The organism is Microbacterium sp. 22303 (genome assembly GCF_052045265.1).
Lineage (GTDB): Bacteria > Actinomycetota > Actinomycetes > Actinomycetales > Microbacteriaceae > Microbacterium.
In genome coordinates this window covers 1-114,113 of the sequence record NZ_JBQEOQ010000005.1, presented here as the reverse complement: position 1 = coordinate 114,113, position 114,113 = coordinate 1, and the positions used below count along the sequence as shown (strand labels likewise).

General features: G+C 69.6%; 99 protein-coding genes and 1 tRNA gene. 61 read left to right on the top strand and 39 right to left on the bottom strand.

What is annotated here, in order from left to right; genetic code table 11:
- Positions 1-106: 106 nt before the first annotated feature.
- Both ACTJI8_RS14850 and ACTJI8_RS14845 read right to left on the bottom strand, forming a co-directional pair.
- Entirely contained in the window at positions 107-1,849 is a 1,743-nt protein-coding gene (locus ACTJI8_RS14850) for a PHP domain-containing protein (RefSeq protein ID WP_440734192.1), read from the bottom strand.
- 102 nt (positions 1,850-1,951) lie between these two features.
- Positions 1,952-2,848, bottom strand: coding sequence for a LysR family transcriptional regulator (locus tag ACTJI8_RS14845; protein WP_440734191.1), 897 nt, complete (start codon positions 2,846-2,848; stop codon positions 1,952-1,954).
- Positions 2,849-2,993: 145 nt separating this feature from the next.
- Between ACTJI8_RS14845 and ACTJI8_RS14840 the strand changes: the two genes are divergently transcribed.
- Positions 2,994-6,470, top strand: a complete 3,477-nt coding sequence (locus tag ACTJI8_RS14840; RefSeq protein ID WP_440734190.1) for a bifunctional proline dehydrogenase/L-glutamate gamma-semialdehyde dehydrogenase — start codon at positions 2,994-2,996, stop codon at positions 6,468-6,470.
- Positions 6,471-6,896: 426 nt separating this feature from the next.
- Here ACTJI8_RS14840 and ACTJI8_RS14835 read toward each other — a convergent pair whose 3' ends face one another.
- The gene (locus tag ACTJI8_RS14835; protein ID WP_440734189.1) at positions 6,897-8,372 is read right to left on the bottom strand and encodes a carboxylesterase/lipase family protein; all 1,476 of its coding nucleotides are present in this window, start codon (positions 8,370-8,372) and stop codon (positions 6,897-6,899) included.
- Between the two features lie 167 nt (positions 8,373-8,539).
- Positions 8,540-9,106 (bottom strand): TetR/AcrR family transcriptional regulator, encoded by a 567-nt coding sequence (locus ACTJI8_RS14830; RefSeq protein WP_440734188.1) that lies wholly within the window; start codon positions 9,104-9,106, stop codon positions 8,540-8,542.
- Positions 9,107-9,272: 166 nt separating this feature from the next.
- Here ACTJI8_RS14830 and ACTJI8_RS14825 point away from each other — a divergent pair, with 166 nt between their 5' ends.
- Both ACTJI8_RS14825 and ACTJI8_RS14820 read left to right on the top strand, forming a co-directional pair.
- The gene (locus ACTJI8_RS14825; RefSeq protein ID WP_440734187.1) at positions 9,273-10,580 is read left to right on the top strand and encodes an MFS transporter; all 1,308 of its coding nucleotides are present in this window, start codon (positions 9,273-9,275) and stop codon (positions 10,578-10,580) included.
- Between the two features lie 81 nt (positions 10,581-10,661).
- A complete protein-coding gene (locus ACTJI8_RS14820; protein WP_440734186.1) occupies positions 10,662-12,224 on the top strand; it encodes a carboxylesterase/lipase family protein in 1,563 nt (520 codons plus the stop codon).
- On the opposite strand, the gene ACTJI8_RS14815 is transcribed toward ACTJI8_RS14820, so the two are convergent.
- Entirely contained in the window at positions 12,178-12,798 is a 621-nt protein-coding gene (locus ACTJI8_RS14815) for a TetR/AcrR family transcriptional regulator (RefSeq protein WP_440734185.1), read from the bottom strand. The genes ACTJI8_RS14820 and ACTJI8_RS14815 overlap by 47 nt on opposite strands.
- 147 nt (positions 12,799-12,945) lie before the next feature.
- Between ACTJI8_RS14815 and ACTJI8_RS14810 the strand changes: the two genes are divergently transcribed.
- Positions 12,946-15,213, top strand: coding sequence for a glycoside hydrolase family 3 C-terminal domain-containing protein (locus tag ACTJI8_RS14810; RefSeq protein WP_440734184.1), 2,268 nt, complete (start codon positions 12,946-12,948; stop codon positions 15,211-15,213).
- Between the two features lie 255 nt (positions 15,214-15,468).
- On the opposite strand, the gene galE is transcribed toward ACTJI8_RS14810, so the two are convergent.
- The 3 genes from galE to galT form a co-directional block, all read right to left on the bottom strand.
- Positions 15,469-16,446, bottom strand: coding sequence for a UDP-glucose 4-epimerase GalE (gene galE, locus ACTJI8_RS14805; protein WP_440734183.1), 978 nt, complete (start codon positions 16,444-16,446; stop codon positions 15,469-15,471).
- Between the two features lie 247 nt (positions 16,447-16,693).
- A complete protein-coding gene (galK, locus tag ACTJI8_RS14800) occupies positions 16,694-18,019 on the bottom strand; it encodes a galactokinase (protein WP_440734182.1) in 1,326 nt (441 codons plus the stop codon).
- On the bottom strand, positions 18,016-19,296 hold the full coding sequence (galT, locus tag ACTJI8_RS14795) for a galactose-1-phosphate uridylyltransferase (RefSeq protein WP_440734181.1): 1,281 nt from the start codon (positions 19,294-19,296) through the stop codon (positions 18,016-18,018). Before galT ends, galK begins: the two co-directional genes overlap by 4 nt.
- A 187-nt stretch (positions 19,297-19,483) precedes the next feature.
- Between galT and ACTJI8_RS14790 the strand changes: the two genes are divergently transcribed.
- The 6 genes from ACTJI8_RS14790 (at position 19,484) to ACTJI8_RS14765 (ending at position 27,096) form a co-directional block, all read left to right on the top strand.
- The gene (locus ACTJI8_RS14790) at positions 19,484-20,440 is read left to right on the top strand and encodes a LacI family DNA-binding transcriptional regulator (protein ID WP_440734427.1); all 957 of its coding nucleotides are present in this window, start codon (positions 19,484-19,486) and stop codon (positions 20,438-20,440) included.
- 581 nt (positions 20,441-21,021) lie between these two features.
- Positions 21,022-22,164 carry a Gfo/Idh/MocA family protein gene (locus ACTJI8_RS14785; RefSeq protein ID WP_440734426.1) on the top strand — a complete coding sequence of 381 codons (1,143 nt, stop codon included), beginning with the start codon at positions 21,022-21,024 and terminating at the stop codon, positions 22,162-22,164.
- 8 nt (positions 22,165-22,172) lie between these two features.
- Positions 22,173-23,495, top strand: coding sequence for a dihydrodipicolinate synthase family protein (locus tag ACTJI8_RS14780; protein WP_440734180.1), 1,323 nt, complete (start codon positions 22,173-22,175; stop codon positions 23,493-23,495).
- On the top strand, positions 23,492-24,358 hold the full coding sequence (locus ACTJI8_RS14775; RefSeq protein WP_440734179.1) for a sugar phosphate isomerase/epimerase family protein: 867 nt from the start codon (positions 23,492-23,494) through the stop codon (positions 24,356-24,358). The genes ACTJI8_RS14780 and ACTJI8_RS14775 overlap by 4 nt, the downstream gene beginning before the upstream one ends.
- Positions 24,359-24,613: 255 nt before the next feature.
- A complete protein-coding gene (locus tag ACTJI8_RS14770) occupies positions 24,614-25,366 on the top strand; it encodes a sugar phosphate isomerase/epimerase family protein (protein WP_440734178.1) in 753 nt (250 codons plus the stop codon).
- Between the two features lie 218 nt (positions 25,367-25,584).
- Entirely contained in the window at positions 25,585-27,096 is a 1,512-nt protein-coding gene (locus tag ACTJI8_RS14765; RefSeq protein ID WP_440734177.1) for a polysaccharide lyase 6 family protein, read from the top strand.
- A 177-nt stretch (positions 27,097-27,273) separates the two neighbouring features.
- Here ACTJI8_RS14765 and ACTJI8_RS14760 read toward each other — a convergent pair whose 3' ends face one another.
- From ACTJI8_RS14760 to ACTJI8_RS14740, 5 genes are all read right to left on the bottom strand, one after another.
- Complete coding sequence (locus tag ACTJI8_RS14760) at positions 27,274-28,740, bottom strand: chondroitinase-B domain-containing protein (protein ID WP_440734176.1); 1,467 nt, start codon at positions 28,738-28,740, stop codon at positions 27,274-27,276.
- A 113-nt stretch (positions 28,741-28,853) separates the two neighbouring features.
- The gene (locus ACTJI8_RS14755) at positions 28,854-30,944 is read right to left on the bottom strand and encodes an alpha-L-fucosidase (RefSeq protein WP_440734175.1); all 2,091 of its coding nucleotides are present in this window, start codon (positions 30,942-30,944) and stop codon (positions 28,854-28,856) included.
- Positions 30,945-30,946: 2 nt separating this feature from the next.
- Positions 30,947-31,813: a carbohydrate ABC transporter permease gene (locus tag ACTJI8_RS14750; RefSeq protein WP_440734174.1), complete on the bottom strand. Its 867-nt coding sequence runs from the start codon at positions 31,811-31,813 to the stop codon at positions 30,947-30,949.
- Positions 31,810-32,778 carry a carbohydrate ABC transporter permease gene (locus tag ACTJI8_RS14745; RefSeq protein ID WP_440734173.1) on the bottom strand — a complete coding sequence of 323 codons (969 nt, stop codon included), beginning with the start codon at positions 32,776-32,778 and terminating at the stop codon, positions 31,810-31,812. The genes ACTJI8_RS14750 and ACTJI8_RS14745 overlap by 4 nt, the downstream gene beginning before the upstream one ends.
- Positions 32,775-34,112: a sugar ABC transporter substrate-binding protein gene (locus tag ACTJI8_RS14740; protein ID WP_440734172.1), complete on the bottom strand. Its 1,338-nt coding sequence runs from the start codon at positions 34,110-34,112 to the stop codon at positions 32,775-32,777. Before ACTJI8_RS14740 ends, ACTJI8_RS14745 begins: the two co-directional genes overlap by 4 nt.
- A gap of 130 nt (positions 34,113-34,242) precedes the next feature.
- Here ACTJI8_RS14740 and ACTJI8_RS14735 point away from each other — a divergent pair, with 130 nt between their 5' ends.
- Positions 34,243-35,244 (top strand): hydroxyacid dehydrogenase, encoded by a 1,002-nt coding sequence (locus ACTJI8_RS14735; RefSeq protein WP_440734171.1) that lies wholly within the window; start codon positions 34,243-34,245, stop codon positions 35,242-35,244.
- Between the two features lie 130 nt (positions 35,245-35,374).
- On the top strand, positions 35,375-36,481 hold the full coding sequence (locus ACTJI8_RS14730) for a LacI family DNA-binding transcriptional regulator (protein ID WP_440734170.1): 1,107 nt from the start codon (positions 35,375-35,377) through the stop codon (positions 36,479-36,481).
- Between the two features lie 24 nt (positions 36,482-36,505).
- Here the strand turns inward: ACTJI8_RS14730 and ACTJI8_RS14725 are convergent, their stop codons facing one another.
- Both ACTJI8_RS14725 and uxaC read right to left on the bottom strand, forming a co-directional pair.
- Positions 36,506-37,870 carry a mannitol dehydrogenase family protein gene (locus ACTJI8_RS14725; protein WP_440734169.1) on the bottom strand — a complete coding sequence of 455 codons (1,365 nt, stop codon included), beginning with the start codon at positions 37,868-37,870 and terminating at the stop codon, positions 36,506-36,508.
- Positions 37,867-39,279, bottom strand: a complete 1,413-nt coding sequence (gene uxaC / locus ACTJI8_RS14720) for a glucuronate isomerase (RefSeq protein WP_440734425.1) — start codon at positions 39,277-39,279, stop codon at positions 37,867-37,869. Before uxaC ends, ACTJI8_RS14725 begins: the two co-directional genes overlap by 4 nt.
- 289 nt (positions 39,280-39,568) lie before the next feature.
- Here uxaC and ACTJI8_RS14715 point away from each other — a divergent pair, with 289 nt between their 5' ends.
- The 3 genes from ACTJI8_RS14715 (at position 39,569) to ACTJI8_RS14705 (ending at position 42,563) form a co-directional block, all read left to right on the top strand.
- Positions 39,569-40,615: a LacI family DNA-binding transcriptional regulator gene (locus tag ACTJI8_RS14715; RefSeq protein ID WP_440734168.1), complete on the top strand. Its 1,047-nt coding sequence runs from the start codon at positions 39,569-39,571 to the stop codon at positions 40,613-40,615.
- A gap of 183 nt (positions 40,616-40,798) precedes the next feature.
- Positions 40,799-42,037 carry a D-mannonate dehydratase ManD gene (gene manD / locus ACTJI8_RS14710; RefSeq protein ID WP_440734167.1) on the top strand — a complete coding sequence of 413 codons (1,239 nt, stop codon included), beginning with the start codon at positions 40,799-40,801 and terminating at the stop codon, positions 42,035-42,037.
- On the top strand, positions 42,027-42,563 hold the full coding sequence (locus tag ACTJI8_RS14705; protein ID WP_440734166.1) for a gluconokinase: 537 nt from the start codon (positions 42,027-42,029) through the stop codon (positions 42,561-42,563). The genes manD and ACTJI8_RS14705 overlap by 11 nt, the downstream gene beginning before the upstream one ends.
- A 129-nt stretch (positions 42,564-42,692) precedes the next feature.
- On the opposite strand, the gene pgm is transcribed toward ACTJI8_RS14705, so the two are convergent.
- Positions 42,693-44,336, bottom strand: coding sequence for a phosphoglucomutase (alpha-D-glucose-1,6-bisphosphate-dependent) (gene pgm / locus ACTJI8_RS14700; protein ID WP_440734165.1), 1,644 nt, complete (start codon positions 44,334-44,336; stop codon positions 42,693-42,695).
- 96 nt (positions 44,337-44,432) lie between these two features.
- On the opposite strand from pgm, the gene pheA reads away from it, so the two are divergent.
- Complete coding sequence (gene pheA, locus ACTJI8_RS14695; protein WP_440734424.1) at positions 44,433-45,395, top strand: prephenate dehydratase; 963 nt, start codon at positions 44,433-44,435, stop codon at positions 45,393-45,395.
- A gap of 391 nt (positions 45,396-45,786) precedes the next feature.
- Here the strand turns inward: pheA and ACTJI8_RS14690 are convergent, their stop codons facing one another.
- Positions 45,787-46,830 carry an LLM class flavin-dependent oxidoreductase gene (locus ACTJI8_RS14690; RefSeq protein WP_440734164.1) on the bottom strand — a complete coding sequence of 348 codons (1,044 nt, stop codon included), beginning with the start codon at positions 46,828-46,830 and terminating at the stop codon, positions 45,787-45,789.
- Between the two features lie 496 nt (positions 46,831-47,326).
- Here ACTJI8_RS14690 and ACTJI8_RS14685 point away from each other — a divergent pair, with 496 nt between their 5' ends.
- The gene (locus ACTJI8_RS14685; RefSeq protein WP_440734163.1) at positions 47,327-47,974 is read left to right on the top strand and encodes a phosphoribosyltransferase; all 648 of its coding nucleotides are present in this window, start codon (positions 47,327-47,329) and stop codon (positions 47,972-47,974) included.
- Positions 47,975-48,041: 67 nt separating this feature from the next.
- Positions 48,042-49,781, top strand: coding sequence for a cation:proton antiporter (locus tag ACTJI8_RS14680; protein WP_440734162.1), 1,740 nt, complete (start codon positions 48,042-48,044; stop codon positions 49,779-49,781).
- A gap of 72 nt (positions 49,782-49,853) precedes the next feature.
- Here the strand turns inward: ACTJI8_RS14680 and ACTJI8_RS14675 are convergent, their stop codons facing one another.
- Both ACTJI8_RS14675 and ACTJI8_RS14670 read right to left on the bottom strand, forming a co-directional pair.
- A complete protein-coding gene (locus tag ACTJI8_RS14675; RefSeq protein ID WP_440734161.1) occupies positions 49,854-50,069 on the bottom strand; it encodes a DUF2795 domain-containing protein in 216 nt (71 codons plus the stop codon).
- Positions 50,070-50,097: 28 nt separating this feature from the next.
- The gene (locus ACTJI8_RS14670) at positions 50,098-50,520 is read right to left on the bottom strand and encodes an Hsp20/alpha crystallin family protein (protein WP_440734160.1); all 423 of its coding nucleotides are present in this window, start codon (positions 50,518-50,520) and stop codon (positions 50,098-50,100) included.
- A 117-nt stretch (positions 50,521-50,637) separates the two neighbouring features.
- On the opposite strand from ACTJI8_RS14670, the gene ACTJI8_RS14665 reads away from it, so the two are divergent.
- On the top strand, positions 50,638-50,979 hold the full coding sequence (locus ACTJI8_RS14665) for a MerR family transcriptional regulator (protein ID WP_440734159.1): 342 nt from the start codon (positions 50,638-50,640) through the stop codon (positions 50,977-50,979).
- A gap of 121 nt (positions 50,980-51,100) precedes the next feature.
- Here ACTJI8_RS14665 and ACTJI8_RS14660 read toward each other — a convergent pair whose 3' ends face one another.
- The 3 genes from ACTJI8_RS14660 to ACTJI8_RS14650 form a co-directional block, all read right to left on the bottom strand.
- Positions 51,101-52,537 (bottom strand): dicarboxylate/amino acid:cation symporter, encoded by a 1,437-nt coding sequence (locus tag ACTJI8_RS14660; RefSeq protein ID WP_440734158.1) that lies wholly within the window; start codon positions 52,535-52,537, stop codon positions 51,101-51,103.
- 282 nt (positions 52,538-52,819) lie between these two features.
- Positions 52,820-53,440: a VOC family protein gene (locus ACTJI8_RS14655; RefSeq protein WP_440734157.1), complete on the bottom strand. Its 621-nt coding sequence runs from the start codon at positions 53,438-53,440 to the stop codon at positions 52,820-52,822.
- A 161-nt stretch (positions 53,441-53,601) separates the two neighbouring features.
- Entirely contained in the window at positions 53,602-53,877 is a 276-nt protein-coding gene (locus ACTJI8_RS14650) for a helix-turn-helix domain-containing protein (RefSeq protein ID WP_440734156.1), read from the bottom strand.
- A gap of 93 nt (positions 53,878-53,970) precedes the next feature.
- On the opposite strand from ACTJI8_RS14650, the gene ACTJI8_RS14645 reads away from it, so the two are divergent.
- From ACTJI8_RS14645 to ACTJI8_RS14620, 6 genes are all read left to right on the top strand, one after another.
- The gene (locus tag ACTJI8_RS14645; protein ID WP_440734155.1) at positions 53,971-54,597 is read left to right on the top strand and encodes an N-6 DNA methylase; all 627 of its coding nucleotides are present in this window, start codon (positions 53,971-53,973) and stop codon (positions 54,595-54,597) included.
- On the top strand, positions 54,594-56,255 hold the full coding sequence (locus tag ACTJI8_RS14640) for an Eco57I restriction-modification methylase domain-containing protein (protein WP_440734154.1): 1,662 nt from the start codon (positions 54,594-54,596) through the stop codon (positions 56,253-56,255). The genes ACTJI8_RS14645 and ACTJI8_RS14640 overlap by 4 nt, the downstream gene beginning before the upstream one ends.
- A complete protein-coding gene (locus ACTJI8_RS14635; RefSeq protein WP_440734153.1) occupies positions 56,248-58,779 on the top strand; it encodes a GIY-YIG nuclease family protein in 2,532 nt (843 codons plus the stop codon). Before ACTJI8_RS14640 ends, ACTJI8_RS14635 begins: the two co-directional genes overlap by 8 nt.
- 72 nt (positions 58,780-58,851) lie before the next feature.
- The gene (locus ACTJI8_RS14630) at positions 58,852-59,691 is read left to right on the top strand and encodes an FRG domain-containing protein (protein ID WP_440734423.1); all 840 of its coding nucleotides are present in this window, start codon (positions 58,852-58,854) and stop codon (positions 59,689-59,691) included.
- Positions 59,692-59,756: 65 nt separating this feature from the next.
- Complete coding sequence (locus ACTJI8_RS14625; protein WP_440734152.1) at positions 59,757-60,209, top strand: prevent-host-death protein; 453 nt, start codon at positions 59,757-59,759, stop codon at positions 60,207-60,209.
- Between the two features lie 3 nt (positions 60,210-60,212).
- The gene (locus ACTJI8_RS14620; protein ID WP_440734151.1) at positions 60,213-60,548 is read left to right on the top strand and encodes a hypothetical protein; all 336 of its coding nucleotides are present in this window, start codon (positions 60,213-60,215) and stop codon (positions 60,546-60,548) included.
- A gap of 41 nt (positions 60,549-60,589) precedes the next feature.
- Here the strand turns inward: ACTJI8_RS14620 and ACTJI8_RS14615 are convergent, their stop codons facing one another.
- Entirely contained in the window at positions 60,590-61,315 is a 726-nt protein-coding gene (locus tag ACTJI8_RS14615; protein ID WP_440734150.1) for a hypothetical protein, read from the bottom strand.
- 127 nt (positions 61,316-61,442) lie between these two features.
- Here ACTJI8_RS14615 and ACTJI8_RS14610 point away from each other — a divergent pair, with 127 nt between their 5' ends.
- Positions 61,443-62,963, top strand: a complete 1,521-nt coding sequence (locus ACTJI8_RS14610; RefSeq protein ID WP_440734149.1) for a DUF222 domain-containing protein — start codon at positions 61,443-61,445, stop codon at positions 62,961-62,963.
- Positions 62,964-63,050: 87 nt separating this feature from the next.
- Here the strand turns inward: ACTJI8_RS14610 and ACTJI8_RS14605 are convergent, their stop codons facing one another.
- Positions 63,051-64,307, bottom strand: a complete 1,257-nt coding sequence (locus ACTJI8_RS14605) for an LCP family protein (protein WP_440734148.1) — start codon at positions 64,305-64,307, stop codon at positions 63,051-63,053.
- A 180-nt stretch (positions 64,308-64,487) separates the two neighbouring features.
- Here ACTJI8_RS14605 and ACTJI8_RS14600 point away from each other — a divergent pair, with 180 nt between their 5' ends.
- Positions 64,488-64,892: a YbjQ family protein gene (locus ACTJI8_RS14600; RefSeq protein WP_440734147.1), complete on the top strand. Its 405-nt coding sequence runs from the start codon at positions 64,488-64,490 to the stop codon at positions 64,890-64,892.
- Between the two features lie 103 nt (positions 64,893-64,995).
- Here ACTJI8_RS14600 and ACTJI8_RS14595 read toward each other — a convergent pair whose 3' ends face one another.
- From ACTJI8_RS14595 to ACTJI8_RS14580, 4 genes are read right to left on the bottom strand one after another with little or no spacing between them, the layout of a single operon-like run.
- Entirely contained in the window at positions 64,996-65,235 is a 240-nt protein-coding gene (locus tag ACTJI8_RS14595) for a helix-turn-helix domain-containing protein (RefSeq protein ID WP_440734146.1), read from the bottom strand.
- Positions 65,232-65,978 (bottom strand): hypothetical protein, encoded by a 747-nt coding sequence (locus ACTJI8_RS14590; RefSeq protein WP_440734145.1) that lies wholly within the window; start codon positions 65,976-65,978, stop codon positions 65,232-65,234. Before ACTJI8_RS14590 ends, ACTJI8_RS14595 begins: the two co-directional genes overlap by 4 nt.
- Complete coding sequence (locus ACTJI8_RS14585) at positions 65,975-66,616, bottom strand: hypothetical protein (RefSeq protein WP_440734144.1); 642 nt, start codon at positions 66,614-66,616, stop codon at positions 65,975-65,977. The genes ACTJI8_RS14590 and ACTJI8_RS14585 overlap by 4 nt, the downstream gene beginning before the upstream one ends.
- Positions 66,613-67,248: a hypothetical protein gene (locus ACTJI8_RS14580; protein ID WP_440734143.1), complete on the bottom strand. Its 636-nt coding sequence runs from the start codon at positions 67,246-67,248 to the stop codon at positions 66,613-66,615. Before ACTJI8_RS14580 ends, ACTJI8_RS14585 begins: the two co-directional genes overlap by 4 nt.
- Positions 67,249-67,517: 269 nt before the next feature.
- Between ACTJI8_RS14580 and ACTJI8_RS14575 the strand changes: the two genes are divergently transcribed.
- On the top strand, positions 67,518-70,046 hold the full coding sequence (locus ACTJI8_RS14575; RefSeq protein WP_440734142.1) for an ATP-dependent Clp protease ATP-binding subunit: 2,529 nt from the start codon (positions 67,518-67,520) through the stop codon (positions 70,044-70,046).
- 87 nt (positions 70,047-70,133) lie between these two features.
- On the opposite strand, the gene ACTJI8_RS14570 is transcribed toward ACTJI8_RS14575, so the two are convergent.
- The gene (locus ACTJI8_RS14570) at positions 70,134-70,391 is read right to left on the bottom strand and encodes a hypothetical protein (protein WP_440734141.1); all 258 of its coding nucleotides are present in this window, start codon (positions 70,389-70,391) and stop codon (positions 70,134-70,136) included.
- A gap of 291 nt (positions 70,392-70,682) precedes the next feature.
- Here ACTJI8_RS14570 and ACTJI8_RS14565 point away from each other — a divergent pair, with 291 nt between their 5' ends.
- The 3 genes from ACTJI8_RS14565 (at position 70,683) to ACTJI8_RS14555 (ending at position 72,513) form a co-directional block, all read left to right on the top strand.
- Entirely contained in the window at positions 70,683-71,186 is a 504-nt protein-coding gene (locus tag ACTJI8_RS14565) for an amino-acid N-acetyltransferase (RefSeq protein ID WP_440734140.1), read from the top strand.
- Positions 71,187-71,195: 9 nt separating this feature from the next.
- On the top strand, positions 71,196-71,873 hold the full coding sequence (locus ACTJI8_RS14560; protein WP_440734139.1) for a hypothetical protein: 678 nt from the start codon (positions 71,196-71,198) through the stop codon (positions 71,871-71,873).
- A 229-nt stretch (positions 71,874-72,102) separates the two neighbouring features.
- Positions 72,103-72,513 (top strand): dehydrogenase, encoded by a 411-nt coding sequence (locus tag ACTJI8_RS14555; protein WP_440734138.1) that lies wholly within the window; start codon positions 72,103-72,105, stop codon positions 72,511-72,513.
- 68 nt (positions 72,514-72,581) lie between these two features.
- Here the strand turns inward: ACTJI8_RS14555 and radA are convergent, their stop codons facing one another.
- Entirely contained in the window at positions 72,582-73,949 is a 1,368-nt protein-coding gene (gene radA, locus ACTJI8_RS14550; protein ID WP_440734137.1) for a DNA repair protein RadA, read from the bottom strand.
- Positions 73,950-74,066: 117 nt separating this feature from the next.
- Here radA and ACTJI8_RS14545 point away from each other — a divergent pair, with 117 nt between their 5' ends.
- The 7 genes from ACTJI8_RS14545 (at position 74,067) to cydD (ending at position 83,571) form a co-directional block, all read left to right on the top strand.
- Positions 74,067-75,299 (top strand): molybdopterin molybdotransferase MoeA, encoded by a 1,233-nt coding sequence (locus ACTJI8_RS14545; RefSeq protein ID WP_440734136.1) that lies wholly within the window; start codon positions 74,067-74,069, stop codon positions 75,297-75,299.
- A gap of 5 nt (positions 75,300-75,304) precedes the next feature.
- A complete protein-coding gene (gene mobA / locus ACTJI8_RS14540; RefSeq protein WP_440734135.1) occupies positions 75,305-76,078 on the top strand; it encodes a molybdenum cofactor guanylyltransferase in 774 nt (257 codons plus the stop codon).
- Entirely contained in the window at positions 76,078-76,350 is a 273-nt protein-coding gene (locus tag ACTJI8_RS14535; protein WP_440734134.1) for a DUF6457 domain-containing protein, read from the top strand. Before mobA ends, ACTJI8_RS14535 begins: the two co-directional genes overlap by 1 nt.
- 194 nt (positions 76,351-76,544) lie before the next feature.
- Complete coding sequence (locus ACTJI8_RS14530; protein WP_440734133.1) at positions 76,545-77,285, top strand: helix-turn-helix transcriptional regulator; 741 nt, start codon at positions 76,545-76,547, stop codon at positions 77,283-77,285.
- A complete protein-coding gene (locus ACTJI8_RS14525; RefSeq protein WP_440734132.1) occupies positions 77,272-78,684 on the top strand; it encodes a cytochrome ubiquinol oxidase subunit I in 1,413 nt (470 codons plus the stop codon). Before ACTJI8_RS14530 ends, ACTJI8_RS14525 begins: the two co-directional genes overlap by 14 nt.
- Positions 78,685-78,698: 14 nt before the next feature.
- The gene (cydB, locus tag ACTJI8_RS14520; protein ID WP_440734131.1) at positions 78,699-79,724 is read left to right on the top strand and encodes a cytochrome d ubiquinol oxidase subunit II; all 1,026 of its coding nucleotides are present in this window, start codon (positions 78,699-78,701) and stop codon (positions 79,722-79,724) included.
- Between the two features lie 139 nt (positions 79,725-79,863).
- Complete coding sequence (gene cydD / locus ACTJI8_RS14515) at positions 79,864-83,571, top strand: thiol reductant ABC exporter subunit CydD (protein WP_440734130.1); 3,708 nt, start codon at positions 79,864-79,866, stop codon at positions 83,569-83,571.
- A gap of 55 nt (positions 83,572-83,626) precedes the next feature.
- On the opposite strand, the gene ACTJI8_RS14510 is transcribed toward cydD, so the two are convergent.
- On the bottom strand, positions 83,627-83,998 hold the full coding sequence (locus ACTJI8_RS14510; protein ID WP_440734129.1) for a DUF4406 domain-containing protein: 372 nt from the start codon (positions 83,996-83,998) through the stop codon (positions 83,627-83,629).
- 47 nt (positions 83,999-84,045) lie between these two features.
- On the opposite strand from ACTJI8_RS14510, the gene ACTJI8_RS14505 reads away from it, so the two are divergent.
- The 4 genes from ACTJI8_RS14505 (at position 84,046) to ACTJI8_RS14490 (ending at position 86,709) form a co-directional block, all read left to right on the top strand.
- On the top strand, positions 84,046-84,801 hold the full coding sequence (locus tag ACTJI8_RS14505) for a DeoR/GlpR family DNA-binding transcription regulator (protein ID WP_440734128.1): 756 nt from the start codon (positions 84,046-84,048) through the stop codon (positions 84,799-84,801).
- A gap of 123 nt (positions 84,802-84,924) precedes the next feature.
- Positions 84,925-85,977: a hypothetical protein gene (locus tag ACTJI8_RS14500; RefSeq protein ID WP_440734127.1), complete on the top strand. Its 1,053-nt coding sequence runs from the start codon at positions 84,925-84,927 to the stop codon at positions 85,975-85,977.
- A 49-nt stretch (positions 85,978-86,026) separates the two neighbouring features.
- Complete coding sequence (locus tag ACTJI8_RS14495) at positions 86,027-86,467, top strand: hypothetical protein (RefSeq protein ID WP_440734126.1); 441 nt, start codon at positions 86,027-86,029, stop codon at positions 86,465-86,467.
- A gap of 151 nt (positions 86,468-86,618) precedes the next feature.
- Positions 86,619-86,709: transfer RNA gene (locus tag ACTJI8_RS14490), tRNA-Ser, on the top strand.
- A gap of 73 nt (positions 86,710-86,782) precedes the next feature.
- Here ACTJI8_RS14490 and ACTJI8_RS14485 read toward each other — a convergent pair.
- The 4 genes from ACTJI8_RS14485 to ACTJI8_RS14470 are packed head-to-tail and all read right to left on the bottom strand — an operon-like array spanning position 86,783 to position 88,424.
- Positions 86,783-87,391: a GIY-YIG nuclease family protein gene (locus ACTJI8_RS14485; protein WP_440734125.1), complete on the bottom strand. Its 609-nt coding sequence runs from the start codon at positions 87,389-87,391 to the stop codon at positions 86,783-86,785.
- 36 nt (positions 87,392-87,427) lie between these two features.
- On the bottom strand, positions 87,428-87,793 hold the full coding sequence (locus tag ACTJI8_RS14480; protein WP_440734124.1) for a hypothetical protein: 366 nt from the start codon (positions 87,791-87,793) through the stop codon (positions 87,428-87,430).
- On the bottom strand, positions 87,790-88,251 hold the full coding sequence (locus tag ACTJI8_RS14475) for an NUDIX domain-containing protein (protein WP_440734123.1): 462 nt from the start codon (positions 88,249-88,251) through the stop codon (positions 87,790-87,792). The genes ACTJI8_RS14480 and ACTJI8_RS14475 overlap by 4 nt, the downstream gene beginning before the upstream one ends.
- A gap of 29 nt (positions 88,252-88,280) precedes the next feature.
- A complete protein-coding gene (locus ACTJI8_RS14470; RefSeq protein WP_440734422.1) occupies positions 88,281-88,424 on the bottom strand; it encodes a 3-keto-5-aminohexanoate cleavage protein in 144 nt (47 codons plus the stop codon).
- 9 nt (positions 88,425-88,433) lie between these two features.
- Here ACTJI8_RS14470 and ACTJI8_RS14465 point away from each other — a divergent pair, with 9 nt between their 5' ends.
- From ACTJI8_RS14465 to ACTJI8_RS14420, 10 genes are all read left to right on the top strand, one after another.
- Positions 88,434-88,583 carry a hypothetical protein gene (locus ACTJI8_RS14465; protein WP_440734440.1) on the top strand — a complete coding sequence of 50 codons (150 nt, stop codon included), beginning with the start codon at positions 88,434-88,436 and terminating at the stop codon, positions 88,581-88,583.
- Between the two features lie 77 nt (positions 88,584-88,660).
- The gene (locus ACTJI8_RS14460) at positions 88,661-89,359 is read left to right on the top strand and encodes an alpha/beta fold hydrolase (RefSeq protein ID WP_440734122.1); all 699 of its coding nucleotides are present in this window, start codon (positions 88,661-88,663) and stop codon (positions 89,357-89,359) included.
- A 196-nt stretch (positions 89,360-89,555) separates the two neighbouring features.
- Positions 89,556-90,056 (top strand): hypothetical protein, encoded by a 501-nt coding sequence (locus ACTJI8_RS14455; RefSeq protein WP_440734121.1) that lies wholly within the window; start codon positions 89,556-89,558, stop codon positions 90,054-90,056.
- Positions 90,057-90,377: 321 nt separating this feature from the next.
- Positions 90,378-93,233 carry an immune inhibitor A domain-containing protein gene (locus tag ACTJI8_RS14450; RefSeq protein WP_440734120.1) on the top strand — a complete coding sequence of 952 codons (2,856 nt, stop codon included), beginning with the start codon at positions 90,378-90,380 and terminating at the stop codon, positions 93,231-93,233.
- Between the two features lie 208 nt (positions 93,234-93,441).
- Positions 93,442-95,379: a potassium transporter Kup gene (locus ACTJI8_RS14445; RefSeq protein ID WP_440734119.1), complete on the top strand. Its 1,938-nt coding sequence runs from the start codon at positions 93,442-93,444 to the stop codon at positions 95,377-95,379.
- A 213-nt stretch (positions 95,380-95,592) separates the two neighbouring features.
- Positions 95,593-96,606, top strand: coding sequence for a LacI family DNA-binding transcriptional regulator (locus ACTJI8_RS14440; RefSeq protein ID WP_440734118.1), 1,014 nt, complete (start codon positions 95,593-95,595; stop codon positions 96,604-96,606).
- A gap of 362 nt (positions 96,607-96,968) precedes the next feature.
- Positions 96,969-98,096: a multiple monosaccharide ABC transporter substrate-binding protein gene (chvE, locus tag ACTJI8_RS14435; RefSeq protein ID WP_440734117.1), complete on the top strand. Its 1,128-nt coding sequence runs from the start codon at positions 96,969-96,971 to the stop codon at positions 98,094-98,096.
- 68 nt (positions 98,097-98,164) lie between these two features.
- Entirely contained in the window at positions 98,165-99,706 is a 1,542-nt protein-coding gene (gene mmsA, locus ACTJI8_RS14430; protein ID WP_440734116.1) for a multiple monosaccharide ABC transporter ATP-binding protein, read from the top strand.
- Positions 99,703-100,908 (top strand): multiple monosaccharide ABC transporter permease, encoded by a 1,206-nt coding sequence (mmsB, locus tag ACTJI8_RS14425; RefSeq protein WP_440734115.1) that lies wholly within the window; start codon positions 99,703-99,705, stop codon positions 100,906-100,908. The genes mmsA and mmsB overlap by 4 nt, the downstream gene beginning before the upstream one ends.
- A gap of 77 nt (positions 100,909-100,985) precedes the next feature.
- Entirely contained in the window at positions 100,986-101,621 is a 636-nt protein-coding gene (locus ACTJI8_RS14420; protein ID WP_440734114.1) for a LysE family translocator, read from the top strand.
- 25 nt (positions 101,622-101,646) lie between these two features.
- On the opposite strand, the gene ACTJI8_RS14415 is transcribed toward ACTJI8_RS14420, so the two are convergent.
- On the bottom strand, positions 101,647-102,462 hold the full coding sequence (locus ACTJI8_RS14415; protein WP_440734113.1) for a nuclease-related domain-containing protein: 816 nt from the start codon (positions 102,460-102,462) through the stop codon (positions 101,647-101,649).
- A 284-nt stretch (positions 102,463-102,746) separates the two neighbouring features.
- On the opposite strand from ACTJI8_RS14415, the gene ACTJI8_RS14410 reads away from it, so the two are divergent.
- From ACTJI8_RS14410 to ACTJI8_RS14395, 4 genes are all read left to right on the top strand, one after another.
- A complete protein-coding gene (locus tag ACTJI8_RS14410) occupies positions 102,747-104,219 on the top strand; it encodes an APC family permease (protein WP_440734112.1) in 1,473 nt (490 codons plus the stop codon).
- A gap of 273 nt (positions 104,220-104,492) precedes the next feature.
- A complete protein-coding gene (locus tag ACTJI8_RS14405; protein WP_440734111.1) occupies positions 104,493-105,317 on the top strand; it encodes a hypothetical protein in 825 nt (274 codons plus the stop codon).
- A gap of 128 nt (positions 105,318-105,445) precedes the next feature.
- Positions 105,446-105,667: a hypothetical protein gene (locus ACTJI8_RS14400; protein WP_440734110.1), complete on the top strand. Its 222-nt coding sequence runs from the start codon at positions 105,446-105,448 to the stop codon at positions 105,665-105,667.
- 47 nt (positions 105,668-105,714) lie between these two features.
- Positions 105,715-106,782, top strand: a complete 1,068-nt coding sequence (locus tag ACTJI8_RS14395) for a hypothetical protein (RefSeq protein WP_440734109.1) — start codon at positions 105,715-105,717, stop codon at positions 106,780-106,782.
- 195 nt (positions 106,783-106,977) lie between these two features.
- Here ACTJI8_RS14395 and ACTJI8_RS14390 read toward each other — a convergent pair whose 3' ends face one another.
- The 3 genes from ACTJI8_RS14390 to ACTJI8_RS14380 all read right to left on the bottom strand — a co-directional run bounded on the left by ACTJI8_RS14390 (position 106,978) and on the right by ACTJI8_RS14380 (position 108,988).
- Positions 106,978-107,580 (bottom strand): copper resistance CopC family protein, encoded by a 603-nt coding sequence (locus ACTJI8_RS14390; protein ID WP_440734108.1) that lies wholly within the window; start codon positions 107,578-107,580, stop codon positions 106,978-106,980.
- On the bottom strand, positions 107,577-108,302 hold the full coding sequence (locus ACTJI8_RS14385) for a YcnI family copper-binding membrane protein (RefSeq protein WP_440734107.1): 726 nt from the start codon (positions 108,300-108,302) through the stop codon (positions 107,577-107,579). Before ACTJI8_RS14385 ends, ACTJI8_RS14390 begins: the two co-directional genes overlap by 4 nt.
- Before the next feature lie 80 nt (positions 108,303-108,382).
- Positions 108,383-108,988: a hypothetical protein gene (locus ACTJI8_RS14380; protein WP_440734106.1), complete on the bottom strand. Its 606-nt coding sequence runs from the start codon at positions 108,986-108,988 to the stop codon at positions 108,383-108,385.
- Positions 108,989-109,103: 115 nt separating this feature from the next.
- Here ACTJI8_RS14380 and tyrS point away from each other — a divergent pair, with 115 nt between their 5' ends.
- The 5 genes from tyrS to ACTJI8_RS14355 all read left to right on the top strand — a co-directional run bounded on the left by tyrS (position 109,104) and on the right by ACTJI8_RS14355 (position 113,656).
- The gene (gene tyrS / locus ACTJI8_RS14375; protein ID WP_440734105.1) at positions 109,104-110,405 is read left to right on the top strand and encodes a tyrosine--tRNA ligase; all 1,302 of its coding nucleotides are present in this window, start codon (positions 109,104-109,106) and stop codon (positions 110,403-110,405) included.
- Between the two features lie 147 nt (positions 110,406-110,552).
- Positions 110,553-111,377, top strand: a complete 825-nt coding sequence (locus ACTJI8_RS14370; RefSeq protein ID WP_440734104.1) for a transporter substrate-binding domain-containing protein — start codon at positions 110,553-110,555, stop codon at positions 111,375-111,377.
- 8 nt (positions 111,378-111,385) lie between these two features.
- Positions 111,386-112,051 (top strand): amino acid ABC transporter permease, encoded by a 666-nt coding sequence (locus ACTJI8_RS14365; RefSeq protein ID WP_440734103.1) that lies wholly within the window; start codon positions 111,386-111,388, stop codon positions 112,049-112,051.
- Positions 112,038-112,826: an amino acid ABC transporter ATP-binding protein gene (locus ACTJI8_RS14360; RefSeq protein WP_440734102.1), complete on the top strand. Its 789-nt coding sequence runs from the start codon at positions 112,038-112,040 to the stop codon at positions 112,824-112,826. Before ACTJI8_RS14365 ends, ACTJI8_RS14360 begins: the two co-directional genes overlap by 14 nt.
- Positions 112,827-112,855: 29 nt before the next feature.
- Positions 112,856-113,656 carry a DUF4184 family protein gene (locus tag ACTJI8_RS14355; protein ID WP_440734101.1) on the top strand — a complete coding sequence of 267 codons (801 nt, stop codon included), beginning with the start codon at positions 112,856-112,858 and terminating at the stop codon, positions 113,654-113,656.
- Positions 113,657-114,113: the final 457 nt, after the last annotated feature.

Genomic DNA, 114,113 nt, shown 5'->3' with positions numbered 1-114,113 from the left:
CGACGATCAGCACGCGGATCCGGCGGAAACGCGTGCTGATCGTCGCACTGTGTGCAGATCGTCACCGGTGCGGGGCCCCGCGCGACGCTGCGGGAGACCACGGGCCTCAGCGCACGTCGATGAACACCGGGTTCGCGTAGAACCACGTGTCCGACCACGGGTCGCCCTCGCCGTCGCCGTGCCGCTGCGGGCCCGCGGGATCGACGGCGGCACCGTGGTATCCGGCGCCGGTCCGGTTGCCGTCGCTGCCGCGGAACCGCACGTAGAACGGCCGGTCGACCCGTTCGAACACGTGCGTCAGGGTGAAGGTGCCGCGACGGCCCGTGGTGTCGAACTGGCGCACCACGCGTGTCTCGGGCGCACGCATGGCGTCGGCGTCCGCCGCGGTGCCCGTGACCGGCCCGGCGATCACGTCGACGTGCGCGAGCTGCGGCAGGATGCCGGCCGCGTTCACGTAGTCCGTGGTGGTCACGGTGATGGTGACGACGACATCCTGTCCGCGCTTCGCCGTCAGCCGGCCGCCCAGCGTGACCGTCGTCCCGGACGCGTTGCCCCAGCCGCCGCCGGCGCCGTTGCCGCGACCGTTGCCCTTGCCGGGCATCGTGGCGCCGACCTGGACGTCGAGCCCCGCGATCAGGTGCCCGTGGTCGACCCACATCCGGCCTCGGCGCATCGCCTCGAGCACGCCGGCGTAGGAGCGCGTCGTGACGCCCGTATGCAGGCGCGAGAACTGTCCGGGCCAGAAGTCGCTGCCGCCCTGGGGCATCCCGGTGTCGACCGGGTCGGGCCGCATCCCGCGTACGGCCCAGCGGTCGAACTCGCTCGGCAGGCTCGCATACGGTTCACCGGCCGGGTAGTCCCCGATGCGCCAGGTGTCTTTCACGGTGAGGTGGTTGTCGGAGTTCGAGGTGATCCAGAACGGCTTGCCCTCGGCGAGCATCGCGTCCCAGAGTCCGCCGACGGTGGCGGTGGCCCAGTCGAACCCGCCGTACGGACGGTAGGCGTCCGCGGGGTAGGCCGCCCAGCTGTCCGGCCGCGGCGCGTTCACGTACTCGCCGCGCTGATCACCGGGTCCGGCATTCTGGCTGATCGCCGATCCCTGCGCACCGGGCGCGCCCTCCATGCCGATGAAGATGTCCGGATCCGCGTCGCGCCATCCGCGGAGCTCGTGGGGGGAGTCGATGCCGAGGCGCATCGGATGGTTCGCGAGCACGACGGCGTCGCCGAGGGCGCCGGCGGACTTCTGCGCGCCGAGCCAGGCGACCGCTTCGGCTGCACGGCGCTCGAAGTCCGCCATCTGGGCGGCGTCCGCCGGCTTGTCCCAGTGATTGAGCTTGCCGTCCCAGGCCAGCTCGAAGGCGCGCAGCAGGCGGATGTCGTCGGTGCCGGGGGTGATCAGCACGGTGGCGTGCTCGGCGGCCGGGATGTACCACTCCAGGCCCTGGAAGATCAGCATGCCGCGGGCATCCCGCTCCTGCTGGATGAGGTCGCGCGCGGTGGGCAGTCCGCGGTCGGCGTGGGCGAAGTTGCTGTGCTCCGTGAAGGCGAGCCAGTCGACGCCGTAGTGCTGTGCGGCGTCGAGCTGCTGGGCCATCCGGTACTTCGCGTCGTGGCTGAACTGCGTGTGCACGTGGTGGTCGCCCACGAGCCATGCCAGCTGCGGGTCGCCGGCGGGGCGCGTCGCGGATGTGCTCGCCATCGCTGCGCCGGCTCCGCCGAAGGCCGACAGCCCGCCGGCGGCGAGGGCGATACCGGCGGTGCGGAGGATGTCGCGGCGGGAGAAGCCCAGCGCGCGCAGTTCGGCGTCGGCGTCGAGGGCATGGGTGCGCGGGGCGTCATGGGTGTGCATCGGGCGCTTCCTTCGGAGTCGGGGACCCTGGGACCCTAGGCACTGCGGATGGACGGCGAGGAAACATCCGATGTCCTGCGCGTGGCGAATCGCGCCGGGTGCTCAGTCCCTCAGCCGGGGGCGACGGTGCTGCGCGAACGCCTCCGCCAACGTTCCTCGCACGGCGCCGATCGCCTCCGAGCCTCGTGCCGACTCGCGCACAGCCGTGAATACCTCGCGCACGGGGGATCCGGGCAGCTCGGCCAGCGTGACGCGCGCCGCCGTGTCGCCCCAGATCAGATCCGGCAGCATGCCGACTGCGTGGCCGGCCTCGATCAGCCGCACGTGCGCGGTCAGGTCGGCCGCCTCGAAGCGCACATCGGGCTCGAAGCCCGCGGCGCGGCACTGCTGCACCGCCCACTGGCGCGCGGCGGATCCGGTGGGCTCCATGACCCAGGCGCGATCGCGCAGCCTGTCGAGCGACGCGGCGTGCTCGCCGGGAGGCAGGACGAGGCGGATCGGATCCTCGCCGATGAGCTCGTGCACGTTGCCGGGGTGCCGCTCGCGCGTGTGGCCCGGATACTGCTCGGCGATCACGAGGTCGAATCGGCGCGCGGTGAGCTCGAACAGGCCCTCCTCGGGCGGGGCCTCGGTCATCTCGACGCGCAGGTGCGGATGCGTGAGCGCGAGCGCCGTGAGCGCGGCGGGCACGATCGTCTCGGCGGCGGTGGGCATGGCGCTGATCCGCACGGCCTCGGCCGGGGCGTGCGCGAGTGCCTGCCGGGCCTGCTCGTCGAGTTCGAGGGCGCGCGCGGCGTGCGCGGCGAGCACCCTGCCCTCCGGGGTCAACCTGATACGGCGCCCATCGGGTTCGAGCAGCGCGGCTCCGGCCTCGCGTTCGAGCAGCGCGAGCTGCTGCGACACCGTGGAAGGGCTGTACGACAGGGAGCGCGCGACCTCGGCGACCGTGCCGCGCAGGGCGAACTCGTGCAGCAGTCGCAGCCGTCGCAGCTCGAACATGGACCCTCCTCGATCATTCGATATATGCGAATGATATCCGTCATGAATGATCGCTTTTCCTGCAGGGAGATCGGATCCATGCTGGGAGCGTCCCCGCGCGTGCGCGCGTGATCCCGCCCCCCCGGCACCGAACCCACGAGGAACCATGACCGCCACCGAAAGCCCCGTCTCCGCCGCAGCCGGCATCGACGATCTCTCCGCTCTCGCCGACGACGCCGTCGCCCTCGTCAAGAAGTGGCTCGTGGAGAGCCGCGAGGTGCCCGTCGATGCCGCCGGTCAGCGTCTCGCCGGCGTGCTGCGCGACCCCAACGGCCTCGACTTCACGGTCGGCTTCGTCGACGGCGTCGTGCGCCCGGAGGACCTCAAGGTCGCCGCGGCCAAGCTCAAGGAGCTCGTGCCGCTGACCCCCGGCTTCCTGCCCGCGCCGATGAAGGCCGCGATCGGCCTCGGCGGCGCGACCGCCGGCATGGTCCCCGGCATCGTCGTGCCCGCGGCCCGCACGGTGCTGCGCCAGATGGTGCGCCACCTCATCGTGGACGCCCGCGACGAGAAGCTCGGCAAGGCCATCGCGCACATCCGCGAGACCCAGGGCGTGAAGCTCAACATCAACCTGCTCGGCGAGGCGATCCTCGGCCGCGAGGAGGCCGCGCGCCGTCTCGAGGGCACCCGTCGTCTGCTTCAGCGCGACGATGTCGACTACGTCTCGATCAAGGTCTCGTCCACCGTCGCCCCGCACAGCCCGTGGGCCTTCGACGACGCCGTCGCCGATGCCGCCGAGGCGCTGTTGCCGCTGTACCGGATCGCGCTCAAGGGCATGCCGGACGGATCCGCGAAGTTCATCAACCTGGACATGGAGGAGTTCAAGGATCTCGACCTCACGATCGCGGTCTTCACGGACATCCTCGACCGTGCGGAGTTCAAGACCCTCGAGGCCGGCATCGTGCTGCAGGCCTACCTGCCCGATGCGCTCGGCGCCATGATCCGCCTGCAGGAGTGGGCGGCGAAGCGCGTGGCCGATGGCGGTGCTCCGATCAAGGTGCGCGTCGTCAAGGGCGCCAACCTGCCGATGGAGACCGTCGACGCCGAGTCGCACGGCTGGCCGCTCGCGACCTGGTCGACCAAGCAGCAGTCCGACGCCTCGTACAAGGCCGTGCTCGAGTACGCGCTGCGCCCCGAGCACGTCAAGAACCTGCGGATCGGCGTCGCCGGTCACAACCTCTTCGACATCGCGCTGGCGTGGCTGCTCGCCGAGAAGCGCGGCGTCACCGAGGGCATCGAGTTCGAGATGCTGCTCGGCATGGCCTCCGCGCAGGCGCAGGTCGTCAAGCGCACCGTCGGCTCGCTGCTGCTGTACACGCCGGTCGTGCACCCCGACGAGTTCGACGTGGCGATCGCCTACCTGATCCGCCGCCTCGAGGAGGGGGCCTCGCAGGAGAACTTCATGTCGGCCGTCTTCGACCTCGACGCGGATCCGAAGCTCTTCGAACGTGAGAAGGAGCGCTTCCTCGCCTCCGTGCGCTCGATGCCCACCGAGGTGCCCGGCACCAACCGCGTGCAGGATCGCACCGCGCCCGCCGCGCCGGGTCTCACCGACGGCTTCCTGAACGCCCCCGACACCGACCCGTCGCTCGCGGCGAACCGCGCGTGGGGCGACGCGATCCGCGCCCGCATGAAGGGCTCGCAGCTCGGCACCGCGACGGTCGAGGCGAACACCCTGTCCACCCCGGAGCAGGTCGACACCGCGATCGCGACCGCCGTCGCCGCCGGCGAGGCCTGGCGCGCACTCGGCGCCGAGGGGCGTGCCGCGATCCTGCACAAGGCCGGCGACGTGCTCGAGGCGCGTCGCGCCGACCTGCTCGAGGTCATGGGATCCGAGGCCGGCAAGGTCATCGAGCAGGGCGACCCCGAGGTCTCCGAGGCGATCGACTTCGCGCACTACTACGCGGAGAGCGCCAAGAAGCTCGCCCACGTGGACGGTGCGACCATGCAGCCGGTCGGGCTGACCGTGGTGACCCCGCCGTGGAACTTCCCGGTCGCGATCCCGGCCGGATCCACCCTCTCCGCCCTCGCCACCGGCTCCCCGGTGATCATCAAGCCCGCCCGTCAGGCCCGCCGCTCCGGCGCGGTCATGGTCGAGGCGCTGTGGGAGGCCGGCGTGCCGCGCGAGGTGCTGCAGTACGTGCAGCTCGACGGCCGCGACCTGGGCACCAAGCTCGTGAGCGACCCGGCCGTGGGGCGCGTCATCCTCACCGGCGGCTACGAGACGGCCGAGCTGTTCCGCGGGTTCCGTCAGGATCTGCCGCTGCTCGCCGAGACCAGCGGCAAGAACGCCATCATCGTCACCCCGTCCGCCGACCTGGACCTCGCGGCGAAGGACGTCGCGTACGCCGCGTTCGGCCACGCCGGTCAGAAGTGCTCGGCGGCATCGCTCGTCGTGCTCGTCGGATCCGCCGCGCGCTCCGAGCGGTTCCGCCGCCAGCTCGTCGACGCCGTGCGCGCCTACGACGTGGGCTCGCCGGAGGACGGCTCCAACCGCATCGGCCCGCTCATCGGCCCGGCCGAGGGCAAGCTGCTCGGCGCCCTGACCACGCTGCACGCGGGCGAGAGCTGGCTGCTGAAGCCGGAGAAGCTCGACGAGGCCGGCCAGCTGTGGCGCCCGGGCATCCGCGACGGCGTGAAGCGCGGATCCGAGTTCCACCGCGTGGAGTACTTCGGCCCGGTGCTCGGCATCATGACCGCCGACTCCCTGGACGAGGCGATCGACGTCGTCAACGACATCGATTACGGCCTCACCTCGGGGCTGCACTCCCTCGACGAGGACGAGATCCAGACCTGGCTCGCTGCGATCCAGGCGGGCAACGTGTACATCAACCGCGGCACCACGGGCGCGATCGTGCAGCGCCAGCCGTTCGGCGGCTGGAAGAAGGCCGCGGTCGGCGCCGGCTCCAAGGCCGGCGGCCCGAACTACCTCGTCGGTCTGTCCGAGTGGACCGACGCGCCCGTCTCGACGACGCGCGAGCTCGACGCGCTCGCGACGGGCGCGGTGGGCGCGCTCGCCGCCGCGGGCGACGCGGACGCCGACATCGCGTGGCTGCGCGGCGCACTGGCCACCGACATCGACGCCTGGGCCGACGAGTTCGGCGTGGTGCGCGACGCCACCGGCCTCACCACGGAGCAGAATGCGCTGCGCTACCAGGCCGTGCCGGTCACGGTGCGCTTCGAGGGCGACCGCGTCGCCGAGCTGATCCGTGTGGTCGCCGCCGGCCGCCGGGCCCGCGCGCGGGTGACCGTCAGCACTCTCGCGCCGTTGCCGGGATCCGTGGCTACCTGGCTCGGCACGCAGGATGTGACCGTCGCCACCGAGGACGCCGCCGCATGGGCCGCACACGCTCAGCGCCTCGCCGCGCGCGACGGCCGGGTGCGCCTCATCGGCGCCGCCGCGGCGGCAACCGCGGAGGCCGTGAACGGGTCGCCCAGCCTCGCGCTGTACGCGAACCCGGTGGTCGCCGCCGGTCGCGTCGAGATCCTGACCTTCCTGCGCGAGCAGGCGGTCTCGGTCACCGCGCACCGCTTCGGCACCCCGCACCGCTACGACATCCCGCTGCTGGATCCGATCGCCTGATCCGGATCCGGATCCGGGGATCCTGATCCTGCGCGTCGTGCCGCGGCGTCGGGATCCGCCCGGGGCGTCGCGCCCCGTATCGACCCGAACCCGCCGTCCCGCTCCCACTGGACGGCGGGTTCGTCGTCTTCGCCGGTACGTAATTCAGGCTGGATCTGCCGCAAAGGGCCCGGATGGATCGATTCGGGCGGTCACGAGCGAACTCAACCTGAATTACGAACAGGGGCTACCACCCACCGGGGTCGTTGAGCGAACACGGCCGAAGGCCGGGTGAGACGAAACGCGGTGCTCTCGCGAGATGCTGCGTTTCGTCTCGCGGAGATCCGCACTGAGCGAGCGCAGCGAGTCGAAGTGTCGCTCAACGACCCCGGTGGATTTGCGCGACCCGCCGCTGCGCCCTCGACGATCCCGTGTGGGGGAGCGCCCTCACGCCAGCGGCAGGGCCCCGTCGTAGGCGGCCGCGGACAGCGCCGGCTCTGCCGGTCCAGCACCGAAGACGCGCGAGAGCCCCGGATCCGTGCGCCACTGCGGCCAGCCCGGATCGCCTTCCTCGACGAATCGGGCCGCCACGCCGTGCATCTCGGTGGCGAGGTGCTGCGGCGGGGTGGGACCGGCCAGGCGCTCCACGAACGGATCCTCGAGCACGTCGAACCAGAACGGCACGTCGAGGCAGTGGCACGACCACCCCTTCGCCGGGGACACCCAGGCGAAGCGGTAGGCCCAGGTGGGGGCGTCGCCTCGGGCCTGCGCGGCCCGCACCACGAGCGAGCGGAACACCCGGTCCGTCACGAACCGGCCGAGCAGCGCCGGCGTGCCGCGCCGGCGCTGGGCGCGGTTCGCGGCGAGGTACGCCCGGCGCACGCTGCGATCGCGGCTCAGCAGCATCAGCGCGAGCGCTGCGGGGACGAACCGCAGGACGCCGGGAGCCCGGTCCATCGTCATGGTGAATTCGTCGTCGGTGGCCCCGAGCAGCAGCGGCTTGTCGGCGCCGATCCCGTCCCGCAGCGCCTGCACGGCGGGCCGCGGCACGACGTCACCATCGACCACCGGGCCCCAGGGCAGCCCGTCGGCGAGCGGGGCGAGCAGGGCCTTCAGCTTCGTGGCCCCGAGCAGCGCGGCCTTCGGCTGCGCACGCTGCAGGGTGCGCTCCGGCACGGTGCGGAAGCCTTCGGCATCGGGCGCGCAGCCGAGCAGCACGCCCAGCGCCCGCGTGCGGCGCGCCGCCAGGTCGGGGTCGATGTCCGCCAATGCGGGGGAGAAGGCCATCGCCGCATGGAACAGGTGCTGCGCGCGCTCCAGGCCGAGCAGGGTCAGCACTGCGCCCGCGCCGGCGGACTGCCCCGCGATCGTCACGCGCGACGGATCCCCGCCGAACGCCGCGATGTTGCGCTGCACCCACTCCAGCCCCGCGATCCAGTCCAGCACGCCGCGATTCGCCGGAGCGCCCGGCATCAGGCCGAAGCCGTCGAAGCCGAGCCGGTAGGACACGGACACGGTCACCACGTCGTCGCGATTGAACGCGGCGCCGTCGTACCAGGGGCTCGCGGGCGAGCCGTCGACGTAGCCGCCGCCGTGGATCCACACCATGACCGGGCGGGATCCGCCGAGCGACGGGGTGAACACGTTCACGTTCAGCGTCGCGGCGCCGGGGATGCTCGGTTCGGGGATGAGCGTCTCGCCCTTGTCGCCGCGTTGCGCGGTGGGGCCGAAGGCGGTCGCGTCGCGCACCTCGGTCCACGGCGCGGGAGGCTGCGGGGCGGCGAACCGGCGCTCGCCGGTGGGTGCCGCGGCGAACGGGATTCCGAGGAATGCGGCCGAGGCGCCGGGGGTACCGGGCTCGCCCCGCCAGAACCCGCGCACGGGACCGGTGTCGGTCTGGGCGAGGGGTGCGTCGGCGGTCATCCGATCAGCGTATCCGGCCGCCCCGATGGGGTCGTTGAGCGAGGACGCGCTTGCGCGACCGAGACGAAACGCGGTGCTCTCACCGGCGGCGTTTCGTCTCGCGGAGACCCGCACTGAGCGAGCGCAGCGAGTCGAAGTGTCGCTCAACGACCCCGGGGAGCGGTCATTCAGGGCCTCAGCAGGGCGAAGAACCGCTCGATGTCCGCGGCCATGTCGATCGTCGGATCCAGCATCCATGCGTTCTGCAACCCGTCGGCGAGGGCGTGCCCGGCGCGGATGATCCATTCGGGATCCAGGTCGCTGCGCATCCGCCCTTCCGTCTGCGCGGCGGCGATGGCCTCACGAGCCGCGGCATGCACCCGCGCCGTCCGCTCGAGGAAGAAGTCGTGCGCGGGGTGGGTCGGGTCGGCCGCCTCGGCCTGCAACTGGGTGTACAGCTGCACGAGCCCCGGCACGTCGGCGTTGTGACGCACCACCAGCAGGAAGCCGTCGAAGAACTCGATCTCATCGCTGACGCCGATGTCCTGCGCATCGCGGGCGTGCAGGATCTCGACGAACAACTGCTCCTTGGTGCCGAAGTAGTGCAGCAGGCCGGCAGGGCTCAGCCCCACGGCGTCGGCGATCTCGCGCACCGAGGCGTTGCGATAGCCGAGCCTGCCGACGATCTCGAGCGCGGCCTCGAGGATCTCCTCGCGCTTGACGACGCCCTTCGCGTACGCGCCTCGTTTGGCCATGGGATCAGGATATCCGTCCGTCACCAAACATGAATGACGGTCGGTTTGCAACACTGAAACCCTTGCGGCGTTCAGGTTTCGGTGTCACAATACGAGTCGGATCCAAATACCAAACAAGGTTCGGGATTTGGATCCGGACCCGATCCGCTCGACGAGGAGCCGCCCCATGACCATCACCCCTCCCGATCCCGCCGCCGAGATCGCCCCCACGGGGCTCATCCGGGCGGCCGCGCCCGCTGCGGGGGAGCCCGCGGCGAGCCCGCCGGCGACCAAGCGGCTGCTGCCCAGCCTCCTCATCGCGTCGATGACGCTGTTCGCCACCTACGGCGGGCTCATCGCGATCCTGCTGCCGACGCAGATCCTGCTGCTCGACGAGAAGAACAAAGTCGCCAATCTCGCGATCGTCACGACGACCTCCTTCATCTTCACGTTGTTCGCGCAGCCGATCGCGGGTGCGCTCAGCGACCGCACGCGCTCGCGCTTCGGCCGGCGCGTGCCGTGGATGGTGCTCGGCGCGCTGGTGGGAGGCGTGCTGCTGCTGGGGATGGGCTCGCTCACCGATCTGATATGGATCACCGTGTTCTGGGTGGTGATCCAGGTCGCGCTGAACTTCCTGCAGGCGCCGCTGACGACCATCACCGCCGACCGCTTCCCGCGTGCGAAGCGCGGCGGCGCGAGCGCCATGATCGGTCTCGGCACGCAGCTCGGCATGACGGTCGGCGTCATGCTCGCGGTCGGACTCGGCGCACAGCTGGGCCTCGGCTATTCGGTCTTCGGCATCGCCGTGATCGTGGTCACGATCCTGTTCGCGCTGTTCAACAAGGACTGGTCTTCGAAGGATGCGGAGGTCGAGCCGTTCCGCTGGGGCCCGTTCTTCAAGGGCTTCTGGATCAACCCGCGCAAGCACCCCGACTTCTTCTGGGCCTTCACCGGCCGCTTCCTGCTGATCCTGGGCTACTTCGTCGTCTCGGCGTATCAGCTCTACATCCTGACCGACTACATCAAGCTGCCGCTGCAGGAGGCGCAGGGCGCCGTGATGACCCTGACGCTCGTGGCCTTCGTGCCGACGCTGATCGCGATCGCGCTCTCCGGCTGGTGGAGCGACAAGGTGGGCCGTCGCAAGGTGTTCATCTACGTCGCGACCGTCGTCATGGCCGCGGGGCTCGCGTTCCCGCTGATCATGCCGAACATGACCGGCATGATCCTCATGAGCATCGTCAACGGCGTCGGCTTCGGCCTGTACATGTCGGTCGACGCCGCGCTCATGACCGAGGTGCTGCCGAACGAGGGCACCTCGGCCGGCAAGGACCTCGGCATCCTCAATGTCGCCACCAACATCCCGCAGGCGCTGAGTGCGCCGATCGCCGCGGTCATCATCGGATCCCTCGGGGGCTATCCGGTGCTGTTCGTCTTCGCGATCGTGTTCGCGGTCCTCGGGGCGATCGCCATCGCACCGATCAAGTCGGTCAAGTAGCAGTCCGCCGTCCCTGCGGCCGGATCGGATCCGGTGCGGCCGCAGGGAACGGCAGCAATCTCCTCCACGAAAGGAACTCCGATGGAGAACACCCAGACCTCGTCCGTCGCGGCAGGCGCCGCGCTCGCGCAGCCCGAAGTGCGGATCGCAGAAGGCGTCGTCCGCGGGCGCTGGCGCCCGACCACGGGTGGCAAGGGCAATCCGCAGTCGGCGGCGTTCCTCGGTATCCCCTTCGCCGAGGCGCCCGTCGGCGAGCTCCGCTTCGCAGCCCCGGTGCCCAAGGCGCCTTGGGAGGGCGTGTTCGATGCCGCGGAGTTCGGCGCGACCGCGCAGCGCGGCGACCCCGGAGTGACGCTCATCCCCGAGCCCAGCGTCGACGGCGAGTCCACGCTCAACGTGAACGTGTACACCCCGCTGGTCCCGGCCGACGGTACCGGGGACGCGGCAGGCATGCCCGTGCTCGTCTACATCCACGGCGGCGGCTACTTCGCCGGGTCCCCGGCCAGCCCCTGGTACGACGGGCGCAACTTCAACCGCGACGGCGTCGTGACCGTGACGATCTCGTACCGGCTCGGCTTCGACGGATTCGGCTGGATCGAGGATGCCCCGTCGAACCGCGGCGTGCGCGACTGGTTGCTCGCCCTGGACTGGGTGCAGCGCAACATCGCGGCCTTCGGCGGGGATCCGGGGCGTGTCACCATCGCGGGGCAGTCCGCCGGCGGTGGCGCGGTGATGACCCTGCTCGGTATGGAGAAGGCGCAGCACCTGTTCCACGGCGTCTACGCGATCTCCGGCGCCCTCGCCGACGTGTCGGCGGCGCGTTCGGAGGAGTTCGGCCGCCGTCTGGCGGCCGAACTCGGCGTCGCGCCGAACCGTGCGGGCCTCGGCGCGCTGAGCGAGCAGAGCATCCTCGAGGCGCAGAAGAAGCTCACCGCCTTCGACGGCGGCGACATGGGCGACATCGTCGAGAACGGGCTGCCGCTCGGGCCGACCGTCGACGGCGACCTCATCCTGCGTCCGACGCCCGAGTCGTTCCGTGCCGGCGTCGGATCGGACAAGCCCCTCGTGCTCGGCGCCACCGATGACGAGTTCACGATGGCGACGGCCGATGCCGGCAGGGCCATGGCGCTCGTGCCGAAGGGGATCCTGCTCGGCAAGCTCGGGGTGCCGAAAGAAGCGCGCAAGCCCTACCTCGCCGCGAACGCCGATGTGCTCGCGAAGGGCAAGGCGCGCCTGGCCGGGCGTGTGCTGACGGATCGGATGTTCCGTGTCGCGATCCTGCGGATCGCGGCAGATCGCGGTGCGGCCCCCACCTGGGTGTACCGGTTCTCCTGGCCGTCCGGCACCTTCGGCTTCGCCGAGCACTGCCTCGACGTGCCGTTCTTCTTCGACTGCCTGGACGGTCCCGCGATGGTGCCGCTGGCAGGGTCCAACCCGCCGCAGACGCTCGCGGACGAGGTGCACGAGGCCGCGGCCGCGTTCATCGTGGGCGGGGACCCGGGCTGGGCGCGCTACGACGCCGCGACCGGGATCGCGCGTGTGTACGACACCCCGTCGCGAGACGTGGCGGACGCCTATGCGTCGGTGCGGCCGCTGCTCACCACTGGTCTTGCTCGGCGGAGTCCGGCGCGGGTGCCTGCATGAGGTCGAACAGCGTCTCGATGAGGGCCGTCATGTCGAGCTCCGGTTCGACGAGCAGCTGCATCTGGGCGCCGTCCGAGACGGCCTGCAGCAGCCGCGCGACCAGCATCGGATCGATGCCGCGGTGGATCCGGCCCTCGGCCTGAGCGTCGGCGATCGTCCCGGCCCATCGATCGCGCAGGCCGGCGCCGCGTTCGGCGAAGAAGGCGCGGGAGGGGTGCTCGGGGTCCGCGGCGTCGGCCGCGAGGCGGGTGAACAGCTCGACGAGCCCCGGCACGCGGGCGTTGTGGCGGACGATGTCGAGATAGCCGTTGCGCATCTCGTCGAGGTCGGCGGCCCGCGCGGCCCCGAGATGGCCGGCCATGTCGACCTCATCGCGCGTGCGCAGGATCTCGACGAACAGCTCGTCCTTGCTGTCGAAGTAGTGCAGGAGGCCGGCCTGGCTGAGGCCGACCGCCTCGGCGAGCTCCTTCACGGAGGCCCCGTGATAGCCCTCGCGGGCGACCACCGCGAGGGCTGCGTGCAGGATCTCCTCGCGCTTCGCGATGCCCTTCGCGTACGAACCTCGTCGTGCCATGACCCGAGACTATCCCGGCCTCTGCTGCGATGGATTCAAAACCGAGTAATACTTGCTTTTTAACCCACAACCTGATCGACTGACCCTGCCCGTCACCCGAGACTGGCCCTGCCCGTCACCCGAGAGTCGTCCACGAAGGAGTCGACAATGACATCGCCCCGCGATCACCTGCCCCAGCTCAGCACCGAGGAGAAGGCGTCGCTGACCAGCGGCAAGGACTTCTGGACGCTCAAGCCCATCGAACGCATCGGCGTGCCGTCGATCATGGTCACCGACGGCCCGCACGGCCTCCGCAAGCAGGCCGCGGAGAGCGATCACCTCGGCCTCAGCCAGAGCGTCCCGGCGACCTGCTTCCCGCCGGCGTCCGGACTCGGATCCGCCTTCGATCCCGAGCTCGCGGAGCGCGTGGGCGTCGCGCTCGGCGTGGAGTCGGCGATCGAGGACGTCGCGGTGATCCTCGGCCCCGGCATCAACATCAAGCGGTCGCCGCTGTGCGGGCGCAACTTCGAGTACGTCTCCGAGGATCCGATCGTGTCCGGCGTGATCGGTGCGGGACTCGTGAAGGGGATCCAGTCGCAGGGGGTCGGCAGCTCGCTCAAGCACTTCGCGGCGAACAACCAGGAGTTCGAGCGGATGACCGCCTCGAGCGACGTGGATCCCCGACCGCTGCGGGAGATCTACCTGCGCGGCTTCGAGCGCGTCGTCACCGATGCCCAGCCGTGGACCGTGATGTGCTCGTACAACAAGATCAACGGCGTGTATGCGTCGCAGGACCCGTGGCTGCTCACGCAGGTGCTGCGCGACGAGTGGGGCTTCGAGGGTCTCGTCGTCTCCGACTGGGGCGCGGTGAACGACCGCGTCGCCGCACTCGTCGCGGGACTCGACCTGGAGATGCCCGGCAGCGACGGCGCCCCCGATCGTGCCGTGGCCGCCGCCGCAGGATCCGACCCGGCCGTCGCAGCTGCGCTGGACGCCTCGGCCGCTCGTGTGCTCGACCTCGTCGGTCGCGCCCAGGCGCGCCCGGACGTCGCCGGCCCGCTCGATGTCGAAGCCCACCACGCCCTCGCCCGCGAGGTCGCCGGACGGTCGATCGTGCTGCTGCGCAACGAGGCCGTCGACGGGGCTCCGCTGCTGCCGCTCGCCGAGGACGCCTCGATCGCACTCATCGGCGAGTTCGCCCGCACCCCGCGGTTCCAGGGCGGCGGCTCCTCGCACATCAACCCGACCCGCGTCGACTCCGCGCTCGACGCCCTCACCGCCGTGGCCGGCGAGCGGGTCGCGTTCGCGCCGGGCTTCGCCTTCGATGCCGCGGCGGACGGACAGGACGCCCTGCGCGACGAGGCCGTGTCGCTCGCCGCCTCCCGCGATGTCGCCGTGGTCTTCCTCGGCCTCACCGACGCCGAGGAGTCGGAGGGCTTCGACCGCGAGCACATCGACCTCGCCGCGCACCAGCTCGCCCTGCTCGACGCCGTCGTCGCCGCGAACCCGCGCACGGTCGTCGTGCTGTCGAACGGCTCCGTCGTGGCGCTGCCGTTCGCCGACCGCGTGCCGGCGATCGTCGAGGCGTGGCTGCTGGGCCAGGCCGGCGGATCCGCGACTGTCGACGTGCTGCTCGGCGCGGTGAACCCGTCGGGCCGGCTCGCCGAGACGATTCCGCACCGCATCGAGGACACCCCGGCGTTCGGCAACTTCCCCGGCTCGAACGGGCACGTGCGCTACGGCGAGGGCATCTTCGTGGGCTACCGCTGGTACGACGCGCGCGACATCGCGGTGACCTACCCGTTCGGCCACGGCCTGTCGTACACGTCCTTCGCCTACGGCGCCGTCTCCGCCGAGGTCACGGCGTCGGGCGACATCGTGGTGACGGTCCCCGTCACGAACACCGGATCCCGCGACGGCCGCGAGGTCGTGCAGGTCTACGTCGCGCCCGTCGCCTCCGCTGTGGAGCGCGCGCCGCGGGAGCTCAAGGCGTTCGCGTCGGTCGAGATCGCCGCCGGGGCGACCACGGACGTGCAGCTGATCGTGCGCCGGGAGGACCTCGCGTACTGGGACGTCCGCGTCGACCGCTTCGTCGTCGAGGGTGGCGCCTACCTCATCGAGGCTGGCGCATCGAGCCGTGACCTGCGCGGATCCGCGACCGTCGACGTCGCCGGGGACGCGGTCGTGATCCCGCTCACGCCCGAATCCACGCTCGCCGCCGTGTTCGCGCACCCGGTCGCGGGTCCGATGGTCGCGGGCGCGTTCGCCGCGATCCAGGAGCAGTTCGGCGGCGAGGGCGACGGCATCATGTCGGGCGAGGCCATGGCGAAGATGATGGGTTCGTTCCCGCTCGGGCGCCTCCCCGCGTTCGGCTGGGGCCTCGACCGCGAGGGCGTCGACCAGCTGATCGCCGCCGCGAACGCCCCGCAGGCGTAGTCCGCCGCTCGGCCCACGGAACGCGGCCTCCCGTCGCGGAGGCCGCGTTCCTCATGTCGGCGGCCGTCGAGGCCGGATCTTTCCCGTTCAGGCGGACCCCATCCCGTTCACTGGTCGCGAAATGTCGTTATGGACCGCGGAGAACGGCAATACGCGACCAGTGAACGGTGATGCCGAGGGCCGGCCGGGGCCGGATCCCGGAGCAGCCGGCGTGCCGGCGGGCCCGGCGCTCGGAGTCGGATCCCTGATGCCGGATCAGCCGGCGTGCCGGCGGGCCTCCCAGCCGGAGCGCACCATCTCGTCGACCGTGTGACGCATCCGCCAGTCCAGGTCGCGCGCGGCGAGCTCTCCCGTCGCGACGATGCGGTCGGGGTCGCCCGGGCGGCGCGGACCGATCTCGGGTGTGAAGTCGATGCCGGTCACCCGCGCCATGGCATCCATGATCTGGCGCACCGAGAGGCCGTCGCCGGATCCGAGGTTGTAGGCGGCCTCGATCGGCTCACCGGCGATCATGCGCTGCGCGGCGGCGACATGGGCGGCGGCGATGTCGCCGACGTGCACGTAGTCGCGCACGTTCGTGCCGTCCTCGGTGGCGTAGTCGTCGCCGTTGATGCGCGGTGTCTCGCCCGCGAGCAGCTTCTCGAACACGATCGGGAACAGGTTGTGCGGGCTCACGTCGTAGACGGATGGATCCGCGGATCCGACGACGTTGAAGTAGCGCAGCGACGTGTGCACGAGAGGTGTCTCGGATCCGGCGGTCGCGACGGCCTGGTCGCGCAGCAGCCACTCGCCGATGAGCTTCGACTCGCCGTAGGGGCTGGCCGGGCGCTTCTCGGTCTCCTCGACGACGAGCGGGACGTCGGGCGTGCCGAACACCGCGGCGCTCGAGGAGAACACGATGTTCGCGACGCCGGCCGCGGCCATCGCCTCGAGGATCACGCGGGTGCCCTCGACGTTCTGCGCGTAGGTGTGCAGCGGGCGCTGCACCGAGACCCCGGCGTACTTGTACCCGGCCACGTGGATCACGCCCTGCACGGCGTGCTCGCGGAGGGTCCGCTCGACCAGCTCCCGGTCGAGGATGCTGCCCTGCACGAAGGCGACGCCCTCGGGCACGAACGATGCGACGCCGCTGGAAAGATCGTCCAGCACGACCGGCGTGAGCCCGGCCTCTGCGAGGGCGCGCACCACGTGCGATCCGATGTAGCCGGCGCCGCCGGTGACAAGCCAGGACATGGGTCTCCTTCCGTCGCGCGGTTGCGCGGGTCTCATTCTGGCAGGGGGCTTGCTGGACGTTCGCCGGGGCGGAGCGGATGGCCGGATCCGCGAGCTCGCGACTCTCCGAGGCTCGAACCTGCACCCCGATCACGTACCGGCTCGTGCTGACCGCGAGACTCCATCTGGGTAACGAGACTGCTCATCTGGACTGCAGTCTCGTTACCCAGATGAAGTCTCGCGGTCAAGAGGCAGGGGATCCGGCGGATCAGACGTCGCGGTGCGGGCCGGCCGAGGGGACGACCGTGAACAGGTGCGGCTCGGCGAAGCCGGCCTCGGCGAACGCCGTGCGCACGGCCTCCGAGACGGCCGGCACGCGGTCGTGGTCGACGAGGGCGATCGCGGCGCCGCCGAACCCGCCGCCGGTCATGCGCGCCCCGATCGCGCCGTGCGCCAAGGCGGTGTCGACGGCCGTGTCGAGCTCGGGGATCGAGATCTCGAAGTCGTCCCGCATCGACGCGTGCGAGGCGACGAGCAGGTCGCCGATCGCGCGCGGTCCGTGTGCGGCGAGGGCCGCGACCGTGTCGAGCACGCGCTGGTCCTCGGTCACGACGTGGCGCACCCGGCGGAAGTCGACGTCGTCGAGCAGCTCCGCGGCGCGCGGCAGATCCGCCTCGGTCACGTCTCGCAGCGCTGCCACGCCGAGGGCGGCGGCCCCGCGTTCGCAGGACTCGCGGCGCTCGCGGTAGCCGCCCGTGGAGTGAGCGTGCTTCACGCCCGTGTCGATCACGAGCACCTCGAGCCCGGCCTCCGCGAAACCGAGCGGGATCGAGCGGGTCTCCAGCGTGCGGCAGTCCAGGAACACCGCGGCGTCGGCCTGCCCGAGCGTCGACGCCATCTGATCCATGATCCCGGTCGGGGCGCCCACGGCCTCGTTCTCGGCGCGGCGGCCCGCCTGGGCGAGGGACACCGCATCGAGGCCGAGGCCCCAGAGCTCGTTCAGGGCGGCGCCCGTCGCGCCCTCGATCGCGGCGGACGACGACAGGCCGGCACCGACCGGCACCTCGGAGGCGATCGCGATGTCGATGCCGGCGAAGGTTCCCGCAGCCCAGGCGGGAACCAGGGCGCGCAGTGCCCATGCCACGCCGAGGGGGTAGGCCGCCCATTCCGGGACGGCCGGTCCCTGGGCTCGCCCCGCGGCGCCGTCGGACGGGAAGAGCGTCTCGAGATCGTCGAGCGCGACCTCGACCGGCTCCTCGGCGAACGTGGAGGCGACGCGGATCCGCCCGTCGACCCGCAGGCGCGCGGCGGCGGCCGTGCGGTGCTGGATCGCGAAGGGCAGCACGAACCCGTCGTTGTAGTCGGTGTGCTCGCCGATGAGGTTCGCGCGCCCCGGCGCCGACCAGACGCCGGCGGGCTCGGATCCTGTCAGGCTGCGGAACAGCTCCGTCGCGGCGCCGACCGCGGGGGATGCGGAGGCGGCAGCGGCCGCGGGGGTGGCGGCGGGGGATGCGGAGGCGGCAGCGGCCGCGGTGGATGCGGAGGCGGCAGCGGCCGCGGGGGTGGCGGCGGTGGTGGCGCGAGCGGGGGTCATCGGGTCTCCTCGACGGGCAGGGGGACGGATGCGATCGCGTCGCGCAGGCGCGCGGCGGCGTCCTCGGGCAGGATCTCGGCGGTCCATGCCGACATCGCCGACTCGGATCCGGCCAGGAACTTCAGCTTGTCCGCGGCGCGCCGGGGGCTGGTGAGCTCGAGCCGCATCCGGATCTCGTCGCGTCCGACGTGCACGGGCGCCTGGTGCCAGGCGGCGATGTACGCGGTGGGCGTCTCGTAGAGTGCGTCCACGCCCCGCAGCAGGTGCAGGTAGAGCGGGGCGAGCTCGTTGCGCTCGGCGTCGTCCAGCGCGGTGAAGTCGGGCACGTGCCGGTGCGGCATCAGCTGCACCTCGAGCGGCCAGCGCGCGGCGAACGGCACGAAGGCGGTCCAGTGCTCGCCCTGCAGCACGACCCGCTCCGATCGCTGTTCGGCGTCCAGGATCCGATCGAACAGATCGGAGCCGGTGCGGGCGATGCTCTCGCGCAGCCGCTGCGTGCGCGGGGTCACGTACGGGTAGGCGTAGATCTGCCCGTGCGGATGGGGGAGGGTGACGCCGATCGCCTCGCCGCGGTTCTCGAACGGGAACACCTGCTCGATGCCGGGCAGGGCGCTCAGGGCCGCGGTGCGGTCGGCCCAGGCCTCGATCACGGTGCGCGCACGGGTGACCGACTGCGTGCCGAAGGACCCCGCATGCTCGGGGCTGAAGCACACGACCTCGCACCGGCCCACGCTGGTGCGGGTGCGCTCGATGCCGATCGCCTCGAGGTCGGCGAGGCCCTGGGGCGGGTCCACCGCGGCCGGGGCGGCGCCGGCGGCATCGGCGAGTGCCGGGCCGAACGACGGGGAGCGGTTCTCGAACACCGCCACGTCGTAGCGCGACGGCACCTCGGAGGGGTTCGTCGGAGACTGGGGTGCGAGCGGATCCGCATCCGCGCTCGGCATCATCACCCGGGTCTGGCGCTTGGTGGCGAACGTGATCCAGTCGCCGGTCAGCACGTCCTGGCGCATCGTCGCCGTCTCGGGGCGGGGATCCAGGGTGCGGGAATCGATCGAGCGATCCGCGGTAAGGGCGGATCCGGCGTCGTCGTAGTAGATGAGGTCGCGGCCGTCGGCGAGGCGCGTGGCGCGCTTGACCACGCCGGCGCCGAGCGCAGTGACCTCGACGGAGGTGCCGGGTCCGGAGGCCGCCGCAGTGCCGGAAGCTTCGGCCGTGCTACCCGAGGCCGCGGCGGCGCCAGTGGCTGTGCCGAACTCAGGCTCGATTTCCATGTTCACGTAAACACGATAGGGCACGCGGCGTGATAGCGTCAACACTCCTGAGATCGGCACGCGCAGGGGCCGGCAGGGGAGAGGCGGGCCGATGCCGAAGCATGACGACGAGCTCGAGGAGCTGCGGCGGATCGCCGGCGGAGAGCCGTCCGCGTCAGCTCGGCGCGGTCCGAAACCGACCGGGCGCGTCTCGATGGCGATGGTCGCCGCACGTGCCGGGGTGTCCGGGCAGACGGTCTCCCGCGTCGTGAACGACAGCCCCCGAGTGGATCCGGCCACGCGGGAACGGGTCGAAGAGGCCATGGCCGAGCTCGGCTACCGTCCGCATCGCGCCGCTCGGGCGTTGCGCACGGGGCGATCCGAGACTCTCGGCGTGGTCGCACAGACCCTCGCCACGGTCGGCAACTCCGCGCTCCTGCAGGCCGTCGCCGAGGCCGCGGAGGCGCGGGGCTACGCGCTCGCCGTCGTCACCCTCGGGGCCGAGGGGCGCATCGGCGTAGCCTTCGATCGGCTTCACGACCAGGGCGTCGACGGGGCGATCGTGCTGAACGAGGCCTCCGCGCTGGCCCGTGACGCGGATCCGGCCGGGCTCGCGCTCGTCGTCGTGGACTCTCCCGCCGACCCGCGGTTCACCGTCATCGGCACCGACCATGCGGCGGGCGCTCGCGCGGCGACCGCACACCTGCTGGGCCGCGGGGCCGCCACCGTGCACCACCTGGCGGGGCCCGAAGGCTCGTTCGCCGCGGCGGAGCGCGAGCGCGGCTGGCGGGAGGAGCTCACCGCGCGTGGGCTCCGGATCCCCGACCCGGTGCGCGGGGATTGGAGTGCGGGTTCGGGCCACGACCGTGGCGGAGTGCTCGCCGCCGATGCATCGGTGGCCGCCGTCTTCGCTGCTAATGACCAGATGGCGCTCGGCCTGCTGCGCGCGCTCGCCGACGCCGGCCGGCGCGTGCCCGAGGACGTCGTCGTGCTCGGTTTCGACGACATCGCCGACGCGGCCGAGTTCCGCCCGCCGCTGACCACGATCCGGCAGGACTTCGCCGCGCTCGGCGAGCAGGCTGTGCGCCTCGTCGTCGACCGGGTCGAGGGGCGGGATGCGCCGGATCCGGCTCTGCTGACGCCCGCGTTGATCGTCCGCACCAGCGCGTAGCCCCCGCACGAGCGCGTGGCCCCGCACGCCCTCCGGGTTCGGGATTCGCCGCCGCCCTGCGAGCCCTCGGATCCGGGATTCACCGCCGCCCTTCGGCTCCGCGTCCGCGTTTCGACGTCGTCGTCCGGATCCGTCCCTCGGGCTCCGCTTCTTCCGTTCGGGTCGCACTTCTTCCGTTCGGGTCGCACTTCTTCCGTTCAGGTCGCACTTTCTGCTCGTCCCGTGGCGTTTTGGAGCAGAAAATGCGACCTGAGCGTCGACGATGACGCGATGAAGGTGGCGGGACGGCGGAGGTGGCGCTGCTGATGCCGATGCTGGGGTGCTGGGGTGCTGGGGTGCTGGGGTCCTGGGGTCCTGGGGTGCTGGTCCCGGTCCCGGCCTGGTGGCGGGATCGCCGCTACGGGCGGGCGGGGCGCCCCCTCGAGCCACGGCGCCCGTCTTGCGGTAAGCGCGTTCCCGTGTCAAGATGATCCAACTGGAAAGCGCTTACCCGAATCGGTATCCACGAATGAACCGCCGGGCGAGCATGAGACGAAGGAAGCACCGTGGCTGAGAGCACTACCCGCGAGATCGGCATCATCATGAACGGCGTCTCCGGGCGCATGGGCTACCGCCAGCACCTGGTGCGCTCGATCCTCGCCATCCGCGAGCAGGGCGGCATCGAGCTGCCCGACGGCACCCGTGTCACCGTGAAGCCGATCCTCGTCGGCCGCAGCGCGCAGAAGCTCGCCGAACTCGCCGCCAAGCACGGCATCGAAGACTGGACGACCGACCTCGACGCCGCGCTCGCGGATCCGCAGTGGGAGATCTACGCCGACTTCCTCGTCACCAAGGCGCGGGCGACCGCGATCCGCAAGGCCATCGCCGCGGGCAAGGCGATCTACACCGAGAAGCCCACCGCCGAGTCGGTTGAGGAGGCACTCGAGCTCGCCCGTCTGGCGCAGGCGGCCGGGGTCAAGACCGGCGTCGTGCACGACAAGCTCTACCTGCCCGGTCTGCAGAAGCTCAAGCGCCTCATCGATTCCGGCTTCTTCGGGCGGATCCTGTCCGTGCGCGGAGAGTTCGGCTACTGGGTGTTCGAAGGGGACTGGCAGCCCGCCCAGCGTCCGAGCTGGAACTACCGCACCGAGGACGGCGGCGGAATCATCAGCGACATGTTCCCGCACTGGAACTACGTCATGGAGAACCTGTTCGGCGAGGTCAAGAGCGTCTACGCTCAGGCCGCGGTGCACATCGCCGACCGCTGGGACGAGAACGGCGAGCACTACACCGCCACCGCCGAGGACGCGGCGTACGGGATCTTCGAGCTCGAGGGCGGCGTCATCGCCGAGATCAACTCCAGCTGGACCGTGCGCGTGAACCGGGATGAGCTGGTCGAGTTCCAGGTCGACGGCACGCACGGATCCGCCGTCGTCGGCCTGTTCGGCGCGAAGATCCAGCACCGCAACGCCACCCCGAAGCCGGTGTGGAACCCTGACCTGGCCGACGCGCACGACTACGACGCCGACTGGGCCGACGTGCCGGTGAACGACGTCTTCCTGAACGGCTTCCGTCAGCAGTGGGAGGAGTACCTGGAGTCCTACGTGCTCGGCACCGACTACGCCTTCGACCTGCTGGCCGGCGCCCGCGGCGTGCAGCTCGCCGAGGCGGGCCTGCAGTCCTCCGTCGAGGGGCGCAAGATCGCGCTGCCCGCGCTGAGCCTGGCCGGCTCGAACGAGGGCTGAGGCGCACGATGACGACGATCCGCCTCCTCGCGGCCGACGGTGCGACCTCCGAGGCCGAGCTCAACGACGCCGGCGCCTACGAGCGTCCGACCGCACCGCTGCAGAGTCGCGTGGCCTACGCCGCGGCGCACGTGGTGCCGAAGGTGCACGCCGACAACACCCCCGGCCGGCCGGCCGAAATCGACTGGGACGCGACGCTCGCGTTCCGCCGCAACGTGTACTCGTGGGGTCTGGGCGTCGCCGACGCCATGGACACCGCACAGCGCAACATGGGCCTCGATGCGGCGGCGACCCGTGAGCTCATCGCCCGCAGCGCCGCGGTCGCCCGGGAGGAGGGCGGATCCGTCGTCGTCGGCGTCAACACCGACCACGTCGAGGCGGAGCGCATCTCGCTGCCGCAGGTGATCGACGCCTACGTCGAGCAGCTGCACTTCACCGAGGAGCAGGGCGCCGGCCCCGTGCTGATGGCCTCCCGTCACCTCGCCCGCGTGGCGGAGTCGCGCACCGACTACCTGCGCGTGTACGCCGCGGTGCTGCAGAAGGCGACCACGCCGGTCGTGCTGCACTGGCTCGGCACCGCGTTCGACCCCCAGCTGGAGGGATACTTCGGATCCGGTGACTGGCGCGACGCGTCCGGGACGCTGCTGCGGATCATCGCGGAGAACCCGGGCAAGGTCGCGGGCGTCAAGATGAGCCTGCTGAACGCCGAGTCCGAGATCGCTGTGCGCGAGCAGCTTCCCGAGGGCGTGCGCATGTTCACCGGCGACGACTTCAACTACGTCGGACTCATCGGCGGCGAGGATCCGGCCGACGGCGCGGCGGGCGGCGACGGTGTTGCCGGTGCGGGCTTCGGCCCGGCGAGTGCACATGAACTCGCCGAGAGCACACCTTCTTCGCGTGAACAGGGTGTGCACTCGGCGACAACACGTGCTGTCGGCGAGCACGAGGTTCGCTCCAGCGCCCGCCGTGCCCACTCCGACGCGCTGCTCGGGGCCTTCGCCGCGATCACCCCGGTCGCCTCGGCCGCGATCCAGGCGCTCGACGCCGGAGATCCGGCCCGCTACCTCGAGATCCTCGGTCCGACGGAGGAGCTCAGCCGGCAGGTCTTCGCCGCGCCCACGTTCTACTACAAGACCGGCGTCGCATTCCTGTCCTGGCTGAACGGCCACCAGCCCGCGTTCCAGATGGTGGGCGGCCTGCACTCCGCGCGCAGCCTGCCGCACCTCAGCCGCATCGTCGAGCTCGCGAACGCCTCGCTCGCGCTCGAGGACCCGGAGCTCGCGCGCGAGCGGTGGCACGGCATGCTCGCCCTGAACGGAGAGACCGCATGACCGCCGTCGACCCTCGCCTGTCGATCAACCAGGCCACGATCAAGTACGCCGACCTCGCCACCGCGCTCCGCGTCACGGCCGAGGCCGGGGTGCAGGGCGTCGGACTGTGGCGCGAGCCCGTGAACGAAGTCGGGCTCGACGTGGCGGCGCGGATGCTCGCCGACTCCGGACTGCGCTTCACCACGCACTGCCGCGGCGGGTTCTTCACACTGCCGGCCGGGCCGGAGCGCGTCGCCGCGCTCGACGACAACCGCCGCGCGATCGAGGAGACCGCGACACTCGCCGCCGCCGGGGCGGAGGGGTCCACGGCGATCCTGGTGCTGGTCGCCGGCGGGCTGCCCGAGGGATCCCGCGACCTGATCGGCGCCCGCGAACGAGTGCGCGACGCGATCGGCGAGCTCTCGACCGATGCCGCCGCCGCCGGAGTGACCCTCGCGATCGAGCCGCTGCACCCGATGTTCGGATCCGACCGCTGCGTCGTTTCCACGCTCGGGCAGGCGCTCGACATCGCGGCCGACTTCGACCCGACGGTGGTCGGTGCGACGGTCGACACGTTCCACATCTGGTGGGATCCGCAGGTTCTCGACCAGGTCGCCCGTGCCGGTCGGGAGGGCCGCATCGCGACCTATCAGGTGTGCGACTGGAAGACGCCGCTGCCCGCCGACGTGCTGCTCAGCCGGCACTACCCGGGCGACGGCGTCATCGACTTCGCCTCGCTCACCCGGGCCGTCGTGGCGACGGGGTACGACCGCGACATCGAGGTGGAGATCTTCAACGCCGACATCTGGGCGGAGGATCCGGCCGAGGTCGTGCGCCGAACTGCCGAGTCGTTCGGCGCGGCGATCTCGCCCCACCTCGGCTGAGGGCCTGGATGCGCCCATGGCTCGCGAGCCTTCGTCTCGTCGCTGGGTCCTCGCCCGGGGACTGTCGTGCGTGGTCCCTGAGCGCGCGCAGAGAGACGAAGGGCGCTGAGGGTCGCTCAGAGAACCATGCCCGCGGCGCGGCGTTCGAAACTCAGTCGATTCGGACCCATGTGGGCGAGAACCCGACCATGAACGCCGAATTCGACTGAGTCCGGAACACCCAATCCCGCCGACGCCACATGAAAGGCTGATCCCATGACCATCCGACCCGGGCTGTGCTCCGTGACCTTCCGGCAGCTGGATCCGGCGGCGATCGCCGCGCTCGCAGCGAGCGCCGGGCTCGAGGCGATCGAATGGGGCGGCGATGTGCACGTGCCCCCGGGCGATGCCGTGCGCGCCGCCGAGGTCGCACGGATCACGGCCGATGCCGGGCTGGCCGTGGCCTCGTACGGCTCGTACTTCCGCGCGGAACACGGGGAGGACATCGCCCCGGTCCTGGATTCGGCCGAGGCGCTCGGTGCGGACCGGATCCGGGTATGGGCCGGCCGGATCGGCTCGGCGGACGCCACCGCGGCGGAGCGCGCATCGACCGTCGACGCCCTCGCCGCCGCCGCCGAGCAGGCGGGCAGCCGCGGGATCTCGCTCGCCCTGGAGTTCCACGGGGGCACGCTCGCCGACGATGCCGCACAGACGCTCCGCGTGCTGGACGAAGTCGGCAGCCCGCATCTGGGGACGTACTGGCAGCCGACCGTCTCGGCGTCCGACGCGGTCGCGGTGGCCGAGTACGAGCGGATCGCCGACCGCGTCTCGGCCGCGCACGTGTTCTCCTGGTGGCCCGCGACCCAGCGGCTGCCCCTCGCCGCCCGTGACGGGCTGTGGCAGGCGTTCTTCGCCGCCGCGGCCGCGGCCCCCGTGCCGCCGCGCGACGCCCTTCTCGAGTTCGTGCCGGACGATGATCCGGCGGCACTCGCGGCGGAAGCCGCGGCACTGCGCGCCTACCTCGCCTGACGGAGAGGTCGCGTCCGCGACGAGGCTCGACGGCTTGCCAAATGTATGGCAAACGCTTGCCAAATGAACGCGAGATCGACATGATCGGACGGAAGGCAGTTTTCCACAAGATCCGCCGCGCGCTGCACGAAGACGTCCTGCACCGCAGGGCAGGTGCGTGTCACGGCCCTCGTCGAGCACCGCGGGCGGAGATCCATCGAAGAAGATCGGAACCCCAGATGAAGACAACTCGAACAGTGCTCGCGGTCGTCGCTGCCGCAGGGCTGGCCCTCAGCGGCGCGGGCGTCGCGAGCGCCGTCGAACGGCCCACCTCCTCCCTCGACCTCGCTCATGCCGCGGCCGCGGGAGTGGGCCCGGATGCTGCCGTGCAAAGCCGAGGCGGCACCACCGTGACGACGACGTCCACCGTGAGCACGCTGGCGCAGCTGCAGACGGCGATCGCCGCCGCACAGCCCGGCGACACGATCACCCTGAAGAACGGCACCTACGCGGTCGGATCCGCTGTCGCCGTCGCCGGCGGCGGGGCGTCGGGGAACCCGGTGACGATCACTGCGGAGTCGGTCGGCGGAGTGACCCTCACCGGCGCCTCGAGCTTCACCTTCTCGGGCGCGCACGACGTCGTGCTGCGGGGCTTCCGGTTCACCCAGTCCACGACGCTCGAGGTCCCCGCGGACAGCCGCGCGATCACGTTCAGTCGTGACGAGTTCGCCTTCGCGCAGAGCGCCGAGCACAACCTGATCGTGCGCGCGGACGACTCCGTCGTCGAGTACAGCTGGTTCCATGGCAAGAGCACGATCGGCGTCTATCTGGGCATCGAGGGGGCCGGGACGACGGAGATGGCCACCGGCGTCAAGGTGCACCACAACTACTTCTCCGACCAGAGCTTCGCCGGTAAGAACGGCGGCGAGTGCATCCGCCTCGGAGTCAGCCCCCGCGCGCTCAGCACCGCCGGAGCGATCGTCGAGAACAACCTCTTCGAGAGGGCCAACGGCGACCCGGAGACGATCTCGGTGAAGTCCAGCGGCAACACGATCCGCTACAACACCGTCCGCGACAGCTTCGGCGGCATCGTGCTGCGGCACGGCAACGGCAACACGGTGGTCGGCAACAGGATCATCGGCGGCGCCAACGGCATCCGCATCTACGGCAACGACCACGTCATCGTGAACAACTACGTGGCCGGGCTCAGCAAGGAAGGCATCGTGATCGGATCCGGTACCGAGCGCGACCATTACGAGGGGGAGCCGGCGGATGCCAGGAAGGGCAACGACGCCCCCGACCGGATCCGGATCGCACTGAACACCCTGGTCGACAACGGAGGCGGGATCATCGGCGAGACGAATCGCACGGTTCCACCGCTCAACGTGACGATCGTGGACAACATCGTGCGCGGGCAGACGGGCTACCTCGGCAACGTCCCGCTCATGCAGGACTTCTACTGGCGGGGAAACATCATCTGGGGCGCCGCGGCCAACGGCAACATCCCGAAGGTCGGCTTCACGCGGGTGGATCCGCAGCTCGCGCAGGATGCCGCCGGAACCTGGAAGATCGCCGCGTCCAGCCCGGCCGTGAACGCGGCGACGCAGGCCAACCACGCCGACTGGGTCACCGACGATCTCGACGGGCGTGCGCGCACCGGCGTGTACGACATCGGCGCCCAGGAGGTGACGAGCAGCCCGGCGACGCGGGCCCCGCTCACCACAGCGAACGTCGGCCCCAGCGCCCCGTAGGCGGGACGGGCGCCCTCTCCGTGGCTGCGGGAGGGCCAGGCGCACCGGATCCACGGTGGCAACCGAATGCCAAACCCGCCGCTCAGAAGCCGGCAGGGAGCACGCGAGGAGAGGCCGGATCGGAGCCCACCCCGATCCGGCCTCTCCTCGTGCTCAGGCCCTCAGGCCCTCGGCCGCTCAGGCGCTCAGCGGGCCGACATCCCCCGTGTGCAGCGGCGTGCGCCGCGCGTGCGCGGCGGAGTACTCGTGCGCACCGATGTCGGCGGCCCCAGTGCGATGGCGGCCCAGGATGTCGTCGCTCACCCACGCCGTGTGGTCCTGGGTCGCGGCATCGATCGCGGGGCTGCCCGCGCCGATGCGAGGCAGGCCCTCGTCGTCCAGTGCCAGGAGCGGATCCACCCGAGTGAATCCGGTCGCGGGCGCGTCGCCGTCCGCCGCCGCACCCCAGAGGATGTTGCCCGACCACGTGAAGTTCTTCGACTTCGGGACGAGCGCGAGCGAACCGCGGTCCGAGACGACGAGGTTGTCCACGATCACGCAGTCGTCCGGCTCGATCGGCCGCGCGGTCTCGCCGATGATGCCGCCGCCCACGTCGATGAGCGAGTTCAGCGCGATCCGCACCCGGTCGGGTGCATCGTTCTTCGTGCGCGAGGTGGAGGGCTCGCCCTCGTAGTGGTCGCGCAGCGTGCCGCAGCCGATCACGATCGCCGAGCCGCTGATCCCCGTGATGAGATTGTTCACGATCACGTGGTCGTTGCCGTAGATCCGGATGCCGTTCTCGCCGTTCAGGATGTGGTTCGACTCGATCCGGGTGCGGTTGCCGTGCCGCAGCACGATGCCGCCGAGGGAATCCCGGATGGTGTTGTACCGCACCGTGTTATCGCTCGACTTCACCGAGATCGCCTCGGGGTCGCCGTTGCACCGCTCGAACAGGTTGTACTCGACGATCGCGTGCGCGCTGCTCAGCGCCCGGGGGCTCACGCCCAGGCGGATCGGCTCGCCGCCGTTGTCGCCGGGGAAGGTGTGGTCCGAGAAGTAGTTGTGGTGGATGTGCACGTTCTGGGCCATGTCGGTGGGCTGGCCGCCCTCGATGCCGAGGTAGATGCCCAGCGTCGACTTGCCGTGGAAGTGGTTGTACTCGATCACGGTGTCGTCGGCGCGCACCATCACGTTGTGCAGACCCTCGATGTCGGCCAGGACGAACTCATTGCGGCTGAGCGTGATCGCCTGGCACGAGGCGGGGATCTCGAAGGTGGTGGACTGCGTGAACACGAACCCGCTGAGAGTCACGTGGTGGGCGCCGTCGAACACGAAGCTCTGCGCGCCCGTGAACGTGACGCCGCCGACGCTCTCGGCCGTGATCGTGAGGTGCTTGTTCCAGCGACCGCTCACGCCCGCGAGCCGGATCGGGGATCCGTCCGGCACGGCGTACGTGCCGTTCGCGACGACGATCGTCGCGCCCTCCTGGGCCGTGTCGATCGCGGTCTGCAGGGCGGCCAGATCCGACACCGACGTGTACGGGCCGCGGCCGTCCAACCCGGGCACGATGCCCGCGCGGGGTCCGACGGCCTGTGCTGCGCCCGGGATGCCCGTCAGCGCCAGAGCGGCGCCGGCGGCGGACAGGATGAAAGTGCGTCTCTTCATGATCCTCCTCGTTGAGTGATGCGCCTGCGCTGGTTTCGGCGCAGGGTCGACGGCGGTCCCCTCGATGGCTCGGGGACCGTGGGTGGGCTGGGCGGCGGCGCGGCGGCGGATCCTCAGGCGATCGCGTCGTCGGTCAGGAACAGCTCCACGACGGGCACGGCCGTGTCGGGGCGCTGCATCGGGAGCTGAAGGGTGAGGGTGCCGGACGGCAGTCCGCCCATGAGGGTGTTCTGCGCGACCCGATCCGGATCCACGTGCAGCGGCACGAGCTCGGAGGCGTCGGTCATGAGCTGCGCGTAGCGCACCCGCCCCGCGAGGCCCGGCAGATGCAGGTGCTTGAACGGCCAGGCGAACAGGTGGGCGTAGAGCCGGTCACCGCGCAGCGTGTACCTCACATCGGCCGGCGGAGTGAACGGCGCGGGCCCGGCACCGCGGATGGCCCGCGCGTGATCGTCCATCCACGTGCCGATCCCGCCGAAGATCTCCTCGGCATCCCTGCCGAGCCTGCCGCGGCCGTTGGGGCCGATGTTCAGCAGCAGGTTGCCGTTCTTCGACACCCCGTCGACGAGGAGGCGGATGAGGGACTCGGCGGTCTTGAACTCATGGTTGTCGCGGTCGTAGCCCCAGCTGCCGTTGAGCGTCTGGCACGCCTCCCAGGGCACCTCTTCGCCGTCGCGGGTCATCGGCGCGAGCGGCTGGTACTGCTCCGGCGTGACGATGTCGCCGGGGATCCCGAGCCGGTCGTTCACGATGATCCCCGGCTGCAGCTCACGGACCAGGGCGAGGAGGGTCTCCGCGTCCCAGTCCACTGCGCCCTTGCCACCCCAGTAGTCGGGACGATGCGTGTAGGAGAAGTCGAAGAACAGGTAGTCGATGCGCCCGTACTGCGTGAGCAGCTCGCGCACCTGGCCGTGCAGGTACGGCTGATAGCCGCGCATGTCGCGGTCGGCGGTGGCGGCTTTGAACTCCTCGTCGTCGCGCTGCGGATGCGTGCCGTCGACGGGGAAGGACTCGTGGTGCCAGTCGATGAGCGAGTAGTACAGACCCACGCGCAGGCCCTCGGCCCGGCACGCTGCGACGAACTCGGCCACCGCATCCCGGCCGAACGGCGTGTTCATCGTGGTGTAGTCGGTCAGGGCCGAGTCCCACAGGCAGAAGCCGTCATGGTGCTTGGCGGTGAGCACGACGTAGCCGGCCCCTGCCTCGCGCGCGATGCGAGCCCACGCGCGCGGGTCGAACCGGTCGGGGGCGAAGTGCGCGCGGTAGGGCTCGTAATCGGCGTCGCTCAACCGTTCCCGGCTCTTGACCCACTCGTGCCGCGCGGCGAGGGAGTACAGCCCCCAGTGCACGAACATGCCGAGGCGGGCGTCGACGAACCAGGTCAGGTCTGCACGGGCGGGCATGCGGTCTCCGGGGGCGGGGTCGACGGCGGGCGAGGTCTGGGCATCGCGGGGGTGGGCGGTGAGCGGCGTCTGCCCCGGTGCCGGCGGGCACGGCTCGGCATCGAGCAGGGCGCGGTCCAGCGCCGAGAGCTCCTCCGCGGTCATCCCGTGTGCGGCGAGCAGTGCTCGGACGGATCCGTGCGTGGCGTCGATCTCGGCGAGCAGGTCCCGCATGACCGCGGCAGGCGACTCCGTGGCGAGCGCGGCGGCGTGCGGCGACTGCGGGTAGGCACGGCGCAGCCGCTCCGAGGTGGCGCGGCGGCGGGCCTCGGGGATGAGCGATGAGGTGAGGGCGTAGTCGGCCACGACCTCGTCGCGGTCTGCCCCGACCGCCTCCAGGGCGAGCGCGATCACGAGTCCGGTGCGGTCCTTGCCTGCGGTGCAGTGCACCAGGACGGCCTCGCCCTCGGCGATCGCGCGGATCGCGGCGACGAGCTCGGGCATCGACTCCGCCAGCAGGTGCCGGTAGATCCCGGCGAGGTCGTAACCCTCCAGGAAGAACGAGCGCGGCGACCCGTGGTACAGCGGGAGGCGGACGATCTCCACATCGGCCAGCACCGTCGGGGCTTCGGCGACCTCGTCGTCGGAGCGCAGATCGACGATCCGGCCGACCCGGGCGCGCAGCTGCTCCGCCCCGCGCAGGTCGACATCCGACAGCGCGCCGGAGCGGTACAGCCGCCCGGGGCGGACGCGGGCGGATCCGGCGGGGATCCCGCCCACGTCGCGCAGTCCCACCACGCCGTCGATCTGCAGCACCGTCACGATCAGCCCTTCAGCGCGCCAGAGGTGAGGCCCCGCGCGAAGGACCGCTGGAACAGCAGGAACACGATCACCGACGGGGCGAGCGCCAGCAGCGAGGCCGCCATGATGACGCCAGGGGTGACCTCGGGATCGATGCGCAGCGTGCGCAGCGCGAGCGGCAGCGTGTACGTGGCGTTGCTGGTGGAGACGAGCAGCGGCAGCAGGTACTGATCCCAGATCATCGTGAACCCGAACACCCCGACCACGCCGAGGGCGGGCTTACAGAGCGGCACGATGATCTGCGCGAACACGCGGAGCTCCCCGGCGCCGTCGATGCGGGCGGCTTCCTCCAGCTCGATCGGCACGTCCTTCATGAACTCGGTCATCACGAGGATCGAGAACGCCCAGGCGCCCAGCGGCACGATCATGCCGGCCAGCGTGCCCATCAGGTTGATGTGCACGAGCGGCAGATCCGACAGCAGGATCGACAGCGGCAGGGCGAGGATCTCCTCCGGCAGCATCATGGTCGCGAGGATCGCGACCATCACCAGCGCCGAGAAGCGGAACCGCTTGCGGGCCAGGGCATACCCGGCGAGCACCGAGACGATGACCTGCAGCAGCAGGCCGAACCCGACCACGAAGAACGAGTTCGCAAGGTACTTCAGCACGCCGTAGTCGATCGCGATCCCGAAGTTCGAAAGCGTCGGCCGCGTCGGGATGACGCTGAGCTCGGTCGGATCCGAGACCTCGCCGAACGCGCCGACGAGCAGCGCGATCAGCGGGCCTGCGAACAGGATCGCGACGACGGCGTACAGCACGACCTTGACGGCGATCGCGAGGGGAGTGCGGCTCTCGGTCAGTCCGAGGGCGGTGTCAGTGCCGGCGCTCATGCGTCCTTCCTCCTGCGGGTGATGAGCTGCACGAAGACCGTCAGCACCAGCGTCGCGAGGAACAGCAGCACCGCACCGGCGGAGCCGACGCCGAGCTTGCCCTGTTCCAGGCCGAGTTTGTAGAGCAGGGTCATGACGACCTCGGTCGCGCCGTTCGGGCCGCCGTTGGTCATCAGGAACACCTCGGTGAACACCCGGAAGCCGCGTACGGCGGCGAGGATGAACAGGATCGTGAACACGGGGCGCAGGCCCGGCAGGGTCACGTGCAGGATCCGCTGCCAGCGGTTCGCCCCGTCGACGGTCGCCGCCTCGTACAGACCCCGGTCGATGCCGGCGAGCCCAGCCAGGATGATCATCATGTCGTACGGCGCGCCGCGCCAGATCCCCATCACCATGATGGATCCCATCGCGGTGCTCGGATCGTTGATGTACTCGCTGGGGCCGAGCCCGACGAGGCCGATGATCGAGTTCAGGAAGCCGTCCGCCGCCGGGTAGTACATGATCCGCCAGAGCTCGGCGATGACGGCCATGGGCACGACCACGGGCAGGAACGCGGCGGAGCGCAGGAACGAGAGCTTGCGGGTCTGGCCCTCCAGCAGCAGGGCCAGCAGGAAGCCGACGCCGAGGCTTCCTGCGGTCTGCCCGAAGGCGAGGACGAGCGTGTTGATCGTCGCGTCGCGGAAGTCGGCCGACGAGAGGATCGTCTGGTAGTTCGCGAGCCCGACGAACTCGTTGCCGAGGTAGGGGCGGACGTTCTCCACCGACATCGAGACGGCCTGCACCATCGGGATGTAGCGGAACACCAGGAAGAGCAGCAGCGCGGGGGTGAGGAACGCCCACGGGATCCACCACTGCCCCTGCGTGCGCCGCCGGCGGCGCCGAGCCGGCGACGGGACCAGGAGGGCCTCCGTCGCCGTGCTCGGCGCGGATCCCGCGCGTGCGGTGTCCACGATGTCGATCGTCACTTCTTGAGGATCCCCTGCGTCAGCAGTTCGGCGGTGAGCTTGCCGTCGAGGTCGGAGAGCTCCGCCTTCAGGTCGAGCGAGCAGTCGGCGAGCAGCGCGTTCACGGTGTCGGCGGTCATCTGACGCACCGGCGTCCAGCTCGGGATGTTCGGCGCGTAGCGGCCGTCCTCCTGGTAGGCGGTCGCGAAGGTCTCCCAGCGCTTGTCGTCGCGCACGTCGGACACCTTCACGGTCTTGTTCACCGGCAGCTGCACGCTGAACGTCCCGTTCGTGCCCTCCATGCCGGCCTTCTGCGCGTCGGCGCCGATGTACCAGTCGGCGAACGCGTTCTGGCCCTTCTGGTTCTCGGATCCGGCCATGAGGTAGATCGCGCCGCCCTCGGCGAGCACCGCGGCGTCCTTCGGGCCCTCGGGTGCGGGGACGACCTCGTACTTGTCGGCGCCGAGGGACTTGTCGAACCGCGGCAGCATGTACGGCCCGGTCAGGTACATCCCGGCAACTCCGGTCTCGAAGGCCTCGTTGGTGGGCGGGGTGTCCATGCTGACCGCGCCGGGCTGCACGACCTTGGCGTCGCACTGCAGCCCGCGGAACCACTCCATCGCCTTGACCGAGGCCGGATCGCTCATCGCGGGGAGGTAGCCGCCGCCCGACTTCTTGATGAAGTCGCCGCCCGCGGCCCAGAGGAAGTTGGAGAAGTACCAGGAGGCGTATCCGCGCTTCGTCGAGGCGGGAACGGCGAGACCATAGGTGTCGGCCTGCCCGTCGCCGTCGGGATCCTGGGTGGTGAACGCCTTCGCGACGGCCTCCAGGTCGTCCCAGGTCTTCGGAGCCTGCAGGCCGAGCTTCTGCAGCCAGTCGCTGCGGACCAGCAGGGCGTTCGCCTGCGCGGAGTAGGGGATCGCGTAGGTCTTGCCGTCGGTCGTCTTGCCTGCGGTGGCGGCCTGAGGGGTGAGATCCTTGGCGTGGGGCACGTCCTTGGCGCTCACCTCGCGGACGATGCCCTGCGTGTGCATCGTGCCGAGCTGGCTGATGTCGTTCATGACGATGTCAGGCAGATCCTTCTGCCCCGCGCGCTGGGCGAGCTTGGTCTCGAAGTCGTCGAAGATCGCGGTGAGCTCGGCCTTGTAGCCGGTCTTCTTCTCGAACGCGGCGACCATCGCCTTCTGCGCGGTCTCGCTCGGGCTGCCCGGGGTGGTGCGGATCCAGATCTCGAGGGTCGACTTCTCGTTCTGCTTCACGCCGGCCGGAGCGCCCGAGCCTGTGCTCGAGCAGCCCGCGAGGGCGAGGGTGGCGACGCCGATCAGGGCGGCGGTGCGCAGGATTCTGCTGTGCATAGGGTTCTCCGTCGGTTTGGCAAACGCTTGCCACTTTGCAAGGCGTCGATCGCGAATCTAATGTAGGTCCGCAGACGCTGTCAATCATTGATCGGATGTTTCGCCCGTCGCGGCGAAGAGGGGAGTGGGAATGGGCGAGCGGATGCGCGCGCGGCTGGTCATGGAGGAGCGGCGTCGCCACGACGTCTACCCGGACGAGGTGCTGGCCATGATCGACGCTACCGTGACGCTGGAGCGACCGTTCCTCACCGCGGACGAGCTGGCGGATCAGCCGGATGCGCTTCGGGACACCGAACTGCTGCTGACCGGCTGGGGCGCGCCGGTCGTGGACGGCGCTCTGCTGGAGCGCGCTCCGCACCTGCGCGGCGTGCTGCATGCGGCCGGCTCGGTCAAGCACATGATCGCCCCTGAGGTCTGGGCGCGCGGGGTCGCGGTCGTCTCGGCCGCCGCCGCGAACGCCGACCCCGTGGCCGAGATCGCCGTCGCACAGATCGTGCTCGCCGCACGCGGCGTGCCGGCCGCGCGGCGCCGCTACGTCCGGGAACGGCAGCTCGCCGCGGCGGGCGCGGCGTCCGGCGCGCGCGGGCGCACCGTGGGGCTCGTGGCGCTCGGCGAGATCGGGCGCAGGGTCGCTGAGCGGCTGGAGGGCAGCGGGCTCCGGCTGCTCGCCGCGGATCCGTTCGCCGATGCGGCAGCGGCGGCCGAGGTCGGCGTCGAACTCGTCGGTCTCGAGGAGCTGTTCGCCACCGCCGACGTCGTGAGCCTGCATGCGCCGCTGCTGCCGGCGACGACGGGGATGATCGACGCCGCGCTGCTCCGCCGGCTGCCGGAGGGCGCGACGCTCATCAACACCGCGCGGGGCGGACTCGTGGACGAGGACGGACTCGTGGCGGTCTGGCAGGAGCGCCCCGACCTCACGGCTCTGCTGGACGTCACCGTGGAGGAGCCGCCCGCGGAGTCCTCGCCGCTGTGGACGCTCGAGAACGTCGAGCTGACGCCGCACGTGGCCGGATCCATGGGTGAGGACCGCGCGGCGATGGGGCGGCTCGTCGCTGCCGAGCTGCGGCGCTGGGCTGCCGGCGAGGCACTGCAGCACCGGATCGATCCGACATCGCTCGATCGCATCGCCTGAGGTCCGGAGGCCACGTTCCGGTGGTGAATCGGCAACCGATTGCCCGTCCCGGATGGTGAGGTCGGCGGACGGTCGTCCCGTCGTCCGCGTGCCCGCGGGAGCAGCGCCCTCGGGGCACTATGCTCGGGGCATGAGCCCGGAAAGCCTTTCCCCGACGGGTGCCGATGCGTCGGCGCGGAGCACGTTCGGTGCAGGGTCCGGGGCGCCGCACGCGGCGACGCTGCAGGACGTCGCCCGCGAGGCGGGTGTGTCGCTGGCGACCGCATCACGCGTGCTGAACGGCTCCGCACGCAAGGTCGCGGGGGCCTTCCGCGAACGGGTCGAGCGTGCGGCGGAGGAGCTCGGCTACACCCCGAACGTGTCGGCCCAGGCGACCGCTCGCGGCCGCTCCCCGGTCATCGCCCTGCTCGTCGCCGACATCGCCGACCCCTACTTCGGTCAGATCGCCGCCGGGGTCGCCCGGGGCGCCGACGAGCGCGGTCTCGTGGTGACGATCTCGATCACCGAGCGCGACCAGGAGCGGGAGAGCCGGATCCTGAGGGCCTTGCGCGGACAGCGCCCGCAGGGACTGATCCTCGCCGCATCCCGTGCGGAGTCGGGCGACAGCGGATCCGGGAACTCGGAGCTGGAGGCCTTCGAGCGCTTCGGCGGTCGCGTCGTGACGTTCGGCGATGCCTCCGGCGCCGACCGGAACGGCAACGGCGGGCGCTCGATCGTGATCGACAACGCGGGCGGCGCTGAGGAGCTCGGGCGGCACATGGCCGAGCTCGGTTACCGCACGGCGATCGGCATCGGCGCCGCCGAGGGCGTGCGCACCTCCGATGACCGGCTGAACGGCTTCGCCCGCGGGTTCGCATCGGGCGGAGGGCGCGTGGAGCGCATCCACCGCGGCGACTTCCGGCGGGAGTCGGGAGCTGTGGCCATGACCGCGGCGCTGGCGGAGGGCGTCGCATCCGGCACTCTGGTGTTCGGCATGAGCGACGTGGTCGCGCTGGGCGCGATGTCCGCGATCCGGGCCGCCGGGCGCGAGGTCGGCACGGACATCGCCGTGTGCGGCTTCGACGACGTCTCCGCGAGCGGCGACGTCACCCCCGCGCTCACCACCGTGCGGGTGCCGCTGAACGAGGCGGGGTATCAGGCGTTCCGCGCGGTCGTCGACGACGACTGGGCACAGTCCGACCTGCCCGTCGAGGTGGTCGTGCGCGCGAGCACCCCGGGACCGTCCGGCGTGGCCTGAGCCGCGTCATCGGTGCGGTCCGACTCAGCCGGTGCTGACTGCGGCGGGTTCGAGACGGACGGCGGCCACGGCCGCGGTGATCTCCTCGGTCGCGAGGGCGGGATCCAGGACCCGGATCAGCGCGCGCACCGGATCCGCGGCCTGCCGTGCCTGGTCGATAGCGATCCGTCTCGCGTCGGGGGCGCCGGCGCCCGAGCACACGAGCCGGATCCAGGCCGCGAGGGCGCGGACGGATGCGGCACCTTCTCGTCCGGCCGCACGCTCCGCGCGCAGCACCGGCACGACGCGGATGGCGAGCTTGGTGGCGCTCTCCTCGGAGACCTGCGCGAGATGATGCGCGATCCGGCCGTTGGCGAAACGGTCCGCGAGAGCGCGGCGATACGCGTCGAGGTCGAGCCCGTCCGGTAGTTGCCGCTCCGCCTCGTCCCAGAACGCGTGCACCCAACTCCGGCAGTCGGGATCCGCCATCGCATCGGCGACGGTCGCGTGCCCGCGCACGGTGCCGATGCCGGCGAGGAGGCTGTGCGCGCCATTGAGCATCAGGAGCTTCCGCCGCTCCCACGGCTCGATGTCGTCGACGAAGCGGGCACCCGCCGTCTCCCAGCGCGGGCGGCCGTTCGGGAAGCCGCCGCTCAGCACCCAGTCGGAGAACGGCTCGGCGACCACGGGCGACGTGTCGTGGAACCCGGTCAGCGCGGCGGCGGCAGTCCGGTCGGCGTCCGTCGTGCGCGGAGTGATCCGGTCCACGGACGTCGACACGAAGGAGACCTGTTCGCGGATCCCGTCCGCGAGCGCCGGGTCCACCGCCTCGGCGAGGCCGAGCAGTCCCGTGCGTACGAGGGTCCCGTTGTCCGGGATGTTGTCGCAGGGCACGATCGCGATCGGGCCCGCGTCGGCTGAGAGCCGTGCCCTGAGCCCCGACAGCAGGCGTCCGAGCGTGGTCGCGGGTGGTCGACGGCCGCGCAGCGCGACGAGGTCGGCGGTGACGGCCGGGTCGTCGAGGTCGGGGGATCCGTCGCGTCGCAGCCGATACGCGGGCTCGGTGATCGTGAGCGTGACCAGGGCCGTCCCGGGGGCGGTGAGCAGGCGTTCGAGCCGGATCGTGTCATCGGCGGGATGCGCCTCGACGATCGCCGGGACGATCTCGGCCCGATCGTGCTCGGGGCCGCGCTCTATCAGGGTGTACAGCCCGCCCTGCCGGGAGAGGTCGTCGGCGACGCGTGGACTGCGGCCGGTGAAGGCCGCGATCGTCCACTCCGCCGCATCCGCCGCGTGCGCGGTGTACCATGCCTGGTGCGCGCGATGGAAGGCGCCGAGGCCCAGGTGCACGATGCGCGGCGGTGCGGCCGGGCCGCCGACCGCGCCCCGGCGCAGCGCGGCACCCGTCACAGCTTGAACACCTTCCGGGGCAGCGTGTCGACCAGGTCGTGCGCGATCCGGTGCGCCGCCGGCTCGTCCAGTCGCCCCTCGGCCACGAGTCGCGCCAGGAAGGCCGCATCCAGGCGGCGGGCCATGTCGTGGCGAGCCGGGATGGAGAGGAAGGCGCGGGTGTCGTCGACGAAGCCCGCGCCGCGGTAGAAGCCCGCCGTCTCAGTCACCGCGGCGCGGAAGCGCAGCACCGCATCCGGGGCGTCGAGGAACCACCAGGGCGCGCCGATGTACACGCTCGGATAGAAGCCCGCGAGCGGGGCGATCTCGCGCGAATAGGCGGTCTCATCGACCGCGAACAGCACGAGATGGAAGTCGGCGGCGTTTCCGTAGCGCTGCAGCAGCGGGCGCAGCGCCTCAGCGTAGCCGGTGCGCACGGGGATGTCGTGGCCGGTGTCAGGGCCGAACCTCTCGAGCGTCGCGGTGCTGTGGTTTCGGAGCACCCCGGGGTGCACCGTCATCACCAGGCCGTCCTCGACCGACATCCGCGCCGACTCCAGCAGCATGTGCCCCTGGAACGCCATGGCCTCTGCCGCATCGAGTTCGCCGCGGACGGCGCGCGCGTACAGGGCGGACGCCTCGCTCGCCGTCAGGTCGACGGCCAGGGGTTGCAGCACCCCGTGGTCGGCCGAGACCGCGCCGTTCGTGATGAAGTGCGCACGCCGCGCCTCGAGCGCGCCGAGGTAGCCCGCATAGTCGTCGACGGCGGATCCGCTCCACGCGGCCAGGCGCTCGACGTTCGCGGCGAAGGCGGGATGGTCCGGATCGAGGTAGGCGTCAGGGCGGAACGTCGGCGCGACCCGGCCGCGGAAGGCGGGGTCCGCGGCGAGAGCACGGTGCACGCCGAGGTCGTCGAGCGGATCGTCGGTCGTCGCGAGGAACTCGATGCCGAATCGGTCGAAGAGCGCACGAGGGCGGAAAGACGGGAGAGTCAGCACGGCGCCGATGCGGTCGAACAGCGCATCGGCGTTCGCCGCATCCGGCTGCTCGTCCAGACCGAACAGCTCGGCGAACTGATGGGTGAGCCAGTAGCCGGATGCCGTGCCCGCGAACAGATGCCAGTTCTCGCAGAACCGCCGCCAGGCGTCACGGGCGGAGGCTGTCGGTGCGGCCCCGGTCCGGTCGGGGACCGCGAGCTCGTTGAACGGGATGCCGGAGGCGTGCAGCAGACGCGTGACGTAATGGTCGTGGCGCAGCAGCAGTTCGGTGGGATCGGGGAACGCGGCGTCATCGTGCAGCAGGCGGGGATCGACGTGCCCGTGCGGGGAGAGGATGGGCAGCGCCGCGACCCGCTCGTACAGCTCCCGGGCGATGCCGCGCGTGCGCGGATCGACGGGGAGCAGGCGGTCGGGGTCGGCTTCGAGGTGCATGGGCGCTTTCTGGATCGCGGGGGCGGTCGTGGTCACACGGCCGGCTCGCCCCGCTCGTGCCTGGATCATGGGCGCTCCGGCCCGCGAGGACGGTGCTGCCTGACCGGTATTCTGTCCAGCGTCGCTCCGGCTTGTCAACCGATTGCCAAACTCGATCGAATCGGATGCGCGGCGCGGCGGCCGTGCGCGGGGAACGCGGACGGCGGCGGCCGGGAGGGATCAGTCCCGCGATGAGCGCGTCGTCGTCGGCGCGCGGTACGGTGGTGCGAAGTCGTGAAGGAGTGTGACCGTGGCAGCGGACGCAACGGAGCCGCGGCCGACGCGGGCCAGAGCACGCGCGGCCGCCACGATCTATGACGTGGCGAAGCTGGCGGGTGTGAACCCGTCGACGGTGTCGCGTGCGCTCACGCAGCCGGGGCGCGTCAACGCCGGCACCGAGGCGCGGATCCGCGAGGCGGCCGCGCAGCTCAAGTACCGCACCAATCCGATGGCGCGCGCCCTGCCCACGGGGCGCACGAAGACGCTCGGCCTGCTCATCGCCGACATCACCAACCCGGTGATCTTCGGCATCGTCCGCGGTGCAGAGCAGGCGGCCGGCGAGTTCGGCTACACCCTCGTGTTCGCGGAGTCGCAGGAATCGGGGGAGCGCGAGGCGCGATCGGCCGAACGCATCCTGCCGGCGGTGGATGCGCTCGTGCTGGGCACCACTCGCCTCCCGGACGAGCAGATCCGAGAGCTTGCCGAGGTCAAGCCGGTCGTCGTGCTGAACCGCGAGATCCAGGGCGTGTCGACGGTGACGCCGAACCTGGAGCCGGGGATCGACCAGGCGCTGGCGCACTTGGAGATGCTCGGCCACACGTCCCTCGTCTTCCTCGCAGGGCCGGCCGAGTCGTGGATGAGCCGGCGGCGCTGGGATGCCCTGCGCACCGGCGCCGAGGCGCGTGGGATGACGATCGCGTCGATCGGTCCGGTCGAGCCGACGATCGACGGCGGCCGCGGCGCGCTCGCCCGGGTCATCGCCTCCCGCGCGACCGCGATCATCGCGTACAACGACATCATGGCCATCGGCCTGCTCCGGGCCGCCGGTGAGCACGGCGTCCTCGTCCCCGGCGTCTTCAGCATCCTGGGCTTCGATGACATCTTCGGATCCGACTTCACGTCTCCGGCGCTGACGACCGTGCGCTCACCGCTCGCGGCGGCGGGACGATACGCCGTCCGCAAGGCGCTGGAACTCGCGGGCGCGGTCGAGGCCGACGATGCGGCCGCCGTGGAGGCGGCGACGCTGGAGACCGAGCTCGTGATCCGCGGCTCGACCGGACCCGCCAGGGCGGTCTGAGGGGCGCGCTGCCCTCGCGCCGGAGATCACTCGGATGCGGAACGGCTTCCGCCTATCTCCTCTACGGTCGTCGCAATGCATGGCAAGCGTTTGCCAGATTGCCACTCGACGTGCTTCAATGAGCGCGGATCTCCCCGGAGACGCCCCCGGCACCGCAGCCGCGCACACCGAAAGGACACCTCGATGAGGATCGACAAGGCCGAGGTGATCGTCACCAGCCCCGACCGCAACTTCGTCACGCTGAAGCTCACGACGTCCGATGGCGCGACGGGCCTGGGGGATGCGACCCTCAACGGCCGTGAACTGGCGGTGGTCGCCTACCTGCGTGAGCACGTGGTGCCGCTGCTGATCGGGGCGGACGCCTCGCGCATCGAGGACACCTGGCAGTTCCTGTACCGCTCGGCGTACTGGCGCCGCGGGCCCGTCACGATGGCCGCCATCGCCGCGGTGGACATGGCGCTCTGGGACATCAAGGCCAAGGCCGCGGGGATGCCCCTGTACCAGCTGCTCGGCGGAGCCAGCCGGGAGGGCCTGCTGGCCTACGGCCATGCCTCGGGCAAGGAACTGCCCGAGCTGTTCGACTCCGTGCGCGCGCACCTCGAACAGGGCTACCGGGCCATCCGGATCCAGACCGGCGTGCCGGGACTGAAGGCGATCTACGGAATCGCCTCGCAAGCGGCCGACGCCGGCGGCGGCGAGGCGCGCTACGACCACGAGCCCGCCCGGCGCGGGGCGACGCCCGTGCAGGAGGACTGGGACACCCGGGCCTACCTGCGCCACCTGCCCGGCGTCTTCGATGCCGTGCGCAACGAGTTCGGCCCCGAGATCCCGCTGCTGCACGACGGTCATCACAGGATGACGCCGATCCAGGCCGCCCGGCTCGGAAAGTCGCTGGAGCCCTACGACCTGTTCTGGCTCGAGGACTGCACGCCCGCCGAGAACCAGGAGGCGCTGCGCCTGGTGCGTCAGCACACCACGACGCCGCTCGCGATCGGCGAGGTCTTCAACACCGTGTGGGATTTCAAGGACCTGATCCGCGATCAGCTCATCGACTACGTGCGCGGAGCCGTCACGCACATGGGCGGCATCACCCCGCTGCGCAAGACGATCGACTACGCCGCGATGCACCAGATCAAGTCGGGCTTCCACGGGCCGACGGACATCTCCCCGGTGGGCATGGCCGCGCAGATGCACCTGGGGCTGGCGATCCACAACTTCGGGATCCAGGAGTACATGCAGCACGGCGAACGGACCGACCGGGTGTTCCAGCAGTCCTTCAGATGGAACGGCGGCCTGCTGCACCCCGGCGACGCCCCCGGCCTGGGTGTCGAGCTGGACGTGGACGAGGCCGGCCGGTATCCGTACGAGCAGGCGTACTTGCCCTACAACCGGCTCGCGGACGGCACCGTCCATGACTGGTGAGGCGACGGCCCCGGTCGATGCGGGCACCGGATCCGCGCCGCTCATCGTCGTCATGGGGGTGTCGGCAGCGGGCAAGACCAGCGTCACCCGCGCGCTCGCCGCGCGCCTCGGTGTGGGCGGCTGGGACGCCGATGACCTGCACTCGCCGGCCAACGTGGCGAAGATGGCCGCGGGAACGCCGCTGACCGACGAGGACCGCTGGCCGTGGCTGGACGCCGTCGGCGCCGCCCTCGCCGCGGGGCGTGGCGAGGGCGGGCGGGTCATGGCGTGCTCGGCGCTGCGCCGTGTCTACCGCAACAGGCTGCGTGAGGTCGTGCCGGAGGCTCGGTTCGTGCACCTGCACGGCACGCCCGAGCTGCTGCGGGCACGCGCCGCGGGGAGGGCGGGGCACTACATGCCGCCGTCGCTGCTGCCCTCGCAGCTCGCCCTGCTCGAGCCGCTGGAACCGGACGAGGACGGAACCGCGCTCGATGTCACCGGCACCGTCGACGAGATCGTCACCTCCGCCGTCGCCTGGATCCGCTGAGCGCGCGGCAGCCTCCGCGACGACCACGCGGATCCGGTGAATCAGGACGCTCGCTGGTCGCAGATTGCGCTATCGCGGCTCAGATGACGGCAATACGCGACCAGCGAACCGGGGAAAGGCCGAAGGCGATCAGCCGCCGAGCGCGGCGCTGACCACCGCCCGAGCCTCCTCCTGCACGCGGGCGAGGTGGTCGGGGCCCAGCAGCGACTCGGCGTAGAGCTTGTAGACGTCCTCCGTGCCGGAGGGGCGCGCAGCGAACCAGGCGTGCTCGGTCTGCACCTTGAGGCCGCCGATGGCCGCGCCGTTGCCGGGCGCGTGCGAGAGCTTGGCCGTGATCGGCTCGCCGGCGAGCTCGGTGGCCGTGACGGAATCCGGCGACAGCTTGCCGAGCGTGGCCTTCTGCTCCGGGGTCGCCGGAGCGTCCACGCGCTGATAGGCGGAGGCGCCGAACGCCTCCTCGAGCTCGCGATAGCGCTCGGACGGGGTCTTGCCGGTGACGGCGATGATCTCCGCGGCCAGCAGGCAGAGCAGGATGCCGTCCTTGTCCGTCGACCACACGGATCCGTCCTTACGCAGGAACGACGCCCCGGCCGACTCCTCGCCGCCGAACGCGACCGAGCCGTCGAGCAGTCCGGGCACGAACCACTTGAACCCGACGGGCACCTCGAGCAGGCGCCGGCCCAGCGACTCGGCGACCCGGTCGATGATCATCGACGACACCAGCGTCTTGCCGATCGCGGCGTCGCGGCCCCAGCCCGCGCGGTGCGAGAACAGGTAGTCGATCGCGACGGCGAGGTAGTGGTTCGGGTTCATCAGGCCCGCGTCAGGGGTGACGATGCCGTGCCGGTCGGCGTCGGCGTCGTTGCCCGTGAGCACGTCGTAGTCGCCCTTCTTCGCGACCAGCGACGCCATCGCGGACGGGGAGGACGGATCCATTCGGATCTTCTCATCCCAGTCCAGCGTCATGAAGCGCCAGGTCGGGTCGACCTCGGGATTCACGACCGTGAGGTCGAGGCCGTGCATCTCGCCGATGAGGGCCCAGTACTCGACCGAGGCGCCGCCGAGCGGATCCGCGCCGATCCGGATGCCCGCCTTCTTGATCGCCTCGACGTCGATGATCGAGGGCAGGTCGCGCACGTACGCCTCGCGGAAGTCGTAGGTGCCGAGGCCGTCGGCGTCGATGTCGGCGAAGCGGGTGCGCTGCACGCCCTCCAGGCCGGCCTCGATGAGCTCGTTCGCGCGGTTCGCGATCCAGCCGGTCGCGTCGGTGTCCGCGGGGCCGCCGTGCGGGGGGTTGTACTTGAAGCCGCCGTCGCGGGGCGGGTTGTGCGACGGGGTGACCACGATGCCGTCGGCGCGGCCGGGCTCGTCGTCCGCGCGGTCGCGGTTGTAGGTGAGGATCGCGTGACTGAGCGCCGGCGTGGGCACCCAGGCGTCGCGGGAGTCGACGAGCACGTCGACGCCGTTCGCGACGAGCACCTCGATCGCGCTGCGTTCGGCCGGGCGGCTGAGAGCGTGCGTGTCGCGGCCGAGGAACAGCGGGCCCGTGATGCCCTGCGCGGTGCGGTAGTCGACGATCGCCTGGGTCGTGGCGAGGATGTGCTGCTCGTTGAAGCTGCCGCTCAGCGACGAGCCGCGATGCCCGCTCGTGCCGAACACCACTCTTTCGGTGGAGATCTTCGGATCCGGGATCCGGTCGTAGTAGGCGGCGATCAGCTCGTCGACGTCGATCAGGTCGCTTTCCTCCGCGGGGAGGCCGGCACGGCTCGTCATGCAGACAGTCTGCCCCGCGGAGCCGCGGAACGCATCATCGTTTCGATATGGAACCTCAGGTCACGAAGGCGGGGGCGTCCGGTGCCCCGGACTAGGCTGAACGCCGTGACCGAAGCCGCCCCCGCCCGCCGTACCTACAGTTACCTCGGCCCCGCGGGGACGTTCACCGAAGCCGCGCTGGAGCAGGTGCCCGAAGCGCGCGGACACGACTGGCGACCAGTGCACAACGTGGGCGAGGCGCTCGCCGACGTGCTCGAGGGACGCAGCGATGCCGCCATGATCGCGATCGAGAACTCGGTGGAGGGCGGGGTCACCACGACCCTGGACGCCCTGGCGACGCTGCCCGGCCTGCGGATCGTCGGCGAATACCTGGTGAAGGTCGACTTCGTGCTGGTCGCTGCTCCCGGGACGCGGATCGAGGACGTCACGGTCATCGCCGCGCATCCCGTCGCCTACGCCCAGTGCTACGGCTGGCTCGGCGAGCACATCCCCACGCACCAGCACGTGCCCGCCGCGAGCAACGTCGCCTCGGCACTGGGGATCCTGGATGGCTCTCTTCCGGCCGACGCCGCCATCGCGGCCCCCGGCATCGTGGCGCACCACGAGCTCGAGCTCCTCGCCGACAGCATCGGCGACAACGACAACGCCGTCACGCGCTTCGTGCTGGTCGCGCGCACGGTGGCGCCGGCCCCGCCGACCGGTGCGGACAAGACCTCGCTCATCGTCGAGCTGCCCGAGGACCACGCCGGTGCGCTGCTCGAACTGCTCGAGCAGTTCTCCACCCGCGGCATCAACCTGTCGCTGCTGCAGTCCCGGCCCATCGGCGACGAGCTGGGCAGGTACCGCTTCGTGCTCGACGCGGACGGCCACATCCAGGACGAGCGCATGGCCGATGCCCTGCTCGGCATCCGCCGGTTCAGCCCGCGCGTGGTCTACCTCGGCTCCTACCCCCGCGCCGACCGCCGCATCGTGCAGTACCCCGAGCGCTACGCGGACGACGTGTTCGTCGAGGCCCGGGACTGGATCCGCGGGCTGATCGCGGGGGAGCCCGAGGCGTAAGCCCGAGCCCGAGGCGCAGACCCGAGCCCGAGGCGCAGACTCGAGCCCGAGGCGTAGGGATCCGGTGAGATCCGTCCGTCGCGTGGATGATCCGCGCGACCCTCTTTCCGCTCACTGGTCGCAGATTGCGGTCTAGAGCGGGATCTGACCGCAATCTGCGACCAGTGAGCGGGCCAGGCTGGACTTCTTCTGTTCGGGTCGCACTTCTCCCGTTCACGTCGCACTGCCCCGGCTCGGGTCGCACTTCCCCGGTTCAGGTCGCACTTTCTGCGGTAACGGATCGTGTTTTGGAGCCGTTTCTGCGACCTGAACGGGAGTGGACGGCACGACGAACGGATCCGGATCCGGATCGGGCGGCAGAGCCAGACGAGAGAGAAGAAGGAGCGTCGCCTCAGCCCGCGAGCAGCTCCAGGGTCTGCGCCCGGCCGGGCGTGCGGTCGGGGTCCTCGGCGGCGAAGGATCCGGCGACGGGGGAGACCATGACCTCGTCCACGCCGTGCTTCGCGGCGAACGCCTCGAGTTCTGCGCGCACGGTCGCGCCGTCGCCGACGAACCAGTTCGCGAGTGCGGCGGCGTGGATCTGCTCCTCCTGCGGATCGGGGTTCGCGGCGAGGGCCGCGCGCGCCTGCTCCACGGTCTCGAGCGCGGTGAGCGGGCGGTTCAGGCGCAGCCGCGCCATCATGCGCAGCTGCGGGATCGCCCGGTCCGATGCCTCCTCGGCGGTGGGCGCCGCCACGACGTTCGCGGTGAGGAAGGTGCGCGGTGCGGGGTGCGCCTCCGAGGGGCGGAAGCCCTCGCGGTAGAGCGAGAGGGCGCGGTCCAGCCCCTGACCGGAGAAGTGGTTGGCGAACACGTACGGCAGGCCGAGCGAGGCGGCCAGCTGGGCGGAGTAATCGCTCGACCCGAGCAACCACACCTCAGGGGCGCCGGTGGCCGCCGGCGTGGAGCGCACCGCGTACTCCCCGCCCGAGGTGAACTGCACCGTGGCGCCGTCGGGCTGCAGCATGAGCGCGATGTCCTGCACGTGCTCGGGGAAGCGCTCGACGTCGCCGGCGGTGCCCGAGGCGCGCAGAAGCTGCGTGATGACGGGGTCGCTGCCGGGGGCGCGGCCGATACCGAGGTCGATGCGGCCGGGGGCGATCGCCTCGAGCGCGGCGAACTGCTCCGCGACGATGAGCGGCGCGTGGTTCGGCAGCATGACGCCGCCGGATCCGACCCGGATGCGCTGCGTGCGCGCGGCGGCGGCGGCGATCAGCACGGGCGGGGCGGTGGAGGCGACGGCCGGCATGTTGTGGTGCTCGGCGAACCAGTACCGCCGATAGCCGAGGTCGTCGGCGCGCGCGGCGAGGGCGAGCGACGCCGACACCGCCTGGGCGCTGGTCTGCCCGGTGCGCACCGGGACGAGGTCGAGGACGGAGAGCGCGAGAGAAGACATCGCTTCGGACAACGCGAGCGGGCGCCGGGGCATTCCGGATCCGGTTCCGTTCGGCATCGGATCGGCTCGGTTGTGTCCCGTTCTCAGGATGGATTCTGCCGTTCGGCCGATTGCAGGCGAGTTCGGGGCCCGAAACGCCCATTGATCCTGAATTCGGAACGTCCGCTGTCCGCGCCCGGCGCACAATTCAGGCCGCATTCGGCGACCGGAGTCCCGGCAACCCGAAAGACGGGGCCGGCAGCCGGTCCAGCCTGAGTTGTGCAGTCGGCGGGATCCCCCTCGGCTTCACTGCGCCGCCCACCGTCCACGGCGCCGAGCGGGGTCGGCCTCGCCCTTGACTGCTTCGCACTTGGCCTCGTCCCCGCGCATTCCGGATCCGGATCGATCGGACGGCGGATCCGCGCCGCCCTTGACCGCCTCCCGGCAGAGCGCCCGTTGACCGCCTCCCGGCCAAGCGCCCCTTGACCACGCATCCGCACCGGCGTAGGCCGGAGGCATGCACGGGTTCGCGGATCGCGCCGAGGCCGGCCGGCGGCTCGGCGCGCTGCTGGCGGTCGATGCTGCCCGGGATCCGGTCGTGCTCGGCCTGCCTCGCGGCGGGGTTCCGGTGGCGGCCGAGGTGGCTCGGACGCTCGGGGCTCCGCTCGACGTGATCGTGGTGCGCAAGGTCGGGGTGCCGTGGCAGCCCGAGCTCGCGATGGGTGCGGTCGGCGAGGAAGGCGCCGCGGTCCGCAACGCCGACGTGGTGCGCGCAGCCGGAGTGGACGAGCAGACCCTGCGTGCAGCGGAGCGCCGGGAACGCGCCGAGGTGGAGCGCCGGGCGGCGCTGTTCCGCAGCGGGCGTGCGCCCGAGCCGCTCGCCGGGCGCACCGCGGTCATCGTCGATGACGGCATCGCCACGGGCGCGACCGTGCGCGCCGCATGCGCGATCGCACGAGCCAGGGGCGCCGCGAGGGTCGTGGTGGCGGTGCCGGTCGCTCCGCCGGAGGTGCTCGCCGACCTGCGGGCCGGGCCGGATCCGGATGCCGACGAGGTGGTCTGCCTCGAGGCGCCCGCCGGCTTCATGGCGGTCGGCATGCACTACGTCGACTTCCGGCAGACGCCCGACGAGGAGGTCATCCGCCTGCTCGCCGCCGCACGGTGAAGACCCGGTTCCGCCCCGACAGCCACGCGACAGAGGCGCGACAGCGGCGCACCGCTACCCTGGCGGCATGGACGCCGAGATCTTCTATGTGCTGGTCGGATCCGTCATCGTCGCGGCGGTCGCGCGCTGGCGCGGCTGGCCTGCTCCGCTGCTCGTCACGGTGGTGGCGCTCGCCGTGTCCTTCATCCCGGCGGTGCCCAACCTCCGCATCGATGGGCACGTGCTGCTCACGCTCGTGCTGCCGCCGCTGCTGTACTCGGCGTCGCTCGACGTGTCGTTCGTGAGCTTCCGCCGCAGCATGCCGCAGATCCGCCGGCTCGGTATCGGCCTGGTCGTCGTCACGACCGCCGCCGTCGGGCTCGTGGCGTGGCTGCTGATGCCGTCGCTGACTCTGCCGGGCGCCCTGCTGCTCGGTGCGATCGTGGCGCCGCCCGACGCGGTCTCGGCCGCGGCGATCGGCCGCAAACTGGGTCTGCCGCGGCGGGTGATGACGGTGCTGTCGGGGGAGAGCCTCATCAACGACGCCACCTCGCTGACGCTGTACCGGGTGTTCGCCGCGATCGTCGCCGGCGCGACACTCACGGTCTGGGACGGCATCTGGCAGTTCGCCGTCGCGGTCGTCGTCGGCGTCGCGCTCGGCGTCGTCGCCGGTCTCGGCATGCATCAGCTGCGGATGCGCATCTCGGATCCCGTGGTCATCGGCACGTTCGGACTGCTCGCGCCGTTCGGCGTGTACGCGATCACGGAGCACCTGGGCGGATCCGGTGTCCTCGGCGTCGTCGCGATGGGCCTGGTGGTCGGCTTCAACGCGCCCCGCACGAGCTACGCGACGCGCATGCAGGAGGCGCCGATCTGGCTGTCGGCCGACTTCCTGCTGGAATCCTTCGTGTTCGCGTACATCGGGCTGCAGCTGCCGCCCGTGATCGGCGAGCTCGGCGCGACGCATGTCGGAGGCGTGCTCTGGCTCGCGGCGGCGGTGTTCGTGGTGGTGCTACTGGTGCGGCCGCTGTTCGTGTATCCGGCGTCGGCGTGGGGCGCGTTCTGGTCGCGGCTGCGGCTGCGCCAGTTCGAGAAGAGCCTGGCGTCGGGACAGTTCCAGAAACGGGTCGACGCCGTCGCCGAGAAGCAGCGGCGGCGGGGCTGGACCGGTCGCAACCCGAGCGAGGACGAGCTGCGCGAGCGCTTCCGGGAGTCGCAGCTGAGCTGGCGCGACAACGCCGTGATCTCGTGGGCGGGGATGCGCGGCGTGGTCACCCTGGCGACCGCGCTCGCCGCGGCGGACCTCGCCGGGCTCGACACGGCGGCGGCGCACGCGATCGTGGTCGTCGCGTTCCTGGTGACGGTGGGCACGTTGCTGCTGCAGGGGCTGACCCTGCCGCTGCTGATCGGGGCGCTCGGCGTCGCCGACGTCACCGATGAAGAGGAGGAGGACCGCCGTCAGCTCGCGCAGGTGCGCTCCCGCACGAGGGAGGTGGGCAAGGTCTTCCTCGATGAGAAGCGCGCGGCGTGGGAGCAGAAGCACGGTGCGGCGTCGCTGGGCTGGTTCGACCGCTTCGCGCAGCGGTTCACCCGCGTGGAGCGGGACACCGAGAAGGGCCAGCGCGACGAGGATGCCATGCCGCGTCCGAGCCGCGACGAACTCATCGGTCTGTCGAAGGGCTGGCTGCAGGTGCGTCGCGACGTGCTCATCTCCGAGCGCGATGCCGGCACGCTGAACGAAGAGGTCATGCGCGAGCTCATCACGGCCATGGACGCGGAGGAGCTCGCGCTGGACACCCGGATGGCGACGGCTCCCGTCGAGCGCTGACGCCGGATCCTGACGCGAACGAGGGAGGCCCCGGGATCGACCGATCCAGGGGCCTCCCTCGTTCGCAGCCGGTCAGGCCATGGCGGCGACCCGCTCGAACGGGGTTCCCGAGCGGGTCAGCGACAGGCGGACGTGCCAGCGCGAGCTGTAACTGCGGTCCGGCAGCTGATCCAGCAGGTCGCGGTCCGCGATGCCGAGGCCGTCGTGCACGGCCTCGCGCCGCAGGTCGTCCTTCGACGCCGGGTACTCCATGCCGGCGAGGAACCGGTCGAGTGTCGAGGGCAGCATCATCTTCTCCTCTCGGATCCGGCCTGGCTCAGGCGTCGATCTGCTCGCGGCGCTCGGGCGAGTCCACCGCGATCCGACGCGGCTTGGCGCGCTCGCTCACCGGGATGATGATCGAGAGCACTCCGCTGTCGTAGGACGCGCTGATGCGGTCGATGTCGACGCCGTCGCCGAGGGCGAACTGGCGCAGGAACGATCCGGACTCGCGCTCGCGGGCGAACCAGCGGACGCCGTCCTGCGAGCCCATGCTCCGCTCGGCGCGGATGGAGAGCTGGCCGCCGTCCACGTCGACGTCGATCGAGCCAGGGTCGATGCCGGGCAGGTCGGCGTGCAGCACGTAACGGTCGCCGTCGCGGTAGAGGTCCACGGGCATGCGCCGAGGCGCACGCGGGGAGTCGAACACGCTTGCGGCGAAGCGATCGAGCTGGCTGAGAGGATCGAAACTGAGGGTCATGTCTTACTCCTTTCCAATGGCCCGTTCGGGCGTGGTGTCGATGCAGCATCTGCATCTCGTGGTGTAGATTTTTTATAGATCAAAGTCAGGAAAGTTGCAAGTACGAGGAGTGCACGTATGGCAGGACGCGATTCGGCGACGCCGGTGTACGGCATCGCCGTGGCTGCGCAGCTGGCGGACATGAACGCGGCGAGTCTGCGCCTGCTGGAGCAGAAGGGCCTGCTGACCCCGGCGCGCAGCGAAGGTGGAACCCGCCGGTACAGCGACGACGACGTCGCGCGGCTGCAGCGGGTCGCGCTCCTGCGGGACGAGGGCATGAACATCGCGGGGATCGGGCGTGTGCTCGCGCTGGAGGACGAGAACGAGGGGCTTCGCGACGAGCTCGAGGCGGAGCGCGCGGAGAGCTCGGAGCTGCGTCGCCGCGAGGCTCATCGCCGTGGGAAGCCAGATCCAGCCTGAGGCCCAGCCTCTCAGAGGACGGGTCGCGTGCTGAAGGTGGTCTCTCGCGAGCAGTAGCGCCGGCCGTACGCGACGAGGCCCCCGGATCCCGAAGGTTCCGAGGGCCTCGTATGCGATGAGGTCAGCGCGCGGATCCGACCGCGGCCTCGTCGGCGGCGGACTCGACCGACTCGGGCGCCTCGTCATCGACGTCCTCGGCGAACGGCAGGCCGCCCCGCGGAGCGTTGTAGAGGTCGAGGTCGAGGATGCCCTCGCGCTTGGCGACGATCGTCGGGACCAGGGCCTGGCCGGCCACGTTGACCGCCGTGCGGCCCATGTCGAGGATCGGGTCGATCGCGAGCAGCAGGCCGACGCCCTCGAGCGGCAGGCCCAGAGTCGACAGCGTGAGCGTCAGCATGACGATGGCGCCGGTGGTGCCCGCGGTCGCCGCGGATCCGACCACGGAGACGATGGCGATCAGCAGGTATTGCGTGATGCTCAGGTCGATGTGGAAGAACTGGGCGACGAAGATCGCGGCGAGGGCCGGGTAGATCGCGGCGCAGCCGTCCATCTTGGTGGTGGCGCCGAGCGGCACGGCGAACGAGGCGTAGCCGCGGGGCACACCCAGGTTGCGCTCGGTCACGCGCTCGGTGAGGGGGAGCGTGCCGATCGAGCTGCGGCTCACGAACGCCAGCTGCACCGCCGGCCACACACCGGAGAAGTACTGCTTGATCGAGAGGCCGTGCGTCTTCACCAGGATCGGGTAGACGACGAAAAGCACGAGCCCGAGGCCGATGTAGATGGCGCCCGTGAACCAGGCGAGCGAGGTCAGCTTGTCCCAGCCGTAGTTGATCACGGCGGATCCGATGAGGCCGAAGGTGCCGATCGGGGCGATGCGGATGATCCACCACAGCACGCGCTGGATGACCTTGAGCAGCGACTCCGTGAAGGCGAGGAACGGCTCTGCCTTGCGGCCGGCCTTGAGGGCGGCGATGCCGACCGCCACCGCGACGACGATGACCTGCAGGATGTTGAAGCTCACGCCGGAGACGAACGTGCCCTCCGCCGGGCCGGTGGTGGTGTTCACCGCGAGGCCGAGGAAGTTCTGCGGGATCAGGCCGAGGAGGAAGTTCCACCAGGTGCCGACCGTGGGTGGGGCGCCCTTGGCCAGGTCGGTGCCGGCGTGCGCGCCGGGCTGGATGGTGATGCCGAGCACGATGCCGATCGATACCGCGATGAACGCCGTGATCGCGAACCACAGCAGCGTCTGCCCGGCCAGGCGCGCGGCGTTCTGCACCCGGCGCAGGTTGGAGATGCTCGCGACGATCGCGGTGAAGATGAGAGGGACCACGGCCGCGCGCAGCAGCGTGACGTACGAGCCGCCGATCTTGTCGAGCGTGTCGGACAGCACGGTGTGGGTGTCGTGCGTCGCACCGAGCTGGCGGCCGATGAGGCCCGCCGCGATGCCGAGCACGAGCGCGGCGATGATCTGGAAGCCGAACGAGGTCAGCAGCTTGCGGACGGGACCGCGCGTGTCCGGCGCCTTGGGGCGCCGTGCCGCGGGGGTGGTTGTACTCATGGGGACTCCAAGTCGGTGCGCTGGGGTGCGCCGAAGCGATCGGCGCGATTCGCGCCGGGACGGTGGGCGCCGTGGCGCCGGATGTCTTCAACGCTATGAGTCCGCTGGTATTCCAAGCCCGGGTGTGACGAACGATGACACGTTCGGTCGCTGAGCCTGTCGAAGTGCCGGCTCGCGGCCCCGGTCCCTGAGCTTGTCGAAACGCCGCGCCCTCCCGGGCTCACCGGGATCCGGTCTCTGAGCGTGTCGAGGGGCCGGATCCCCGGAGGCTCCTCCCGGTGATCACCCCGCGCTGACGATGCTCTCCGCAGCCATCCACGCGTAGCCGTCGGGGTCGGTGAAGGTCCCGTCCGCGACGACCGCGAGCCGGTGGGATCCGCTGCCGCTCGGGTCGATGCCGACCTGCTTCGCGAGGGAGCCGCGCTTGTAGAGGGCGAGCTTGACGGCGCCCGAGTCGAACTCGACGTAGGAGGGGAAGCTCTTCGCGACGGTCAGGCCCTGCTCCTGGTAGAAGCGCTTGCTGGCCTTGACGCTGTCGACGCCGAGCAGCAGCACGAGCCGCTCGACCTCGCCGGTGGCGGGCGCGGTGGCGGTCTTGTTCGCGCTCGCGATCTGCCACGCGGTGCCGTCAGGCGCGAGGAACGAGCCGCCGTAGCCCCACAGGCTCTTGGCGACCGGCTTGATGACCTTGGCGCCGGCGGCCAGCGCCCGCTCGACGGCTGCGTCGACATCGCCCGGCTGAACGAAGATGAGCGACGGAGCGAAGCCGCGGAACCCGGCGCTCGGCTCGGAGGTGGCGCGGACGGCGACGTGCTCCGGCAGTCCCAGGGCGTCGCGGTAGAAGGCCTCGGCCGCCTGCACGGCGTCGGAGCTGGTCTCGATGATGATGCGCTGAATGTTCATGCTTCGAGTCTCGGATCCGGCGCCGCAGGCCGCTTCTCGATTCCTGCTCGATGCGAGCGCAACAGCCGAGGCAGTGGCGACTTCGGGGCCGTTGAGCGAGGACGCGCGCAGCGCGACCGAGACGAAACGCCGCACCCCCGCATCCGAGGTAAGTGTCGTCGTCAGCTCAGCCGTCGCCGGCGGTCCGTCGCCCGCGTCGGGAACATCTCGGCCGTGACGTCCTCGAGGAAGTAGCCCGTCGGAGTCTTCAGCGTCTCGGCGATGCGCACCAGCGTCTGCACGTTCGGCAGCGCCCGCCCGGCCTCGTATGCCCGCAGGTTCGACGAATCGATGTCGCTGTACGCCGCGAGCTGGTCCTGCGTCATCGTCGACGACTCCCGCGCGGTGCGAATGCGAGCCCCGATATGGGCGGCAGCAGCGGACGGGACTCGGGGCACCTCTCAAGCGTCGGGATTGTCCGTGACTTGTGCCAGGGTTAACGCACCCGGGTACTAGTACCGACCTGGGATTCAACGAATCCGGGAGCGGCGATGGGTGAGGAGCAGCTGGTCAAGTCACGGCAACGCGTTGCGGATCACGGCGAGGTGTTCACGCCTCGATGGCTGGTCGATGACATGCTCAGCCTCGTCGCGGCAGAGACTGAGCGCATTGACTCGCGGTTCCTCGAGCCGGCGTGTGGATCGGGAAACTTCTTGGTGCCCGTGCTCGAGAGCAAGCTTGCGGCCGTTCACACGCGTCACGGCCGAAGCGACTTCGAGAAGAGGCACTATGCGCTCTTCGCGCTGATGTGCATCTACGGCATCGAACTGCTGGCCGACAACGCTGCAGAGTGCCGAGACAATTTGCAGGGTACTTTCGCCCGGTATCTGAAGCTCGGCCAAGGTGACGAGTGGACTCGCGCTGCATCTGTCGTTCTCGAAGCCAACATCATCCAGGGTGACGCTCTCGCGATGACCGCAGCAACCGGCGAGCCGATCGTATTCCCGGAGTGGGGGTATCTCGGCAAGGGGAAGTTCCAGCGTCGCGACTTTCTCTTCGACAACCTCACGCAACGGGCTTCCGCGTCGGAGGGGCTGTTCACACATTTCGAAGAGCACGAGATCTTCACGCCTGTGCGGACCTACCCGGCGATGACAGTGAAGGATCTCGCCGCATGACCGGGCAGGCAGCCTTCGCCCTCCGCGGCCATAACCCCGACGTCCTCACTTGCATCGCGAACCTGTCAAACGACGAGGTCTTCACTCCGCCCGAGTTTGCGAACCAGATGCTCGACACGCTGGAGCGCGCGTGGGCTGAGTCGAACGATGGCGCGTCGATCTGGGCGGATCCAAACGTCACCTTCCTTGACCCGTTCACCAAGTCGGGCGTCTTCCTGCGTGAGATCACGCGCAGGCTGACGGATGGCCTCGCGTCGCAGATGCCCGATCTCGAGGACCGTGTAGACCACATCCTCACCAAGCAGGTCTTTGGTATCGGGATCACGAGGCTCACCTCCCTGCTCGCTAGACGCAGCGTTTATTGCTCGAAGGATGCGACTGGTCAGCACTCGATCGCAACGAGCTTCGACCGCGACTGGGGCAACATCTGGTTCGAAAGGACCGAGCACACCTGGGTCGGGCGCAAGAAGGAGCGCCGTGCCCACCCGCTGACGAGTGACGAGCAGCTCATCGAGCTGGCGGGTACGGGCCGATGCGAGTTCTGCGGGGCTTCAGAGGCGGAGTATGGCCGCGACCCCGAGCTCGAGTCTCATGCCTATGCGCTCATCCACACATACGACATCAAAGCTCGCGTCGCCGAGCTGTTCGGAGCCGACATGCAGTTCGACGTCATCATCGGAAACCCGCCCTACCAGATGCGGGAAGACAACAGTGGTGAGGGAAATAGTGCATCCCCCATTTATCAGAAGTTCGTACTCGCGGGCCAGTCACTGGACCCCGCGTATCTGATGATGGTGACTCCGACAAGATGGGTTGCCGGCGGCAAGGGACTGGATGAGTACCGTGCGGCGATGCTGAGCGACCGTCGTATCCGTTCGTTGGTGGACTATGCGGATCCATCAGAAGTGTTCGCGGGCGTCACCATTCGCGGCGGAGTTTCGTACTTCCTGTGGGATCGCTCCTATCGCGGCACCTGTCGGGTGACCACCGTCAAGGGTGGCGAGACCGTCACGGCTGATCGCACGCTCGACGAATTCGACGTGTTTGTTCGGGATCCGCGCGCGGCCGCAATCCTGCGACGGGTCCTCGCGGTCAACGCACAGTCATTCTCAAATTTGGTTTCGGCGAGGAACCCGTTCGGGTTGGGGACGAATTTCTACCAGGTCAAGGAGATTGAAGGTCGCGGAGACCTAACCCTTCACTACATCCGTCAGAGGAAGCGAGCCGTTGGATTCGTCGACTCCACCGCGCCGACGAAGAATCGCGCCGCTCTGCGATCGTGGAAGGCGTTCCTCCCCAAGGCGGGCACAGACGGCAGCGCGACGCCAGACTCAGTCTTGACACAGCCAATCATCGCCGGCCCGTCATCCGTCTGCACGGACTCATTCCTTTTTGTGGAGGCGGCGTCGGAAGGCGCAGCGCGAAGCATCGCGTCCTATTACGCGACGAGACTCTTCCGGTTTCTTGTCTCTCTCCGCAAGATCACCCAAGACGCCAGCCGAGAGACTTACCGGTGGGTCCCAGTTCAAGTTTGGGATCGCATCTGGACCGACGAGGAACTTTACGCGAGGTACGAGCTGACCGCTGATGAGATCGCATTCATTGAGTCTCAGGTGAGGCCGATGGGAGTCGATATCGATCGGTACACCGATGATTAAGCCCGAGTCGGAGCTCCTCCCGCCGAAGCCCGAGTCCCGCCTCCGCATCTACGCCTACTCGATTGCCGACGATGCACACGTTCGTCTCCTCAAAGTCGGCCAGACGACGCAAGACGTGAAGACTCGTGTGGCTCAGCAGGTCAAGACCGCGGCGATCCAGAACTACGAGATCGTGCTCGACGAGCCGGCGGATCGTCAGGACGGATCGACGTTCAGCGACCACGACGTACGTGCACGGCTCAAGCAGAAGGGGTTTTCGAACCCGACGCTCGAGTGGATGGAATGCTCCGTCGACGATGTCCTCACGGCGGTCGCCGAGCTTCGGGCAGGGCAATCGTTCAGCGGCACGCACCACGCCGCGTTCCCGATGCGGGCCGAGCAGCAGGCGGCGGTCGACAAGACCTACGGCTACTACCAGTCCAGGTGGGCCGAGGACTCCGACGCGGTTCCTGAATTCCTCTGGAACGCGAAGATGCGGTTCGGCAAGACGTTCACGACCTACCAGCTCGCCAAGAAACTCAAAGCGAAGCGCATCCTCGTCGTCACGTTCAAGCCGGCTGTTGAGGACGCGTGGGACACGGATCTCAAGAACCACATCGATTTCGACGGCTGGCAGTACATCTCGAAGGCGACCGGCGGCGACCCGGCATCCGTGGACCCTGACCACCCGCTCGTCTTCTTCGGGTCCTTCCAGGACTTGATGGGGCGTGATGCCGCAGGCAACTTCAAAGCCAAGCACAAATGGCTGACAGAGCTGAGCTGGGATCTGGTCGTGTTTGACGAGTACCACTTCGGCGCTTGGCGCGATGCCGCCAAGGAGCTGTTCGAGGGCGAGGAAGACGCCAAGAAGGAAGAGGCGCTCGAGTTCTCCGCCGCTGAGCACACCTTTGTCGAGGAGCGCGAGGAACAGGGGCTCGACGAGGATGCATTCGTCCCGATCAAGGCGAACGCCTACCTCTACTTGTCGGGAACCCCGTTCAAGGTTCTCAACGAAGGTCGCTTCATCGAGGAGCAGATCTTCAACTGGACCTACACCGACGAGCAGCGTGCGAAGGCCGAGTTCGCCCAACAGCCCCCGGGCCTTCCGAATCCCTATGCGTCGCTGCCAGAGATGCGACTGCTCACGTACCAAATGCCCGACGAGCTGCTCGCGATCGCTAGCCAAGGAGAGTTCGACGAGTTCGACTTGAATGCCTTCTTCGAGGCGAAGGGCGCTGGCGCTACTGCGGAGTTCCTACACAAGGACGACGTGCAGAAGTGGCTCGACATCATCCGTGGGAACTATGCGCCTACGCAGGTTGATGCGCTGAAGGTCGGGCAGCGTCCGCCCTTCCCGTACTCCGACACGCGGTTGCTTCCGTATCTGCAGCATTCCCTGTGGATGCTCCCGCGGACCGCTTCGTGTGCCGCTATGGCGAATCTCCTCGCCGAACCGCAGAACGTGTTCTGGCATGACTACACGGTCATCAACGTGTCTGCACCGGGCGTCGGCGTCGGGCTCGCTGCGCTGCCACCGGTGCGTGAAGCGATAGGCAACGGCCATGACACGAAGACGATCACGCTCACCGTCGGCAAACTCACTACGGGCGTCACCGTACCCCAGTGGTCATCGATCCTCATGCTCCGCAACCTCCAGGCGCCGGAGACGTACTTCCAGGCCGCGTTCCGGGTTCAGTCGCCCTGGACCATCCGCAACCCCGACGGGGACGACCCATCCCGCGAGGAGATCCTCAAACCCGTCTGCTTCGTCTTCGACTTCGCGCCGACCAGGGCGCTGCGCCAGATCTGCGAGTACGGACGCGGGCTGGCGCCGGAGAACCCGAACCCCGAGCGTGCGGTCGAGGAGCTCGTCTCGTTCTTGCCGGTGCTCGCATATGACGGTTCTCACATGACTCAGGTCGATGCGGCCGGCATCCTCGACATCGCGATGTCGGGAACCTCCGCGACTCTTCTGGCGCGCAAGTGGGAGTCGGCTGTCCTCGTGAACGTCGACAATCTCACATTGAAGAAGATCATGGATTCCGAGGCGGCGATGAAGGCCGTGATGAACATCGAGGGGTTCCGAGCCCTCGGTGCCTCGGTGTTCGAGACGGTGGTCAACAAGAGCGAGGCGGTTTCCAAGACCAAGAAGGAGAAGGGTGACGACATCACTCCTTCGGAGAAGAAGGAACTCACTGCCGAAGAGAGGGAGTACAAGTCCAAGCGGAAGCAGATCCAGGAGAAGCTGATCAAGTTCGCCACGCGGATACCTGCGTTCATGTATCTCACCGACTTCCGCGAGAACACGCTCTACGACGTCATCACGAAGATCGAGCCGGATCTTTTCCAAGCTGTGACTGGACTCACTGTTGATGACTTCAATCTGCTCGTCAGCCTTGGGGTCTTCAACGCTGGCCACATGAACCAGGCGGTCTTCGCGTTCCGTCGTTACGAGGATGCGTCGCTGTCGTACACCGGTATCGAGTCCCACGAGGGGCTTCGCCACTACGGGCTCTATGACACGGTGGTGGCTGTCGAAGGGTAGAACATGGCGATAGCTCGAAGTTGGCGTGACAGTGGGTGGCTCTATGAGGCGCCATATTCGGCAACCGACGTGATGGAGGCGATCGGTCGGCTCAGCGCGCACAGTACGAGCCATCGATTCGCGTGGCGTGGGCTTTCCAGCGCCGACCACTTGATGACGTCCTCGTTGCATCGGCTTCTGGAGCGCGAGGAGGTGACAATCACTGAGGACGCGCTTCGCGCTCGTGAACAGACGATTCTTCGGGAAGCGCGCCGCTGGGGGCTCGGGGTCGAGGGAGGTCAGATGGTGGATGATCTGCAACTGCTTGCCGATCTCCAGCATTTCGGGGTGCCGACGCGACTGATCGACGTTACAAGTAACCCCATGACTGCGCTCTGGTTCGCCACTAGAGATTCCCGTTCTACCCATGCAGCGCGGTCTGGGCTCTTGGTCGGAATCAACATGTCCTGGTATCGAGAGGAGTCGCAGGGTGAGGGCAGGCCTCAAACGGTGTTCAAGACCGTCGGGGCGCCACCCGCGACCCGGGGTGCACTGAACGGCGGGCTCGGGCATCGGTTGGTGACGGGATTGGCGCTCGACACGTCGTTTGTGGTGAGTTCGAGCGTCCCCAACGTGCGTCTCCTTGCCCAGGAAGGCTACTTTCTGGCGAGTGTCCACCCGGAGCCGCCCAGTGGGCCGATGGTGAGTCTGAAGATGGAAGTACCGCGGGGGGATCCGGCAGTTACACACGACCTCTTCGCCAATGCGAGGGCTCGGGGCAACCCACGCAAGCTTCCGTTCATCGCGATCCTGATTCCCTCCCGGGCGAAAAAGCAGTTGCGTACGTACCTCAAGAACACGTATAGCAGAACGGCGAAACGCCTGTTCCCGGACTTCGCTGGCTTCCATGATCATGGCGACTGGCAGGGATAGTGCTGACGTGGGTGCCTTGCGGCATCGCTCGACTTCAGAACATCTTCTGAAGTATCATGGATCTCATGACGGCGACCATTCCACGTCGCTCGTTCCAGTCATCCGAGCTCTCTCGCCAGCCCGCGCCGTTGTTCGAAGCGGCTGAGAACGCCCCGATCGAAGTCACCCGCCGGGACGGCGAAGCGCTCGTGTTGATGACTCGGGCCGAGGCGGACGCACGCGATTCCCTGCTGCAGTTCGCGGCGCAGCTGATCACAGCGACCCTTGGTGAGGAGGGATCCCTCGCCGAGCGTCTTGCGGATCGTTTCGATTGGATGCTTGCGCTGTCTCCTGGCGATCGTGAGGCGTGCGCGCGCGATCTCATTCGAGCCGCACGTGCGTCGTTCGCCACCGGCCAGGCGCACCTTGTCGCGGCCGAAGCCGCATCCTGGCGATCCACCGCAACGGCCCTTGCTGCCGGACTCGGCGGTGAGTCCCTCAGCTGGTACGACACCCCGCAGGCAGTCGGGCGCCCCTGACGCATGGCCAAGAAATCCCGCGCCGAGCGCCCAACCAAGAGCACCGAATTCGAGATCGTGTTCGCAACGCGGGAGGCCGAGCGCGGCTGGCAGGATGTGCGCGCAACGCAGCGAAACGCGTTGGCGGATGCATGGGATGCTCTCTCACGCCATCCTCTGGACCGGACGCCGACCATGCATCCGTTGCGTGGCGAACTCGGCGTGATCGTCCATGCCGGAGCAAGTCACGAGCGCTGGCAGTATGAACTCACCGGAGGCGCCCGGATCTGGTACTTCGTCGAGGAGCGAAGCGTCTATCTCGAGCAGGTGCACACCAGACACCCGAATCAGACGAAGTAGCGTAGGCCTCTCGTCTCGCGGTTCAATGGCCGGTCCGCGAACTACGGGAACAGCTGATCCAGCGTCGCCCAGTCGCTTGCGTCGAGCGCCGCAGTCGCAGCGGCCTGGGCGGCGGGGGAGACGTGCCCGGAGAGCGACCGGGCCCAGAGCGCCCGAGCGGTGTCCAGATCGTGCGTGCGCACGGCGGCGCCCATTTCGTAGATCGTGCTGTTGTAGTCGACGGTGTTGGTCACATTCGGGATCGCATCGAACGGCGTGTAGGGGTCGATCCAGGGAATCGTCGGATCCGGGCGGAGGATCAGCTGCGCACCGGGTTGAATCGCGACGCCGAGGACATGATCGAAGACTCTGACGGACCCGTACTCGATGCACAGCCGCTGCTCGATCGAGATCAGGTTGTCGTTCGGAGCGACGATGTAGGAGTAGATGCCCTGCGCGTTGCTGATCACCTCGCCGCGCGCACCTGGTCTTGTGCCGCGGTCCGTCAGTGCGTCCGCCTTCACGAGCGTCGGAACCATGTCGGCTTTGTCTTGACCGCTGAGGCTGATGGATGCCTCCGCCAGGCAGTCTCCGGATCCGGAGTCCGTGCTCTGCGAGGGCGACGGCGAAGGATCGGGCGCGAGGGTCCGATGAGTGGCGGTCACCGCACTCGCGGCCGGGTAGCCGATGCCCCCGAGCGCTGCGAACGCGGGATAGGCGAGCACGACCAGGCCTGCGACGATGGCGGCGGCCACGACGCCGGTGGCGACCTTGGCTGCGCGGCTCACGAGGACCAAAATACTGCGGCCCCGGGCCTGCGCGCCAGAGGATTCGGAGTCGTGATTGATGGGCAGATCCCAGGATCCGGACGGTGGATAAATCTTCGAATGTCGGTGGTCGCTGAGATCATTGGATATGGCTTCCTTTGATGCGATCGCGGCGCTGATCCCGACCCTCCGGGGCCGGTTCGGCGCGGGCGCGAGCATCGAAGATGCCCAGTCCGTGATCATCGGGCTGGGCGATGCGGAACTGGTGACCGCGTTCGGGGAGACAGCGGAGCTGGGAGTGCTGATCGAGCAGCTGCAGGCAATCGAGGCGGGCGTGCTCCATGCCCGGTCGTCGTGGCGGGCGGGGCATGAGGGTCTGGCGCAGCGGCTGGGGCATCGGTCGGCGGCGTCGCTGATGCAGCAGCTCGGCGGGATGAGTAAGGCGGAGGCGTCCCGGCAGGTGCGGGTGGGGGAGGCGCTCCTCGATGAAGGGACGGATCCGGAGCCGGACTCGGCGGAGGAACCGGAGCCCTCGGCTGGCGATCCGGGGCCCGAGGACTCGGCGGACTTGGGGCCGGAGGACGCCGGGGAGAGCGCAGCGCCCCAGCCCGAGCCGGATCCCGTGCTGCCCTGGTTCGAGCCGTTGCGGGCGGCGCTACGGGCGGGCCGGTTGACGTCGGCGCAGTTCGACGCAATCCGTCGCGGGCTGGGTGAGCCTCCCATCGGGGCTGAGGAGGCGTGGTCGAGCGCTGCCGGGCAGTTGGTGAACGAGGCGGCGCGGCGCACGGTGGAGGAGCTGCTCGCACACGCGCGATGCGTACGGGACCTACTGGATCCGGTCGGGGCCGAGGGGCGAGCACGGGCGCGGTACGAGCGGCGGGCGTTCCGTACCTGGCTAGATCCGGAGGGCATGAGGCGCGGCAGCATGGTGTTCGACGATGAAGGCGGTGCGTTCTTCGACACGATCTTCGCCGCCGCGCTGCGTCCGCGCCGAGGCGGGCCCCGTTTCGTCGACGCGGACGAGCAAGAAGCGGCGGCAGATCTGACGGCCGACCCGCGCACCAACGATCAACTCGCGTACGACCTGCTCCTCGATGTCGTGCGCGCCGGCGTTCTCGCCGACGCGCCCGCGGTGTTCGGCGCTCGCCAGGCCGGGCTGCGGATCGTCCAGACCATCGACGCCACCGGTGTGTTCGGCCGCATCGCCGTCACCGAGGACGGGCTCACCGTCGTTTCCGCCGCTGTCGCGGAGCGGCGGCTGTGCGAGGCCGGCGCGGTGACCGTAACCGTCGATTCGTGCGGCAATCCGCTCGACGTCGGCCGGGAGCAACGGCTGTTCACGCCGAAGCAGCGGATCGGGCTCGCGGTGCGCGACGGCGGCTGTCGATGGCCCGGGTGTGACCGTCCTGCGTCGTACTGCGAGGCGCACCACATCGACGAATGGCATCGCGACCACGGCCGCACCGACATCGACCGAGGGATCCTGCTGTGCCGGTTCCACCATGGGGAACTGCACCACGAAGGCTCGCGGATCAGCCGTGAGGGGACGGGGGACTTCGTCCTGCGCAGGACCGATGGATCGGCGACGATCCTCGCTCGGCGGTTGCCGCTCCGCTACCTGTGGGGCGACGTGGATCCACCTCCGAAACGGTTCCGCCCCGCCGCCTGACCGAACCCGCGAAAGGTCCTCCGTCGGGCGGGCCGGAGTGCGCGAGCGTGTGGGGCCAGGGGTGGGTCCCGGCAGGACCGGACCGGCTCAGTTCACGCAGGGCACGTTCCCGGACTGCAGCGGAGACGACGAGTCCGTGTAGACCGGGTTCGGCGTCGCCGGGGCGGACGAGCCCGACGAACCGGAACCGGATCCGGACGTCGATCCCGCAGACGACGACGGTGTCGGTGACGCGGATGGCCCAGCGGTCGGCGGGTTCAGCAGGTCGTGCACCTGCGCGCGGATCGCGTCCACGTCGACGATGTTCACGCTCTGTCCGTCGACCGTGTCGAAATGATCGATCGGCAGCGTCACGAACGAGATGTTGCCGCCGGCCAGGCTCTGCGCCTGCTGCGCGAACGACAGCAGATCCATCTGGTCGTCGAGCGCGATGTCCTTCTTCGCCACGTCGATGAGCTTCTGCAGCTTGCCGAAGTCGGTGAACGTCGACGCCTGCTTGAGCTTCACCGCCAACGACACCATGAACGCCTGCTGACGCCGGGTGCGATCCAGATCCGTCATGTCGAAGTCGCTCGAGGTCGTGTCACGGCGCTGTCGCACGAATGCCATCGACTGCGCGGCGTTCAGCTCCTGCACTCCGGCGGGGAAGTCGGCGCCCGAGAACGTGTCCGCGGTCGCGTGGTTCAGGCACACCGTGATCGGCTGCACGGCCTGCGCCACCTCGTAGAACGCGGCCATCGTCACCTCGACGAAGTGATCGATCCGCACATCACCGAGAAACGCCGACACCGTCTTGATCGTGCTCTGACGCGCTGCCGTGCGCGCCTGCTGATACGCGTCGGCCTCTGAGACGCCCTTGCCTGTGAGCGCGGTCATCGAGGCCTCCATGGCATCGCCGTACGCCTCCTTGATCTTGCCCTTGTCCACGCCGCCGGGGGAGTCGGGGAAGTCCACGTAGTCGTCGCGGGGGATCGAGATCCCCACCGCCTTCCCGCCGTTTGCGGGGATGTGGATCAGCATCAGCACGTTCGTGTTGTACCCGCCGACCGACGCATCCTCCGCGTGGATCTGGTCGTAGATGGCCTGCGGGAACGGCTTGCCGTTCTCATCCACCCGGCTGTCCAGTCCCATGATCAGGATGTTCGTCTCGCCGGTGTTCTGCTTCGGCCCGGTCATGCCGGCGATCGACGAACGGTGGATCCCGTTGTACGCGTCGGCGTAGGTGATGGCGACGAACGCGGCCGCCGCGATCAAAGCGAGCACGATCACAGCGATGATCCCCACGACCCACCGGCGTCGTCGATACGTGCGGCGCCGGGCGGCGTGCTGCGGGCTCATCGTCATCGTCCGGATCCGTTCCTGTCGGGGGCAGTTGTCGTGCGGGGCTGTGGTCTGGCGGGACTTCGATCCTCCGTCGGGCACCTGTGCAGACTCCGGGAGCGCCTGTGCGCGCTCTGGGAGAGGTGGAGACGGGAGGCAGGAAGACAGGTGCGCCGGATCCGGTCGCCGTGCGACGATGAGCGCATGTTCATGGTGACGACGAACGACGTTCCCGGCTATCGCGTGACCCAGGTGCTCGGAGAGGTCATGGGCCTCACCGTGCGCTCCACGAACTTCGGGCAAGGCTTCACCGCCGGCTTCCGCGCCCTCGGCGGCGGCGAGATCCCCGAGTTCACGCAGCTCATGTACGAGAGCCGTTACGAGGTGATGAACCGGATGTGGGGCGAAGCCGTGCAGCGCGGCGCCAACGCCGTGATCGCGATGCGCTTCGACTCCGGCTCCCTCGGCAGCTTCAGCGAGATGTGCGCGTACGGCACCGCCGTGGTGATCGAGCCGGTCAGCGGCGCCGTGTCCACGCAGCCGGCCGCCCCGGCTCAGCCCGCCGCAACGCCTGCTCCCGCCGCGCCGCCGGCTCCGCCCGTGGCCTGACGCGATTCAGCGCAAAGGACCTTTGCAACTTTGAAGGATGGATCCGGTGAGATCTTCCTTCAGAGTTGGAAACGTCCTGCATTCCTGACGTGAAACCCCGGACTCAGCCCCGAGGGGCCAGCACCAGCAGCTCGCCGACCTCGCACTCCAGCGCGTCGCACACCGCACGCAGCGTCGAATATCGGATCGCCCGCGCCCGGTCGTTCTTGAGCACCGACAGGTTCACGATACTCACGCCGACCGCCTCACTCAGCTGAGTGAGGGTCATGCCGCGTGCGGCGAGCAGCTCGTCGAGGCGGCAGTGGATCCCGGTGTCGTCCTCGTCGGAGGCCGCGGGGGTCACACCAGGCCCTCCGTGTCCTTCTGCAGAAGATCGCGTTCTTTCTGAATCCGGATGCCCTGGTGGAACACCGCGGCAAGGGCTGCCAGTGCGATCGCCCCACCGACCGGAAGCAGGCTCGCCGAGAGCCGAAACGACTCCGCGTACCACGGCGATCCCGCGGGGAAGACCTCGCGCGCCGCCAGCGTGCTGGTGATGTCGCTCAGCAGATCGCCGGCGATCCCGACCACCAGAAGCACCACGGCGCCGACGATCAGCGCGCGAGTCACCGTGCGATGGAACGCCCGACCGCGCAGCGTCTGGAAGCAGATGATGGCGATCAACGCCGCCGGCAACGTCGAGACGATGAGGCTGCAGGTCTGACAGATCGCGGCGAGGGCGTGGATCCCCCCGCTCGCGTTCACCACGGTGAATCGTGCCATCGCGGCCGGGCTGCAACTGATCGACGGTCCGCTCGCTTGGCCGAACTCGGTGCACGGGAGGTCTGCTGGGAGGGGGACGGCGAAGCCGGATCCGTCCAGTTCGACCCAGTTCGTGGTTACCGCCTTGATCACGATCACGATGAGCGCGATGGCGGAGACCGCGACCCACCATCCGCTGAGCGAGAGTGCCATGTCAAGGACGAGTGTGGTGCTGCCACGGCGCCGCCCGCGCCAGAACGCGACGATGCCGACGGCGAGCATCACGCCGAGGTAGATGGCGACCTGACCGAGCGAGCCCCAGAGATCTCCGTTGTAGATGATCACACCAGCCCCTCCGCATCCTGTTGCAGGCGCGCGCCGAGCTGGAACGCCGTCGCGATCAAGGCGAGCGCGAAGCCCCAGCCGAGAGGCGCGAGATCCAACTCGAGCAGGAACGGCCACAGCACGTGCGTGACCGACGGATCCCCGACGCTCAGGTGATCGACGACTGCCGCGCGCCCGATCGCGCCGGCGAGCTGGCCGAGCACGCCACCGACCATCACGAGGCACGCGGCGATCCCGATCGCGGTCGACATGGAGCGCCGGAACGGCCGAGACCGGATCAGCGAGACGCCGAGCCACCAGGCCACGGCGCAGACGCCGATCGTCGCAAGCGCGGGCAATGCACCCTCGAGCACGAGCAGCAGGCGCGCGAAGAACGGGATCCCCTCGACCGTGACGTGCGCACTCGCGTAGTCCGACTGCAGCACGGCAGGCGCCTGTGCCAGCGCTTTCACGGTCCCGCCGTCGTGCATCGGGAGCAGGATCGTCGGCGCGAGCCCGAACAGGGCGACGGCGCGCAGCACGATCGCGACGAGGGCGGCGATCGCGACGCTCACCGCGCCGGTGGCGATGAGCCCGAGCACGAACCCCTCGCCGAGACGGGGTCGTGACGCTGCGGTAGCACTGCCCTTCGTGTTCATACCAGTCCCTCCGTATCCTTCTGCAGGCGTGCGCCTCGCCGGAACGCGATCGTGACGAGGCCCAGTGCGACGCCGGCGCTGAAAAGCGGCAGCCACGACCAGTACCGGTCTGAATCGACCGGGCCGTCGTTCTCGATGGAGAGGGCCGCGAGCACTCCATTGCGCCCGAACGTGTCCAGCATGAAGATCAGCGCGGGGGCGAGGGCGAGTGCCCAGCTGATCACCGCCAGGGCGCGCACCGTTCCCCGCGCGAAGAAGCGGCCGCGCAGGAACGACCATGCGATCCACAGAGCCCCACCCACGATGGTCAATGCGGCCGCGGCGAAGACGGCGTGCGAAAGTGCGATCGCGATGATGCTGACGACATTCACGTTCGGCGCGACGACGAGGGCCTCGGTCGCGTAGCCGTGCAGGGACCCGACCCCGGATCCCACGGTCGCGTCGATCGGCTGCTGATCAATCGGCAGGATCCAGCCGATGCCATCCGAGCGGAAGGTCTGCAGCACCCGCAGCGACACGAGGCCGATGATGACGACGCTGGCCAGCAGACCGACGATCAGCACGGTGATCGCGTCGGCGCGTTCGGGTCGGGTCATCAGCGCCTGCGAAGGCGCCGGTCTGAGATCGTTCATCGGCAACTCCTTATCGAGGAACGTTGTTATCGATGTTCGTTAACATAACGACAGTCGATAAGTGCGTCAAGGGATGAGCGGATCAGGGACCGTCGGCGGCCCCCAGGATCGGATCCGGATCCGCGCACGTCACAGTCCGTCGCGGGCGTTAGCCGACGGCGAACAACGGCATACGGCCCTCGCCCGGTGGTTACTCTCGATGTATCCGGCACGAACTGTGCCATCGCCCTCACCGGGCAGCCCCCACCGGGCAACGAACAAGGAGTGACATGTTCGAGAGATTCACCGACCGAGCCCGTCGTGTGGTCGTCCTCGCCCAGGAAGAGGCGAAGATGCTCAACCACAACTACATCGGCACCGAGCACATCCTCCTCGGCCTCATCCACGAGGGCGAGGGAGCCGCCGCCAAAGCGCTGGAGTCGCTCGGCATCTCCCTCGAGTCCGTGCGCGAGCAGGTGCAGGACATCATCGGCCAGGGGCAGCAGCAGCCCACCGGCCACATCCCCTTCACGCCGCGCGCGAAGAAGGTGCTCGAGCTGAGCCTCCGTGAGGCGCTGCAGCTCGGCCACAACTACATCGGCACCGAGCACATCCTGCTCGGCCTCATCCGCGAGGGCGAGGGCGTCGCCGCTCAGGTGCTCGTCAAGCTCGGCGCCGACCTGAACAAGGTGCGCCAGCAGGTCATCCAGATGCTCTCCGGATCCCCGGGGCGCGAGCCCGCCGCTGTCTCCGGCGCCGCGCACGACAGCAGCCAGCAGCAGGCGCAGGGCGGATCGCAGGTGCTCGACCAGTTCGGTCGCAACCTCACCCAGGCCGCGCGCGATGGCAAGCTCGACCCCGTGATCGGGCGCGAGAAGGAGATCGAGCGGGTCATGCAAATCCTCTCCCGCCGCTCCAAGAACAACCCCGTGCTGATCGGCGAGCCCGGCGTCGGCAAGACCGCCGTCGTCGAGGGTCTCGCCCAGGCGATCGTGAAGGGCGATGTCCCCGAGACGCTGAAGGACAAGCAGCTCTACTCGCTCGACCTCGGATCCCTCATCGCCGGATCCCGCTACCGCGGAGACTTCGAGGAGCGCCTGAAGAAGGTCACCAAGGAGATCCGCACCCGCGGCGACATCATCGTCTTCATCGACGAGATCCACACCCTCGTGGGTGCGGGCGCCGCCGAGGGCGCGATCGACGCGGCGAGCATCCTCAAGCCGCTGCTCGCCCGCGGTGAGCTGCAGACGATCGGCGCCACGACGCTCGACGAGTACCGCAAGCACTTCGAGAAGGATGCGGCGCTCGAGCGCCGGTTCCAGCCGATCCAGGTGCAGGAGCCGAACCTGCCCCACACGATCAACATCCTCAAGGGTCTGCGCGACCGCTACGAGGCGCACCACAAGGTGCAGATCACCGACGGCGCACTCGTGGCCGCCGCGAACCTCGCCGACCGCTACGTCGCCGACCGGTTCCTGCCGGACAAGGCCATCGACCTGATCGACGAGGCCGGCGCACGCCTGCGCCTGTCGATCCTGTCCTCCCCGCCGGAGCTGCGCGAGTTCGACGAGAAGATCGCCAAGGTCCGCGAGGAGAAGGAGCTGGCCTCCGAGGAGCAGGACTTCGAGAAGGCGGCCTCGCTGCGCGACCAGGAGAAGGAGCTGCTCGCCGAGCGGCTGCGCCTGGAGAAGCAGTGGAGGAGCGGCGACGTCGCGACCAACGCGGTCGTCGACGAAGGCCTGATCGCCGAGGTGCTGGCCCAGGCCACGGGCATCCCGGTGTTCAAGCTCACCGAGGAGGAGTCCAGCCGCCTCGTCTTCATGGAGAAGGCGCTGCACCAGCGCGTCATCGGCCAGGAGGAGGCGATCGCCGCCCTGTCCAAGACGATCCGCCGTCAGCGTGCGGGTCTGAAGGACCCGAAGCGCCCCTCGGGCTCGTTCATCTTCGCCGGCCCCACGGGCGTCGGAAAGACCGAGCTCGCCAAGGCGCTCGCCGAGTTCCTGTTCGACGACGAGGGTGCGCTGATCTCGCTCGACATGAGCGAGTTCGGCGAGAAGCACACCGTCTCGCGGCTGTTCGGTGCCCCTCCCGGGTTCGTCGGCTTCGAGGAGGGCGGCCAGCTCACCGAGAAGGTGCGCCGCAAGCCGTTCTCCGTGGTGCTGTTCGACGAGATCGAGAAGGCCCACCCGGACATCTTCAACTCGCTGCTGCAGATCCTCGAGGAGGGTCGCCTCACCGACGGCCAGGGCCGCGTCATCGACTTCAAGAACACCGTGATCATCATGACCACGAACCTCGGTTCGTCGGCGATCGCCGGTGGTCCGGTCGGCTTCCAGATCGAGGGCAACTCGCAGACGACCTACGAGCGGATGAAGGGCAAGGTGGACGAGGAGCTCAAGCGCAACTTCAAGCCCGAGTTCCTGAACCGTCTCGACGACGTCATCGTGTTCCCGCAGCTCAACAAGGACGAGCTGCGTCAGATCGTCGGCCTGTTCACGAAGCGCCTCAGCGACCGCCTGCTCGACCGCGACATGACGGTGGAGCTGACGGATGCGGCCAAGGACCAGCTCATCGAGATCGGGTTCGACCCGACGCTCGGCGCCCGCCCGCTGCGTCGTGCGATGCAGCGCGAGGTCGAGGACCAGCTGTCGGAGAAGATCCTGCACGGCGAGCTCAACCCCGGCGACCACGTGCACGTGGACGCGAAGGACGGGAAGTTCGTCTTCACGACGGGTCCGCGCGGCGAGAAGGTCTCGGTCGGTGTGAACACCGCCGGCACGATCCCGACCACGCCGGACATCGCGGCCGGCGCAGCCTGATCGGATCCGGTTCCCGCACGACGAAGGGGGACGAGCACTTCGGTGCTCGTCCCCCTTTCGCGTGTTCGAGGTGGGTGCTTCGCGCGCTCAGCGGCTCCGTGCGATAGAAGGACGGCGGCGGCTCCGGGCGGAACGGCGCGGGCGGTGCGGCGCGGCGGACGCGGGCGCACCGAAGGACTCCAGGGCGCTGCGCGCGGCGGAGAGGGACGGGTAGCTGCCGAGGCGGCGGCTGTGGCGGTCGTGCAGGACATGCGAGGCGCCGTCGACGGCCACGAATCCGGCGTACTCGCCGTCGGTGGTCGCCACGTACACGTCGTGGTCCGCCTGTTTCCAGGTGATGTTCATGGTGATGCTTCTTCGTGCTGTCCGGTGGCGCGCGGCCACCGGGAAAGTCGGATCCTGTCCGGACGCGCGAGAACGCATCGGTGCGATTCGCGACCCTGAGACTCAGGGACCGTTCGGACGGGTGGCCCCAGATTCATCTCGAGGATTGATCTCAGGACCGGATGGCGCGGCGCCGAAGAGATGTCGGCGGGCCAGGCGCGCAATCCATCAGCATAGCAGGCTCGGCGTTGTCGTGCACGTCGAACCGTGCCGATGACCGCCGCAGCCGCGCCGCGCCTCTACCCTGGAGGGATGAGCGACTATCTCGTCCGGCCCGCGCGGGCCGCCGACGTCCAGGGCATCTACGCACTGCTGGAGCCGCTCGTGGAGCGAAGGATCCTGCTCGGCAAGGACATCGCGGTGCTGTACGGCGCGGTGCAGGAGTTCGTGGTCGCCGAGGCGGACGGGCGGCTCATCGGCTGCGGCGCGCTGCACGTGATGTGGGAGGACCTCGGTGAGGTGCGCACCCTGCTCGTCGAAGAGGGATGGAAGCACCACGGCGTCGGGCGGGCGATCGTGGAGCGCCTCGAGGAGCACGCGGTAGGACTCGGCCTCAGTCGCCTGTTCTGCCTGACCTTCGAGGTGCCGTTCTTCCAGCGCCGAGGGTTCGAGCCGATCGGCGAGCAGGTCGTGGATCCCGATGTCTACACCCAGCTGCTGCGCAGCGGTGACGAGGGCGTGGCCGAGTTCCTCGACCTCGCGCACGTGAAGCCGAACACGCTCGGCAACACGCGCATGCTCAAGCACCTTGTCTAACCTGGAAGCATGAGCCCTCGCCAGTCCGCCGCCGTCTATCGTCGCCGGCGGATCGTGGTCCTCGGCATCATCATCGTGCTGCTCGCGCTGCTGATCGGGCTCGTGTGGTCGCTCGTGGCGCGCGGCGGCACGGGGGCGGATCCGATGCCATCCGCCACGCGGTCGTCCACGCCCTCGCCGACGACCTCCACCCCGCCCGCGTCACCGGATCCGAGTGCGGACGCGAGCCCCGACCTGTCCGCGACTCCCGCCCCGACCAGCACCGCCGATGCCGGGCCGGTGCCGTGCACCGCCGCCGAGGTGCAGGTGACAGCCGTCACCGACCACGACTCATACTCCGCCGATGAGAATCCGAAACTGTCGATCTCGCTGACCAACAGCAGCAGCAAGGACTGCACGATGAACGTCGGCACCACGACGCAGGCGTTCACCATCACCAGTGGCAACGACACGTGGTGGCGTTCCACGGACTGCCAGCAGACTCCGAGTGACGCGATCCAGACCATCAAGGCCGGCGCGGCCATCACCAGCTCCACCCCGGTCACGTGGGATCGCACGCGCTCCAGCGTCGACACCTGCGAGGCGACGGACCGGCAGCGCGCTCCAGGCGGCGGAGCCGCGTACCGCCTGACGGTGTCGATCGGCGGGTTCCAGAGCACGAACCCGATGCAGTTCCTGCTCAACTGAACCTGGACGGAAAGTGGGAATATGTCGCCCGCGTCCAACCTTTGGGATACCATAGAGATCAAGTCTTCGAGATCTGACGGTTGCCATCCCCAGTGGCTTCGACAATCTCAAGCGTCCCCAGCGCATCGTCGTCCGTCGTCGAGGACTTTGAGGGCCTCTTCATTCATCTGTCCCCAAGCGATGAGAGAAGAGGTCCTCCTCTTTGTGCCGGAACTTCTAAGCTGGAACGATGGCCGTGAAGAAAGCGAAGAAGAAGGCACCCGCCGCGGCGGACTTCCGCTCCGAGGCTCTCGCGCAGGCGCTCGAGAAGCAGGACATGGCCGCAGTGGCGCTCGCATTGCGCAACGGCAACACAGTCGTGCCTCTCATCCGGCCGGGCGCGAGGGACAACCCCCGGGACAGCGGCGAGGTGTGGACCTACCGGGATCCGTCCACGGGTGACGTCGCGCTGCTGCTGTTCAGCGACGCGAAGCACAAGCCCGCGAACCTCCCGCCCGGCGTCGGCATCTACTCGCCGGTGTGGCTGCGTTCGTTCCTCACGACCCATCGCGACGTGATCACCACCGTGTTCCTCGACATCGCAGGCCCCCACCCCATGCAGGCGCCGCCCGAGGAGCTGCTGCGTGCCTTGGAGGCGTGACCGCCCTCAGAACAGGGGGCGATCCGTCAGAACGCTCGTGACCGCCCCTCAGAACGGGTGACGGCCCGTCAGAATGCGGGGACCTCGTCGTCGAGGCGGCGCGGCGCCCGGTGCGCCTTGACGTCGCCGAGCGCCCCGCGCAGCGTCGCCGAGCGGTCGTCGATCACATGCGCATAACCGAGCCGGGCCGCCTCCGAACGACGCTGGGACGCCTGGGTGACCGGGCGCACCTCGCCGGCCAGGCTCAGCTCGCCGACCGCCGCGAGCGTGCGCGGCACGGCGTTCTCTGTGAGGGATCCGGCCACCGCGATCGCGATCGCCAGGTCTGCTGCGGGTTCGATGAAGCGCACTCCGCCGACCGTGGAGACGTACACGTCCTTGTCGCTGGTCTTGATGCCGGCCCGGCGTTCGAGCACCGCGAGCACCATCGCCACGCGTGACGAATCGAGACCGTTCACGACGCGTCGGGGATTCGGGGCCTGCGTGGGGATGGTGAGAGCCTGCACCTCGACCGGCATCGCACGCCGGCCCTCCAGCGCGATCGCGACGCACGTGCCCGGCTCAGGGCGACCGCGGGAGAGGAACAGGCTCGACGGATCCGGCACCTCGGCGATCCCGGATCCGGTCATCTCGAAGCATCCGACCTCGTCGGTCGGGCCGAACCGGTTCTTCAGCGCCCGGATGAACCGCAGTGAGGTCTGCCGATCGCCCTCGAAGTGGCAGACGACGTCGACGAGGTGCTCGAGCACCCGGGGGCCGGCGACCGACCCGTCCTTGGTGACGTGTCCGACGATGACAATCGGGAGATCCCGCTCCTTCGCCACCCGGATGAGGGCCGACGCGACCTCGCGCACCTGCGCGGGCTGGCCCGCGGCGCCGTCGGACAGGGCGGAGGCGACGGTCTGCACGGAGTCGACGATCACGAGCTCGGGGGACACCTCGTCGATGTGGCCGAGGATCGTGCCGAGATCCGTCTCGGCCGCGAGATACAGCTCGTCGTGGAGGGCACCGGTGCGCTCGGCGCGCAGCCGGACCTGGGCCGTGGACTCCTCGCCGCTCGCGTAGAGCACCCGCCGGCCGGCGCGGGCGGCCGCGGCGGCCACCTCGAGCAGCAGCGTGGACTTGCCGACCCCGGGCTCGCCGCTCAGCAGGATCGCCGCCCCGGGCACGATGCCGCCGCCGAGCACGCGGTCGAACTCGGCGACCCCGCTCGAACGCCGCGGCGACTCCTGCGACGTGAGCGAGGTGATGGGGCGCGCTCGCCGAGCGGCCGCGGGGGTCGTGGCCTCGACCCGGCGCACGATGCCGGTCTGCGCGGCCTGCTCGGTCACAGTGCCCCACTGCTGGCACTCGCCGCACCGGCCCACCCACTTCGCGGTCGTCCAGCCGCACTCGGTGCAGACGTACGCGGGTGCGGTGGGTTTCCGGGAGGCCATGCAGCAAGGCTAGCCGGGGGTGCAGACAGTGCCCGCCGTCTCGAGCCGCCGCCCTCCCAGGGGCGGCACCGGTAGCCTCGAACCACACACTGACTCGATCGCCTTGAGGGAGCGCGCATGAGCCACGGCACCACCTTCCGCACGGTCGAGGAGCAGCAGGAACGGGTGCTCGCCGCCGTGCGTCCCCGCCTTGCCGAGACGGTCGCCGTCGACCGGGCGGGCGGGTCCACGCTTGCCGTCGACGCCCCGGCGGTGAACCCGGTGCCCGTGTTCGACAACTCCGCGATGGACGGCTTCGCCGTGCGCTTCGCCGATGTCGCGGGCGCCTCGGAGGACATGCCCGTCACGCTGCAGGTCACGGCGGATCTGCCGGCCGGGAGCCCCGAGGATCCGCCTCTCGCCCCGGGCTGCGCCGTGCGCATCATGACCGGATCTGCGCTGCCCACCGAGGCCGACACGATCGTGCCCTTCGAGGACACCGCCGGCGGGCTCGCGGACTCGCTGCAGACCGCCGTCGTGCAGCGCGCTCCGCGCGCGGAAGGCGCGCACGTGCGGCGAGCCGGGAGCGATGCTGCGGCGGGAGCGATCGTGCTGCCCGCCGGTACGCTGCTCGGGCCTCGCCAGCTGTCGGCGCTCGCGTCGGTCGGTATCGCCGAGGTGCAGGTCGCGCCGCGTCCGCGCGTGGCCGTGGTGTCGACCGGATCCGAGCTGGTGCCGCCTGGGACGCCGCTGCAGCGCGGGCAGATCCCCGAGTCGAATGGAGTGCTGCTGGCCGGTCTCGCCGCCCAGGCCGGGGCGGAGATCGTGCTGCGCGAGGTCGTCGGCGACGAGGGCGACGGGCCCGCCGAGGCGGCCGCCCGGGCCGCAGCGCTCGGCGCAGATGTCGTCATCTTCTCCGGCGGGGTGAGCGCTGGGGCGTACGAGGCCGTGCGACTGAGCATGGGCGAGGCGATGGAGTTCGTCGCCGTGGCGATGCAGCCCGGCAAGCCGCAGGCGTTCGGAGTGACCGCCGAGGGCATGCTGCTGTTCGGGCTGCCGGGCAACCCCGTCAGCGCCGCGGTGTCGTTCGAGACCTTCGTGCGCCCGGCGCTGTTGCGGTTGCAGGGTCGGGATGAGGTCCTCCGTCCTGTGCGGCGCATCCCGGCGGGCGCTGCCTGGCGCACTCCGCCGGGGCGGCGCCAGTACCTGCCCGCCGTGATCGTCGATGGCACGGTCGTGCCGGCGGCGCGCGGCGGGTCCGGCTCGCACCTCACCGTCGGTCTTGGCGGCGCGACGGCCTATGCCGTGGTGCCGGCCGAGGTGTCGGAGGTGGAGATCGGCGACCTCGTCGACGTGCTGGAGCTGGACTGAGCGCCATGTCGGCGCCCGGCTCCGACTCGACGCCCCTCGGTGCGGTCGTGCTCGTGGGCGGTCGCGCCCGGCGCATGGGCGGTGCGGCCAAGCACCTGCTCGAGCTCGGCGGCTCCACGCCGTGGGACCGCACGCTCGCCGCGCTGGCGGCGCACGGGATCTCTCCGATCATCGCGGTCGGGCCTGCACCCGCCGACGGCCGGCCTGCGGATGCCGCGGCCGTGCCCGTCGTCACGTGGGTGCGAGAGGATCCGCCGTTCGGAGGCCCCGTCGCGGCGCTCGCTGCGGCACTGTCCCGCCCCGAACTCGACGACGCAGCGGAGTTCCTGCTCCTCGCGGGAGACCTAGCGCACCCCGAGGCCGTCGTCGCCCGCCTGGCGGAGAAGAACCTCGTGGTCACGGACCCCGCCGAAACCGACGCCGAAACCGAGGCTTCGCTGGTCGCGGATTGCGATTCTGAGCCTCGCGAAGCCGCAATCTGCGACCAGCGAGCAGGAGGGCAGCGCGCGCACGTCCCGCATCCGACCGACGCCGTCGTGTTCCGGGCCGGTGAGCACCCGCAGTGGCTCGCCGGGAGATACCGCGTGGCCGCCGTGCGTGCCGCGCTCGCCGCGTTCGGCGAGGTGGACGGCGCCTCATGCCGCGCCGTGCTCGGCGGTCTTCCGATCCGGTGGATCGCGGACGAGGATGGGACCACCGCCGACATCGACACCCCCGCCGACCTCGAACGCGCTCGCGCCGACGCCGCCGGATCCGCCGCACGATCAGAGGAGCCCTGATGACCCCGAACGACCGCACCCTCCCGCCGGAGGCGCTCGACGAGTGGGCGGCCGAGCTGCGCGAGCGGTTCAACCTCGCCGAAGAGGACCTGCCGATCGCCCTGATCCTCGACCTCGCCCGTGACGTCGCGAACGGCGTCGCCCGCCCGGCCGCCCCGTTCAGCGCGTTCGTCGCCGGCCTCGTGGCCGGCCGCGCGGGCGGAAGCCCCGGTGACGTGCGCGCGGTGGTGGCTGCGATCTCCGAGCTCGCCCTCGCCCACCGCACTGACTGACCTCGGGCGACCCCGGGCCGGATCGGTGGACTACGCGCCGGGCCGGATCCGGTGGACTGAGTGCCGGAGCCGGATCCGGGAGCCGGAGCCGGATCCGGGATTCGCATGGTCGTGATCCGAACCTCCTATCGCGCGCGGCATTATTCACGGCCGAAGTCCCCATGTCCGGCCGGAGCCGATGCGAGTATGGAGCCATGGCCAGCGCCGGGCCCGTCTGCGGGCCGATCTCCAGCTATTCGCGCGTGCGGATCCTGCACCTGCTCTTTGAAGCAGGCACCTCGCAGGCGCGTCCGCATCGCACGATCGGCGAGCTGTGCGAGGCCACCGCGCTGCACCCCAACACCGTGCGTGAGCACCTGCAACGCCTGATCGAGGGCGGCTACGTCGTGCCGACCACCGAGCACCGCACGACGCGCGGGCGCCCGCGCGTGCTCTACAGCGCGGTCACGGGCGCGCCCGAGGCCTCCAGCCCGGTCGCCAAGCAGAAGGCCGACGACGCCGCACGCCGCGGTGACCTGCTGCGCCGCGTGCTGCAGACCGGCCCCTCCATGCTCGGCGAGCAGGCGGTGTATCAGCTCGACGCGCTCGTCGAGCACCTCGAGGAGAGCGGCTTCGAACCCGTCATCGACGAGGACAGCCTCACCGTCGAACTCACCCCGTGCCCGCACGCCGCCGCCCGGCCGGAGCACCGCCCGGTGCTCTGTCAAGTGCACCTCGGCCTCATGCAGGGCGTGCTCGCCCAGGCCGGCGGGCCGCTGACGGCGCGCTGCGTGCGCTCGGCGACGCGGCCGGAGGAGTGCACGGTCGAACTGGACCGCACCGGGCTCGGCCACCCTGATGCCGGGAATGCCGGGAACAGGTCGAGAGGCACGGCAGAATTCGACCTCAGAGCAGGATCCGCGAACACAGGAGGCCCCGCGCATGGATTGGCTTGATCCGCTCGTCCTGTCCCGTTGGCAGTTCGGACTGACGACCGTCTACCACTACCTGTTCGTGCCGCTCACGATCGGCATGGCCACCGTCACCGCGATCTTCCAGACCGCGTGGGTGCGCACCGGCAAGATCGAGTACCTGCACCTGACCCGGTTCTTCGCGAAGATCTTCCTCATCAACTTCGCCATGGGCGTGGTGACCGGGATCGTCCAGGAGTTCCAGTTCGGCATGAACTGGTCGGACTACTCCCGCTTCGTCGGCGACGTGTTCGGCGCCCCGCTCGCGTTCGAGGGACTGCTCGCGTTCTTCCTCGAGGCGACCTTCATCGGGCTGTGGATCTTCGGCTGGGACAAGCTGCCGAAGAAGGTGCACCTTGCCACCATCTGGGGCACAGCTCTCGGCACGATCCTCTCGGCGTACTTCATCATCGCCGCGAACGCGTTCATGCAGAACCCGGTCGGGTACACCTTCAACGAGGCCGCCAACCGCGCCGAGCTCACCGACTTCTGGGCGCTGCTGACCAACAAGGTCGCGCTCGCCGCGTTCCCGCACACGATCTTCGGCGCGTTCATGCTCGCCACCGGCGTCGTGATCTCGGTCTCCGCCTGGCACCTGTCGCGCGGGCAGCATGTCGACACCATGCGGAAGTCGCTCAAGTTCGGACTCTGGGGGATCCTCGTCGCCACGGCCGGAGTGCTCCTCTCTGGCGATCAGCTGGGACTCGCGATGGTGAGCACCCAGCCGATGAAGATGGCCGCGGCCGAGGCGATGTTCAATTCGAGCTGCGGAGCCGATGCCTCGTTCTCGCTGTTCTCGATCGGTACGCCCGATGGCACGGGCGAGATCTGGTCCCTGCGCGTGCCGTATCTGCTCGCGTTTCTGTCGACCCACGACCTGAACGGCTGCGTCGAGGGGATCAACGACCTGAACGCGCAGTACGCGCACGAGTTCGCCGCGACAGGGCTCACCGAGTTCAACCCGGTGCTGTGGATCACGTACTGGGCGTTCCGCTGGATGATCGGGCTCGGCATGCTGCACGCGTTCGTCGCGCTGGTGGGCCTGTGGATCACCCGCAAGAAAGCCAAGCGCGAGCCCGCGCAGTGGATGTGGAAGATCGCGATCTACTCGTTCCCGCTGTCGCTGGGTGCGAACATCGTCGGCTGGGTCTTCACCGAGATGGGCCGGCAGCCCTGGATCGTGTTCAGCCTGATGACGACCAAGAACGGCGTCTCGCCCGGGGTGAGCGGCGTCGAAGTGCTCATCTCGCTCATCTCCTTCACCGCGATCTACGCCGCGCTCGCGGTCGTGGAGGTCGGACTCATCGTCCGCGCCGCCAAGAAGGGGCCCGACACCACCGAGAAGCACGACGAGGACGCTCCCGTCCCGTCGGTCGTGTACTGAGGAAGGAGACGGACATGGATCTCGCCACGCTCTGGTTCTGGATCGTCGCCCTGTTCTTCGTGGGCTACTTCGTGCTCGACGGCTTCGACTTCGGCGTCGGGATGTCGCTGCCCTTCCTCGGCAAGGACGACGTCTCGCGCCGCCAGGTCATCAACACGATCGGCCCGGTCTGGGATCTCAACGAGACCTGGGTGATCGTCGCCGGCGCCTGCCTGTTCGCGTCGTTCCCCGAGTGGTACGCGTCCCTGTTCAGCGGCTTCTACCTGCCGCTGCTGCTGATCCTGCTGGCGCTCATCCTGCGCGGGGTGTCGTTCGAGTACCGGCACCAGCGCGACGATGTGCGCTGGAAGCGTCGCTTCGACACCATGATCGTGATCGGATCCGCTGTCCCCGCGCTGCTGTGGGGCGTCGCGTTCGGCAACATCGTGCAGGGCGTGGCGCTGGATGAGAAGCACGTCTTCCGCGGATCGGTGTTCGACCTGCTGAACCCGTACGGGCTGCTCGTGGGCGTCACCACGCTGCTGCTGTTCTTCCTGCACGGACTGTACTTCGTGTCGCTCAAGACCGACGGCGTCGTGCACGAGCGGGCCCGTCGCGTGGCGCGCCTGGCCGCGCTGCCGACGATCCTCGCTGCGGCCGGGACCGTGGTGTGGACGATCGTCATCGCGGCGGGTCGCCCGTCCCTGCTCTGGGCCGTGATCGCGCTCGGCGCCGTGGCCGCGGTGTTCCTCATCGTGTCGGTGGTCTTCTCGCTGCGCGGCCGTGACGGCTGGGCGTTCGCCGCCGGGGTCATCACGATCCTCACCGCCGTGCTCATGCTGTTCTCCGCGCTGTTCCCGAACGTGCTGCCCTCCACGATCGACGCCGCGAACTCGCTCACGATCCAGAACGCGTCCAGCACGCCGTACACGCTGCAGATCATGAGCTGGACGGCCCTCGTGGCAATGCCGCTCGTCCTCGCCTACCAGGCGTGGACCTACTGGGTGTTCCGCAAGCGGGTGCGCCGGTCGACGATCGAGGCCGCCCCCGCGCACGCATGAGCCCCCTGTCGTCCCGGCGCCGACCCGCGACGGCGCCATTTGCAGGACACGGTGACGGGTGCGCGATCAGAGGTGCGGATCCGTCCTGCATCCGCGCTCGGGTGCTGCATCCGTCGCGCGTGTTCGCGGAGCGGATCCGATGAAGCCGATCGATCCGCGGCTGCTGCGGTGGGCGCCCGCCGCGCGGACCTACCTCGCGGTCTCGGCGGGCATCGCGCTCCTGCAGACCGCGGTCACGATCGCGTTCGCGGGGCTGCTCGCCGCGGGGATCACGGACGTGGCCGCCGGGCGTTCGCCTCTCGGCCACGTGCCGTGGCTCGCGCTCGTGGTGCTCGCGCGCGCGGTGCTGCTGTGGGTGTCGGAGGCGTGGGGCGCCCGCGCCGCCGCGCAGGCCGGGCGCGAACTGCGGGCGGCGCTGCTCGATGCGATCTCCCGGCGAGGGCCGGCCTGGCTCGGCACGCGCAACCGCGCCGCGCTCGCGGTGACAGCGGGGCACGGTCTCGACGCGCTGGATCCCTACTTCTCCCGGTACATCCCGCAGCTCGTGCTCACCGCGATCGCGACGCCGATCATCGTCGCCGTGATGTGGTGGCAGGACTGGCCGAGCGGTCTCGCGGCGCTCGTCACGCTGCCGCTCATCCCGCTGTTCCTCATCCTCATCGGCATCGCCACCCGCGGCGTGCAGCGCAGGCAGCTGCAGGTGCTGCACACACTCGCGGCGCGCTTCGCCGACACCGTGCAGGGCCTCGCCACGCTGCGCCTGTTCGGCCGGGAACGCCGCGCGGCGGCCCGGATGCGCGAGACCGCTGACCAGTACCGCCGCGAGACCATGCGCGTGCTGCGGTATTCGTTCCTTTCCGGCTTCGCGCTCGAGCTGCTGTCGTCGCTCGCGGTGGCGATCATCGCGGTCTCGGTGGGGTTGCGGTTGCTGGGCGGCGAACTGAGCCTCGGCGTCGGACTGTTCGTGCTGCTGCTGGCACCCGAGGCGTTCCTGCCGCTGCGCCAGGTCGGGGTGCAGTTCCATGCCGCCGCCGAGGGCGTCGCCGCGACCGAGGACGTCTTCGAGGTGCTGGAGGCGGATCCGGCGGCCCCGTCCGGCGTTCAAAGCGCGCACTTTGCTGCAGACCAGCCCGGAATCCAGCCATCTGCGCGCTGTGAAACGGAAGCGGCGATCCGGCTGGTCGTCGATGGGGTCGCGGTGCGGCACGGAGCGCACGTACTCGCGCCGGTCTCCTTCACCGCGGAACCGGGCACCGTGACGCTCCTCGAAGGACGCAGCGGATCCGGTAAGACGAGCCTGCTCGCGGCGCTGCGCGGCGCTGCGGCGTACGACGGGACCGTCGTTGTCGAGGGCGCGGCAGTGCACGACGGCGCGGGTGTGCTGGTGCGCGACGGGGGGTTCACGCTCGACGGCGCAGCGGATCCGGATCCGATCAAATGGCTCGCCTGGGCCGGCCAGCGCCCCGGGCTCATCCGCGGCACGATCGCCGCGAACGTCGCGCTCGGCGACTCCGTCCCCGACCTCGCGCGCGTGCGGTCGGCGCTCGCCGACGCCGCGGCATCGGACCTGGATCCGGTGCAGGAGCTCGGCGTGCAGGGCGCCGGGCTCTCCGGTGGCCAGGCGCAACGCGTCGCCGTGGCCCGTGCGCTGTACCGGCTCGGATCCGGTGCGCGCGTGCTGGCCCTCGACGAGCCGTCGAGCGCCCTCGACGCCGTGACCGAGCAGCGGCTGTGGGCTGCGCTGCGTCGTGCCGCCGACGACGGGGCGACGGTGCTGCTGGTCTCGCACCGGGAGTCGGCCCGCGCCATCGCCGACCAGGTGGTGCGGATCGGCGACGACCCCGCGGCCGCACACGCCGGCTCGATCGATTCGGCTGATGCACCCGTCGCCGGATCCGCGGACGCCGGCCCGGACGCCGGCCCGGACTCCGCAGCCGCCCGCTCGAGCTCCGCAGCCGCCGACTCTACCAATGCTCAGGTCGCACTTTCTGCTCTTCCGCACCCCCGGGAACAGCAGAAAGTGCGACCTGAGCAGGGTGGCGTGGCCACATCCGTCGACGGCGCGGCCGCATCCGGCACGGGCGCGCCCGCGGCGGCGGTGCCCGAGCCGGCAGCGCTCGAGGCGACCGCGCACGCCGCGGCCGCGTCGACAACGTCCGCGGCGGATCCGGATCCGATCCCGGATCTCCCGGCCTCCGTCGGGGGGATCCTCCGCCTCGCCATGCCCCGGACGCGACGGTTCCTGCCCGCGATCCTCGCCGGGATCGTGTCGGCCGCGGCCGCGGTCGGCCTGCTGCTCGTGAGCGGGTGGCTCATCGTCACCGCGTCGCTCGTCGACAACCTCGTGCCCCTCTCGGTCGCGATCGTCGGGGTGCGGTTCTTCGCCGTGACCCGCGCCGTCACCCGGTATCTGGAGCGCCTTACCGGGCACGACGCCGCGCTCGGCCGCCTCGCGGACCTGCGGGCGGCCGTCGTGCGCCGACTCACCCCGCTGGCCCCCGCGGGACTCGGATCCACCGACCGTGGCTCTGTGCTCGCCGCGCTCGTCGACGACGTGGAGAACCTGCAGAACCTGCCCCTGCGCGTCGTGCAGCCGCTGCTGACCGGAGGCGTCGTCGCCCTCGTCTCGATCGGCGTCCTCGCCGCCATCGCCCCCGCGGCGGCCCTCGCGCTCGCGGCCTGCCTGGTCATCGCCGTCGCGGGAGCGGTCGTGCTCGGCGGCATCGCCGGAGGCCGGGCCGAACGCGCGCTCAGCCGCGACAGGGCGGAGCTCGCCGCAGCCCTGGTCGACGAGCTCACCGCTCTCGACGTGCTCCAGGCCTACGGGGCTGAGGCCATCGCGCGCGATCGGATCCGCGCCGCCGACGACGCGCTGCGGCGCACGACCACCCGGGCCGCGGTCGCGCAGGCGCTGTCCTCGGCGGTCGTGTCACTGGCGGCGGGCGCCGCCTCGATCTGGGCGCTCGCGGTTGCGGCCCCGGGGCAGCCCGGAGGCGCGGTCGACGCGCCCTGGTTCGCCGTCGCGGTGCTGCTGCCCATGGCGGTGTTCGACGTGTTCTCGGCCGTGCCGCAGGCCGCCTCCGCGTGGCGCGGCGTGCGCGCCGGTGCGGAGCGGATCCATGCGCTGCTGCCCGCGACGCTGCCTGCGGAGGTCCGTGGTGATGAGGGCGAGGGGATCGTCGGCGATGGTGCGGTGCGCCTGCGCGGTGTGACGGCGTCGTGGCCGGGCGCCGGGGCGCCGGCCCTGCGGGACCTCGACCTCGATGTCTCACCGGGGGAGCGGATCCTCATCACGGGATCCAGCGGCGCCGGCAAATCCACGCTCGCCGCCGTGCTGGTCGGCTTCCTGCGCTTCGGCGGCTCGTATCGCATCGGCGACAGCGACGCGGGCCGAGTGCCGGGTCCGGAACTGCGCCGTCACGTCGGACTGTGCGAGCAGGATCCGATGCTCTTCGACGAGGACATCCGGCAGAACCTGCTGTTCGCACAGGAGACCGCGAGCGATGCCCAGCTGATCGCCGTGCTCGACCGGGTGGGGCTCGGATCCTGGGCGCGGGAACGTGGCGGGCTCGACTCGCGGGTGGGGGAGCGCGGTGCCCTCGTCTCCGGCGGACAGGCGCAGCGCATCGCGCTGGCCCGGGCGATCCTGCGCGGATTCGGAGTGCTCGTGCTCGACGAGCCGACGGCCGGGGTGGATCCCGACGCGTCGGATGCGCTGCTGCGCGACCTGCTCCGCGCGGCCGGATCCCAGACCGTCGTGCTCATCTCGCACGTGGAGCCGCCGGCCGGCACGATCGACCGTGCGATCCGGCTCGACGCGGGACGGATCCTGCCCGTCGGCTCCTGAGCCTTCGGGGTCCGGCCGCCCCGCGCCGAGCGCGGAGAGCGCGGGAAGCGCGGGATCAGGCGGTGATCCCCGGGACCTCCTCGAGGCGGCGGTACACGGGGATCCCCCGACCCTCAGCGATCGCGACGTCCTGATCTGCTCCACGGGATTCGCCGGGCAGGCGCAGCACCGCATCGCAGTGCTGCAGCAGTCGCTCCGCGGTCGGATACATCACCTCGGCGGCGAGCGGGTCGCCCGGGCCGGTCGCGCCGGCACTGGACAGCACGGGGAGGGCGACCCACTCGCCGATCATCGGGATGTGCCCGGCGCGGAAGATCGGCCAGGCCGCCTCCTCGAGCCGGGCGAGGTTCTGCACCATAAGGGCGGGGTCGCCGCCGGTGCCCGACGCGTAGGGACCGGCGATGAGAATCATGAGTGGCTTCGTCATATCGGGTACAATACAGCAGAAACGTGCATAAACATGAAGGAGTCGGAATGCTGGCTGCCGCGCGCAAGGAGATGCTGCTCGAGCGACTGCACCGTGACGGCAGGATCGTCGCGAAGGACGTCGCCGCCGAGCTGGGGCTGTCGGAGGACAGCATCCGCCGCGACCTGCGCGAGCTCGACGCGGCGGGGCTCGCTGTGCGGGTCTACGGCGGGGCGCTCCCGGCCTCGCCCGCGGTGGTCGACTACGGGCGGCGCGCCGTCGTGGCCCCCGACAGCAAGGCCCGGGTCGCGGCGACGGCCGCCGCCCTCATCGGCCCGGGAATGACGGTGATCCTCGACGGTGGCACCACGACGCTCGCGATGGTCGCCGAGATCCCGACCGCGCTGCCGTGCACGATCATCACGCACAGTCCCACGATCGCCGCTGCGCTGCTCGACCATGCCGCGGACGTGTTCCTCATCGGCGGGCAGCTGTTCAAGCACTCCGCCGTGGCCTGCGGGGCGGCGGCCGTCGAGGCCGCGCAGCGGATCAGCGCCGATCTCTTCTTCCTCGGCGTCACCGGCGTGCATCCGACGGCGGGCCTCACCACGGGGGATGCGGACGAAGCGGCGATGAAGCGCGCCCTCGCCTCACGGGCCGCGGAGACGTACGTGCTGGCGAGTGAGGAGAAGATCGGGACGGCGTCGCGGTACAGGGTGCTGTCGCTCGATGAGATCGCCGGCGTGGTCACCGACGCGGATCCGGCGGATCCGACCCTCCGAGACCTCGCCGCCGTAGGGGTCCGGCTCATCGCAGCGGGCTGACGCGGTTACGGGTCCCTGAGGCGGGATCCGGGCAGGAGCAACTCGAGCGCCGCGGGAGGCTCCGGGCTGTGCGCAACGAAACCGTGCAGAACCGTCGATGGTGATCGTCCTACGCTTTCAGGCATGACGAACCCACGCGGAGCGCTGCTGGTCGGCAGCGTGAACTACGACGACGCCGAGACCACGATGCGCAACGCCGCCGGGATCCTCGGGCCGCAGCTTCGGCGCATTCCGGACGGCGAGGTCGGAATCCGGTTCCACTGGATCATGTTCCAGCCCGACGTGCTGGGCCAGGCGGAGGGGATCGAACGCGTGGGCGCCGAGCGGGTCCCGTTCGGCGCGGGGCTCGACGCACGGCCGCTGCGGATCGGCGACGGTGTCGACGCGGCCGCGATCGTGCTGCCTCCGCTCGGCTATGCGGCTGCGGCGCTCGCTTCGTACGAGGTCTTCCGCCAACTGCGCGAGGAGGGCGCGATCGCCCAGGGCGTGCGCTTCCAGGTGTCGCTGCCCACGCCGCTCGCCGTGATCTCGTCCTTCTTCTCCGGCGAGGACCGGGTCGCGATCGAGCCGGTCTACACCACGGCGATCCGTCGCGAGCTCGCCGAGATCCTCGCCGCGATCCCGCATGAGGATCTCGCGATCCAATGGGACGTGGCCAGCGAGATGGGCATCATCGAGCGCGCCGCCGGTTACGGCAAGGTCATGGAGGCGTGGTGGCCCGGCGACCCGTTCGACGGGCTCGTCCAGCGGCTGGCAGCCCTCGTCGACGCCGTGCCCGCCGAGGTCGAGGCCGGCGTGCACCTCTGCTACGGCGACGCCGCCGAGAAGCACTTCTTCGAGCCCGCCGACGCGGCGAACCTGGTCCGCTACGCGAACGCCGTCGCGGCGGCAGCCGGCCGCCCGCTCACCTGGCTGCATCTGCCTGTGCCGATCGAGCGCGACGACGACGCCTACTTCGCACCGCTCGACGGGCTCGCCGTGGGGGAGGGCACCGAGCTGTACCTCGGCCTCGTGCATCGCGAGGACGGGCCCGAGGGAGCTCGGCGCCGCATCGCTGCGGCTGCTGCGCACGCCCCCTCGTTCGGCGTGGCGACTGAGTGCGGCATCGGCCGCGCCCCGGCCGGATCCACCGAGGGCATCCTGCGCACGCACGCCGAGGTCGCCGAGGCCTGGTGAGCGCTGACGATGGCTTGTGAATTCTCGGGCCATTGCGGGAGAGTGGCGCATGGCACCAAAGCGGCATCACCCGCACATTCACGATGATTCTGACGTCTCCTCGAAGAGGCTGACCGCCTTCGCTCTCGAAGATCGCGATGTCCAGACGGCTGTGCTGGCAGAGCTGCGTGCAATGAGCGCCGACGAAAGCAACGCGTTGAGTTTGACGTTCGCAAGTCTGGTGGTAGCTGTCCTGCTCGTGGTCGCGGGGCCGTTGATGACGGTGAAGGTCATGCCAGGGCTGCCGAGCTCTTGGCTGATTCAGCCGCTCGTGGTCGTCGTCGCAGCGGTAGTTCTGATCATCGCTCTCTCGCCGATGATCGTGTTCTTTGTGAAAGAGCAGAAGCGCCGTGAGCGAGCGTTCGTCTGGCTTGGGGCCTATCAGGACGAACTCGCCCGGCGGCACAGGCTGCGCGGAAGCAAGGCGCGCAGGTGGCAGCGTGCGCATTAGTGAGGCTGCGTTCAGCGCACGGGATCTCATTAACTGCGCGAGAAACCGGCGTCGCCAAGCGTGCACCCGGCGGAATCTCATCCATCTGGCGACATGCCGACCGGATCCGCTCGATTCGCGCTCGATCCCGGCGTCGCGTATGCTTTTCCGCGGTGACGTGTCCGAGCGGCCGAAGGTGCAACTCTCGAAAAGTTGTGTAGGGTAACCCCCTACCGTGGGTTCAAATCCCACCGTCACCGCCACAGAAACCCCCGAGAAATCGGGGGTTTCTTCGTGTCTACTTGACGCGTGAGCTTACGCGCTGCTGCATGTCGGTCAGCGCTTCGGAGTCCAGCGGGACGCCTCGGCCGCCATGGCGGCGCGAGCTGCGCTGAGGCGGGCGAGCTTGTCGGGGTTCTTGTCCAGGTTGATCGGCGGCGTGAAGTGCACGACGACGGCGGTCTCGACCTCGCCCAGCGGCACAGTGAGGTCCTCGGTCGCCGGCCAGATTGCGAGAGCGAGCCTGGCGTGCATCCACTCGTTGAGGCGCTCGTCACCGCCCTCGGCGAGAGAGTAGTTCGCGAATCGCTCCGGCTTCACGCGGTTCCGGGGAACAGCACGAAGGTCGAGGGTGTCGCGCAGCAGTGCGGCGAAGGAGCGGCGCACAGTGGATCCGCCAGTGCGGGGTCTCGAATTCGCGTTGGCGGCGAAGTGGCCGTTCAGGTCCCTGGAGACTAGGCTCTTTTCGGCCTTGCCTACGTAGAGCGGCTGCTCCGGGGCAGGCTCGAGCCCCAGGTCGTGCCAGGCCTGCTCATCACCGTAGATCGCGTACAGCCCCGGCTGCGGCGGGACGTGTTGCGCGGCATCGGTGATCGCCCAGCGCTCTGCGGTGAGGGCGTCGATGGCGGCCGCCGCAAAGGCCGGTACAGGTGAGGGCATGGTCATGCGGCGACTCTACTTAGCTCGGGGACAGGAGATGGTTCAACTACCTGCATGCAGCGACCATCCGAAGATCGAGTTGCTGATGATCGTTGCGACGATGCTCACGCCGATGCCGACGAAAGCGATCCAGCTCGCTCGACATCCCAAAAGGGTGAGCAAGATCATCGCGACACCGCACGCGACGACAAACCAGAAGAGGATCTGGACGAAGCCGACCGTGGACCACCAGGCGACCATGTAGTTACATTCGCCCTCACCGCATCCGTCGATGTTGAGGGTGTCCATCGTGGTGTACATGGCGCAGATGGCCGCGACACCGATGAGGACGAAGAACGGCCAGCCCCAGTTGCCGTTCGCTCTGGCGTCCGGACCCGTTGCCAGATCGTCAGCAAACGGTTCAGTCATGGCAGGCGCTCGCTCAGGTGCGAACGAATCCAATCGCTTGCCTCCGACGGGTAAAGCGGGATGTCCACGTCAGAGTCGTCGAACGGCCGCCAGGCCACAGGGATCACCGAGCCGTCAGACTCCATGAGGGTGCCGCCTTCCGTTGCTGGTGCTGGCTCCAAATTGCCCGAGTACAACGCGACGATCTCATGACCGAGTTCACCGTTGAGATGAAAGATGTTCTCGACCGTGCGTAGATAGGTGAGGTCGAGGATGCGGGCGCCGAGTTCCTCATCCACCTCGCGCACGATCGCCTCGCGGTGCGTTTCTCCCAGTTCGACGCTGCCGCCGATCAAGCGGTGATAGCCCAGCGGGTTCTCACGTGATGGAGCATTGACGCTGACGAGATGATGATCGCCGTGAACGCTTGGGGCGATGAGCATGACCTTCACCCTGATGTAGGAACGATCAACAGACATGGGTCAATCATCCGAGATTTCGCATCACGTCATCGAAGTCGCGTCGCCGCCCTCACGAGCTCGGCGTTGTCGGCTGCCAGAGTCCCGTTCGGAAGCACCGGCGTGTCCTCCAGGCCTGTGCGGACCCCGTGGCCGAGCGGAAGCGTCCGATGGATCACCGCCCACGACGCCACGCCGTCACCGTGATGGACGTGCTGCAGATCGATGCCTGCTGCCACGACGACGGCTTCGATCGCCGCGGCGTGCGCGACCGCGCATCGGGATCAGCGTCGAGAGGCTCGACCATCACGCGCGTGAAATCGCGTGCGATCCCGTGCCGCACGAACTCCTGAGGGAGCGGCTTCCCATGGCCGGCATCCGCGACTAGCCTTTGGCGAGGTCCCGCAGGAGGGCAGGAGGTGGCGCTCTGATGGCGACGTTCGTGCTGATCCATGGCGCCGGCGATGTCGGATGGCATTTCCATCTGGTCGCGGCGGAACTCCGCGCCAGAGGCCACGATGTCGTCGCGCCCGACCTGCCCGCCGATGACGAGTCCCTGAGGCTCTCCGACTATGCCGACGCCGTGGTCGAAGCAGTGGGGGACCGCCGCGACCTGGTGGTCGTCGGCCACTCCTTCGGCGCCTTCACGGCGCCGCTGGTCGCCGAGCGCGTGCCCGTCGACGCGCTGGTGCTGCTCGCCGGCATGGTCCCGGCGCCGGGGGAACCGCCGGAGCGGTGGTGGGAAGACCTCGGGTACGAATCCACCGTTGCGGAGCAGGCGGAACGCGACGGCGGGCTGACCGGGAGCGCCGATCCGTTCGCGGCCTTCTATCACGACGTTCCCCGGGAGCTGGCGGCCGAGGCCCTCAGCCGCGAACGGGCGCACCCATCGAGCACAGCGTTGGCCGAGCCATGGCCGATGGCGGCCTGGCCCGAGGTTCCCACCCGCTTCGTGCTGTGCCGGCAGGATCGCGTGCTGCCTCCGGACTTCCTCCGCGGGGTGGTCCGCGAACGTCTGGGCATCGAGCCGGAGGAGATCGACGGCAGTCACTGCGTCGCGTTGAGCCGGCCAGCCGCGCTCGCCGATGTGCTGGAGCGGTGCGCGATGAACCCCGCAGCGCCGTCCTGACGCAAGAAGATCCAGGACTCCAGTGGGCCGGTGAACGTGCCGTGTCCTCGATATCTCGGTGCGGTCACGATCGCGCCGGATCCGCCGACCTGGTCCGAACCTATGCATCAGCTCGGAATAGGGTGGAAGGCAATCATGGCTGTCGCGCCCGTTCCGGACCGGCAGCCACATCTATGGAGAGACCGGAGAGCTCAACATGAACAAGGCAACCCTGACCCGCATCGGCGGCCTCGTCGCAGCGATCGCCCTCACCGCCACCATGACCGCCTGCTCGGGCGGCCAGAGCGTGGCCGACGCGTGCAAGATCGCCAACACGGAGATGACCAAGGCCACCTCGAGCGTCTCGAGCGACGTCAGCTCGGCCATGCAGAAGGCCACCACCGGTGAGAAGGTCGACTTCGCCGAGATCTTCGCCCCCGTGCAGAAGGGGCTCGAGGAGGCCGGCAAGAAGGTCACCAACGAGACCGTGAAGGCGCCGCTCACGGCCTTCGCGACCGAGTTCAACGGCTTCGTCAAGGTCTTCGACGGTTTCGAGATGCCCGACATGAAGAACATCGACGCCACCGACCCGGCCGCGATGGACAAGCTCAAGGAGGCGCAGACCAAGGTCGAGGAGATCTCCACCAAGGCCCAGGACGCCAGCGCCAAGCTCACCGAGCAGGGCAAGAAGCTGCAGGAGATCTGCAACAAGGGCTGATCGCTCTTTCCTGCGCACGCGGACCGCGACCGCGCAACGAGGGCGCCACCGGGGACATTCCGGGTGGCGCCCTTCGTGCGTCCGCGGCGTCCTTGTGCAGGAACTCCTCCGCTGCTCGGCCCGACCTTTCGCTGCCGGATCCTGCCCTCCGCAGGCATGTGACCTGGCCCCGGTATATCGGCGGAGGATCTTCCTCTTTTCAGGCGATTCTCTTCCCTTGCATAGGACTTTCACGGTAATCCTGGTTCTTGTGCGCCTGACCGGTGCACGACATCCGCATCGCCGCGGGAACCCCTGAGGCGACGCCTGGAGGGAGAAGCAATGTCAGAGAAGAGCGCTCGCACGCGACGACGTGTGGCGGCGACGACGTCCGCGTTCGTGTTGGCGGCGGCCGGGGTGGCGACCTTCGGGGCCGGCCCTGCAGTCGCGGCGCCGTCGAGCACGCAGCCATCCAGCACGGTGACCTCTGCGAGCACCGGTTCCGCAGGGACCGATGCGAAGAGCGGCACCGGAGATCATTACATCAACTACGTGGCGCCCCGCGCCGAAGCGTTCACGGACGCGTCCGATGACGAGGCGGTCGCCGACACGAACGGCAGCACGAGCGCCCGCAAGGCGATCGGCGCCGCGGCGTTCGAGCGCGCCAAGGAGAACGACCAGAAGCACGCGCAGGGCAACCCCGTGGCGGCCAAGCAGCTGGCGATCACCGAGGCGAAGGCCGTGAAGACCGGGAAGAGCCCGAAGAACCTGAAGCAGTCCAAGACCACGCAGCAGGCGAAGCTCCTCACGATCCTGGTCGAGTTCGACGGCACGGAGGACTTCTCGAACCTGCAGGTCCCGACGTCCTTCGGCGCGACCGACTGCAAGCCGGGCGACGTGCAGGGCCCGACCCTGCACAACAACATCCCGGACCCCGCCACCGCAGCGCAGCCCGACAACAACACGATGTGGATGCCCGACTTCTCGAGCGATTTCTACAACAAGATGCTCTTCTCGAAGCAGGGCGTCACCGAGCGCGTGCGCACCGACCTGACGGGTCTGGACGGCAAGCCCGGTTTCGACATCTCCGGCAACACCATGAAGAACATGTACGAGGAGATGTCCCGCGGCGCGTACACCCTCACCGGTGAGGCCACCGCGTGGGTGAAGGTGCCGCACTCCGAGGCGTACTACGGAGCCACGGTCTGCCACATCAACCCCGAGACCGGCGCCTACGAGGCCGGCCCCATGCAGGACATGCAGGGCCACCCCGACAACCCGCTCGGTGCGGGCCAGCTGCCGATCGACGCCGTGGCGGCGCTCGCACAGTCCGACCCCTCCTTCCCGTGGTCCGACTACGACATCGAGGACCAGGGCGACCGCGACGGCGACGGCAACGTCAACGAGCCCGACGGCATCATCGACCACGTCGTGCTCGTGCACGCCGGTGAGGACAAGTCCGGCGGCGGCGGCAAGGAGGGCACCTACGCGATCTGGGCGCACTCGTCCGACGTCGCCGGCGGAGCCACCATCCCCGGAACCGACTTCAAGATCCAGAACTACATCGTGCAGCCGGAGAACTCCGGTGTCGGCGTGTTCGCGCATGAATACGGCCACGACCTCGGCCTGCCCGACCTCTACGACACCACGAACGCCGGCAACTCCGACGTCGACTTCTGGGATCTGATGAGCTCCGGCTCTCACTCCGGCCCCATCTTCCAGTCGCTGCCGACCCACATGGGCATCTGGGACAAGTGGGTGCTCGGCTGGGCGGATCCGAAGGTCGTGAACCCGGGCGACGGCACCCAGACGATCAAGGTCGGTCAGACCTCACGTCCGAAGAAGGGCACCGAAGACGGCATCAAGGTCAACCTGCCGGACAAGACCATCGTGCTCGCCGAGCCGCACAGCGGATCCGAGATGTGGTACTCCAACGCCGATCAGAGCTGGGCGGACGCGACCCTGACCCGCTCGATCGACAACGTGCCGGCCGGCGCGACCTTCTCGATGTGGAACGACTACGTCATCGAGGAGGACTGGGACTACGGCTTCGTCGAGGTCTCGGCCGACGGCGGATCCACGTGGACCGAGCAGAAGGTCTACGACGAGTCCGGCGCCCTGGTGTCGACCGACGACGGCTACAGCGACCCGAACGGCCGCATGTCCGACTTCGGCGGCAAGAAGTACGGTCTGACCGGATCCACGGACGGCTGGCGTCACGACCACGTCGACCTGTCGGCGTACGCGGGGCAGAACATCCAGATCCGCCTGCGCCAGGCCACGGACGCGGCGTTCCAGGAGCGCGGCTGGTTCTCGGACGACTTCGCCCTGACCGCCGGAGGCACCGACGTCTGGACCGACGACGTCGAGTCCGGCGACAACGGCTGGACCGCGGTCGACGGCACCTTCACCGACAGCACCGGCGCAGGCTGGGCCCGTGACACCGGCACCCAGATCAAGGCGCAGTACTACCTGGTCGAGTGGCGCAACTTCGATGGGTTCGACAACGGCCTGAAGTACGGCTACACCACTGTGTACAGCGCTGACGGCTGGAAGGTCGAGAAGGTCCCGTACAACGCGCCGGGTGCGCTGATCTGGTATCGCGACACCACCTACGGCACGTCGAACCAGGTCGTCGCCAACCAGACGAGCCTGCCGAGCTACGGCGCCAAGGGCGGCCTGCTGCTCGTGGACAGCCACTTCGACCCGCTGCGCCGCACGGGTGCGGAGGCTGCTCTGGATCCGTCGGTGCTGAAGAACATCTCCAGCCGTGCCCAGTCGTCCAACGCCGCGTTCGGGCTCACGCCGACCCTGCCGTTCAAGGACTGCCTGGTCGACGCGAACTACCAGAACGAGGCCTGCACCGACATCCCGGCGCAGCCCGCGGTGAGCACCTTCACCGATGACAAGGGCTGGGTCGCCGGCCTGGAGATCCGCAACGGTCAGCTGTTCAACCGCATGCGCGACGCCTCGGTGGTCGTCCCGTCCGTCGGCAACGCGCCGTACAGCACGCGCGTCGTCAACCCCGACGGCACCCCCGCGGCGGACCTCTACGGTCTGGACCTCGGGTTCACCACCCTCGGCACCGGCAACCCCGCCGATGCCGGCGTGGGCTACGGCACCGTGATCTCGGTGAAGAAGTCCATGCAGGACAACACCGCGGCACTCATCTCGGTGACCGCGCCCCGCAAGGGCTGATCCGAACCGGAGCGCCGGTCCCGAGTTGCTCGGGGCCGGCGCTCCGGCGTTGCGCGGCGCCGCCGCTCCGCGATGATCGCCCGACGGGAGTCCTGCGCAAGCGGCCACGCGACGACGTGAGGATCTCGTGAGCGCGGACGCGCCACGCCGCGTGAGGATTCCGTGAGGAGCGCCGGGTGGCGCGGGAATCGGGCTCTAGGCTTCGTCTGTGAACAGCCAGGCCGTGATCGACCAGAAGGCGCCCGTCGCCGGCAGGAGCCCGCTCCGCCTCGCCCTCGTCATCGGCGCCCTCGGCGTCGTCTTCGGCGACATCGGCACCAGCCCGATCTACGCCCTGCAGACGGTGTTCAACCCGGAGGATCCGCACCCGATCCCGCTCACGGCGGAGAACCTGTACGGGGTGGTCTCGCTCATCGTGTGGTCGGTGATCCTGATCGTCACGATCACCTACGTGCTGCTCGCGATGCGGATGGACAACGACGGCGAGGGCGGCATCATGGCGCTGCTGACTCTGCTGCGGCGCTGGGCGCCGAAGGGGCGCACGCGCACGGTGGCGATCCTGTCGGGTCTTGCCGTGCTGGGCGCCGCGCTGTTCCTCGGCGACAGCATGATCACCCCCGCGATCTCGGTGCTCTCCGCCGTCGAGGGTCTGAAGACCATCAATCCGGGCCTGGACGAGTGGATCGTCCCGATCACCGCCACCATCCTGCTGGTGCTGTTCCTCATCCAGAAGCTCGGCAGCTCCGTGGTCGGCCGGTTGTTCGGACCGATCATGGCAGTCTGGTTCGTCGTCATCGGCGTGCTGGGGATCGGCGGGATCCTGCACGACCCGCAGATCCTGCTGGCTCTGCTGCCGACCTATGCGGTCCAGTTCATGGTGGGACACTTCGACATCGCGTTCTTCGCACTCGCCGCCGTAGTGCTGTCGGTCACCGGCGCCGAGGCGCTCTACGCCGACATGGGCCACTTCGGCCGTAAGCCGATCTCGTTCGCGTGGCTGTTCCTGGTCTTCCCCGCCCTGGCGCTCACCTACCTCGGCCAGGGCGCACTGCTGTTGGAGGACAAGGCGAACATGTCGGCGCCGTTCTTCCTGCTCGCACCCGAATGGGGCCGGATCGCGCTCGTGGTCCTGTCCACCGTGGCGACGGTGATCGCCTCGCAGGCGGTGATCTCCGGCGCGTTCTCCGTCGCCGCGCAGGCCTCGGGGCTCGGCTATCTCCCGCGGTTGCGTGTGACGCACACCTCATCCGAGACCCACGGGCAGATCTATGTGCCGTGGATCAACTGGCTGCTGATGGTGTCGGTGATCACCCTGGTGTTCGTGTTCCGCACGTCGGCCTCGCTCGCGTTCGCCTATGGGATGGCGGTCATCGGCACGATCACGATCACGACGCTGCTGTTCTTCTACCTGGCGCGCCGGCGGTGGAAGACCCCGCCCTGGATCCTCGTGATCGGCGCCGTCGTGCTGCTCTCGGTCGACCTGCTGTTCTTCGCCGCCAACGCCACCAAGTTCACGCACGGCGCCTGGCTGCCGCTCGCGATCGGCCTCGCCGCGTTCACCGTCATGACGACCTGGCAGCGCGGGCGCGCCCTCATCACCGCGCGCCGCACGGAGGCGGAGGGGTCGCTCGCCGACTTCGTGAGCAACCTGCGCACACACCCGAAGCTCATCGACCGGGTGCCGGGGACGGCGATCTTCCTCAACCCGGGCGGATCCACGACGCCGCTCGCGCTGCGCGCCAACGTCGAGCACAACCACGTGCGCCACGCCCGCGTGATCATCTTGTCCGTCGACATCCAGAACGTCCCGCGCGTGCCGCAGACCAAACGCTGCACGGTCGACGACCTCGGGGATCCGACGGACGGCATCCTGTACATCTCGGCAAGGTTCGGCTACGCCGAGAATCCGGATCTGCCCCGTGCGCTGCGCAGCATCCCGCCGCACAAGACGCAGGGCTGGCTGGATCTGGACAACGCCACGTACTTCCTGTCGAAGATCGAGTTGCGTGAGGGACGGCGCGGCGGCATGGCGCGGTGGCGCAAGCGGCTCTTCCTCGCCGCCTCGCACATCACGACCGATGCGAGCGACCACTTCGGCCTGCCGCGCAACCGGGTGATCGTGATGGGGTCGCAGATCGAGCTGTAGGTCTGTAGGTCCTGGCGCCGAGGCTGTTCGGTGGTCGCATATTGCGGCCATCCGCACCGCGAAGCCGCAATACGCGACCAGTGAACCGAATGGCGGGGTGGGACGACCGGCTGCCTGCCCGCGCTCCGCGCCGGCGGCGGCAGCACGGGAGGCGCGCATCCGACCGTCATCGCCTCGCGCATAATGAGTCTGACCGATCTGAAGGAGGTGCGCGTGGCTGTGGAGAGCGAGCCGCCTCGCGCCCTGAACATCCGCGACGTCGCCCGCGAGGCCGGCGTCTCGTACCAGACCGTGTCGCGAGTGCTGAACGGCAGTGACCGGATCCGCGAGAAGACGCGCGAGCATGTGCAATCGGTGATCGACCGGCTCGGCTACCGGCCGAATCCGGTCGCGAGGGCGCTGTCGACCAATCGCTCCCGCACGATCGGCGTGCTCACGGCGCACAGTGCGCTGTACGGACCTGCGACGGCGATCACCGCGATCGAGTTCGCCGCGCGCGACGCCGGCTACCGGCTCTCCATCGCGAATCTGCGCTCCAGCGAGCCGGGGGTCGTGCGCGCCAGCATCGACGATCTGCTCAGTCACGCCGTCGAGGCGATCATCGTCATCGCTCCGCAGCAGGAGGTGCTGAGCGAGGTCGGTGGGATGAGCGTGGACGTGCCGATCATGGCCCTTGGCCCGAGCGGCGAGCGCCACTCGATGGCGATGGACCAGATCGCGGGCGCGAGGGCCGCTGTCGCGCATCTCGCGGACATCGGGCACGAGTACATCGTCCACCTCGCCGGCCCGCAGAACTGGACCGAGGCCGAGGCGCGCATGGCCGGCTATCTGCGCGAGCTCGACGCGCGCGATCTGCGCGTGCGCGCCCCGCTGCTGGGGGACTGGACCGCGCAGTTCGGCTACGAGGCGGGCCTGAGCCTGCTGCGCATGCCCGACTTCACCGCGGTCTTCGCCGGGAACGACTCGATGGCCCTCGGCTTCCTGCACGCCTGCCGCGAACGCGGCGTCAGGGTGCCGGAGGACATCAGCCTCGTCGGATTCGACGACATCCCCGAGGCGGCGCACTTCTTCCCGCCGCTCACCACGGTGCGGCAGGACTTCGTCGAACTCGGTCGCAGGACGATCCGGATGCTGCTGGCTCAGCTGGGCGGCGATGACCTGGTGCAGGAACCCCTGGTCCCGGGCCTGATCGTGCGCGCCTCCACGGCGGCTCCCCGCGCCCTCTGAAGGCGGTCGGGGCGCCTCGCGTTCCCTTGGATCGGCGGGCGCATCACGCCGACTTCGGTCAAAGGCTTGACAAATGTGACCGGTTCGCCAGAAGATCACTCGTGCGGGTGTGATCGGTCACAGCCGCGGCGACGATGAGGTCGGATTCCGAACCTCCTCGCCGTCCCGAGCGCATGAGGTCGGCGGCCACCGGCCCCGTGCGAACAGCACCACGAACCGACGTCCGCAGTGATGCGGTCGTCACCCCGACCCACGCCCTCGTTCGCGAGGTGCAGGTCGCGACCGGGCGGTCCGATCGTTCCATCGGCGCGCTCTCTGCTGTCCTGAGCGCGCCATGGCGGCCGCTCGACGAAAGGAATCACATGAAGTTCAAGAGACTGGTCATCGGCGTCGCAGCCGCCGCGACCATCGCCCTCAGCCTGACCGCGTGCGCGGGAACCCGTGGAGGCGGCGGATCCTCCACCGCGGAGCCCGGCGCCAACAAGGGTGCACTCGTGGGCGTCGCGATGCCGACGAAGACGTCGACCCGATGGATCCACGACGGCGACGCCGTCAAGGAGGGGCTGGAGAAGCTCGGCTACAAGGTCGACCTCGAGTACGCGGACGACGACATCCCCACCCAGGTGCAGCAGATCTCCAACATGCTCACCAAGGGCGCGAAGGTCCTGATCATCGCCTCCGTCGACGGCACGGCTCTGTCCAGCCAGCTCGACCAGGCCGCGTCCAAGGGCGTCAAGGTCATCGCCTACGACCGGCTGATCAACGGCAACAAGAACGTCGACTACTACACGACCTTCGACAACTACAAGGTCGGCGTGCAGCAGGCCACCAGCCTCCTCGAGGGCCTCGGCGTGCTGGACAAGAGCGGCAAGGACACCGGTGCCGCGGGACCGTTCAACATCGAGCTGTTCGCCGGAAGCCCGGACGACAACAACGCCACGTTCTTCTTCAACGGCGCGATGGACACCCTCAAGCCGTACCTCGACAAGGGCGTCGTCAAGGTCGGCAGCGGCCAGACGGGCTTCACTCAGGTCGCGACGCAGGGCTGGCAGGCCGACGTCGCCAAGAAGCGCATGCAGGACCTCATCGCCTCGACCTACTCGAACGGCCAGACCGTGAACGGCGTGCTCTCGCCGTACGACGGCCTCTCCATCGGCATCATCTCCGCCCTCACCGGCGCCGGCTACGCGACTGACAAGCTCCCGATCATCACCGGTCAGGACGCGGAGATCCCGTCCGTGAAGTCGATCATCGCGGGTCAGCAGTACTCGACCATCTACAAGGACACCCGCAAGCTCGCGGGCGAGGCCGTGAAGATGGCCGATGACGTGCTGAACGGCAAGACCCCCGAGGTCAACGACACGAAGTCCTACAACAACAAGACCAAGGTCGTGCCGACGTTCCTGTTCGAGCCGATCGTGGTCACGAAGGACAACTACAAGGAAGCCGTCATCGACACGGGTTACTACACCGAGGACCAGCTCAAGTAGGCATCGGCTCCACAGGGGTGGCTGCGGACGCTCCCGCAGCCACCCCCCTCTGACGAAAGGAGAGCGAGATGAGCGACAACATCCTCGAGATGCGCGGGATCACGAAGACGTTCCCGGGCGTGAAGGCTCTGCAGGACGTGTCGATCACCGTGCAGCGCGGCCACGTCCATGCGATCTGCGGTGAGAACGGGGCCGGCAAGTCCACCCTCATGAAGGTGCTCTCAGGCGTCTATCCGCACGGATCCTACGACGGCGAGATCCTCCTGGACGGCGAACCCGTCGCCTTCAAGAGCATCAACGAATCCGAGCACGCGGGCGTCGTGATCATCCATCAGGAGCTGGCGCTGAGCCCGTACCTGTCGATCGCGGAGAACATCTTCCTCGGCAACGAGCGGCAGTCCGGCGGCTGGATCGATTGGAACACCACCAACCAGGAGGCCGCGAAGCTGCTGGCGAGCGTAGGCCTCAAGGAGAACCCGGCGACGAAGATCGCCGACATCGGCGTGGGCAAGCAGCAGCTCGTCGAGATCGCGAAGGCGCTCTCCAAGAGCGTGCGGCTGCTGATCCTGGACGAGCCGACCGCCGCGCTCAACGACGACGACTCGGCGCACATGCTCGAGCTCATCACGCACCTGCGCGACGAGGGCATCACCTCGATCATCATCAGTCACAAGCTCAACGAGATCCGCGCGATCGCCGACGAGGTCACCGTCATCCGCGACGGGCGCAACATCGAGACCCTCGAGATGCGCACCGACGACGTGAGCGAGGACCGGATCATCCGCGGCATGGTCGGCCGGGATCTCGCGAGCCGTTTCCCCGACCGCACCCCCAAGATCGGCGACGAGCTGCTGCGGATCGAGGACTGGACGGTGCACCACCCGCTGGATCACGAGCGCAAGGTCGTCGACGGAGCGAACCTCTTCGTCCGCGAGGGCGAGATCGTCGGCATCGCCGGGATCATGGGGGCCGGACGCACCGAGCTCGCGATGAGCGTGTTCGGCCGCAGTTACGGTGTGAACATCTCCGGCCGCGTCTACAAGCGCGGAACCGAGATCTCCACCAAGACGGTGTCGGACGCGATCGACCACGGACTCGCCTACGCGACCGAGGACCGGAAGCGGTTCGGGCTGAACCTCATCGACGACGTCGAGCGGAACATCACGATCGCCGCCCTCGACCGGATCGCGAAGGTCGGCTGGGTCAACGAGAGCCGTGAGCGGATCGTCGCGGAGTCGTACCGCAAGAGCATGAACATCAAGACCAGTTCTGTCGAGGCGGTCGTCGGCAAGCTCTCGGGCGGGAACCAGCAGAAAGTCGTGCTCTCGAAATGGATGAACACGTCTCCCGACGTGCTGATCCTCGACGAGCCCACCCGCGGCATCGACGTGGGAGCGAAGTACGAGATCTACGGCATCATCAACAAGCTCGCGAGCGAGGGCAAGGGCGTCATCGTCATCTCCAGCGAGCTGCCCGAACTGATCGGTCTCTGCGACCGCATCTACACCCTCGCCGAGGGGCGCATCACCGCGGACGTGCCGCGGGCCGAGGCCACGGCGGAGAACCTCATGCGATTCATGACCCAGGAGAAGGAGGTGGGCTCCGCATGAGCGGCTCATCCATCACCCCCCAGACCAGTACGTTCCGCAGCGCGCTCGACTTCCTCACCGGCCAGTTGCGGCAGATCGGGCTGTTCATCGCGCTGATCGTGATCGTGCTGTTCTTCCAGATCACCACGGGCGGCATCACACTCGCGCCGATCAACGTGTCGAACCTGATCATCCAGAACAGCTACATCCTGATCCTCGCGATCGGCATGGTGATGGTGATCATCGCCGGGCACATCGACCTGTCGGTGGGATCCGTCGTCGCCTTCATCGGCGCCGCCGCCGGCGTGCTGATCACCAAGATGGGCGTGCCGTGGCCGGTCGCCGTCGTGCTGTGCCTGGTGCTGGGCGCGCTGATCGGCGCCTGGCAGGGCTTCTGGATCGCGTACTTCAAGATCCCGGCGTTCATCGTGACACTGGCCGGCATGCTCACGTTCCGCGGCCTGACCGAGATCACCCTGCAGAACACCGCGATCTCGCCGTTCCCGGACGGCTTCCGCGCGATCGGCGCGGGTTTCCTGCCCGACCTCGGCGGCGGCCAGACGATCGTCGAGCCGCTCACGATCATCCTCGCGGTGCTCGTCGTGCTCGGGATGATCGGCTTCGGGATCCGCGGTCGGATGACCCGGCGCAAGTTCGCGGTCGAGGACGAGCCGCTGTGGTGGTTCATCGCCAAGCTCGCTTTCACGAGCCTGCTCATCGCGCTCGTCGCCTACCTGCTCGCGAGCTACAACGGCACCCCGATCGCGCTGGTGATCCTCGGCGTGCTGACCGTGGTCTACTCCGCGATCATGGCCCGCAGCGTCTGGGGCCGGCACATCTACGCGATCGGCGGCAACCCGCTTGCGGCAAGCCTGTCGGGCGTGAAGACCCCGCGCGTGACGTTCACGCTGTTCATCAACATGGGCGTGCTGTCCGCGCTCGCCGGGTTGGTGTTCACGTCGCAGCTGAACCTCGCGAGCCCCCGCAACGGCGACGGGTTCGAGCTCGACGCGATCGCGGCCGTCTTCATCGGCGGCGCGGCGGTCACCGGCGGCATCGGCAAGATCACCGGTGCGATCATCGGTGGTCTGATCATCGGCATCCTGAACAACGGCATGTCGATCCTCGGCGTCGGCACGGAGTATCAGGCGCTCATCAAGGGCCTCGTTCTTCTCGCCGCCGTCGCGTTCGACGTCTTCAACAAGCGCCGCTCCGGGCGCTGACACGGATCCGTCTCGGGCTCCGGCCGCTTCGTGCGGTCGGAGCCCTTGACGGTCCGCGTACCCGCTACGTTCGTCGTATGACGCTCGGCCAGGCACTGCTCTCGTTCGCGCTCGTCGTAGGGCTGCTCACGATCATCCCCGGTCTGGACACGGCGCTCGTGATCCGGGGCACGGTGACCCGCGGCCGCCCCTATGGGTTCGCCGCCCTGCTCGGGATCCAGGTCGGCACTCTGATCTGGGGTGCCGCTGCGGCCACCGGGGCGGCGGCGCTGCTGGCGGCGAGCGAGGTCGGATACCGGGTGCTGTCGTACGCCGGCGCGGCATACCTCGTCTATCTCGGCGCGACGATGATCGCCAAGACGTTCCGCCGGGGCGCGGATCCGTCGGCTGGGGCCGCGGCCCCTTCGCGCCGGGGCGCGCGGAGCGGCTTCCTGCTCGGGCTCGTCACGAACATCACGAACCCGAAGGTCGGGGTGTTCTACATGGCGACCATCCCGCAGTTCGTTCCGGCGGGGCACTCCCCGCTCCTGGTGGGTCTGCTCCTCGCACTCGTGCACTGCGTCCTCGGCACCGTCTGGCTGGGCGCGATCATCCTGGGAGCGAACCAGCTCGCGCCGCGCCTGCGCTCCACCCGGGTGATCCGCTGGATGGACCGGATCACCGGCGGAGTCCTGATGCTGTTCGGCGCGCGCCTCGCTCTCGACGTGCGCTGACCGTCGGCCGCGAAGGCCCCGCGGCTCACGCAGCCGGAAACGCCGCCGCGAGCCGCGCAGCCACGGCGTCGACGTCCACTCCGACGTCCGCCGACTCCGCGATCCGCTTCACGAGGCGGACGGGCCAGGTGACCAGCACCTCGGAGACCGAGAACGGGCTGCCGAAGAAGCCCCAGTCCGCCTCGAGGAAGCACAGTGCTGCGGCCACCGGGGCGGCGTCGCCGAGCGCCGCCGTGACCAGCGCCGCCTGCTTCCGTACGCCGTCGACGAGCGGGGTGCCGTCGCGTCCGCCGATCCGCAGCGTCTGGACGCGCGGCCCGAACACGCCTCCTGTGGCTTCCCGCGAGGGGCGGCGTCCCTTGTACCGCTTGGCGTCGATCACCCAGACGCCACCGGGGGAGACGACGATGTGGTCGATGTTCGCCCTCGTGCGCGGGATCCTGCGATCGTGCAGGGCCCGCGCCGACGCGGGCAGATCCTCGAGCCGCCGGGCGAGCAGCTCCTCGCCCACCGCGCCGCGGACCCACGCCTGCGTGCTCTGCGGGTCGTCGGAGAGCGCAAGAATCAGCCCCCCGAGCTTCGGGTGCGCTGTGCGGATGCGCTCCTCGCGACGTCTGTGGCGTCTCTCGTATTCGCGGCGTGCGGATGCCCCCGCCGTGCCCGGCTCGGGGGACTCGGGGACGGACGGCTCATCCAGGGTGCACTCGAGACATCGCACTGTTCGCCGGTCGCGCTCGTACACGGCGTCCGTGCCCGCGGGCAGAGCGCGATTGCACAGCCGGCACGTTCCGGCGTAGCGGAGACGCATGCGCGTGTCCTGCGGTCCCAGCTCCCCAGCCATGGCGCCGACGGTACCAGCGCGCGGGGTGAGCGGGAAGGGCTCGGCCCGGGGCGAACGGGGGAGGTGCGCATCTCGAATCGATTCCGGCCGAACTGCAACGGATCCCGGTGCGCTGCGCGCGAATGCTTCTGGAATCCCCATTTGCGACCCGATTATTCTCAGCGCGTCCATAGCTTCAGGGAACATCTGCGAAATCAAGCTCTGGTCCTCTAGTTGCAAGGATGCCCGGGGTGCTAACGTCCCTCTGTCATCCCCCATACCCGACGATGAGACAGGGGAACAGAGTGACCCAGAATCCACTCGAGACGGACACGTCTCTGCAACGTGCGATCGACTATGAGGAGCACGCGCTGCAGGCCGGTGGTGTGTCCAAAGCCGGCTCGACGCTGATGGCCGTCGCGGGCAGTGCGCCCGCGTACTCCATCGCGGCCAGCACCGCGCTTCTGATCGGCGCCGCCGGCGTCGGCGCCCCCGCCGCACTGCTGTGGTGCGGCATCCCGATGCTCGGCATCGCGTTCGCGTTCGGCTACCTCGCGCGGGTCGACACGCATGCGGGCGCATCGTTCTCCTGGGTGGCGCGAGGGCTGCACCCGATCCTCGGATTCCTCGCCGGGTGGGCGGTCGTGATCTCGGCGACCATCTTCATGGTGGCGGGAGCCCTGCCCGCTGGCCAGATGACGGTCGCCCTGTTCGCCGGAGACAAGGTCGCCAACGAGAACACGCTGCTGGTGACACTCGTCGGAGCGCTCTGGTTCCTGGTGATGGCGGCCGCGGTGATCTTCGGCGTGCACACCACAGAGCGCGCCCAATGGATCATGTCGATCATCGAGGTCGGGATCCTCGTGGTGTTCGCGGCCATCGCGATCCCGCGTGCGATCACCACCTACCACCACGGCGAGACCTTCTCCTGGGACTGGTTCGGCTTCGGCCACCTGACCGGCGCGGGCGTCTTCGTCGCGGCGGCTCTGATCGCGGCCTTCTACTACTGGGGCTGGGACGTCACGGCCAACCTCGGCGAGGAGACCAAGAACGCGCACAAGACCACCGGCCTCGCCGGGATCCTCGGCATCGTCATCGTGTTCATCCTGTTCGAGATCTACACGACGACCACCCTGGTGATGCTGCCCGGCAAGACCATCGAAGCCAACAGCGGCAACGTGCTCAGCGTGCTGGGCGAGGCGATCATGCCCGGCATCGGCGGCAAGATCCTGATCGTCGCCGTCGCGCTCTCCACGATCGCGACGCTGGAGACCACGCTCGTGCAGGTGAGCCGCACGCTGTTCGCGATGGGCCGCGACCGCACCATCCCGTTCGCGTTCGGCCGGATCAACCGCAAGTGGAAGACGCCCGTCTTCGCGACGCTCGTCGTCGTGGGCGTCTCGCTGCTGCTGTTCGTGCTCGCGAACGTCTTCGGCGACAGCGTGGGGCAGATCCTGGGCTGGGCGATCTCGTCGATCGGTCTGCAGATCGCGTTCTACTACTCGCTCGCAGGCTTCGCGCTGATCATCGGGTTCCGCAAGGTGATCTTCCGATCGCTGAAGAACTTCCTGCTGATCGGTCTCTGGCCGTTCGTGGGAGCGGTGTTCATGATGTACATCTTCTTCGCGGCGATCCCGAACAACGAGCCGGTCGTGAACATCCTCGGCCTCGGCCTGATCGCGATAGGTGTCATCCCGCTCGCGCTGTTCTATCGCAAGGCGAAGGACGCGTACTTCTCGCGGCGCCCGCTCGACGTGCCGGAGGACTTCGAGGCATAGCGGTCCCTCGCAGGGCGGGGCAGGCGATTCTCGTCTGTCCCGCCCTGCGTCGCGCGGCCCCTCGGCTCCTGCCGCCACGGTCGCGCGTCGTCCCCCTTCCATCCAGTCCGGGCTCGCCGCTGCGCCCTTCCGGAATGTCGGCGCCACGGGGGAGGATGGGGGTATGCCCTCGATCTCCTGCCTCGCCGCGTCCGCGTCCGCGTGTGACGCGGCCGGCGGGACGCGCGGCGGCGTGAAGCACTGCGTCCGCCCGGTACGGAAGGCGGTGCACTCATGATCCTCGCCGGGCTCACCCTGCTCGCGATCGGCCTCGCCGACGTGCTGCGCCGGTTCCTGCACCGCCGCGCACTGTGGATCGGAATCGCCGTCGCCGGCGTGCTGGTGCTGGTGCTGGCGGCGCTCGGCGGGGCGTACATCCACGCGGTGGTCGGGCTCGCGCTCGCCGCACTGTGGGTGTGGCTGCTACCGCTGGACGGACGACCTCGCTTCTCGTTCTGGCCGGCGGTGCTGCTGGCCGTCCTCGTGGTCGCCCTGGTCGCCTTCATGCCGGCCCGCGCGGTGACCGGAATCTTCGCCGGGCGCTGGCTGGCGACGCCCTTCGGGCCGATCGGGTTCGACCTGCTCGTGCTGGCGCTCGGGGTCTTCGCGGTGCTGCTCGAGACGGGCAACGTGATCGTCCGCGCGGCGCTGCTCGGAGAGCAGGCGGAGATCCCTGCGGATGTGTCGGCGGATCGCGATGCGCCGCCGGCGGGTGCGGTGGCGGGCCTCGTCCCGGTAGCGCCCTCTGTGCTCGATCCCGGCGCGCCGACCGCGTCCGAGCCCACTCCGCCGGCGCCGTCCGCCGATCCGGGCTTCCGCGGCGGACGTCTGATCGGCCCGCTCGAGCGCGCGATCGTGCTGCTGCTCACACTGTTCGCGGCATACCCGCTGCTGGCGGCGATGCTGGCGGCGAAGGGGATCGTGCGCTTCCCGGAGATCTCCCGCGACGGCGTGAACGGCGGGCGGGCGGAGTACTTCCTCGTCGGCAGCCTGGTCAGCTGGGTGGTCGCGCTGGGCGGTGCGCTGCTGCTGTGGTGGGCGGCGCGCGCCGGATCCTGAGCCGTTCAGCGGAACGCACGTCCTCGCCGGGTTGCCGAGGGGACTGGAAGCGGAGGATCCTTGTGGTGACGGGGCCGTCACTGGGACTCCGCACCGGCAGTCGCACGAAGTCTCATGCAGGAGGATCCATGAACGAGAAGCCCCGGTTCACGCTGGACAGCACGCTCGGCGAGGTCCTCGACGACGCGCAGGCGCGCGCCGTGCTGGACGAGGTCGTGCCCGGTGTCTCGACGCACTCGCTGGTGTTCCTCGCCCGCGGGATCACCTTGGCCGACGGCGCCGCACGGCTCGGCTCGGTCGAGCCGGAGCGCCTCGCAGAGCTCGATGCGAGGCTGCGCGCCCTGGGATGAGAACGCCGGGCCGCGGCTGAAACCGCCCGCTCCCTAGACTGACCGGGATGTCCGATCACCACGTCCCACGCTCGACGCACCACACGGTTCATGCCGTGGCGCCGGCGGATCCCGAGCCGGTCGGGCCCGATCCGGGCCCGCTCTGGGCGCGGATCCTCCGCATGCCGTTGCTCTGGGCGCTGGTGTGCGGAGCCCTGGCCGTGCCGGGCTACCTCGCCGGCGATCCCGGCTTCCTGCCGTTCCTGTTCACCCTGATCGGCGGCTGGCTCTGCGGTCTCTCCTTCGTGAACGCGACTCTGCGGGTGCCGGCCGGCCGCGGACTGATCGTGCACATCACCGGCGCGGTGGGCGCGGGGCTGCTGCTGTGGCTCATGATCGAGGCCGTCCCCGCGCTGCTGGCGCCCAAGCCCAACCCCGCGCGTGCCTTCCTCGCCGTGCTGCAGCTGGCCGCAGTGCCGGCCGCCTGCTGGGTGTGGCTTGGCCTGATCAGCCGGATCACGGCGATGATCGGCGCCCGGGATGCGGCGAAGGCGCGCCCCGCTCCGCAGTGGGAGCCCTCCGAACGCGGATCGCTCGTGCGGTTCCGCGCGGTGCCTCTCTCCGCGCGAGCGCTCGTGCTGTGGTGCTCCCTCGCCGGCGCCCTGGCGATCGCCGCGCTCGTCGTCGTGCTGATCGTGACCGGCGGTCGGGCGCTGTACGTCGGGCCGAAGCTGTTCCTCCTGCTGTACATCGCGATCCCGGGCCTGCCCGCCTACCTCGTGACGTCGTGGCTCCTGCGCCGCCGCGCGGTGTCCTGCGCCGTGCGCTTCGATGCGGATCGTCTGCGGATCGAGGTCGACGGCGTCGAGGAGCGGATCCGCTACTGCCACCTCGATCGGCTGGTCTGGCGCGCGGACGGCGACTTCGCCCGGATCGAGGCATGCGGATCCGGCGTCGACCTGACGCTCGTCGCCGGGATCGCCCGTAAGACCGGTGGTACCGCGACCGTCCTGCCGGCGTTGTCGCGCCGCGCGGTCCGGCTCATGGAGGAGGCGGGCCTCACGTCGCGGACGCTGCGTGGCGGCCGCGCGCTGGCCTTCGAGCGCACGACGGGTGCCCCGACCCGCGTGCGCTGAGGCGTCCCGGTCGCCGTCGACATCGCACGCCGTGCACACCGGTCGCCGTCGATGCCGATGACCGTCGACGTTCACCGACCGGCCGGCCGCGCCCGCCGGTCGTTCCGTCCGGGCACGCGCCCGCGCCGACCGCAGACGACGGAACGCGACGCCCCCTGAGGACGCCGCGTTCCGCTTCGACTGTGGAGTCCTCGCTCAGGCCTTGCGACCGCGGGCGAGTGCCCATGCGCCCACGCCGACGCCGACCAGCACCGCCGCGCCGATGCCGAGTCCGATCCACAGGCCCGCATCGGTCGCCGCGGCGGCCGCGGGAGCCTCGGTCGTCGCCGACGCGGCGGGACCGCAGACCGGCTTCGCGGACCCCGCCGCCGCGGGAGTCCCGGTCGCAGAGGGCCCGGTCGCAGAGGGCGCCGTGCCGTCGGGGGCGTACGCGAATGTGTAGCTTCCCGAGATCGGGTGTCCGTCGGAGGACACCACGCGCCAGAGCACCTCGTAGGTGCCGGCAGCGCCGAGGGCGACGGGTGACGAGACCACCGGACCGTTGAGATCGGGGCACGCCGTCTCGTAGTACTTCTTGTCGGGCCCGATCACCTGGATGATCGTCGCACCGTCCGTGCCGAGCGGATCCGCGCTGAAGGTCAGCGAGAGGGACGACAGGCTCTTGACGGTCGACCCCTGGGCCGGATCCGTGTTCTCGAGCGTGTCGTGCGCGCTCGCCGCCGTGGCTCCGGCGGTCGCGAGAGCCAGCCCCACGCCGATCGAGGCCGCGAGCGCGGTGAGCCGGTGGCGCAGACTCATGCGGCGTCCTTCTTGCGCCGGCCCAGGGCGAAGCCGCCGAGCAGCGCGCCGCCGGCGGCGATCACGAGCGCGGCGATGCTGAGACCCAGCGCGAGACCGCCCTGACTGTCGCCGGGCGTCTCCGCCGATGCCACCGGTGCGTTCGTCGCGGCCGCGGTCCCGCCGTGGTGATCGGCCGGGGGAGCGTCGTTCACCCACACCACGGGGGCGGGCTCGAGGGTGTCGTCCTTCTTCACCTGCTCGGGTGTGGCCGACCACTCGACGACCTTGCCGTCGGAGTAGGTCTGCGTAGCAGGGATCACGATGTGGCCGGTGTCCGGCACGGGGCCGAGCGACAGCGTGAACGTCTGGAACTGCCCGGGCGCGATCCCACCGGCGTCGGCCGTGAACGTGACCTCCGTGGTGGCCTCGCTGATGGTGTTGCCCTCGACCTTCACCGGCTTGGACAGCGCGGTCTTTGCCGCGTCGCCGGTCCACCCCGCGGTGGGCTGGTAGCTGACGCTCGTGAACGGGGTGTCGGCGGGCAGGTGGATCTGGATCTTGACGGTGCTGGCTGTCGCGGACTCGTTCGGAACCCGGAACGTGACATACGTCCAGGATCCGGCCTCGGCCTGGTTCGGGGTCGCAGTCACATGGGCTGAGGCCGCCAGCGGGGCGGCGAGGGCGAGCACGGCGCCGGCGGCGAGGCCGACGAGGACGCGGGAAGCAGTGGTGTTTCGCATGGATTCGTTCTTTCTGAGGTCGTGAGTGCACCACGGCCGCGCGGGGAGGGCGGCCCGTCGGAGGTGCGGATGAAGGGAGGTCAGGCCGCGAGCGGCGGACCCCTCCTCGACACGACGGTCAGGACGAAGCGAGAGCGCAGCGTCGGGGTGACCCTGCGCGGTGCGGTCGGAATACGATGCGCCGGTACCGGCGCCGCGGTGAGCAACCGCGCGATGAGGTTCCAGCCGCTGAGGTCGAGCAGGGCGCGCAGCGCCTGCTCTCCGCGGCCGAGCGCCAGCACGGTGAGCAGTGCGGCGATCGCGTGAGCGACCCACATCGCGGGCTGCAGATGCAGGGTGTGGCCGGCGTCGACGGCGGTCGAGCCGAGGACGTTCGCGAGCTCCGCGCCGTGCACGTGCGCGCCGATGCCGGCGGCGACCGACCCGGATCCGGATCCGACGCCGATGAGCAGCAGGCCGTGGAACGCGATCTGGCTCAGCCCGACCGCGATCGACAGGCGGATCCAGCTCAGTCGGCGGCCGGCGAGGGCGATGCACACCGGCGCGGCGAACAGCAGCGCCAGCACCATCCCGATCAGGGGAGCGGGCGCGCCGTCGGCGGTGGAGTGGGAGACGGAGGCGACGAACGTCGCGACCAGGGCGGCGATGAGGCCCCGGATCGTGCGACCCGCGCGCGTTCCCAACACCCCTCCAGCGTATCCGGAGCTCCAGGTCAATGAGGAAAGCCCTACGGATCGGGGCGGGAAGCCCTGCGGAACCCCGCGGGAAAGCCCTGCGGATCCGCGCTGATACCCTGATCCGGTGTCGAACCCATCCCTGACGACCGCGGCACCGGCCATCGACCCCACGTTCGAGAACGTGTGGGATGAGCTGGTCTGGCGCGGCCTCGTCCACGTGTCCACGGATCCCGAGGCGCTGCGCGCCCTTCTCGCCGGGCCCGCGATCACGTATTACTGCGGCTTCGACCCGACCGCACCGAGCCTGCACCTCGGCAACCTCGTGCAGCTGCTCACGTTGCGCCGCATCCAGCTCGCCGGGCACAAGCCGCTCGGACTCGTGGGCGGATCCACGGGCCTCATCGGCGACCCCCGCCCGACGGCGGAGCGCACGCTGAACACGCGCGAGACGGTCGAGGAGTGGGTCGGGCGCCTGCGTGCGCAGGTCGAGCGCTACCTCAGCTTCGACGGCGACAACGCGGCGCGGATCGTGAACAACCTCGACTGGACGGCGCCGATGAGCGCCATCGACTTCCTGCGCGAGATCGGCAAGCACTACCGCGTCGGCACCATGCTGAAGAAGGACGCGGTCGCCGCGCGCCTGAACTCCGACGCCGGCATCAGCTACACCGAGTTCAGCTACCAGATCCTGCAGGGCCTCGACTTCCTCGAGCTCTACCGCCAGTACGGCTGCGTGCTGCAGACCGGCGGAAGCGACCAGTGGGGCAACCTCACCAGCGGCACGGATCTCATCCACCGCGTGGAGGGAGTCTCGGCGCACGCGATCGGCACGCCGCTGATCACGAACAGCGACGGCACCAAGTTCGGCAAGAGCGAGGGCAACGCGATCTGGCTGGACGCCGAGATGTGCAGCCCCTACCGGATGTACCAGTTCTGGCTCAGCACAGCGGATGCCGACGTGATCGACCGTCTCAAGGTCTTCACGTTCCTCACCCGCGCCGAGATCGAGGAGTACGCGGCTCTGGTCGAGGCCGAGCCGTTCCGGCGGGCCGCCCAGAAGCGCCTCGCGCTCGAGGTCGTCGCCACGGTGCACGGCGTCGACGCGACCGCCGCGGTCGTCGCCGCATCCGAGGCGCTGTTCGGGCAGGGCGACCTCTCCGCGCTCGACGCCGCGACTCTGCGCACGGCCCTCGAAGAGCTGCCGAACGCGCGGGTGGCCGCCGGCTCTTCGGTCGTGGACGCGCTCGTCGCGACCGGGCTGGTCTCCAGCGCCTCCGAGGCGCGCCGGGCCATCGCGCAGGGCGGCGTCTCCGTCGACGGCGATCGGGTCGAGTCCGACGATGCGACCGTGCCGCTCGGACTGCCCGGCGGCGTCTCGGTGCTGCGCCGCGGCAAGAAGACGCTCGCGGGCCTGCTGCCCGCCTGAGCACCGGCACCCGGTTCGCCGCGGCTCTTCGCCCGTGTGGCATGACACACGCGGACATGGAGTTCGCGGCGACCGCACGAACGTGATCCACTCGGATCCGCGGGCGCACCCTTCCCGCACGCACGTCAACTCTGAAACGGAGTCCTCATGTCTCACCGTCGCATCGCCCGGATCGCCGTCGGCCTCGCCGCGTCCGCTCTCGTCCTGACGCTCGCCGCCTGCTCGGGCGGCGCGTCCGGGAAGCCCACGGCGACCGCCGGCGCGGACAGCGCGTCGTACAGACTCGTCAAGCCCGGCACGCTGACGGTCGCGACCGAGGGCACCTACAGCCCGTTCACCTACCACGCGGATGGCGGATCCGGTGACCTCGTCGGCTACGACGTCGAGGTCGCGCAGGCGGTCGGCAAGGAGCTCGGCCTCAAGGTCGAGTTCCAGGAGACGCAGTGGGACGGGATCTTCGCGGGCCTCGAAGCCGGCCGCTTCGACGTCATCGGCAACCAGGTCTCGATCAACCCGGAGCGTCAGGCGAAGTACCTGTTCTCCACGCCCTACACCGTCTCGCCGAGCGTGGTGGTGGTGAAGAAGGGCGACACGTCGGTCAAGACCTTCGCCGATCTCAAGGGCAAGACCACGGCGCAGTCGCTGACGAGCAACTTCTACAAGCTCGCTGAGGACGCGGGCGCGAACGTCGAGTCGGTCGAAGGCTGGGCTCAGGCCGTCGCGCTCCTCGAGCAGGGCCGGGTGCAGGCCACGGTCAACGACAAGCTCACCTACCTCGACTACGTCAAGCAGCACCCTGACGCGAAGCTCGCCGTGGCGGCCGAGACGGATCCGACCCAGAGCGCATTCGCGTTCACCACGAAGAAGGACGCGCTCGTGAAGGCCGTCGATGGAGCCCTCACGAAGCTCGCATCCGACGGCACGCTCGCGAAGCTCGGCAAGAAGTACTTCGGCGAAGACGTCTCGAAGTAGCACCGGCCATGCCCGACGGGCTGCACCTCTTCCTGACCTCCTTCTGGCCGATCGTCTGGGGCGGGATCAGCGGGACCATCCCGCTGGCCCTCGCCTCGTTCGCGATCGGCCTGGTGCTCGCGCTGCTCATCGCACTGATGCGCCTGTCCGAGTCGCGGGTCCTCTCGGGGATCGCCCGAGGCTATGTGTCGGTGATCCGGGGCACGCCGCTGCTCGTGCAGCTCTTCGTGATCTTCTACGGTCTGGGAGCGGTCGGGATCGTGATCGATCCGTGGCCGTCGGCCATAGCGGCCTTCTCGCTCAACGTCGGCGGATACGCGGCCGAGATCATCCGTGCGGCGATCCTCTCGGTGCCGGTCGGGCAGTGGGAGGCGGGCTACACGATCGGGATGTCGAGAGGGCGGACCCTGCGGCGGATCATCCTCCCGCAGGCCGCGCGGGTCTCCGTGCCGCCGCTCTCCAACACCTTCATCTCGCTTGTGAAGGACACCTCGCTGGCCTCGCTGATCCTGGTCACCGAACTGTTCCGCGTCGCCCAGCGCATCTCGGCGGCCAGCCAGGAGGTCATGCTGTTGTATCTGGAGGCGGCACTCGTGTACTGGCTGTTCTGCCTCGTGCTGTCCGGCGCGCAGGGCATGGTCGAGAAGAGGCTGGACCGCTATGTCGCACACTGATCCACGCTCCCCACTCCTGCGCGCGACCGGCCTGACCAAGGCGTTCGGCGCCCACGAGGTGCTCACCGGAATCGACCTCGAGGTGCAGCGGGGCGAGGTGGTGGCGCTCATCGGGCCCAGCGGCTCGGGCAAGACCACGGTGCTGCGCTCGCTCAACGGCCTGGAGACCCCGGACGCAGGAGTGGTGGCGTTCGACGGCGGTCCGGTCGTCGATTTCGCCGCCCCGGGTGACCGACGTGCTGCGGAGCGGTCGCGGCTCGCGCTGCGGGACCGCTCCGCGATGGTGTTCCAGCACCACAATCTCTTCCCGCACATGACGGTGCTGCAGAACGTCATGGAGGGGCCGGTGCAGGTGCAGGGCGTGCCGAAGCCGCAGGCCACGGAGGATGCGCTCGCCCTGCTCGACCGCGTGGGCCTGGCTGACAAACGCGATGCCTACCCGTTCCAGCTCTCCGGGGGTCAGCAGCAGCGCGTCGGGATCGTGCGTGCACTGGCGCTGAAGCCCGACCTGCTGCTCTTCGACGAGCCGACGAGCGCGCTGGACCCCGAGCTCGTCGGCGAGGTGCTGAGCGTGATCTCGGAGCTCGTCGCCGAAGGCTGGACGATGGTCATCGTGACGCACGAGCTCGGCTTCGCGCGGCAGGTCGCCGATCAGGTGCTGTTCATGGATGGCGGCGTCGTCGTCGAGCGGGGCGCTCCGTCGCAGGTGTTCACCGCACCGGTGCACGAGCGCACGCGCCGCTTCCTGGATCGGATCCTCCGCCCTTACGAGTGACGCCCTGCCCCGCCGGGTACCGTCGGGGCATGCCGTTCACACCCAGCCACGCGATCGTCGCCCTGCCGTTCGTCCGCACACCGCTCGTACCCGCGGCGATCGCGATCGGCGCGATGGCGCCCGACGTGCCGCTGTTCACCCGCGGCTTGATCGTCGACTACTCGGTGACGCACGACCTGCGCTGGCTGCCGGTCACCGTGCTCCTCGCGCTGGTGCTGCTCCTCGTGTGGCGGCTGGTGCTGCGGCCGGCCTGCCGGTTCCTCGCGCCGCGGTTTCTCGGCGCGCGCCTTCCGCAGGAGTGGGACGGGGGAGCGCGCGCCGCTCTCGGGGAGACCTTCGGATCCGTCGCGCGAGTGCTCCTTCTCGTGCTCGCTCTCGCATTGGGCGTGGCTTCGCACATCCTGTGGGACGCGTTCACGCATGAGGGTAGGGCCGGCACTGTGCTGCTCCCCACGCTCGACGAGCACTGGGGCCCGCTGCTCGGGTACAAGTGGCTGCAGTACGTCTCCGGGGTCGGTGGCGTCGTCGTTCTGCTGATCGCGGGCGCGCTCTGGCTGCGCGGGCGCGTTCCGGCCCCCGTCGACCCAGCGCCGCTCGCGATCCGGCTGAGCTGGTGGCTGTCGCTCCCGGTCATGCTGGTCGCCGCGGTCGCCCTTGGGCTCGCTGTGTACGGGCCGCTCACCGAGGCGTTCACCGTGCAGCACCTGGCGTATCGCACGCTTCCGCTCGCGTGCGGGCTCTGGGGAGTGCTCACCCTCGCCCTGGTTCTGGCGATCAGGCTCGTGCGCGCGAGGGACACGGCGCCTGTCGTCGGCGTGGAATCGCGGTGAACAGGTGCGGAACGATGGGCGACACGCCCGAGAAGGCGCCCCGATTTGCCGGAACCCGGGGATCCGCGTAACTTATTACTTGTTCGCCCCAAGCGGTAGAGCGAAGGGCCGGAAGGCCTGACTCCCCAAGCGACGAACACCACTCACCTTCTTCTCCGGAAGTCGGTTCCTCTTCACAGGTTCTCCCTGCGGCGGGGCTCAAGCGCGTGCGTTTGAGAGGGTGACCGTCCGCCAGGATCGTCGATTTGACAAGCTGGCCGGGAGGGCTAAGCTAGAGAAGTTGCCTCGGAAACGAGATAACGGATCCGGTTCTGAACCTCACGGCGTGTCGATTTGACAGCCTGAGCGACACGGATAAGATAGAGAAGTTGCCCTGAAGGGAAGGCCGAGAGGCCGGAACGCAGGAGCATCCGATCCTTGAGAACTCAACAGCGTGCACTTGTCAAATGCCAATTTA

Bases quoted from the DNA above. Each gene is read 5' to 3' on its own strand.
- ACTJI8_RS14475 (WP_440734123.1), bottom strand. From the start codon at position 88,251: ATGTCTGTTGATCGTTCCTACATCAGGGTGAAGGTCATGCTCATCGCC.
- ACTJI8_RS14640 (WP_440734154.1), top strand. From the start codon at position 54,594: ATGACCGGGCAGGCAGCCTTCGCCCTCCGCGGCCATAACCCCGACGTC.
- ACTJI8_RS14680 (WP_440734162.1), top strand. From the start codon at position 48,042: ATGGACGCCGAGATCTTCTATGTGCTGGTCGGATCCGTCATCGTCGCG.
- ACTJI8_RS14420 (WP_440734114.1), top strand. From the start codon at position 100,986: ATGACGCTCGGCCAGGCACTGCTCTCGTTCGCGCTCGTCGTAGGGCTG.
- mobA (WP_440734135.1), top strand. From the start codon at position 75,305: ATGTCGGCGCCCGGCTCCGACTCGACGCCCCTCGGTGCGGTCGTGCTC.
- ACTJI8_RS14765 (WP_440734177.1), top strand. From the start codon at position 25,585: ATGAAGACAACTCGAACAGTGCTCGCGGTCGTCGCTGCCGCAGGGCTG.
- mmsB (WP_440734115.1), top strand. From the start codon at position 99,703: ATGAGCGGCTCATCCATCACCCCCCAGACCAGTACGTTCCGCAGCGCG.
- ACTJI8_RS14480 (WP_440734124.1), bottom strand. From the start codon at position 87,793: ATGACTGAACCGTTTGCTGACGATCTGGCAACGGGTCCGGACGCCAGA.
- ACTJI8_RS14545 (WP_440734136.1), top strand. From the start codon at position 74,067: ATGAGCCACGGCACCACCTTCCGCACGGTCGAGGAGCAGCAGGAACGG.
- ACTJI8_RS14830 (WP_440734188.1), bottom strand. From the start codon at position 9,106: ATGGCCAAACGAGGCGCGTACGCGAAGGGCGTCGTCAAGCGCGAGGAG.
- ACTJI8_RS14775 (WP_440734179.1), top strand. From the start codon at position 23,492: ATGACCGCCGTCGACCCTCGCCTGTCGATCAACCAGGCCACGATCAAG.
- ACTJI8_RS14820 (WP_440734186.1), top strand. From the start codon at position 10,662: ATGGAGAACACCCAGACCTCGTCCGTCGCGGCAGGCGCCGCGCTCGCG.
- ACTJI8_RS14370 (WP_440734104.1), top strand. From the start codon at position 110,553: ATGTCTCACCGTCGCATCGCCCGGATCGCCGTCGGCCTCGCCGCGTCC.
- ACTJI8_RS14555 (WP_440734138.1), top strand. From the start codon at position 72,103: ATGGCCGTGAAGAAAGCGAAGAAGAAGGCACCCGCCGCGGCGGACTTC.
- ACTJI8_RS14565 (WP_440734140.1), top strand. From the start codon at position 70,683: ATGAGCGACTATCTCGTCCGGCCCGCGCGGGCCGCCGACGTCCAGGGC.
- radA (WP_440734137.1), bottom strand. From the start codon at position 73,949: ATGGCCTCCCGGAAACCCACCGCACCCGCGTACGTCTGCACCGAGTGC.
- ACTJI8_RS14525 (WP_440734132.1), top strand. From the start codon at position 77,272: ATGGATTGGCTTGATCCGCTCGTCCTGTCCCGTTGGCAGTTCGGACTG.
- ACTJI8_RS14355 (WP_440734101.1), top strand. From the start codon at position 112,856: ATGCCGTTCACACCCAGCCACGCGATCGTCGCCCTGCCGTTCGTCCGC.
- galE (WP_440734183.1), bottom strand. From the start codon at position 16,446: ATGTCCTGGCTTGTCACCGGCGGCGCCGGCTACATCGGATCGCACGTG.
- ACTJI8_RS14665 (WP_440734159.1), top strand. From the start codon at position 50,638: ATGGCAGGACGCGATTCGGCGACGCCGGTGTACGGCATCGCCGTGGCT.
- ACTJI8_RS14835 (WP_440734189.1), bottom strand. From the start codon at position 8,372: ATGACCGCCGACGCACCCCTCGCCCAGACCGACACCGGTCCCGTGCGC.
- ACTJI8_RS14500 (WP_440734127.1), top strand. From the start codon at position 84,925: ATGACGAACCCACGCGGAGCGCTGCTGGTCGGCAGCGTGAACTACGAC.
- ACTJI8_RS14625 (WP_440734152.1), top strand. From the start codon at position 59,757: ATGACGGCGACCATTCCACGTCGCTCGTTCCAGTCATCCGAGCTCTCT.
- ACTJI8_RS14790 (WP_440734427.1), top strand. From the start codon at position 19,484: ATGGCGATGGTCGCCGCACGTGCCGGGGTGTCCGGGCAGACGGTCTCC.
- manD (WP_440734167.1), top strand. From the start codon at position 40,799: ATGAGGATCGACAAGGCCGAGGTGATCGTCACCAGCCCCGACCGCAAC.
- ACTJI8_RS14780 (WP_440734180.1), top strand. From the start codon at position 22,173: ATGACGACGATCCGCCTCCTCGCGGCCGACGGTGCGACCTCCGAGGCC.
- ACTJI8_RS14600 (WP_440734147.1), top strand. From the start codon at position 64,488: ATGTTCATGGTGACGACGAACGACGTTCCCGGCTATCGCGTGACCCAG.
- mmsA (WP_440734116.1), top strand. From the start codon at position 98,165: ATGAGCGACAACATCCTCGAGATGCGCGGGATCACGAAGACGTTCCCG.
- ACTJI8_RS14580 (WP_440734143.1), bottom strand. From the start codon at position 67,248: ATGAACGATCTCAGACCGGCGCCTTCGCAGGCGCTGATGACCCGACCC.
- cydB (WP_440734131.1), top strand. From the start codon at position 78,699: ATGGATCTCGCCACGCTCTGGTTCTGGATCGTCGCCCTGTTCTTCGTG.
- ACTJI8_RS14365 (WP_440734103.1), top strand. From the start codon at position 111,386: ATGCCCGACGGGCTGCACCTCTTCCTGACCTCCTTCTGGCCGATCGTC.
- ACTJI8_RS14405 (WP_440734111.1), top strand. From the start codon at position 104,493: ATGATCCTCGCCGGGCTCACCCTGCTCGCGATCGGCCTCGCCGACGTG.
- ACTJI8_RS14510 (WP_440734129.1), bottom strand. From the start codon at position 83,998: ATGACGAAGCCACTCATGATTCTCATCGCCGGTCCCTACGCGTCGGGC.
- ACTJI8_RS14620 (WP_440734151.1), top strand. From the start codon at position 60,213: ATGGCCAAGAAATCCCGCGCCGAGCGCCCAACCAAGAGCACCGAATTC.
- ACTJI8_RS14450 (WP_440734120.1), top strand. From the start codon at position 90,378: ATGTCAGAGAAGAGCGCTCGCACGCGACGACGTGTGGCGGCGACGACG.
- pgm (WP_440734165.1), bottom strand. From the start codon at position 44,336: ATGACGAGCCGTGCCGGCCTCCCCGCGGAGGAAAGCGACCTGATCGAC.
- galK (WP_440734182.1), bottom strand. From the start codon at position 18,019: ATGACCCCCGCTCGCGCCACCACCGCCGCCACCCCCGCGGCCGCTGCC.
- ACTJI8_RS14360 (WP_440734102.1), top strand. From the start codon at position 112,038: ATGTCGCACACTGATCCACGCTCCCCACTCCTGCGCGCGACCGGCCTG.
- ACTJI8_RS14460 (WP_440734122.1), top strand. From the start codon at position 88,661: ATGGCGACGTTCGTGCTGATCCATGGCGCCGGCGATGTCGGATGGCAT.
- ACTJI8_RS14400 (WP_440734110.1), top strand. From the start codon at position 105,446: ATGAACGAGAAGCCCCGGTTCACGCTGGACAGCACGCTCGGCGAGGTC.
- ACTJI8_RS14645 (WP_440734155.1), top strand. From the start codon at position 53,971: ATGGGTGAGGAGCAGCTGGTCAAGTCACGGCAACGCGTTGCGGATCAC.
- ACTJI8_RS14670 (WP_440734160.1), bottom strand. From the start codon at position 50,520: ATGACCCTCAGTTTCGATCCTCTCAGCCAGCTCGATCGCTTCGCCGCA.
- ACTJI8_RS14505 (WP_440734128.1), top strand. From the start codon at position 84,046: ATGCTGGCTGCCGCGCGCAAGGAGATGCTGCTCGAGCGACTGCACCGT.
- ACTJI8_RS14415 (WP_440734113.1), bottom strand. From the start codon at position 102,462: ATGGCTGGGGAGCTGGGACCGCAGGACACGCGCATGCGTCTCCGCTAC.
- ACTJI8_RS14690 (WP_440734164.1), bottom strand. From the start codon at position 46,830: ATGTCTTCTCTCGCGCTCTCCGTCCTCGACCTCGTCCCGGTGCGCACC.
- ACTJI8_RS14390 (WP_440734108.1), bottom strand. From the start codon at position 107,580: ATGAGTCTGCGCCACCGGCTCACCGCGCTCGCGGCCTCGATCGGCGTG.
- ACTJI8_RS14655 (WP_440734157.1), bottom strand. From the start codon at position 53,440: ATGAACATTCAGCGCATCATCATCGAGACCAGCTCCGACGCCGTGCAG.
- ACTJI8_RS14770 (WP_440734178.1), top strand. From the start codon at position 24,614: ATGACCATCCGACCCGGGCTGTGCTCCGTGACCTTCCGGCAGCTGGAT.
- ACTJI8_RS14810 (WP_440734184.1), top strand. From the start codon at position 12,946: ATGACATCGCCCCGCGATCACCTGCCCCAGCTCAGCACCGAGGAGAAG.
- cydD (WP_440734130.1), top strand. From the start codon at position 79,864: ATGAAGCCGATCGATCCGCGGCTGCTGCGGTGGGCGCCCGCCGCGCGG.
- ACTJI8_RS14705 (WP_440734166.1), top strand. From the start codon at position 42,027: ATGACTGGTGAGGCGACGGCCCCGGTCGATGCGGGCACCGGATCCGCG.
- ACTJI8_RS14495 (WP_440734126.1), top strand. From the start codon at position 86,027: ATGGCACCAAAGCGGCATCACCCGCACATTCACGATGATTCTGACGTC.
- ACTJI8_RS14485 (WP_440734125.1), bottom strand. From the start codon at position 87,391: ATGACCATGCCCTCACCTGTACCGGCCTTTGCGGCGGCCGCCATCGAC.
- ACTJI8_RS14530 (WP_440734133.1), top strand. From the start codon at position 76,545: ATGGCCAGCGCCGGGCCCGTCTGCGGGCCGATCTCCAGCTATTCGCGC.
- ACTJI8_RS14685 (WP_440734163.1), top strand. From the start codon at position 47,327: ATGCACGGGTTCGCGGATCGCGCCGAGGCCGGCCGGCGGCTCGGCGCG.
- ACTJI8_RS14560 (WP_440734139.1), top strand. From the start codon at position 71,196: ATGAGCCCTCGCCAGTCCGCCGCCGTCTATCGTCGCCGGCGGATCGTG.
- uxaC (WP_440734425.1), bottom strand. From the start codon at position 39,279: ATGCACCTCGAAGCCGACCCCGACCGCCTGCTCCCCGTCGATCCGCGC.
- ACTJI8_RS14825 (WP_440734187.1), top strand. From the start codon at position 9,273: ATGACCATCACCCCTCCCGATCCCGCCGCCGAGATCGCCCCCACGGGG.
- ACTJI8_RS14675 (WP_440734161.1), bottom strand. From the start codon at position 50,069: ATGCTGCCCTCGACACTCGACCGGTTCCTCGCCGGCATGGAGTACCCG.
- ACTJI8_RS14535 (WP_440734134.1), top strand. From the start codon at position 76,078: ATGACCCCGAACGACCGCACCCTCCCGCCGGAGGCGCTCGACGAGTGG.
- ACTJI8_RS14610 (WP_440734149.1), top strand. From the start codon at position 61,443: ATGGCTTCCTTTGATGCGATCGCGGCGCTGATCCCGACCCTCCGGGGC.
- ACTJI8_RS14605 (WP_440734148.1), bottom strand. From the start codon at position 64,307: ATGACGATGAGCCCGCAGCACGCCGCCCGGCGCCGCACGTATCGACGA.
- ACTJI8_RS14730 (WP_440734170.1), top strand. From the start codon at position 35,375: ATGAGCCCGGAAAGCCTTTCCCCGACGGGTGCCGATGCGTCGGCGCGG.
- ACTJI8_RS14740 (WP_440734172.1), bottom strand. From the start codon at position 34,112: ATGCACAGCAGAATCCTGCGCACCGCCGCCCTGATCGGCGTCGCCACC.
- ACTJI8_RS14735 (WP_440734171.1), top strand. From the start codon at position 34,243: ATGGGCGAGCGGATGCGCGCGCGGCTGGTCATGGAGGAGCGGCGTCGC.
- ACTJI8_RS14785 (WP_440734426.1), top strand. From the start codon at position 21,022: ATGAACGGCGTCTCCGGGCGCATGGGCTACCGCCAGCACCTGGTGCGC.
- ACTJI8_RS14635 (WP_440734153.1), top strand. From the start codon at position 56,248: ATGATTAAGCCCGAGTCGGAGCTCCTCCCGCCGAAGCCCGAGTCCCGC.
- ACTJI8_RS14585 (WP_440734144.1), bottom strand. From the start codon at position 66,616: ATGAACACGAAGGGCAGTGCTACCGCAGCGTCACGACCCCGTCTCGGC.
- ACTJI8_RS14815 (WP_440734185.1), bottom strand. From the start codon at position 12,798: ATGGCACGACGAGGTTCGTACGCGAAGGGCATCGCGAAGCGCGAGGAG.
- ACTJI8_RS14385 (WP_440734107.1), bottom strand. From the start codon at position 108,302: ATGCGAAACACCACTGCTTCCCGCGTCCTCGTCGGCCTCGCCGCCGGC.
- chvE (WP_440734117.1), top strand. From the start codon at position 96,969: ATGAAGTTCAAGAGACTGGTCATCGGCGTCGCAGCCGCCGCGACCATC.
- ACTJI8_RS14630 (WP_440734423.1), top strand. From the start codon at position 58,852: ATGGAGGCGATCGGTCGGCTCAGCGCGCACAGTACGAGCCATCGATTC.
- ACTJI8_RS14850 (WP_440734192.1), bottom strand. From the start codon at position 1,849: ATGCACACCCATGACGCCCCGCGCACCCATGCCCTCGACGCCGACGCC.
- ACTJI8_RS14395 (WP_440734109.1), top strand. From the start codon at position 105,715: ATGTCCGATCACCACGTCCCACGCTCGACGCACCACACGGTTCATGCC.
- ACTJI8_RS14455 (WP_440734121.1), top strand. From the start codon at position 89,556: ATGAACAAGGCAACCCTGACCCGCATCGGCGGCCTCGTCGCAGCGATC.
- ACTJI8_RS14760 (WP_440734176.1), bottom strand. From the start codon at position 28,740: ATGAAGAGACGCACTTTCATCCTGTCCGCCGCCGGCGCCGCTCTGGCG.
- ACTJI8_RS14575 (WP_440734142.1), top strand. From the start codon at position 67,518: ATGTTCGAGAGATTCACCGACCGAGCCCGTCGTGTGGTCGTCCTCGCC.
- ACTJI8_RS14660 (WP_440734158.1), bottom strand. From the start codon at position 52,537: ATGAGTACAACCACCCCCGCGGCACGGCGCCCCAAGGCGCCGGACACG.
- ACTJI8_RS14570 (WP_440734141.1), bottom strand. From the start codon at position 70,391: ATGAACATCACCTGGAAACAGGCGGACCACGACGTGTACGTGGCGACC.
- ACTJI8_RS14750 (WP_440734174.1), bottom strand. From the start codon at position 31,813: ATGAGCGCCGGCACTGACACCGCCCTCGGACTGACCGAGAGCCGCACT.
- ACTJI8_RS14845 (WP_440734191.1), bottom strand. From the start codon at position 2,848: ATGTTCGAGCTGCGACGGCTGCGACTGCTGCACGAGTTCGCCCTGCGC.
- ACTJI8_RS14840 (WP_440734190.1), top strand. From the start codon at position 2,994: ATGACCGCCACCGAAAGCCCCGTCTCCGCCGCAGCCGGCATCGACGAT.